General features: G+C 63.0%; 110 protein-coding genes and 1 pseudogene (2 of these 111 cut by a window edge). 69 read left to right on the forward strand and 42 right to left on the reverse strand.

Going from position 1 to position 111,787, the window contains the following annotated elements:
• Both aceK and BPHYT_RS02245 read right to left on the reverse strand, forming a co-directional pair.
• Positions 1 to 154, reverse strand: partial view of a bifunctional isocitrate dehydrogenase kinase/phosphatase gene (gene aceK / locus BPHYT_RS02240; RefSeq protein ID WP_012431531.1) — the beginning only. It extends 1,685 nt beyond the left edge of the window; 154 of the gene's 1,839 nt are visible here — the first part of the coding sequence; its start codon is at positions 152 to 154; its stop codon lies off the left edge, out of view.
• 85 nt (positions 155 to 239) lie between these two features.
• Positions 240 to 644: a MerR family transcriptional regulator gene (locus tag BPHYT_RS02245; RefSeq protein ID WP_012431532.1), complete on the reverse strand. Its 405-nt coding sequence runs from the start codon at positions 642 to 644 to the stop codon at positions 240 to 242.
• 187 nt (positions 645 to 831) lie between these two features.
• Here BPHYT_RS02245 and BPHYT_RS02250 point away from each other — a divergent pair, with 187 nt between their 5' ends.
• Positions 832 to 1,905 (forward strand): MBL fold metallo-hydrolase, encoded by a 1,074-nt coding sequence (locus BPHYT_RS02250; RefSeq protein WP_012431533.1) that lies wholly within the window; start codon positions 832 to 834, stop codon positions 1,903 to 1,905.
• A gap of 76 nt (positions 1,906 to 1,981) precedes the next feature.
• On the opposite strand, the gene BPHYT_RS02255 is transcribed toward BPHYT_RS02250, so the two are convergent.
• The 7 genes from BPHYT_RS02255 to argS form a co-directional block, all read right to left on the reverse strand.
• Positions 1,982 to 2,443: a DUF3828 domain-containing protein gene (locus BPHYT_RS02255; RefSeq protein WP_012431534.1), complete on the reverse strand. Its 462-nt coding sequence runs from the start codon at positions 2,441 to 2,443 to the stop codon at positions 1,982 to 1,984.
• A gap of 618 nt (positions 2,444 to 3,061) precedes the next feature.
• The gene (locus BPHYT_RS02265; protein ID WP_012431536.1) at positions 3,062 to 4,648 is read right to left on the reverse strand and encodes an ABC transporter substrate-binding protein; all 1,587 of its coding nucleotides are present in this window, start codon (positions 4,646 to 4,648) and stop codon (positions 3,062 to 3,064) included.
• A 266-nt stretch (positions 4,649 to 4,914) separates the two neighbouring features.
• Complete coding sequence (locus tag BPHYT_RS02270) at positions 4,915 to 5,733, reverse strand: cobalamin-binding protein (protein WP_012431537.1); 819 nt, start codon at positions 5,731 to 5,733, stop codon at positions 4,915 to 4,917.
• Positions 5,734 to 5,736: 3 nt separating this feature from the next.
• Positions 5,737 to 6,516, reverse strand: coding sequence for an SDR family oxidoreductase (locus BPHYT_RS02275; RefSeq protein ID WP_012431538.1), 780 nt, complete (start codon positions 6,514 to 6,516; stop codon positions 5,737 to 5,739).
• Between the two features lie 15 nt (positions 6,517 to 6,531).
• A complete protein-coding gene (locus tag BPHYT_RS02280) occupies positions 6,532 to 7,170 on the reverse strand; it encodes a thiol:disulfide interchange protein DsbA/DsbL (protein WP_012431539.1) in 639 nt (212 codons plus the stop codon).
• 172 nt (positions 7,171 to 7,342) lie between these two features.
• Entirely contained in the window at positions 7,343 to 8,167 is an 825-nt protein-coding gene (locus tag BPHYT_RS02285; RefSeq protein WP_012431540.1) for an SPOR domain-containing protein, read from the reverse strand.
• Between the two features lie 61 nt (positions 8,168 to 8,228).
• On the reverse strand, positions 8,229 to 10,019 hold the full coding sequence (gene argS / locus BPHYT_RS02290; protein WP_012431541.1) for an arginine--tRNA ligase: 1,791 nt from the start codon (positions 10,017 to 10,019) through the stop codon (positions 8,229 to 8,231).
• A 442-nt stretch (positions 10,020 to 10,461) separates the two neighbouring features.
• On the opposite strand from argS, the gene BPHYT_RS02295 reads away from it, so the two are divergent.
• Complete coding sequence (locus tag BPHYT_RS02295; RefSeq protein WP_012431542.1) at positions 10,462 to 10,788, forward strand: DUF1840 domain-containing protein; 327 nt, start codon at positions 10,462 to 10,464, stop codon at positions 10,786 to 10,788.
• 142 nt (positions 10,789 to 10,930) lie between these two features.
• Here the strand turns inward: BPHYT_RS02295 and BPHYT_RS02300 are convergent, their stop codons facing one another.
• From BPHYT_RS02300 to BPHYT_RS02330, 7 genes are all read right to left on the reverse strand, one after another.
• Positions 10,931 to 11,140: a hypothetical protein gene (locus tag BPHYT_RS02300; protein WP_012431543.1), complete on the reverse strand. Its 210-nt coding sequence runs from the start codon at positions 11,138 to 11,140 to the stop codon at positions 10,931 to 10,933.
• A gap of 159 nt (positions 11,141 to 11,299) precedes the next feature.
• Entirely contained in the window at positions 11,300 to 14,017 is a 2,718-nt protein-coding gene (metH, locus tag BPHYT_RS02305) for a methionine synthase (RefSeq protein ID WP_012431544.1), read from the reverse strand.
• Between the two features lie 86 nt (positions 14,018 to 14,103).
• Positions 14,104 to 15,174 carry a homocysteine S-methyltransferase family protein gene (locus tag BPHYT_RS02310; RefSeq protein ID WP_012431545.1) on the reverse strand — a complete coding sequence of 357 codons (1,071 nt, stop codon included), beginning with the start codon at positions 15,172 to 15,174 and terminating at the stop codon, positions 14,104 to 14,106.
• A gap of 286 nt (positions 15,175 to 15,460) precedes the next feature.
• Positions 15,461 to 15,718 carry a BTH_I0359 family protein gene (locus BPHYT_RS02315; protein WP_007179533.1) on the reverse strand — a complete coding sequence of 86 codons (258 nt, stop codon included), beginning with the start codon at positions 15,716 to 15,718 and terminating at the stop codon, positions 15,461 to 15,463.
• A 118-nt stretch (positions 15,719 to 15,836) separates the two neighbouring features.
• The gene (locus BPHYT_RS02320; protein ID WP_012431546.1) at positions 15,837 to 16,625 is read right to left on the reverse strand and encodes an alpha/beta fold hydrolase; all 789 of its coding nucleotides are present in this window, start codon (positions 16,623 to 16,625) and stop codon (positions 15,837 to 15,839) included.
• Between the two features lie 183 nt (positions 16,626 to 16,808).
• Positions 16,809 to 18,116 (reverse strand): DUF3108 domain-containing protein, encoded by a 1,308-nt coding sequence (locus tag BPHYT_RS02325; protein WP_012431547.1) that lies wholly within the window; start codon positions 18,114 to 18,116, stop codon positions 16,809 to 16,811.
• Between the two features lie 281 nt (positions 18,117 to 18,397).
• The gene (locus BPHYT_RS02330) at positions 18,398 to 19,300 is read right to left on the reverse strand and encodes an IclR family transcriptional regulator (protein WP_012431548.1); all 903 of its coding nucleotides are present in this window, start codon (positions 19,298 to 19,300) and stop codon (positions 18,398 to 18,400) included.
• Positions 19,301 to 19,428: 128 nt separating this feature from the next.
• Between BPHYT_RS02330 and BPHYT_RS02335 the strand changes: the two genes are divergently transcribed.
• The 6 genes from BPHYT_RS02335 to rfaE2 all read left to right on the forward strand — a co-directional run bounded on the left by BPHYT_RS02335 (position 19,429) and on the right by rfaE2 (position 25,829).
• On the forward strand, positions 19,429 to 20,412 hold the full coding sequence (locus BPHYT_RS02335) for a fumarylacetoacetate hydrolase family protein (protein ID WP_012431549.1): 984 nt from the start codon (positions 19,429 to 19,431) through the stop codon (positions 20,410 to 20,412).
• Positions 20,413 to 20,665: 253 nt separating this feature from the next.
• The gene (locus BPHYT_RS02340) at positions 20,666 to 21,901 is read left to right on the forward strand and encodes an ABC transporter substrate-binding protein (protein WP_012431550.1); all 1,236 of its coding nucleotides are present in this window, start codon (positions 20,666 to 20,668) and stop codon (positions 21,899 to 21,901) included.
• 49 nt (positions 21,902 to 21,950) lie between these two features.
• Positions 21,951 to 22,838 (forward strand): enoyl-CoA hydratase/isomerase family protein, encoded by an 888-nt coding sequence (locus tag BPHYT_RS02345; RefSeq protein ID WP_012431551.1) that lies wholly within the window; start codon positions 21,951 to 21,953, stop codon positions 22,836 to 22,838.
• Positions 22,839 to 22,935: 97 nt separating this feature from the next.
• On the forward strand, positions 22,936 to 23,757 hold the full coding sequence (locus BPHYT_RS02350) for a PhaM family polyhydroxyalkanoate granule multifunctional regulatory protein (protein ID WP_012431552.1): 822 nt from the start codon (positions 22,936 to 22,938) through the stop codon (positions 23,755 to 23,757).
• Positions 23,758 to 24,318: 561 nt separating this feature from the next.
• Entirely contained in the window at positions 24,319 to 25,191 is an 873-nt protein-coding gene (locus BPHYT_RS02355; protein WP_012431553.1) for a ferritin family protein, read from the forward strand.
• Positions 25,192 to 25,346: 155 nt separating this feature from the next.
• A complete protein-coding gene (rfaE2, locus tag BPHYT_RS02360) occupies positions 25,347 to 25,829 on the forward strand; it encodes a D-glycero-beta-D-manno-heptose 1-phosphate adenylyltransferase (RefSeq protein ID WP_012431554.1) in 483 nt (160 codons plus the stop codon).
• Between the two features lie 71 nt (positions 25,830 to 25,900).
• Here rfaE2 and BPHYT_RS02365 read toward each other — a convergent pair whose 3' ends face one another.
• The 3 genes from BPHYT_RS02365 to BPHYT_RS02375 are packed head-to-tail and all read right to left on the reverse strand — an operon-like array spanning position 25,901 to position 27,896.
• Positions 25,901 to 26,140, reverse strand: coding sequence for a hypothetical protein (locus tag BPHYT_RS02365; protein WP_012431555.1), 240 nt, complete (start codon positions 26,138 to 26,140; stop codon positions 25,901 to 25,903).
• Positions 26,141 to 26,193: 53 nt separating this feature from the next.
• On the reverse strand, positions 26,194 to 27,006 hold the full coding sequence (locus BPHYT_RS02370; protein WP_012431556.1) for a type III pantothenate kinase: 813 nt from the start codon (positions 27,004 to 27,006) through the stop codon (positions 26,194 to 26,196).
• Positions 27,003 to 27,896: a biotin--[acetyl-CoA-carboxylase] ligase gene (locus BPHYT_RS02375; RefSeq protein ID WP_012431557.1), complete on the reverse strand. Its 894-nt coding sequence runs from the start codon at positions 27,894 to 27,896 to the stop codon at positions 27,003 to 27,005. Before BPHYT_RS02375 ends, BPHYT_RS02370 begins: the two co-directional genes overlap by 4 nt.
• Positions 27,897 to 28,001: 105 nt before the next feature.
• Here BPHYT_RS02375 and BPHYT_RS02380 point away from each other — a divergent pair, with 105 nt between their 5' ends.
• The 10 genes from BPHYT_RS02380 to BPHYT_RS02425 all read left to right on the forward strand — a co-directional run bounded on the left by BPHYT_RS02380 (position 28,002) and on the right by BPHYT_RS02425 (position 36,745).
• Positions 28,002 to 29,135, forward strand: coding sequence for an MlaE family ABC transporter permease (locus BPHYT_RS02380; protein ID WP_012431558.1), 1,134 nt, complete (start codon positions 28,002 to 28,004; stop codon positions 29,133 to 29,135).
• Positions 29,132 to 30,010 carry an ABC transporter ATP-binding protein gene (locus BPHYT_RS02385; RefSeq protein ID WP_012431559.1) on the forward strand — a complete coding sequence of 293 codons (879 nt, stop codon included), beginning with the start codon at positions 29,132 to 29,134 and terminating at the stop codon, positions 30,008 to 30,010. The genes BPHYT_RS02380 and BPHYT_RS02385 overlap by 4 nt, the downstream gene beginning before the upstream one ends.
• A 16-nt stretch (positions 30,011 to 30,026) precedes the next feature.
• Positions 30,027 to 30,989, forward strand: coding sequence for an MlaD family protein (locus BPHYT_RS02390; RefSeq protein WP_012431560.1), 963 nt, complete (start codon positions 30,027 to 30,029; stop codon positions 30,987 to 30,989).
• Positions 30,990 to 31,046: 57 nt separating this feature from the next.
• Positions 31,047 to 31,673, forward strand: coding sequence for an ABC-type transport auxiliary lipoprotein family protein (locus BPHYT_RS02395; protein ID WP_012431561.1), 627 nt, complete (start codon positions 31,047 to 31,049; stop codon positions 31,671 to 31,673).
• Positions 31,674 to 31,704: 31 nt separating this feature from the next.
• Complete coding sequence (locus BPHYT_RS02400; RefSeq protein WP_012431562.1) at positions 31,705 to 32,862, forward strand: VanZ family protein; 1,158 nt, start codon at positions 31,705 to 31,707, stop codon at positions 32,860 to 32,862.
• 136 nt (positions 32,863 to 32,998) lie between these two features.
• Entirely contained in the window at positions 32,999 to 33,322 is a 324-nt protein-coding gene (locus BPHYT_RS02405; RefSeq protein ID WP_012431563.1) for a (2Fe-2S) ferredoxin domain-containing protein, read from the forward strand.
• Between the two features lie 8 nt (positions 33,323 to 33,330).
• The gene (locus BPHYT_RS02410) at positions 33,331 to 33,975 is read left to right on the forward strand and encodes an alpha/beta hydrolase (RefSeq protein WP_012431564.1); all 645 of its coding nucleotides are present in this window, start codon (positions 33,331 to 33,333) and stop codon (positions 33,973 to 33,975) included.
• Between the two features lie 320 nt (positions 33,976 to 34,295).
• On the forward strand, positions 34,296 to 35,525 hold the full coding sequence (locus BPHYT_RS02415) for a D-alanyl-D-alanine carboxypeptidase family protein (RefSeq protein ID WP_012431565.1): 1,230 nt from the start codon (positions 34,296 to 34,298) through the stop codon (positions 35,523 to 35,525).
• 13 nt (positions 35,526 to 35,538) lie between these two features.
• Positions 35,539 to 36,504, forward strand: coding sequence for a D-amino acid aminotransferase (locus tag BPHYT_RS02420; protein ID WP_012431566.1), 966 nt, complete (start codon positions 35,539 to 35,541; stop codon positions 36,502 to 36,504).
• Positions 36,476 to 36,745, forward strand: a complete 270-nt coding sequence (locus BPHYT_RS02425) for a DUF493 family protein (RefSeq protein ID WP_012431567.1) — start codon at positions 36,476 to 36,478, stop codon at positions 36,743 to 36,745. The genes BPHYT_RS02420 and BPHYT_RS02425 overlap by 29 nt, the downstream gene beginning before the upstream one ends.
• 16 nt (positions 36,746 to 36,761) lie before the next feature.
• Here the strand turns inward: BPHYT_RS02425 and BPHYT_RS02430 are convergent, their stop codons facing one another.
• A complete protein-coding gene (locus BPHYT_RS02430) occupies positions 36,762 to 37,730 on the reverse strand; it encodes a transcriptional regulator GcvA (protein WP_012431568.1) in 969 nt (322 codons plus the stop codon).
• 98 nt (positions 37,731 to 37,828) lie between these two features.
• On the opposite strand from BPHYT_RS02430, the gene BPHYT_RS02435 reads away from it, so the two are divergent.
• From BPHYT_RS02435 to lipA, 3 genes are all read left to right on the forward strand, one after another.
• Positions 37,829 to 38,155 (forward strand): DUF2917 domain-containing protein, encoded by a 327-nt coding sequence (locus tag BPHYT_RS02435; RefSeq protein WP_012431569.1) that lies wholly within the window; start codon positions 37,829 to 37,831, stop codon positions 38,153 to 38,155.
• A 198-nt stretch (positions 38,156 to 38,353) separates the two neighbouring features.
• Positions 38,354 to 39,079 carry a lipoyl(octanoyl) transferase LipB gene (lipB, locus tag BPHYT_RS02440; protein ID WP_012431570.1) on the forward strand — a complete coding sequence of 242 codons (726 nt, stop codon included), beginning with the start codon at positions 38,354 to 38,356 and terminating at the stop codon, positions 39,077 to 39,079.
• Positions 39,080 to 39,092: 13 nt separating this feature from the next.
• Entirely contained in the window at positions 39,093 to 40,100 is a 1,008-nt protein-coding gene (gene lipA / locus BPHYT_RS02445) for a lipoyl synthase (protein ID WP_012431571.1), read from the forward strand.
• 120 nt (positions 40,101 to 40,220) lie between these two features.
• Here lipA and BPHYT_RS39415 read toward each other — a convergent pair whose 3' ends face one another.
• Entirely contained in the window at positions 40,221 to 40,355 is a 135-nt protein-coding gene (locus BPHYT_RS39415) for a hypothetical protein (RefSeq protein ID WP_012431572.1), read from the reverse strand.
• 56 nt (positions 40,356 to 40,411) lie between these two features.
• Positions 40,412 to 40,858 carry a hypothetical protein gene (locus BPHYT_RS02450; protein ID WP_012431573.1) on the reverse strand — a complete coding sequence of 149 codons (447 nt, stop codon included), beginning with the start codon at positions 40,856 to 40,858 and terminating at the stop codon, positions 40,412 to 40,414.
• Between the two features lie 275 nt (positions 40,859 to 41,133).
• Here BPHYT_RS02450 and tauA point away from each other — a divergent pair, with 275 nt between their 5' ends.
• Genes tauA through BPHYT_RS02465 form a run of 3 tightly spaced genes read left to right on the forward strand, consistent with a single transcriptional unit; the run spans position 41,134 to position 43,861 of the window.
• A complete protein-coding gene (gene tauA / locus BPHYT_RS02455; RefSeq protein WP_012431574.1) occupies positions 41,134 to 42,156 on the forward strand; it encodes a taurine ABC transporter substrate-binding protein in 1,023 nt (340 codons plus the stop codon).
• A gap of 41 nt (positions 42,157 to 42,197) precedes the next feature.
• Complete coding sequence (locus BPHYT_RS02460) at positions 42,198 to 42,995, forward strand: taurine ABC transporter ATP-binding protein (RefSeq protein WP_012431575.1); 798 nt, start codon at positions 42,198 to 42,200, stop codon at positions 42,993 to 42,995.
• Positions 42,992 to 43,861, forward strand: a complete 870-nt coding sequence (locus tag BPHYT_RS02465) for an ABC transporter permease subunit (RefSeq protein WP_012431576.1) — start codon at positions 42,992 to 42,994, stop codon at positions 43,859 to 43,861. The genes BPHYT_RS02460 and BPHYT_RS02465 overlap by 4 nt, the downstream gene beginning before the upstream one ends.
• Before the next feature lie 27 nt (positions 43,862 to 43,888).
• Here the strand turns inward: BPHYT_RS02465 and BPHYT_RS02470 are convergent, their stop codons facing one another.
• Positions 43,889 to 44,572 (reverse strand): histidinol-phosphatase, encoded by a 684-nt coding sequence (locus BPHYT_RS02470; protein WP_012431577.1) that lies wholly within the window; start codon positions 44,570 to 44,572, stop codon positions 43,889 to 43,891.
• 218 nt (positions 44,573 to 44,790) lie between these two features.
• Here BPHYT_RS02470 and BPHYT_RS02475 point away from each other — a divergent pair, with 218 nt between their 5' ends.
• Complete coding sequence (locus BPHYT_RS02475) at positions 44,791 to 46,458, forward strand: Na/Pi cotransporter family protein (RefSeq protein ID WP_041758722.1); 1,668 nt, start codon at positions 44,791 to 44,793, stop codon at positions 46,456 to 46,458.
• Between the two features lie 31 nt (positions 46,459 to 46,489).
• On the opposite strand, the gene BPHYT_RS02480 is transcribed toward BPHYT_RS02475, so the two are convergent.
• Positions 46,490 to 47,260 (reverse strand): DeoR/GlpR family DNA-binding transcription regulator, encoded by a 771-nt coding sequence (locus BPHYT_RS02480; RefSeq protein ID WP_012431579.1) that lies wholly within the window; start codon positions 47,258 to 47,260, stop codon positions 46,490 to 46,492.
• A gap of 573 nt (positions 47,261 to 47,833) precedes the next feature.
• On the opposite strand from BPHYT_RS02480, the gene ugpQ reads away from it, so the two are divergent.
• The 8 genes from ugpQ to BPHYT_RS02520 all read left to right on the forward strand — a co-directional run bounded on the left by ugpQ (position 47,834) and on the right by BPHYT_RS02520 (position 57,981).
• Complete coding sequence (gene ugpQ / locus BPHYT_RS02485) at positions 47,834 to 48,622, forward strand: glycerophosphodiester phosphodiesterase (protein ID WP_012431580.1); 789 nt, start codon at positions 47,834 to 47,836, stop codon at positions 48,620 to 48,622.
• 105 nt (positions 48,623 to 48,727) lie between these two features.
• Positions 48,728 to 49,843: an ABC transporter substrate-binding protein gene (locus BPHYT_RS02490; RefSeq protein WP_012431581.1), complete on the forward strand. Its 1,116-nt coding sequence runs from the start codon at positions 48,728 to 48,730 to the stop codon at positions 49,841 to 49,843.
• A 144-nt stretch (positions 49,844 to 49,987) separates the two neighbouring features.
• Complete coding sequence (locus BPHYT_RS02495; RefSeq protein ID WP_012431582.1) at positions 49,988 to 50,926, forward strand: ABC transporter permease; 939 nt, start codon at positions 49,988 to 49,990, stop codon at positions 50,924 to 50,926.
• A complete protein-coding gene (locus BPHYT_RS02500; protein ID WP_012431583.1) occupies positions 50,923 to 51,714 on the forward strand; it encodes an ABC transporter permease in 792 nt (263 codons plus the stop codon). Before BPHYT_RS02495 ends, BPHYT_RS02500 begins: the two co-directional genes overlap by 4 nt.
• 85 nt (positions 51,715 to 51,799) lie before the next feature.
• Positions 51,800 to 52,870: an ABC transporter ATP-binding protein gene (locus tag BPHYT_RS02505; protein WP_012431584.1), complete on the forward strand. Its 1,071-nt coding sequence runs from the start codon at positions 51,800 to 51,802 to the stop codon at positions 52,868 to 52,870.
• A 404-nt stretch (positions 52,871 to 53,274) separates the two neighbouring features.
• Positions 53,275 to 54,555: a dicarboxylate/amino acid:cation symporter gene (locus BPHYT_RS02510; RefSeq protein WP_012431585.1), complete on the forward strand. Its 1,281-nt coding sequence runs from the start codon at positions 53,275 to 53,277 to the stop codon at positions 54,553 to 54,555.
• A gap of 55 nt (positions 54,556 to 54,610) precedes the next feature.
• On the forward strand, positions 54,611 to 56,611 hold the full coding sequence (locus BPHYT_RS02515; RefSeq protein ID WP_012431586.1) for a sensor histidine kinase: 2,001 nt from the start codon (positions 54,611 to 54,613) through the stop codon (positions 56,609 to 56,611).
• Positions 56,612 to 56,628: 17 nt separating this feature from the next.
• Positions 56,629 to 57,981, forward strand: coding sequence for a sigma-54-dependent transcriptional regulator (locus tag BPHYT_RS02520; RefSeq protein WP_012431587.1), 1,353 nt, complete (start codon positions 56,629 to 56,631; stop codon positions 57,979 to 57,981).
• A 78-nt stretch (positions 57,982 to 58,059) separates the two neighbouring features.
• On the opposite strand, the gene BPHYT_RS02525 is transcribed toward BPHYT_RS02520, so the two are convergent.
• Complete coding sequence (locus BPHYT_RS02525; RefSeq protein WP_012431588.1) at positions 58,060 to 58,590, reverse strand: TlpA disulfide reductase family protein; 531 nt, start codon at positions 58,588 to 58,590, stop codon at positions 58,060 to 58,062.
• Positions 58,591 to 58,928: 338 nt separating this feature from the next.
• Between BPHYT_RS02525 and BPHYT_RS02530 the strand changes: the two genes are divergently transcribed.
• Entirely contained in the window at positions 58,929 to 59,477 is a 549-nt protein-coding gene (locus tag BPHYT_RS02530) for a hypothetical protein (RefSeq protein WP_085966715.1), read from the forward strand.
• A gap of 343 nt (positions 59,478 to 59,820) precedes the next feature.
• Here BPHYT_RS02530 and BPHYT_RS02535 read toward each other — a convergent pair whose 3' ends face one another.
• Positions 59,821 to 61,419: a YifB family Mg chelatase-like AAA ATPase gene (locus BPHYT_RS02535; RefSeq protein ID WP_012431590.1), complete on the reverse strand. Its 1,599-nt coding sequence runs from the start codon at positions 61,417 to 61,419 to the stop codon at positions 59,821 to 59,823.
• A gap of 121 nt (positions 61,420 to 61,540) precedes the next feature.
• Entirely contained in the window at positions 61,541 to 61,795 is a 255-nt protein-coding gene (locus BPHYT_RS02540; RefSeq protein ID WP_012431591.1) for an accessory factor UbiK family protein, read from the reverse strand.
• A 415-nt stretch (positions 61,796 to 62,210) separates the two neighbouring features.
• Between BPHYT_RS02540 and BPHYT_RS02545 the strand changes: the two genes are divergently transcribed.
• The 7 genes from BPHYT_RS02545 (at position 62,211) to ptsP (BPHYT_RS02575) (ending at position 69,971) form a co-directional block, all read left to right on the forward strand.
• Positions 62,211 to 62,549 (forward strand): P-II family nitrogen regulator, encoded by a 339-nt coding sequence (locus tag BPHYT_RS02545; RefSeq protein ID WP_006048089.1) that lies wholly within the window; start codon positions 62,211 to 62,213, stop codon positions 62,547 to 62,549.
• Positions 62,550 to 62,593: 44 nt separating this feature from the next.
• Positions 62,594 to 64,102, forward strand: coding sequence for an ammonium transporter (locus BPHYT_RS02550; protein ID WP_012431592.1), 1,509 nt, complete (start codon positions 62,594 to 62,596; stop codon positions 64,100 to 64,102).
• A gap of 236 nt (positions 64,103 to 64,338) precedes the next feature.
• Complete coding sequence (gene gshA / locus BPHYT_RS02555) at positions 64,339 to 65,628, forward strand: glutamate--cysteine ligase (protein WP_012431593.1); 1,290 nt, start codon at positions 64,339 to 64,341, stop codon at positions 65,626 to 65,628.
• Between the two features lie 101 nt (positions 65,629 to 65,729).
• A complete protein-coding gene (gene gshB / locus BPHYT_RS02560; protein WP_012431594.1) occupies positions 65,730 to 66,686 on the forward strand; it encodes a glutathione synthase in 957 nt (318 codons plus the stop codon).
• Between the two features lie 337 nt (positions 66,687 to 67,023).
• The gene (locus BPHYT_RS02565; protein ID WP_012431595.1) at positions 67,024 to 67,551 is read left to right on the forward strand and encodes a PTS sugar transporter subunit IIA; all 528 of its coding nucleotides are present in this window, start codon (positions 67,024 to 67,026) and stop codon (positions 67,549 to 67,551) included.
• Positions 67,552 to 67,647: 96 nt separating this feature from the next.
• Positions 67,648 to 67,917 (forward strand): HPr family phosphocarrier protein, encoded by a 270-nt coding sequence (locus tag BPHYT_RS02570; protein WP_012431596.1) that lies wholly within the window; start codon positions 67,648 to 67,650, stop codon positions 67,915 to 67,917.
• A gap of 305 nt (positions 67,918 to 68,222) precedes the next feature.
• The gene (ptsP, locus tag BPHYT_RS02575; protein ID WP_012431597.1) at positions 68,223 to 69,971 is read left to right on the forward strand and encodes a phosphoenolpyruvate--protein phosphotransferase; all 1,749 of its coding nucleotides are present in this window, start codon (positions 68,223 to 68,225) and stop codon (positions 69,969 to 69,971) included.
• Positions 69,972 to 70,058: 87 nt separating this feature from the next.
• Here ptsP (BPHYT_RS02575) and BPHYT_RS02580 read toward each other — a convergent pair whose 3' ends face one another.
• The 3 genes from BPHYT_RS02580 to gpmA all read right to left on the reverse strand — a co-directional run bounded on the left by BPHYT_RS02580 (position 70,059) and on the right by gpmA (position 73,601).
• Positions 70,059 to 70,817 (reverse strand): HesA/MoeB/ThiF family protein, encoded by a 759-nt coding sequence (locus BPHYT_RS02580; protein WP_012431598.1) that lies wholly within the window; start codon positions 70,815 to 70,817, stop codon positions 70,059 to 70,061.
• Between the two features lie 164 nt (positions 70,818 to 70,981).
• On the reverse strand, positions 70,982 to 72,550 hold the full coding sequence (locus tag BPHYT_RS02585) for a S41 family peptidase (protein WP_012431599.1): 1,569 nt from the start codon (positions 72,548 to 72,550) through the stop codon (positions 70,982 to 70,984).
• A 304-nt stretch (positions 72,551 to 72,854) separates the two neighbouring features.
• A complete protein-coding gene (gene gpmA, locus BPHYT_RS02590) occupies positions 72,855 to 73,601 on the reverse strand; it encodes a 2,3-diphosphoglycerate-dependent phosphoglycerate mutase (RefSeq protein ID WP_012431600.1) in 747 nt (248 codons plus the stop codon).
• 138 nt (positions 73,602 to 73,739) lie between these two features.
• Between gpmA and BPHYT_RS02595 the strand changes: the two genes are divergently transcribed.
• From BPHYT_RS02595 to BPHYT_RS02615, 5 genes are all read left to right on the forward strand, one after another.
• Positions 73,740 to 74,165, forward strand: a complete 426-nt coding sequence (locus BPHYT_RS02595; protein ID WP_012431601.1) for a rhodanese-like domain-containing protein — start codon at positions 73,740 to 73,742, stop codon at positions 74,163 to 74,165.
• Positions 74,162 to 74,425 carry a glutaredoxin 3 gene (grxC, locus tag BPHYT_RS02600; protein ID WP_007179466.1) on the forward strand — a complete coding sequence of 88 codons (264 nt, stop codon included), beginning with the start codon at positions 74,162 to 74,164 and terminating at the stop codon, positions 74,423 to 74,425. The genes BPHYT_RS02595 and grxC overlap by 4 nt, the downstream gene beginning before the upstream one ends.
• A 145-nt stretch (positions 74,426 to 74,570) precedes the next feature.
• A complete protein-coding gene (secB, locus tag BPHYT_RS02605) occupies positions 74,571 to 75,041 on the forward strand; it encodes a protein-export chaperone SecB (RefSeq protein WP_007179465.1) in 471 nt (156 codons plus the stop codon).
• Between the two features lie 22 nt (positions 75,042 to 75,063).
• Positions 75,064 to 76,062: an NAD(P)H-dependent glycerol-3-phosphate dehydrogenase gene (locus tag BPHYT_RS02610; protein WP_012431602.1), complete on the forward strand. Its 999-nt coding sequence runs from the start codon at positions 75,064 to 75,066 to the stop codon at positions 76,060 to 76,062.
• Positions 76,063 to 76,156: 94 nt separating this feature from the next.
• Positions 76,157 to 76,705 (forward strand): O-acetyl-ADP-ribose deacetylase, encoded by a 549-nt coding sequence (locus BPHYT_RS02615; protein ID WP_012431603.1) that lies wholly within the window; start codon positions 76,157 to 76,159, stop codon positions 76,703 to 76,705.
• Here the strand turns inward: BPHYT_RS02615 and trmL are convergent.
• Positions 76,678 to 77,148, reverse strand: a complete 471-nt coding sequence (trmL, locus tag BPHYT_RS02620) for a tRNA (uridine(34)/cytosine(34)/5-carboxymethylaminomethyluridine(34)-2'-O)-methyltransferase TrmL (protein WP_012431604.1) — start codon at positions 77,146 to 77,148, stop codon at positions 76,678 to 76,680. The two genes, BPHYT_RS02615 and trmL, sit on opposite strands and share 28 nt — an antisense overlap.
• 18 nt (positions 77,149 to 77,166) lie before the next feature.
• A complete protein-coding gene (locus BPHYT_RS02625; protein WP_012431605.1) occupies positions 77,167 to 77,952 on the reverse strand; it encodes a ComF family protein in 786 nt (261 codons plus the stop codon).
• Positions 77,953 to 78,036: 84 nt separating this feature from the next.
• On the opposite strand from BPHYT_RS02625, the gene BPHYT_RS02630 reads away from it, so the two are divergent.
• The 8 genes from BPHYT_RS02630 to BPHYT_RS02665 all read left to right on the forward strand — a co-directional run bounded on the left by BPHYT_RS02630 (position 78,037) and on the right by BPHYT_RS02665 (position 85,314).
• Positions 78,037 to 79,002, forward strand: a complete 966-nt coding sequence (locus tag BPHYT_RS02630; RefSeq protein WP_012431606.1) for a methyltransferase domain-containing protein — start codon at positions 78,037 to 78,039, stop codon at positions 79,000 to 79,002.
• A 313-nt stretch (positions 79,003 to 79,315) separates the two neighbouring features.
• Positions 79,316 to 79,789: a DUF2244 domain-containing protein gene (locus tag BPHYT_RS02635; protein WP_012431607.1), complete on the forward strand. Its 474-nt coding sequence runs from the start codon at positions 79,316 to 79,318 to the stop codon at positions 79,787 to 79,789.
• A 66-nt stretch (positions 79,790 to 79,855) separates the two neighbouring features.
• Positions 79,856 to 81,490, forward strand: coding sequence for a cytochrome c oxidase subunit II (coxB, locus tag BPHYT_RS02640; protein WP_012431608.1), 1,635 nt, complete (start codon positions 79,856 to 79,858; stop codon positions 81,488 to 81,490).
• Between the two features lie 44 nt (positions 81,491 to 81,534).
• Complete coding sequence (gene ctaD, locus BPHYT_RS02645) at positions 81,535 to 83,148, forward strand: cytochrome c oxidase subunit I (RefSeq protein WP_012431609.1); 1,614 nt, start codon at positions 81,535 to 81,537, stop codon at positions 83,146 to 83,148.
• 114 nt (positions 83,149 to 83,262) lie between these two features.
• Positions 83,263 to 83,397 (forward strand): cytochrome oxidase small assembly protein, encoded by a 135-nt coding sequence (locus BPHYT_RS39020; RefSeq protein WP_012431610.1) that lies wholly within the window; start codon positions 83,263 to 83,265, stop codon positions 83,395 to 83,397.
• Positions 83,398 to 83,439: 42 nt separating this feature from the next.
• A complete protein-coding gene (locus BPHYT_RS02655) occupies positions 83,440 to 84,078 on the forward strand; it encodes a cytochrome c oxidase assembly protein (RefSeq protein WP_012431611.1) in 639 nt (212 codons plus the stop codon).
• Positions 84,079 to 84,114: 36 nt separating this feature from the next.
• Positions 84,115 to 84,324 (forward strand): DUF2970 domain-containing protein, encoded by a 210-nt coding sequence (locus BPHYT_RS02660; RefSeq protein ID WP_012431612.1) that lies wholly within the window; start codon positions 84,115 to 84,117, stop codon positions 84,322 to 84,324.
• A 132-nt stretch (positions 84,325 to 84,456) separates the two neighbouring features.
• On the forward strand, positions 84,457 to 85,314 hold the full coding sequence (locus BPHYT_RS02665; RefSeq protein WP_012431613.1) for a cytochrome c oxidase subunit 3: 858 nt from the start codon (positions 84,457 to 84,459) through the stop codon (positions 85,312 to 85,314).
• Positions 85,315 to 85,495: 181 nt separating this feature from the next.
• On the opposite strand, the gene BPHYT_RS02670 is transcribed toward BPHYT_RS02665, so the two are convergent.
• Positions 85,496 to 85,705: a twin transmembrane helix small protein gene (locus BPHYT_RS02670; protein WP_007179452.1), complete on the reverse strand. Its 210-nt coding sequence runs from the start codon at positions 85,703 to 85,705 to the stop codon at positions 85,496 to 85,498.
• Between the two features lie 111 nt (positions 85,706 to 85,816).
• Here BPHYT_RS02670 and BPHYT_RS02675 point away from each other — a divergent pair, with 111 nt between their 5' ends.
• The 5 genes from BPHYT_RS02675 to BPHYT_RS02695 all read left to right on the forward strand — a co-directional run bounded on the left by BPHYT_RS02675 (position 85,817) and on the right by BPHYT_RS02695 (position 89,929).
• Positions 85,817 to 86,533 (forward strand): SURF1 family protein, encoded by a 717-nt coding sequence (locus BPHYT_RS02675; protein ID WP_012431614.1) that lies wholly within the window; start codon positions 85,817 to 85,819, stop codon positions 86,531 to 86,533.
• A 67-nt stretch (positions 86,534 to 86,600) separates the two neighbouring features.
• Entirely contained in the window at positions 86,601 to 87,263 is a 663-nt protein-coding gene (locus tag BPHYT_RS02680; protein ID WP_012431615.1) for an SCO family protein, read from the forward strand.
• A gap of 22 nt (positions 87,264 to 87,285) precedes the next feature.
• Positions 87,286 to 88,395 carry a COX15/CtaA family protein gene (locus tag BPHYT_RS02685; protein ID WP_012431616.1) on the forward strand — a complete coding sequence of 370 codons (1,110 nt, stop codon included), beginning with the start codon at positions 87,286 to 87,288 and terminating at the stop codon, positions 88,393 to 88,395.
• A 6-nt stretch (positions 88,396 to 88,401) separates the two neighbouring features.
• The gene (gene cyoE, locus BPHYT_RS02690; protein ID WP_012431617.1) at positions 88,402 to 89,307 is read left to right on the forward strand and encodes a heme o synthase; all 906 of its coding nucleotides are present in this window, start codon (positions 88,402 to 88,404) and stop codon (positions 89,305 to 89,307) included.
• A 4-nt stretch (positions 89,308 to 89,311) separates the two neighbouring features.
• Complete coding sequence (locus tag BPHYT_RS02695; RefSeq protein WP_012431618.1) at positions 89,312 to 89,929, forward strand: SCO family protein; 618 nt, start codon at positions 89,312 to 89,314, stop codon at positions 89,927 to 89,929.
• 67 nt (positions 89,930 to 89,996) lie between these two features.
• Here BPHYT_RS02695 and BPHYT_RS02700 read toward each other — a convergent pair whose 3' ends face one another.
• Positions 89,997 to 90,287 carry a YciI family protein gene (locus BPHYT_RS02700; RefSeq protein ID WP_012431619.1) on the reverse strand — a complete coding sequence of 97 codons (291 nt, stop codon included), beginning with the start codon at positions 90,285 to 90,287 and terminating at the stop codon, positions 89,997 to 89,999.
• Positions 90,288 to 90,552: 265 nt separating this feature from the next.
• Between BPHYT_RS02700 and BPHYT_RS02705 the strand changes: the two genes are divergently transcribed.
• Together BPHYT_RS02705 and BPHYT_RS02715 are read left to right on the forward strand one after the other, a co-directional pair.
• A complete protein-coding gene (locus tag BPHYT_RS02705) occupies positions 90,553 to 92,427 on the forward strand; it encodes a methyl-accepting chemotaxis protein (RefSeq protein WP_041758230.1) in 1,875 nt (624 codons plus the stop codon).
• A 249-nt stretch (positions 92,428 to 92,676) separates the two neighbouring features.
• Positions 92,677 to 93,489 (forward strand): MetQ/NlpA family ABC transporter substrate-binding protein, encoded by an 813-nt coding sequence (locus BPHYT_RS02715; RefSeq protein WP_012431621.1) that lies wholly within the window; start codon positions 92,677 to 92,679, stop codon positions 93,487 to 93,489.
• Between the two features lie 13 nt (positions 93,490 to 93,502).
• Here the strand turns inward: BPHYT_RS02715 and BPHYT_RS02720 are convergent, their stop codons facing one another.
• Positions 93,503 to 94,429, reverse strand: coding sequence for a bifunctional helix-turn-helix transcriptional regulator/GNAT family N-acetyltransferase (locus tag BPHYT_RS02720; RefSeq protein ID WP_012431622.1), 927 nt, complete (start codon positions 94,427 to 94,429; stop codon positions 93,503 to 93,505).
• A gap of 371 nt (positions 94,430 to 94,800) precedes the next feature.
• On the opposite strand from BPHYT_RS02720, the gene BPHYT_RS02725 reads away from it, so the two are divergent.
• The 6 genes from BPHYT_RS02725 to BPHYT_RS02750 all read left to right on the forward strand — a co-directional run bounded on the left by BPHYT_RS02725 (position 94,801) and on the right by BPHYT_RS02750 (position 103,809).
• A complete protein-coding gene (locus BPHYT_RS02725; RefSeq protein ID WP_012431623.1) occupies positions 94,801 to 95,535 on the forward strand; it encodes a GntR family transcriptional regulator in 735 nt (244 codons plus the stop codon).
• Between the two features lie 101 nt (positions 95,536 to 95,636).
• Positions 95,637 to 96,740: an N-acetylglucosamine-6-phosphate deacetylase gene (nagA, locus tag BPHYT_RS02730; protein ID WP_012431624.1), complete on the forward strand. Its 1,104-nt coding sequence runs from the start codon at positions 95,637 to 95,639 to the stop codon at positions 96,738 to 96,740.
• Positions 96,733 to 97,740: an SIS domain-containing protein gene (locus BPHYT_RS02735; protein ID WP_041758234.1), complete on the forward strand. Its 1,008-nt coding sequence runs from the start codon at positions 96,733 to 96,735 to the stop codon at positions 97,738 to 97,740. The genes nagA and BPHYT_RS02735 overlap by 8 nt, the downstream gene beginning before the upstream one ends.
• Positions 97,741 to 97,778: 38 nt before the next feature.
• Positions 97,779 to 100,343: a phosphoenolpyruvate--protein phosphotransferase gene (ptsP, locus tag BPHYT_RS02740; RefSeq protein ID WP_012431626.1), complete on the forward strand. Its 2,565-nt coding sequence runs from the start codon at positions 97,779 to 97,781 to the stop codon at positions 100,341 to 100,343.
• A gap of 109 nt (positions 100,344 to 100,452) precedes the next feature.
• The gene (gene nagE, locus BPHYT_RS02745) at positions 100,453 to 102,228 is read left to right on the forward strand and encodes an N-acetylglucosamine-specific PTS transporter subunit IIBC (protein WP_012431627.1); all 1,776 of its coding nucleotides are present in this window, start codon (positions 100,453 to 100,455) and stop codon (positions 102,226 to 102,228) included.
• Between the two features lie 354 nt (positions 102,229 to 102,582).
• Entirely contained in the window at positions 102,583 to 103,809 is a 1,227-nt protein-coding gene (locus tag BPHYT_RS02750) for a DUF1996 domain-containing protein (RefSeq protein WP_238535616.1), read from the forward strand.
• 92 nt (positions 103,810 to 103,901) lie between these two features.
• Here BPHYT_RS02750 and cydX read toward each other — a convergent pair whose 3' ends face one another.
• The 5 genes from cydX to rpoH form a co-directional block, all read right to left on the reverse strand.
• Entirely contained in the window at positions 103,902 to 104,015 is a 114-nt protein-coding gene (gene cydX / locus BPHYT_RS02755) for a cytochrome bd-I oxidase subunit CydX (protein ID WP_012431629.1), read from the reverse strand.
• Positions 104,016 to 104,043: 28 nt separating this feature from the next.
• Positions 104,044 to 105,180 (reverse strand): cytochrome d ubiquinol oxidase subunit II, encoded by a 1,137-nt coding sequence (gene cydB, locus BPHYT_RS02760; protein ID WP_012431630.1) that lies wholly within the window; start codon positions 105,178 to 105,180, stop codon positions 104,044 to 104,046.
• Positions 105,181 to 105,215: 35 nt separating this feature from the next.
• Positions 105,216 to 106,808 (reverse strand): cytochrome ubiquinol oxidase subunit I, encoded by a 1,593-nt coding sequence (locus tag BPHYT_RS02765; protein WP_012431631.1) that lies wholly within the window; start codon positions 106,806 to 106,808, stop codon positions 105,216 to 105,218.
• Positions 106,798 to 107,058 carry a cytochrome oxidase putative small subunit CydP gene (gene cydP / locus BPHYT_RS02770; RefSeq protein ID WP_012431632.1) on the reverse strand — a complete coding sequence of 87 codons (261 nt, stop codon included), beginning with the start codon at positions 107,056 to 107,058 and terminating at the stop codon, positions 106,798 to 106,800. Before cydP ends, BPHYT_RS02765 begins: the two co-directional genes overlap by 11 nt.
• Positions 107,059 to 107,396: 338 nt before the next feature.
• Positions 107,397 to 108,332 (reverse strand): RNA polymerase sigma factor RpoH, encoded by a 936-nt coding sequence (gene rpoH, locus BPHYT_RS02775; RefSeq protein ID WP_012431633.1) that lies wholly within the window; start codon positions 108,330 to 108,332, stop codon positions 107,397 to 107,399.
• Between the two features lie 363 nt (positions 108,333 to 108,695).
• Here rpoH and BPHYT_RS02780 point away from each other — a divergent pair, with 363 nt between their 5' ends.
• On the forward strand, positions 108,696 to 109,259 hold the full coding sequence (locus BPHYT_RS02780; RefSeq protein ID WP_012431634.1) for an acyloxyacyl hydrolase: 564 nt from the start codon (positions 108,696 to 108,698) through the stop codon (positions 109,257 to 109,259).
• 42 nt (positions 109,260 to 109,301) lie between these two features.
• Positions 109,302 to 109,685, forward strand: a complete 384-nt coding sequence (locus tag BPHYT_RS02785; protein ID WP_012431635.1) for a nuclear transport factor 2 family protein — start codon at positions 109,302 to 109,304, stop codon at positions 109,683 to 109,685.
• 192 nt (positions 109,686 to 109,877) lie between these two features.
• Here the strand turns inward: BPHYT_RS02785 and BPHYT_RS02790 are convergent.
• A pseudogene (locus tag BPHYT_RS02790) lies at positions 109,878 to 110,921 on the reverse strand (2-isopropylmalate synthase); the annotation flags it as partial.
• 508 nt (positions 110,922 to 111,429) lie between these two features.
• Positions 111,430 to 111,787 carry the end of a DNA-binding protein YbiB gene (gene ybiB / locus BPHYT_RS02795; RefSeq protein WP_012431638.1) on the reverse strand. It continues 614 nt past the right edge of the window, so the window shows 358 of its 972 coding nt (coding positions 615-972); its start codon lies off the right edge, out of view; its stop codon occupies positions 111,430 to 111,432.

A 111,787-nucleotide genomic window follows, 5' to 3' on the forward strand; every position in this document is an offset into this window, starting at 1 on the left:
TCTGCAGTCCGTGCCAGTCGCCTTTTTCGAAGAGCGTCTTGGCGTGGATCGCGGCGTCGCGAAAGATCCGGTAATGCCGGTCGAACCCTTCGAGCATGGTCTGCGCGAGGTCAAAGCCGATCTGCGACGACAGCAGTTTGGGGAAGTGATTCATGTCGACCGCGCATTCGCCTCATGTCGTGAAGACACCCGTGATTGTATCGTTCGGGTGGACCTGCGACGCATCGCGCCGCGCTTGTTCAAGCCGGTTTGGCTTCGCGCGTGCCGCCTTCCAGCAGCGCGCGCGCCTGGGTTTCGTACTGCGCGAGGTCTTCGAGCGTCGCGTTCAGGTCTTCCAGTTGACGCTCGAGCACTTCGCGGTGACGCGCCACCGTGGCGAGGAACGCGTGCAACTGCGGCACCGTGTCGGTCGGCGACTCGTACACGTCCAGCAGATCGCGGATCTCCGATAGCGTGAAGCCGAGCCGTTTGCCGCGCAACGTGAGCTTAAGACGCGTTCGGTCGCGGCCCGAATAGACGCGCCGCAGGCCACTCGACCCTTCGCGGCTCGGCGAGAGTAAACCCTGGTCTTCGTAAAAGCGGATGGCGCGCGGCGTGACGTCGAATTCCCGCGCGAGCTCGGTGATCGTGTATTGCGTGTTCATCGGGGCATTCCGTGGCCGGGCAGAAAATCGGATTGGACGATAGAATCGACGTTTACGTTATCGTCAACTTGAGTTGAACGCAACCAGGCGCAGTACGGCAGCGATACGTCACTCGCGCGCCGCAACCACGCCGACCGGCATCGCACACCTCGCCATGCCGGCCGGCCGACGGAGGAAGACACCCACAATGAATGCACTCGAACATCAACTCGACTACCCGTTCGGCGACACCTTGCCGGAAGCGGGCCGTGCGATGGAAGTCGCGCCAGGCGTGTTCTGGCTGCGCATGCCGCTGCCTTTCGCGCTGGATCACATCAACCTCTGGCTGCTGCGCGACGAGATCGACGGACAGCAGGGTTGGACGGTGGTCGACTGCGGCATTACCTCGGACACGATCAAGGAGAACTGGGAGAAAGTGTTCGACTCGGTGCTCGACGGTCTGCCGGTGCTGCGCGTGATCGTCACGCATTGCCATCCCGATCACATCGGCCTCGCGCACTGGATTTGCGCCGGCGGCGACAAAAAGCGCTGGGACGTGCGGCTATGGATGACGCTCGGCGAATACATGCAGGCCCGCGTCATGGCTGCCGGCGACGGTTCGAATGCGGGCGGCGAGGGCGCGGCGCGGCACTTCGCGCGGCACGGCGTGACCGACGAAGAGTCGCTCGAGAAACTGCGCAATCGCAAGAGCTATTACGCGAGCCTCGTGCCGGCGATTCCGGGGCAGTATCGTCGCTTGCGAGAAGCCGACGAAGTGAAGATCGGCGGCAAGACGTGGCGCGTGGTGACCGGCTTCGGCCATTCGCCGGAACACTGTGCGTTGTTCTGCGAAGAGACCGGCGTGCTGATTTCCGGCGACATGGTGCTGCCGCGTATCTCGACCAACGTGTCGGTGTTCGATATGGAGCCTGAAGGCACACCGCTCGCGTTATATCTGGAGTCGCTCGGCCGTTACGAGACGATGCCGGAAGACACGCTCGTACTCCCTTCGCATGGCAAGCCGTTTCGCGGCGTGCGTACGCGGGTCCGGCAATTGCGCGAGCATCACGACGCGCGTCTAGCCGAAGTGCGCGAGGCGTGCGCGGAGAAACCGCAGAGCGCCGCGGATATCGTGCCGCTGATGTTCAAGCGGCAACTCGATATCCATCAGATGACGTTTGCGATGGGTGAAGCGCTGGCGCATTTGCATCTGCTGTGGCTTGCGGGTGAGTTGAAGCGCAAGCAGGATGCGGATGGGGTGATTCGGTTTTCGGCGGTGTGATTGAGGTGATGTGCCGATGGGAGAGGAAAGCCCGCAGGCGCGGGCTTTTCAGTGGTCAACGCGACACTGAAACGTACTATTTGTCATCTTGCGTGTCGTCGATCTTGGTGATCTTCCAGACACCATTCTGTTTGCGCAGAAACGCAATAATGGTTTTCTTCTCTGCGGATCCGAACGTAACGGGAACGAGCGCGACATCGTCAAGCATGACCGCGGGATGCGTTGCAATGTGCGCGAGCCAATCCTGCTCGTCGTAATCCTGTACCTTTGTAAAGTACTCGGCCCTTTCGGCAAACTTGTTTTGCTTATATTCGGCCCTGAGGAAGTCGACGGTTGACCTCGATACGTAGCGATAGACTTCCTTGTCCATGAGAGCATAACCGCGGTCTTCTGAATCCCGCTTGATGAACCATGTATAGAAAGCCTTGGTGCTGGCCTCGGGCGTCGTGACCTGGCGCGTCTGCGCGAGCGCCAGCGGCTGAAAGAAGCTGCCGGAAATGACGAAGAGCGCCGCAATAAGCATGAAGATTTTTCGCATGATTCGCTAGTCGTGACGGTAGATTTGATAAGGCGGACCTGCGCTCCGGTACGCGGGGCCAGGATAAAAGCCGTATTGTTGTCTGAAATCGGAAATCCAGATTCGTCCGTCGTACATGGCCATATGACCGTCCGGATGGTTCGCGATAGCCTGAATTACGACGACATCCCCTTTCTGCGGATTTGCGTCGCTTACCTCATAAAAGCCTGTGCAGATCAATGAAGAGCCGTAGTTCCTCGCCGAGTACATCACCATGAGTGAAATTCCGCCGCGCTGGATGGCCTCTCGCACGTATCTTGCGCAACGTTGGTGGCTTGATGGCTCCGCATGCCATTGAAGATAGTCGACGGCGGAATTTATATTCCAATAAGACATAAAATAGGTATCCAAATTAAATTCGAATCCTAACGTCGTTCGTTGACGTGATGCTAAAAAATTGACAAACTTTTAACGTTTCCTGCAATTAGTGCGTATTGCAGAAGTCTTTTTCATCGAGATACCCGCAGCGCATAGCGTATTGCGCGAATCAGTAGTCGAGCCTCGGATGCAGGTAAAGAAAAGCCCGGCGCTTTCGCAACCGGGCTTTCTTCCGCATGCTGCACGTTCAAAGCAACGCTATCACTGCACAGACACAGCCCCGAAGTTCTGCCGCCCAAATGGACTCACGTGATAACCGCTCACATTCGTGCGAGTGATGGCCGCCGCGGTCGGATACCCGAGCGGAATCCATAGCGCCTGATCGTGAATGATCTGCTGGGCCTGCTCATACGCCTTCGCGCGCTTGGCCTGATCCGGCGTTGCCTTGCCGTCTGCGATCAGCTTGTCCAGATCCTGATCGCAGAACCGCGCGAAGTTGATCCCCGACTTCACCGCATTGCAACTGAATAGCGGCGACAGATAGTTGTCCGGATCGCCGTTGTCGCCGGCCCAGCCCATGAAGAGCGAATCATGCTGGCCTTGCTTGGCCTGCTTGATCAACTCGCCCCATTCGATCACCTTCACATCGGCCTTCACGCCGATCTTCGCGAAGTCGGCCTGCAGCAGTTCGGCGCCGGCCTTCGGATTCGGATTCAGCACGCTGCCGTTCGGCCGCACCCAGATCGTCGTTTCGAAACCGTTCGGATAGCCCGCGTCGGCGAGCAGTTTCTTCGCCTTCGCCGGATCGTACGGCCATGCCTTCACGGCTTTGTCGTAGCTCCACGTGTTCGGCGGATACGGATTCACGGCCGGCGTCGCCGTGTTGTCGAACACGGTCTTCAGATAGGTGGTGCGGTCGAACGCCATGTTCAGCGCGGCCCGCACCTTCTGGTTGTCGAGCGGTTTCTTCTGCGTGTTCAACGCGACGAACGCTGTCATGAACGCGGGCGTCTGTACGATGGCGAGCGATTTGTCGCCCTTCGCTTCAGCGAGATCCTGCGGCTTCGGCGACAAAGCGATCTGGCATTCGCCGGCCTTCACTTTCTGCGCCCGCACCGTGGCGTCCGGCGTGATCGCGTAGATCAGGCGGTCGATCTTCGGTTTCGGGCCCCAGTAGGTCGGATTCACGTCGTACCGAATCACCGCGTCTTTTGTATAGCTCTTCAGCTCGAACGGACCGGTGCCGATCGGCTTCGAGTTCAGATCGACCTGCTTGCCGGCCTTGAGCAACTGGTCGGCGTATTCGGCCGAATAGATCGAGGCGAAACCCATGGTCAGGATCGACACGAAGGTCGCGTCGGGCGCGTTCAGTTCGAACTTGACGGTGTTGTCGTCGACCTTGCTGATCGACTTGATGAGCTTCGGCAAACCCATCGACTGCGCATGCGGGAAGCCGCTCGCGCCCGCTACCTTGTGCCACGGATTGCTGTCGTTGAGCATGCGGTCGAACGTGAAGACGACGTCGTCGGCATTCAGCGCGCGAGTGGGCTTGAAGTAGTCGGTGGTCTGGAACTGCACGTTCGGGCGCAGATGGAACGTGTAGGTGAGGCCGTCGGCGCTCACGTCCCACTTGTCGGCCAGCGCGGGCACCACTTTCTTCTCGGCCTCGTCGTACGAGACCAGCGAGTTGAAGATCACGTCGGCCGACGCGTTGGTCGTGACGAGCGAATTGAACTGCACGACATCGAAGCCGTCAGGGCTCGACTCGGTACAGACGGTCAGCGGTTTGGCGAGCACGAGCGCGGGCGCCGTGAACAGTACGGCGGCTGCGAGCAGTTTGAAGCGCATAGGATCTCCCATAACAAGCGCAGTCAGGCAGTGCGTCTGGTTGTGTGGTTATGTTCCGTTGACGAAGGACGGGCGGCCGTGCGGCGTAGCCGTCGTCTTTATTGTGATACGTTTCCGGCGCTGGCGCATGGGTCGACAATAACGCCGACGCGGGCGCGGGCCTTCGCGAAAGCTTATCGAAGGGTCGTTGCGACGACAACAACATAATCCGCATATCCATATGGCGGGCGCGGGCCAGGTTTCAGGTGCGCTGTCCCTGCACGCGCTCAGGCCGCCGCAGCGCGCTGCAGCAGGTAAGCGATGCCTTCGATCGCGCGCACGCCGTACCACGACACCATTTCCCCATCGATCAACTCGATGCGCTTGCCGGCCAGGCGCGGATCGCGTTTCAGCGCGTCGCAATGGACCTGCGTGAACCGATACGGCTCGCTGGAGAGCAGAATGCGGTCGACCTGGGCAAGCCACGGCGCGGTGTCGAAGTCGAGCGTCGGGTAACGCGCGGCACCTGCCGCGCCGCCTCGCACGTCCGGCAGCGTGTGCCAGTTCACTAGCCGCAGCATGGTCGAAATATAGGTGTCGCGCGCTACGGTCATCCACGGCTCGCGCCAGATCAGATACAGCACGTTTTGCGCAGCGAACGCGTGCGCCGCCGCTTCGCGAAGGCGGGCTTCGAGCGCTTCGCTGAGGCGCTGCGCTTCCTGCGCACGATCGAAGATCGCGCTCAGCAGCGTGTAGAGCGCCAGATTGTCCCGCGGCGTTTGAGGATGCGTCACGACGATATGCGGCACGAACGCGCGCAACTGCTCGACGGTATCGCGCTCGTTTTCGTCGATATTGACGATCAGATGAGTGGGGCGCAACGCACGAATGGCGTCGAAATTCACGGCCTTGGTGCCGCCGACCTTGCGGACCTGCTGCACCTTGTCGTGGGGATGCACGCAAAAACCGGTGCGGCCGACTATCTGCCTGTCGAGTCCGAGCGCGAACAGCAGTTCAGTGATGCTCGGCACCAGCGAAACGATACGCGGCGCGGCGCCTGCTGGTTCGTGCGCGACGCCGGCTGCATCGACCGCACGGGATTGCATGGCTTACTCGGCTTCGGCGGTGGCGCGCGGCTTGCGCGGCGCGCGCTCGAAAGCGCGGTCGTACAGCCAGCGAGGCAGCACGTGCAGCAGCATGGCCACCACGCGCATTTGCCAAGGAAACACCGCGAACGCCGTTTGACGCTCGATCGCCTGCGCCACCTTGACGGCGAAGCGGTCGGCGTCCATCAGGAACGGCATGGTGTACGGATTGTGCTCGGTCATCGGCGTGCGAATATAGCCGGGCGCAATCGTGACCACGCCGACATCATGCGGCCGCATTTCGACGCGCAACGCTTCCAGATATTTGAGCGCCGCCGATTTCGACGCGCTGTACGCGCCGGAGCCCGGCAAGCCGCGCACACTGGCGACGCTGGCGATACCCACCAGCGTGCCACGTTTCGCGGCGATCATCGCGGCGGCGAACGGCTCGAAGGTGGCGACCATGCCGAAGTAGTTGATGTCCATCACTTCGCGGAACGTGCGCAGATCGCCGTGACCGGTGACCGCGCCGCGGCTGATGCCTGCGTTGGCGATCACGACATCCGGCAAACCGTGCCGCGCGATGAACTGTGCGGCCGCGTCGGCGAGCGCTTCGGCGTCGCGCACGTCGACGGAATAGATGGAGACGGTGTTCTGCGGATGGGACTGCTGGAAGGCGGCGAGGGCGTCGCCGCGGCGGGCAACGAGGCCAAGAATCGCGCCGCGCCGCGCATATTCGGCGGCGAGCGCGAGGCCTATGCCACTCGAGGCGCCGGTAATGAAAACCTTCAGGGGTGAACTCATTCCGGCGCCTCGGCTTTACATCTTCTTGGCGCGGACCTGGGCGACCAGGTAGTCGAGCACCTGGATCGTGCCCGGCAGGCTGTTGGTCGCAGCCGGGCCGGTTTCATACTTGCCCTGCACGGCCAGCGTCGGCACGCCGTCGATCTTATAGTCGTCCAGCAGCTTCTTGTCTTTCTGCAGCGCGCTTTGCGTCGAGAATGAGTTGTACGCGTCCATGTACTTCTTCGGATCGACACCGTTCTTCGCGAGGAACTTGGCCTGATCTTCCGGCGTCAGCAGGTAGTCCTTGTTGACGTGGATTTCGTTGAAAACCTTCGGCGTGAGTTGGGTGGCGAGACCGAGCGCGTCGAGCGCGTGATACATCTTGGAATGCGGAATGAAGTCGTCGCGGAAGGCGACCGGCACGCGCTTGAACACCACGTCCGGACCCTGCTTCTTCACCCACGCTTCGAGGTACGGGTTGAATTCATTGCAGTGCGGGCAGCCGTACCAGAAAAATTCGGTGACTTCGATCTTGCCGGCGGGCACGTCGGTGGGCTGCGCGGTGGGCAGCACGGTGAAATCCTTGCCCGACACCGGCGCGGTGGGCGATGCCTGTGCCGAGGCGGCAACAAGGCCCAGCGAGAGGAACAGGATGCTCAGCAGTTTCTTCATGTTGTGTTGACCCAAGTAGGCGTAAAGCGGTGGCGCCACGCAAATGCCCGTCACCGTCTTCGAGATTCGGCGTTGAACGGTTTCAACCGTCCATCGTGCTTGTGACACGCGCCGCACGCCGATAGTTCGGCGGCGGCGCGTTCCGGCAAATCACCGTATATTTATTGTTGGCTTATTGCTTCGTGAAACGGATCACTGCGGTATCCACGCCCGCGTCCGACAAACGCTGACGGCTCGAATTCATGTCTTCGAACTTCGAGAACGGCCCGATACGCACGCGGTAATACGTGACGCCGCCGGCGTCGCGCTGCGTGACTTTCGATTCGAAGCCCTGGAAGGCGAGACGCGCTCGCTGCTGTTCGGCGTCCGCCGAGGTCTTGTACGCGCCCACTTGCAGGAAGTAGCCGGTGTTCGCATCGCCCGGCGCGGGCGCCGCGCCCGAACCGGGCTTGGCGTTGGCGGCCGTGGACAACGTGCTCTTCGGCGCGGAACCCGCCGCGGTAGCGGTCGGCGCGCTGGAGGCTTGCGGCTTCTTCGCCGGCGTGGTGGCCGTGCCGTTGCCGTTATCCTGCGCGGGTTTCGGCGCGACCGCCGTGCCGTTCGCGTTGCCGTTGTTTCCGCTGTTGCCGTTAGCCGGCGGCACTTCGACGATCTGCGGTTCTTCCAGCATGCCCGACTGCGTCTGCGAATTGGTCTGGCCCGGCGCGGTGTTCGGCGGCGCGGGTTGCGCGGCTTGCGGCACCGGCTGACCCGGCGTCTTGCCTTGCAGCGGACGGTTCGGATCGTACTGCGGCTGACTCGCGCCGGAATCCGACGCCGCGGGCGGCGCCACCTTCGAGACAAAGGGCGTAGGCGCACGGGTGATATACAGCGCAACCACTACCGCGATCGCAAGGCCGACGATCAGGCCCAGCACGATGCCGAGAAAAGTCCCCCCGGTTTGTTTCGATTGCTTTGTTGTGCGGCGTGGTTTTGCCATCGTATGAATCACCTGCAAAAAGAATCCTGGAACGACCGTCGATTATAACGACGGCCGCATGCATGTTGCGCCGGAGGACTTACATCTTGACGGGAGCGGAGACGCCGATCGTCGCGAGACCGTTGGCCAGCACTTGACGCGTGGCCGCGAGCAGCGCGACGCGTGCATTGCGCTCGGCCGCATCGTCGACCAGCACGCGTTCGGTACGGTCATTGTAGAACGAGTGGAATTCCCCGGCGAGGTCGCGCAGATAGAACGCGACCGCGTGCGGCGCGAGTTCGTCGGCGGCGTGCTGCAGCATGTCCGGGAATTCGGCGAGCTTGTTGAGCAGTGCCATGGCGCGTTCGCTGGTGAGCGGGGAGACGTCCACGTCCGCCAGCGTGCTTTCGTCCGTGCTGTAGCGCGCCTTGCATTCGGCGATGACCGAGCAGATCCGCGCGTGCGCGTACTGCACGTAATGCACCGGATTCTCGTCGTTCTGCTTCAGCGCGAGATCGATGTCGAACACGAATTCCGTATCCGCCTTGCGCGAGATCAGGAAAAAGCGCACGGCGTCGCGGCCACGGCGAATCGTTTCCTCGTCGATCAGATCGACGGCGGCTTCCGAGCCCGGCGTCGCGCCGCCCGACCATTCGATCAGGTCGCGCACTGTTACATAGCTGCCGGCGCGCTTGGAGATTTTCACCTCTTCGCCGTTGCGCATGACCGTGACCATCTTGTGCAGGATGTAGTCGGGATAGCCCTTCGGAATGCCGACGCCGAGACCTTGCAGGCCGGCGCGCACTCGCGCGATCGTGCCGTGGTGGTCCGAACCCTGAACGTTGATGACCTTGGTAAAGCCGCGCTCCCACTTCGCGACGTGATACGCGACGTCCGGTACGAAGTACGTGTAGGTGCCGTCGGTCTTGCGCATCACGCGGTCTTTGTCGTCGCCGTCGTCGGTGGTGCGCAGCCACAGCGCGCCTTCCTGCTCGTAGGTTTTGCCGGCGGCGATCAACGCCTCGACGGTCTTTTCGACCCGGCCTTCCTTGTACAGCGACGATTCAAGATAGTACTGGTCGAACTTCACGCCGAACGCCTGCAAGTCCATGTCCTGCTCGCGGCGCAGATACGCCACGGCGAAGCGGCGGATCGCCTCGAGGTCTTCGACGTCGCGCGCGCCGGTGACCGGCTCGCCGTCGCTCGCGGCCACGGTGACGCCATTCAGATAGTCTCGCGCGATCTCGGCGATGTACTCGCCGTTGTACGCCGAAGCTGGCCAGCCCGCGTCGCCGGGAGCGAGGCCGCGAGCGCGCGCCTGAGTCGACAGCGCCAGCGTCTGGATCTGCACGCCAGCGTCGTTGTAGTAGAACTCGCGATGCACGTCGTAGCCTTGGCTAGCCAGCACGTTCGAGAGCGCATCGCCGAGCGCGGCCTGGCGGCCGTGGCCGACGTGCAGCGGGCCGGTCGGGTTGGCCGAGACGAATTCGATCAGCACGTGCTTGCCGGCGTCGCGCTGCGAGCGGCCGAAAGCCTCTTTCTCGGCGAACACGGCGGCGATCACCGCCTGCTTGGCGGCGGCCGCGAGGCGCAAGTTGATGAAGCCGGGGCCGGCCACTTCAGCGGCTTCGACGAGGCCTTTGGCCTGCGGTTGCGCGAGCAGCGCGTCGACGATCTGTTGCGCCAGCTGGCGCGGATTGGCGCGTAGCGGTTTGGCGAGTTGCATCGCCACGTTGCACGCGACGTCGCCGTGCGCGGCGACCTTGGGGCGCTCCAGCGTGATGGCGGGCGACACGAACGCGGCTTCGCTCGCGCCTTGCGAGGCGGTCGCGACCTGCTTCACTGTTTCGGCGAGCAGGGTTTCGAGAGTAAGTTTATGTGCAGGCAGCATGCTTGTTGCGAGTCCAGTGAGGCAATCCGGTGATGCAGGAGAGGCGCCGGCCGCGCGAGGCGCGAGCGGTTCGTCAGAAGCGTGGAAAGCGGCATGCCGTTGCCGAAGCGCGGCGAGCAATGCGCGCGGTATCGGGCACGTTGCCTGCAACACATCGAATGCGGTGCGGGCGGCCTGCCGTGGCGTCGGCTGCTTGCGGCAGGCCGCGGCGGTACGCGGCTTGTGCTCGACCGGCCAGCCACGTTACCCGCCGTTCGCCGTGCGGTGCATTGCGACACGCTTTTCCGTCCAGAGGGATTTTAGCAGGTGCTAATATGTTCAATGAGATGCCCAACAAGGGCCGTGGCCGCTGCGCCTGATCGGCGAGCCAACGTAACGCGCGCTGGCAGCCGCCGTTCAGCCGCTCGCGCGCTAATCCAACATAACGAAAAAGGGAACAGTCATGTTGATTACTTTCAAATGCCGCGCCAGCCCGGACGTGATGATGCTGGAAAATCTTGCACAGTATCTTGTCGGCATCGTCGGCAAGCGGCTGGGTGAACGCGGCGTCATCACGCACGACGAACTGGGCCCGGCCATCGAGAAACTCGAAGTGGCGATTTCCGTCGACAAGCAGGAACGTGCCGAGCACGACGGCCATTTCCACGAAGGCGAAGACGGTCACGAGCATCACGAAATTCCGCCGGGACTCGCGCAGCGCGCGTATCCGTTCCTCGACATGCTGCGTGCGGCGCAGAAGGAGAGCGCGGATATCGTCTGGGGTCTCTGATCCCGCGTTGAACCGCTGTGCGTGCCGTTTGAAAGAACCGCGGCACCCGGCGGGGCGAAACCTTGCGCACCAATGAAAAGAGCCCGCTTATGCGGGCTCTTTGTCGTTCTGAGATTCAGACTAACCGGTGCTGCCGTTCCGCTTACTGGCTCGCGGCGTCCGCCGGCGCGGCTGCGGGAGCCGACGCACCCTTCTTCGCTTTCTGTTTCTTCGGTTTCTTGACGTGTTTCACCGTGGGCGGCGAATACGAACTGACCGAACTGGAACCGCCAGGCGCGGCGGGCTGGGCCAGCGCCGCGGTGGCGCCGAGGGCGAGCGAAACAGCGGTCAACAACAGCGTCAGCTTCTTCATACGATTTTCTCCGTTGACGATTGCAATTAGTAAGCCGACGCGTTTTGGCCGCGTCTGGCGGGGTCAAGCCGCCTCAGTCTACAAAGCCGAAAATTACGTTGCCGCAAATATTCAGTCTTTCCAGCCCGATATAGTGGGGTTCCCGCCACGCCCGACGGCTTACAGCAAGGGCGCCAAGGCGCGCTCTGCATCCGTTTTCGACAGCGACATGCGCTTTGCGTAGTCTTCCAGCTGGTCCTGGCCAATCTTGCCGACCGAGAAGTAAGTGCTGTCCGGGTGCGCCAGATAGAAACCGGAGACGCTCGCCGCCGGCAGCATGGCCAGCGATTCGGTCACGCTCATGCCGATTTCGGTGGCGTGCAGCACGTCGAACATGTCGCGCTTGACGAGGTGATCCGGGCAGGCCGGATAGCCGGGCGCAGGACGAATGCCGTGGTACTTTTCCGCGATCAGGTCGTCGTTGGAGAGCGTTTCGGCGTTCGCGTAACCCCACAAGTCGCGCCGCACACGCGCATGCAGCGCTTCGGCGAAGGCTTCGGCGAAACGGTCGGCGAGTGCCTTGAGCATGATCGCGCTGTAGTCGTCGTGGTCCTTTTCGAACTGCTTTTCCTTCACGTCGACACCCAGACCCGCCGTCACCGCGAACATGCCGATGTAGTCGGCCACGCCCGAGTCCTTCGGCGCGATGAAATCGGCAAGCGACCGGTTCGGCCGCATCACGCCGTCCACCACCGGACGCACGCTTTGCTGGCGCAGATTGCGCCATGTGAGCGCGACTTCCGAGCGCGATTCGTCCGTGTAGATTTCGATGTCGTCGTCGTTCACGGTGTTGGCGGGCAGCAGCGCGATCACGCCGTTCGCCTGCAGCCAGCGGCCCTGGATCAGGCGCGCCAGCATCGACTTGCCGTCCGAGAACACGCGCCGCGCCGATTCGCCGACGATCTCGTCGTTCAGAATGGCTGGATACGGGCCGGCCAGGTCCCACGTCTGGAAGAACGGACCCCAGTCGATGTAGTTCGCCAGTTCGCTCAGATCGAAGTTCTTGAACACGCGGCGGCCGATGAACTTCGGCTTCACCGGCTGATAACTCGCCCAATCGACCTTGGTCTTGTTGGCGCGGGCTTCGGCCAGCGTGACCATGGGCAGCGCCTTCTTGTTGGCGTGCTGAACGCGGATTCGCTCGTAGTCGGACTTGAGTTCGTCGAGATACTTCGCCGCGCCTTCGTCGGACAGCAGGCTCGACGCCACGGAGACCGAGCGCGACGCGTCCGGCACGTAGACCACGGGCCCTTCGTAATGCGGCGCGATCTTCACGGCGGTATGCACGCGCGAGGTGGTCGCGCCGCCGATCAAGAGCGGAATCTTCTTCACGCGGAAGTAGTCGTCGCGCTGCATTTCCGAGGCGACGTAGGCCATTTCCTCGAGGCTCGGCGTAATCAAACCGGACAGCCCGATGATGTCCGCGCCTTCGACCTTCGCCTTCGCGAGAATGTCGTTGCACGAGACCATCACGCCCATGTTGACCACTTCGAAGTTATTGCACTGAAGCACCACCGAAACGATGTTCTTGCCGATATCGTGCACGTCGCCCTTCACCGTGGCGATGACGATCTTGCCCTTCGCGCGCACGTCGGCGCCGGCCTCGGCGAGCAGCTTCTTCTCTTCTTCGATGTAGGGAATCAGATGCGCGACGGCCTGCTTCATCACGCGCGCCGACTTCACCACTTGCGGCAGGAACATCTTGCCCTGGCCGAACAGGTCGCCGACGATGTTCATGCCGTCCATCAGCGGGCCTTCGATCACGTTGATCGGGCGGCCGCCCTCAGCGGCGATCTTGGCGCGCACTTCTTCGGTGTCTTCGACAATGAAGTTGGTGATGCCGTGCACGAGCGCATGCGACAGACGCTTCTCGACCGGCTGGTTGCGCCACTCGAGGTTCTCTTCCTTCTTCGCGGCGCCGGTCTTGAACTTGTCGGCGATTTCGAGCAGCCGGTCGGTGCCGTCTTCACGGCGATTCAGCACGACGTCTTCCACGCGTTCGCGCAACTCCGGATCGAGGTCGGCGTACACGCCGAGCTGGCCCGCGTTGACGATGCCCATGTCCATCCCCGCCTGGATCGCGTGATAGAGGAACACGGTATGAATCGCCTCGCGCACCGGGTCGTTGCCGCGGAACGAGAACGACACGTTCGACACGCCGCCGCTCACTTTCGCGTACGGCAGGTTCTCTTTGATCCAGCGCGTCGCGTTGATGAAGTCGACCGCGTAGTTGTTGTGCTCTTCAATACCGGTTGCGATCGCGAAGATGTTCGGATCGAAGATGATGTCTTCAGGCGGGAAGCCGACTTCGTTCACGAGGAAATCGTACGAACGCTTGCAGATCTGCGTCTTGCGCTCGAACGTATCCGCCTGGCCCTGTTCGTCGAAAGCCATCACCACCGCGGCCGCGCCGTAGCGGCGAATCAGGTTCGCGTGGTGACGGAACGCTTCCTCGCCTTCCTTCAGCGAGATCGAGTTGACGATCGCCTTGCCCTGTACGCACTTCAGGCCGGCTTCGATCACTTCCCACTTCGACGAGTCGATCATGATCGGCACGCGCGCGATATCCGGTTCCGACGCGATCAGATTCATGAAGCGCACCATCGCCGCTTTCGAATCGAGCATGGCTTCGTCCATGTTCACGTCGATGACCTGCGCGCCGTTTTCGACCTGCTGGCGCGCGACCGCGACTGCCTCGTCGAACTGGTCGTTCAGGATCATTCGCGCGAACGCCTTCGAGCCGGTCACGTTGGTGCGTTCACCGACGTTGATGAAAAGCGTCCCGGACGTGACGTTGAACGGCTCGAGGCCGGAAAGGCGCATGGTGTGATCGGTCATGGCGTATGTGCTCGATTGCTGCGATTAAGTGCGTCGTGTTCGATAGCGGAGTGCGGCGGCGCCTGCTCAGCGAGGCGCCGCTCGACTCAGGCTGCGTCGCGGTATTGCGTCGGCCATTGGCGCGGCTTCACTTCGGCCAGCGCCTGGGCGATCGCCGCAATATGCTCCGGCGTCGTGCCGCAGCAGCCGCCGGCGATATTTACCAAGCCAGCCTGCGCGAATTCCTTCAGCAAGCCTGAAGTATCCGCGGGCAGTTCATCAAAGCCCGTATCGCTCATCGGATTAGGCAAGCCCGCGTTCGGATAGCACGACACATACGTGTCGCACAGCTTGGCCAGTTCGGCGATATACGGCCGCATCAGCGCCGCGCCCAACGCGCAGTTCAACCCGAACGTGAGCGGCTTTGCGTGACGCAGCGAGTTCCAGAATGCTTCAACCGTCTGACCCGACAGGATGCGGCCCGACGCGTCGGTGACGGTGCCGGAGATCATGATCGGCAAACGCTCGCCGGTGTCTTCGAACAGTTCGTCGAGCGCGAACAACGCGGCTTTCGCGTTGAGCGTGTCGAAAATGGTCTCGACGAGGAACAGATCGGCGCCACCGTCGAGCAAAGCCTTGGCTTGTTCGTAATAGGCCGCGCGTAACTCGTCGAACGTCACGTTGCGCGCGCCTGGGTCGTTCACATCGGGGGAAATACTCGCGGTCTTCGGCGTCGGTCCGATCGCGCCGGCGACGAAGCGCGGTTTGTCGGGCGTCGAATACTTGTCGCAGGCGGCGCGCGCCAGTTTCGCCGACTCGAGATTCATCTCGATGGCGAGGCCTTCCATGCCGTAGTCCGCCTGCGCGACGGTGGTTGCACCGAACGTGTTGGTTTCGATGATGTCCGCGCCCGCCGCCAGATACTGCTCGTGAATCTCGCGGATGATCTGCGGCTGCGTAATCGACAGCAACTCGTTGTTGCCCTTGATGTCGCGCCCGTAGTCCTTGAAGCGTTCGCCGCGATAGCGGGCTTCGTCGAGCTTGTAGCGCTGGATCATCGTGCCCATTGCGCCGTCCAGGATCAGGATGCGCGACTTGAGCAGCGCGGGCAGCGCCGTGCCGCGCGTGTAGGCGGCGTCGGGGCGGGCTGGCGTGGCGGTTTGAGCGGGCTGGTTCATGGCGGACGAGGGCTTGCGCCGGCTTTTTCGGGAAACCTGTCATTGTAGCCGCAGCCAGACAGATCCGCCCGGCGCGGGGTGAGCAGCCGCCTCTGGCTAGCGAGGCGAGCCGCATGATCACGAGCGGCAAAGCAGCGTGACAAAGAAAACGGCCCAGCGAGGCGAAAGCCTGCTGGGCCACTTCATATTTGCCGACCGACTTGTAAAAGCCGCCTGCTTGCCCAGTTACGGGAGCGGGCGGCGCGGCCGATGTATGTCGCCAAAAACGTTGAGCAGAACCTCGCGGTTAGTGAAGGATCACCGGTTGATGCATCAGGCTGTCGAACTGGCCGAGGAATTCGTCTACTTCATCCAGCGACGGTTCCTCTTCGATCAGCTTCTGCACGTGCTCGCGAAAACGCGCCGCCATTGCTCCGTCGATATAGATCTCGCGCTGCATGTTTTTGTCGACGATCTCGTAGCCGCCTGACTTCATGGCCAGCGGGCCTTCCTGCGGCGGAAACTCGACGACACAATAGTTGGGGCTGTTGTAGATCATTTGCATGGCGACACTCCTTATTTCCGTTGGCTCCTGGCCATTCCTGCGCCATAGGTGGAGCGTATGGTTTGGAATTCAAGGGGTGGGTCCGGATTGACGCACGTCAAACTTCCGAACCTACCGGTTAGACCGGCCTTTCAAGAAACGTTTCAAGCAGCGCAGCAAAACGGTGAGATTGCTCGATGGGCGCGAGATGAGCGGCATCCAGCAGTTCGAAACGTGCGCCTTCGATGGCGTCTGCTATTGCCTGTGTAGAAGCAGGCGGCGTGCCCGTGTCGTGGCGGCCCGCCACGGTCAATGTTGGGCATCGGATTGCTCCCAGCTTACTGCGTACGTCGAAATCGCGCAGGGCTTCGCATGCCATGGCGTAGCCTTCTGACAACGTGTTGGTCAATACGTCGCGGATCTGCTCGACTGCTTCGGGGTGCGCGGCCTGGAAATCGGGGGTTAGCCAGCGGCTCAATGTCGCGGGCACGAGCGACACCATCCCGTCGCGGCGGGCCGTCGCCGCACGTTGATCCCACGTGGCGCGGGCTTCTTGCGGCGTGCCGCCGCTGCTGTCGGCGATCGTCAAACTATCGACGCGCGTGGGATGATCGAGCGTGAATTGCTGCGCGATCATGCCGCCCATCGACATGCCGACCAGATGCGTAGTGGGTGCGCCAAGAGCATCGAGCAGCGTGGCGAGATCGTGTGACAGATCGGCGATGCCAAACGGCGCGCTGGACGCAGCAGTCTTGCCGTGACCACGCACGTCGTAGCGCAGCACGGTGTAGTCGTCGCGAAAATAGCCGGCGAGCTGGTCCCACACGGACAAATCGCCGCCGAGTTGATGGATGAACGTCAGCCAGGGGCCGCCGCCCTCGTTGCTCAGCACATAGCGCGTCTCGATACCGTTGATGTTCACTTGCATGCGGGCTCCTTGGAAGGGGAACGCAGTGGAAGGTCCATTCGCGCGCGGGTGCTGCTTGGGCACTTGCTTACCGGGCTGATCTATATACGCAGCCTAGGCGCGAACGGTTGCAGTGGATGGTGCGAGTCGGCCCCGGTGCAGAAGTTCGCCGAACCGATGGAATCTCTCTTCAAGTGTGCGGATTCAGGGCTTGATGATGCCGGGCGTATTGCTGGCCGTATCGCCGGGGTCGGCCGGATCGACCGGCACGGAGGGCGCGACCTCGGGCATAGCCGCCGATGCAGGCGGAGCCGATGGACCGGTTGCATTGTCGGGAGAAGCCGCTGCCCCGTCGCCATTGCCGTTGGGAGCGCTGCCACCCGTGTCCGCATTGAGCTTGCCGCGCCACACCAGCTCGAATTGCGTGCCGTTCGGTTCCGTCTGCACGATGCGCGCAGGCAGCCAGCCGAGCGACGGCGCGAGCCACACGTCGATGCGCCGCAAATCGCCGTCATGCCGGGGCAGGCGTTTGAAATGACGCGTGTCGAGGAAACCTTGCGCCGTGCGAATGGTTTCATCGCCGATCGTCTCGACCGGCCAGTTTTCGCCGCTATCGTTATCGACCACGAAGAACTGGCGCGTCACGCCGGGCTTATAGGCACCCGGATCGCCACGTACGAGGCTCGCAAGCTGCATCACCATGCTGAAACGGTCCTGCGCGCCGTCGGGCAACGGTAAGGTGGACGGGGTGCGTGTGAAAGCGATCTTCTTGTCGGTGCGGTTAAAAATTGCGATGTCTTCCGCCCGGCGGCCGCGTTTTTCGATGTACTGGTCCGGCGCGAGACCGAAGGCGTCGATACGGCCATGGCTCGAATACACGAAGGTGCCGACAAACGGCAGCGGCACGGAGACGACCATTTCGTAGCTTTGCGCGTTGCTGGTCCAGTGGATCGTGCCGGGCTGGTTGCGCACGCCGTTGTAGAACGTGTCGTACTGCAGTTCGCCCGATGGCGGCACGGAGAACTTCACGCCCGGCGACGCTTGCGGCGCGCTCGCGGCGGCGGGCGTGCTGGCCGTGCCGGTGGCGCTCGCAGCGGCATTGGGCGCTGCGTTGGCGCTCGACGCCGCGCCCGGAGCGCTGGCGACGACATCCGATGCCGTAACAGGTACCGCCGGCGCGGCTTGCTTTGCCGGCTGCAGGGCAGTCAGCACGTGTTTGCGCGGCTTGCTCGCTGCAGCGTGGCGAGCGGGAGCGGGTTCAGGCGCGGGCGAAGCGGTGGCGGCCGGTTTGCGTTCGATACGTTCGGGCGTCAGCAATGCGACTTGTACCGGCACATGCTCATTGTCGGAGGGATTGAGGTTCGCGCGGTTGCGTTCGACCCATTGCGCGGCGATCCAGTGCAAAACGGCCACGATGAACAGCACCACGATCCAACGCCACACGCGCAAACCGGTGCGCGGCCCGCTGGGCGGCGTGTGATCGGAACGGCGGGTAGCGGGGGCTGAGGACATCGGTCAGTGATTGTGCGCGGGCGCGACGGCTTTGGGATTGACGAGCGGAGCGTGCAAATTGCAGTGAATGCGACACAGGCGCCAGGCCTTAGTGCCTGATGCGTTTAGGGACGGCAGCGAACCGATTCGACCGCGCCGCCGCGAGCGATGTTCCGCGCGGTTGAAAACATGCGCACGTTCAAGACCCGGAACAAAACACGCAGCGCGGTGCCGCCATGCTTGCCGACGGAGTTCTTGTCAAACCCAGCAAAGCGCCACGCACTCAACGCGCCGCATCGCATCTATTCGTCGCGCGGCGACGCACTATACCCCAGCTCATACGAGAGCTTTTCTGCGCATTCGCGCAGTGCCGCATCGGTCTCACCGCCCCAGCGAATATCGAACGCGCCTTCATGACCGAGCGCGACGAGGCCGAGCGCGAGTTCGCCGGTCGAGTCGAACACCGGCATGCAGAACGCGTGAATGGTCGGCAGCAACATGCCTTCGACGCGCGCCGCCTGATGCTCGCGCACCTGCGCGAGGACCTGTTCAACTTCATCGCGCGTGCGCGGCGCGCCGATATGCGACGAACGGCGCGAATCGGCCAGTTCGCGTTCGAGCATCGCGGCGGTCTTGCTCGCCGGCAGATACGCGGCGAACAACAGGCCGGTGGCGGAACTGAGCAGCGGCATCACGTCGCCGAGTTTGAGCGATGCTTTTGCCGGATAGCTCGATTCCATCCAATGCACCATGGTCGGCCCCTGATTGCCCCATACCGCGATGCCGACCGTGAGATCGAGCCGGTCGCGCAATTCGGAGAGCGCGATGCGCGCGAGCTTGACGCCGTCGACCCGAGCAAGCCGCGCGAGTCCCAGTTGCAGCGCGAATCCGCCCAGCTCGTAACGGCCCGACAGCGGGTCTTGCGACACCACACCGAGGCGCAGAAAACTCACCAGATAGCGATGCGCTTTCGCGGGGCTCATGCCGGCACGCTGCGCGAGATCGCGCAGCATCATGGCGCGCGGTTCGTGGGTCAGCACATCGAGCAACTTGAAGCCGACTTCGATCGACTGGATGCCCGAGCGCAGCTTTTCCTCGCCGCCATCGACACTTTCGCCGCCTTCTTCGTCGGGTTCGATCGGGTCGAGCGGTTCAGCGGAGTCGGCGTCGGTGCGGATGGCGCCGGAACGGGCAGTTGGAGGCATGAGCGAGGCGCACGCGGCGCATTCAAAAAGTGACATACGGATGAGGCGGATCGCCGGCACTTGGGCCGGGCCGATTCACCATCGTAGAATAGATTCCTTCTATCGTCACTAACACGGTTCATTCCTCTATGAAACTTGCCACGCTGAAGGACGGCACGCGCGACGGCCAGCTGATCGTCGTGTCCCGCGACCTGCACACCGCAGCTGTCGCCGACGCGATCGCGCCCACGTTGCAGCGCGTGCTCGACGATTGGGCCTTCTACGCGCCGCAATTGCACGATCTGTACGACGCGCTCAATCAGGGCCGCGCGCGCAACACCTTCCCGTTCGACGCCAAGGAATGCATGGCGCCGCTGCCGCGCGCGTTTCAATGGGCCGACGGCTCGTCGTATGTGAACCACGTCGAACTGGTACGGCGCGCGCGCGGCGCGGAAATGCCGCCGGAATTCTGGACCGATCCTTTGATGTACCAAGGCGGCAGCGACGACTTCATCGGACCGAAAGACGACGTACTGTGCGCGTCTGAAGCATTCGGCATCGACTTTGAGGCGGAGGTCGCCGTGATCACTGGCGATGTGCCGATGGGCGTCACGCCCGACCAGGCGCTCAGAAGCGTGCGTCTGATCACGCTCGTCAACGACGTGTCGCTGCGCAATCTGATTCCCGCCGACCTCGCGAAGGGTTTCGGCTTTTTCCAGAGCAAGCCAGCCACGTCGTTCGCGCCGATGGCGGTGACGCCCGACGAACTCGGCGAACACTGGCGCGAAGGTCGCGTGCATCGGCCGATGATCGTCCACTGGAACAACAAGAAAGTTGGCCAGCCTGATGCCGGCACGGACATGGTGTTTCACTTCGGCCAGTTGATCGCGCACGCCGCGAAGACGCGCAATCTGCGCGCGGGCGCAATCGTCGGCTCGGGCACGGTGTCGAACAAGGACGCCAAGCGTGGCTATTGCTGTATCGCCGAGAAGCGCTGCCTCGAAACCATCGAGCACGGCGCGCCGCAGACCGAGTTCATGAAGTACGGCGATACAGTGAAGATCGAAATGTTCGACGAAGCGGGCAAGTCGATTTTCGGGTCGATCGATCAGGGCATCGCGCCGCTGGATTGACGCACCGCTGTTGTGTGGAACGCGGCATGTCGGCCGCACGGGTATCCGCGCGCTTCGTTCCGGTTCGAAAGGGTTTCGCCCGATGCCGTGGCGAGTGTGCGCGGCTACACTGACTGGCGCGACGGCATGGCCGGGGTGGCTGACTGCGGATTCATCGCAGGACTGTCGCGAAGCCGCGTGTGACGGCACGTGAGTAGGGCATGAGCCGGACATCGGCGGTACATCAAAACGAAAACCGACGTGAGGAGACAGCATGCCGCGAATCGAATTCCTTGAACCCGAAACCCAGCGCGCTCGCGCGTCCAACCACTCGCGCCCGACGCCATCGCGCGGTCGCCTCACGCGTCGTGCCGTTGCGCTATGCGCGGCGTTGGCGGGTGTATTGCCCGGTATCGCGTTGGCGCAGGTGAAAATCGGCCTGGTATTGTCGCTCACCGGACCGGCCGCGTCGCTCGGCATTCCGGCGCGCGATACGGTCGCGCTGCTGCCCAAACAGATCGGCGGTCAGAGCGTCGAATACATCGTGCTCGACGACGCATCCGATACTACGCAGGCCGTGCAGGACACCAAGAAACTGATCTCCGAGAATCACGTCGACGCGATCATCGGGTCGTCGATCACGCCGAATTCGCTGGCCATGATCGATGTAGTCGCCGAAGGTCAAACGCCGATGATCTCGCTGGCCTCGTCGGCGAAAATCATCGAGCCCGTGGATGCGAAACGCCACTGGGTCTTCAAGACGCCACAAACCGACGCGATGATGGCGTCGGCGATTGCCGAACACGCCAGTCTGCACGGCGTCAAAACCATCGCATTTATTGGCCAGGCCGACGCGCTCGGCGAGACCTTCTACACCGAGGTCGCGAAGTTCGCGCAGCTGCATCACATCGAGATGGTGGCGAGCGAGCGCTTTAATCGCACCGATCCGAGCGTGACCGGCCAGGTCCTTAAGATTCTCGCGACGCATCCGGACGCGGTGGTGGTCGGCGCGGCCGGCACGCCCGCCGCCTTGCCGCCGAAAACACTGAGGGAACGTGGCTACAAAGGCCTGATCTATCACAATCACGGCGTTGGGAATAACGACTTCCTGCGCGTCTGCGGCGCCGATTGCAATGGCACCTTCCTGCCCGCGAGTCCGGTGCTGGTCGCCGCGCAATTGCCGGCGGATCATCCGGCCAAGCGGCTTGCGCTCGATTACATCGCGCGCTTCGAAGCGGTGCGCGGCGCGGGCAGCGTCTCGGCATTCGGCTCGTACACGTGGGACGCGGGCATGCTGCTCGGTCATGCCGTACCGATCGCGTTGAAAAGCGGCGCGCCGGGCACGCCGGAATTTCGCCGCGCGCTGCGCGATGCGCTCGAAGCAACACGCGGTCTCGCGGACACCAACGGCGTCGTCAACATGAGCGCCACGGATCACCTCGGGCTCGATCAGCGGGCGCGGGTGATGGTCGAAATCAAGAACGCGAAGTGGGTTTATCAGCCGCGTTGAACAAACGCGGCACGGTTCAAACGAAACACCGATATACGGATCGCTCATCATGTCTCAGGCACCTCACCGTAACGACGCGTTTTACGCGCGTTACCAGTCGCTCCAGTTGCATCGCCATCCGCACGGCGTGCTCGAAGTCGTGATGAGCGGCGAGGGCGCGAACAAGAGCGCGCTCGCCACCGCCAACGCGCGCATGCACTTCGAACTTGCGGAGATCTGGCGTGACATCGACCGCGATCCCGACACGCGCGTGGCGATCATTCGCGGCGAAGGCAAGGGCTTTTCGGCCGGCGGCGACCTGCAACTCGTCGAAGACATGGCCACTGATTTCGACGTGCGCGCGCGAGTGTGGCGTGAGGCGCGCGATCTGGTCTACAACGTGATCAATTGCAGCAAGCCGGTTGTTTCGGCCATGCACGGGCCGGCAGTCGGTGCCGGGCTCGTGGCGGGGCTCCTCGCCGACATTTCGATCGCGACGAAGACGGCGCGGATCATCGACGGCCATACGCGTCTGGGCGTGGCCGCCGGCGATCACGCGGCGATCGTCTGGCCGCTGCTGTGCGGGATGGCGAAAGCCAAGTATTACCTCATGCTGTGCGAGCCGGTGAGCGGCGAGGAGGCTGAACGCATCGGCCTCGTCTCGCTCGCCGTCGACGAAAACGATCTGCTGCCCAAAGCATTCGAAGTCGCGCAGAAGCTGGCCGACGGCTCGCAAACGGCGATTCGCTGGACCAAGTACGCGTTGAACAACTGGCTGCGCTCGGCGGGACCGGCGTTCGATACGTCGCTCGCGCTGGAATTCATGGGCTTTGCCGGCCCTGATGTGCGCGAAGGCGTGAACTCGCTGCGCGAGCGGCGCGCGCCGGATTTCGGCGGCGCGGACCCGTGGCGCGGTCAGCCGTCGAGCGGCGGCGCGACAGGCGGCGAGGGCTCCTGAGGCGGCCTCCTGCACGGTATGATCGAAACAAGACGCGCGCGGGACGGCGCCCCTTCCTTAACGCTTCTTCTTCAATTTACGCAGCGAGCCGACAACCATGACCGATTCTTCCAACTCCACGCCGCCCTTTCCTGGCTTTCCCGGGTTCCCGCCCGCTGAAATGCTCGAACGCATGTGGGGCATGATGCGGCTGTCGCCGTTCGGCTCGGCTTTTTCGGGCGCGCAGCCGGCCGCTGGCGGCGGCCTCGGACCTTCGCTCTCGATGATGTCCGACATGATGGCGCCGCTCACCAACGTCGAAGAACTCGACAAGCGCATCACCGACATGCGGGCGGTCGAGCAATGGCTCAAGCTGAATCTGAGCATGCTGCAGTCCGCGATTCAGGCGCTCGAAGTGCAGCGCGCGACGCTCGCGACATTGCGCGCGTTCGGCGCGTTCGCGCAGACGTCGATGTCGCAGCCCGCAGCGGAGTCGGCCGCGCCGAGTCCGGCGCCCGCGAGAGGCTGGCCGCACCCGGCCGCGCCTGCCCCGGCGCCGGCTGCTGCGGCGAGCGCCGCTGCGTCGGCCGAGGAGCCGGCGGGTGGGGAAGAGGAGGCGCTGGCCACGCCGCCATTCGACGCGTCGGCGTGGTGGAATCTGCTGCAATCGCAGTTCAACCAGATCGCCCAGTTCGCGATGACGCAACCGCCGGCCGCCGGTGCGGGCGCCGAGCCGTCTGATTTTGCCCCGGACGATGCGGCCGCTTCTGCAGCCGGCGGCGAGCCGGCGGGCGACGCGCAGCAGACATCGGCGCGAAACGCGGACGCCGGGGAGGCAGAGGCCAAACGGCCGGCGGCGAAGCGGGCCCCGCCGGCCACGAAGCGCACGAGCGGCGCCAGTGCAAACGCCAGCCCGAAAGCCACGAAAAAGTCCGTTTAAAGGCAGAAATGAAACGCGTGGCGCGGCGCGGTCTTGAAGCGACACAGCAAGGCAAGTTGGCCGTCTGTCATGCTTTTGACCCCGATCGTTCGCCACACTGCGCAAATCGCACGATTTCTTGCGCACGGTCAGCCAGGCACCGGAATTGCGGCTGTTCCAGCGCGGGTTCAGTCAAGTCAGCATGCTATTATTATGTAAGCTTTATTTTGGCTTTTGGGCGCGCGCTGAAAATACCAATCCAGCCGCCCTTGCTCCATTCGCCGCCGGCAACACCGGCGCAGGGCTGGACGGTGCGGTTTTCATCGCAACTGGCTCGACCTCAGGCACAGGGTATCCCTCACCCACGGTTGGCCGCGCAGCGCGTAGCGTAGTTAGACGCGCGGGCGCAAACGCCTGGACTTCTTTGCCGTCAGGTGCATCTGGGCGGCCGATTACCGCGTAAAATTGAGTGCTTGGCCGGCAAACGGTGCACATTTAGGTGCGATCCGTTCGTCGTGGGCAAAAGTACTACACCGTAGTAGTGATAGACACACACAGTATGCGCAGAACAGGGGTGGGACTATGAACACCATGCTTTATCCGGAACTTTATAAATCGCTCGAATCCGTTCGATGGGACATGGAGAAAGACATTCCCTGGGACAAGTTCGATGCATCGCTATTGACCGACGAGCAGGCAGCGACGATCAAGATGAACGCGATCACCGAATGGTCGGCGTTGCCCGCCACGGAAATGTTTCTGCGTGACAACCATCACGACAGCGATTTCTCTGCGTTCATGAGCGTGTGGTTCTTCGAAGAGCAGAAACATTCGCTGGTGCTGATGGAATATCTGCGCCGCTTCAAACCGGAAATGTGCCCGACCGAAGAGGAACTGCACGCCGTGCGCTTCGAATTCGATCCGGCGCCGCCGCTCGAAACGCTGATGCTCCACTTCTGCGGCGAAATCCGCCTGAATCACTGGTATCGCCGTGCAGCCGAATGGCACACGGAGCCGGTCATCAAGCACATCTACGAAACCATCTCGCGCGACGAAGCGCGGCATGGCGGCGCGTATCTGCGCTACATGAAGAAGGCCATGGCGCAAACCGGCGACATCGCGCGGGCTGCGTTTGCGAAGATCGGTGTCCTGATGGCATCGGCTCGCCGCACGGAAAAACCGCTGCATCCCACCAACCTGCACGTGAACCAGGCGCTGTTCCCGCGCGACACGATTCAGTCGCGTCTACCGGATCCGGAATGGCTCGAACGCTGGCTCGACGAACAGATCCGCTTCGACGACGGCTGGGAAAAGAAGGTGGTCGAGCGCATTCTGCACAACCTGTCCATTCTGTTCGAGCGCACGTTCAATACGGCGCAGGAACTGAACCGCTACCGCAAGGAAGTGGTTCTGCGTCTGCAGGCCGATCAGAAGTCGGCTGAACAACCGGCCTGAGGGTCGCGAGCATGTGACTCGGTTTGCGCCGCCGCGCGCGCTGCGAACCGGTTTGAAAAAGAACGGCCTGACGCTCTTGTGTGCGCCAGGCCGTTTTGTTTCATGCGACCCATCGTGTATGGTGACGACACCTTCCTGTCCTTTCCAATTCCTTCATGGCTGCCATTTTCGAACGCAAGATTCTCACGCGCGATGCACTGGTGACGCTGCGTCCCTCGCTGAACGCGCCGGTTGTGTTTACCAACGGCGTGTTCGATATCCTGCATCGCGGACACGTGACGTATCTCGCCGATGCCAAGGCTTTGGGCGCTTGCCTGATCGTCGGCGTGAATAGCGATGCGTCGGTGCGCATGCTCGGCAAGGGCGACGACCGGCCCATCAACAACGAAGCCGATCGCATGGCCTTGCTGGCAGCGCTGGAGAGCGTCGACTACGTGGTGTGCTTCGGCGAGAAAACGCCCGTCGAGTTGATTTCGGCGGTGCGGCCGGACGTGCTCGTAAAAGGCGGCGACTACGACATGGACGTGTTGCCCGAGTCGGCCATCGTGCGAAGCTGGGGCGGTAAGGCTTTGGCCATTCCCTTCGAGCACGACCGCTCGACTACCGCACTACTGAAGAAGGTTCGTACGCAAGGCTAGTGGTGGCTGCGACGTGAGTCTCTCACCGGCCTCGCGACTTGCATCGCATACGCTGCAGGATTGCGAGCGACTTACTGCGAAAGCGCGGATGCCGCGATCGGTGCCATCGGCGCCGGGCCGCCCACCACGGCCTGATCGGCGGCTTCGGCCGCAGTGACGGGCTGCACCCTCAACCATTCCTGATGAACCTGGCGATTCAGATGGTTGGGCTCGCGTCCGCCGGCTGTGGGCGTCGGGCCGAACACGCCGCGCACCGCGACGAATGCCAGCATATTGGCAAGAAACAATATGGCGATCAGCCAGCGCAGCATTGTTGGTTTTCCCCGTCAAGAAGTTGAGCCGCCGTTATGCCGTTGGTCGCGATTCAGTTGCCGCGTTCCAAGGCGCGCTCGGCGGCAATCAGCGCAAGACCGGACAGCACGAGCGAATCGTGGCGAGTATGCGGCACTTTCAGTGCGCTCGCCACTTCGTCCACGGCGCCGCCGCTGACCACGAGCCGCACCGGCACCTGCCATTCATCCTGCAGATCGCGCCACATCCGCTCGACCAAGCCTGCTTGCGCCAGCGTGCAACCGGCGGACAACGAACGCGGCGTATCTGTCGCGAAGAACGGGCCGCTGCGTCCCGCAGCGGCGATGCTGCCGTCGAGCAGGCCGCGAGCTGCGTGGGCGTCGAGCGTCGGCAATTGCGCTGTGTGCTCGCCGAGCGAACGCATCATCAAGCTCCAGCCCGGCGCAATCAGACCGCCGACAAAGCAGCCGTCCGCGCGCAATGCCTCGAGCGTGGTCGCTGTGCCGAACGTCGCAATCAGCAGATGTTCGCCAAGGAATGCCGCGTGCGCGCCGATCATGCCGGCCCAGCGGTCGCTGCCGAGCGCCTGCGGCGTGGTGTAGCTGTTGGTCACACCGCATTGCTGCGCGCAAGCGCGGATCGTGGTGAGCGGCAACTGCGGCCAGCGCGCGTCGAGCGAAGCGGCAATCCGCGCCGCGACATTTTCGCCCGCGACATTGGACAACCATGCGCGGCAGGGCGTCGGCAAATCCGACCAGTCCGGCTGATCCGCGCCGCTGTGGGGCAGGGCGCCGGCCGCGATCTGCGAACCGTCCGCCGTGACCAGCGCCCACTTGATACGGCTATTGCCCGCGTCGATCAGTAAATCAGGCGCGCCGCTCGTCATGCGGCACCGTCGGCCAGACGCAGCGAGACGTCGCCGGTCGCGACGGTCTCGCGGCCGGTGGCGGTGTCGAGCAGCAACTGGCCGCGCTCGTCGACGCCCGCCGCCACGCCGCGCATCTGTTCCTGGCCTTGTTCCAGCAACACCACTTCGCGGCCTGCGTAGGCGTGCACCGCGTTCCAGCGCGCCTGGAACGGCGCGAAACCTTCAGCGCCGAAGCGCTGCAAGGCCGGTTCGAGCGCGTTCAGCTCGGCGGCGAGCGTGTCGGTAAGGTTGGCGTTGGGCAGCGCGCGCTGCAAGGCGGTCGGCGCGGTGCCGCGCGCCTGCGGCGGCACGCCGGCGTTCAGCGCGCCGACTTTGGCCGCGAGTTCGTCCGCGCCCTTCACGTTGGTGCCGATGCCGATCACCACCGCGCTGGCGTCGTCGGTGCTCCACGCCGTTTCGATCAGGATGCCGGCCAGTTTGTCGCCTTCGAGCAGGACGTCGTTCGGCCACTTCAGCGCGATCTGGCCGGGACCGGCGACCGGCAGCGCGCGTAGCCCGTCGACCAAGGCGACGCCCACCGCGAGACTCAGACCCGCGAGCCCTTCAAGCGGACGCGGCAGCACGCATGCCACCGAAAACAGCAGCGCATTGCCCGGCTCCGCATACCACGGACGGCCACGGCGGCCGCGCCCGGCGGTTTGCAGATACGCGACCCGCACGATCGGCCGCGGCAGCGCGCCGGGCTTGCGCGGCAGCGCTTTGACGCGCGTCATCAGGTCGGCGTTGGTCGAGCCGGTTTCCTCGACGATTTCGATCGGCCAGTCGTGCGCGTGCGGGCCGAACAGCGCGACGGCGCGCTCGCGGTCGATGCGCCAGTCGCCTTGAGGGGGAGTCTTGGACGTGTTCATGATTCATATTGTAGCGACAGCCAACCCGTTGAGCCCGCGCGCACGGTTCCCGCGCCGCGCCTTCGTTACAATGGCCGCTAATCCGATAACCAGATTCAACGATCCTTGAACTACGACACTCCGCCCGGCCTCGAAGTCGCGGCCGGCAGCCAAGGCAAGATCGTCCGGCTCTCGGGCCAGTGGACGGCGCTCGCGCTCGCGCGCGACAGGGCCACTGGGCACGTGATCCCTCTGTTGCGGTCGCTGGTCGGCGCCGAAGGCATCGGTCAATGGGACCTGTCGCGGATCGACCGGATGGACCACGTCGGCGGCCAGGCGCTGTGGCGCGTGTGGGGCCACAAGATGCCCCCGGACACCACGCTGACCGACACGCAGCGCGATATTTTCGAACGCATCGCCTTGCTCGACACCGTGCGCGAAAAGGCCGAGCCGGTGATCAGGTTCGATCCGCTCACGCGGCTCGGGCTCGCGATTTTCTCGTTCTTCGAGCATCTGTACGGCGGCGTGGCGATGCTCGGGCGCGTCGTTCTCGACCTGCTGGCGATCGCGCGCAAACCGAAAATCACGCCGTGGACCGAGATCTCCGCGAACATCTATAACGCGGGCACCAAAGCCCTGCCGATCACCGCGCTGGTCGCGTTCCTGATCGGCATCGTGCTCAGTTATCTGTCCGCGCAGCAGCTGCGGCTTTTTGGCGCAAACCAGTACATCGTCAATATCCTTGGGCTCTCGGTGATTCGCGAACTCGGGCCGGTGCTCGCTGCGATTCTGGTGGCTGGCCGCTCGGGTTCGGCGATCACCGCGCAGATCGGCGTGATGCGCGTGACCGAGGAACTCGACGCCATGCGCGTGATGGGCATCCCGCACGGCCTGCGGCTGATCTTGCCGCGCGTGGTCGCGCTCGGCGTGGCGATGCCGCTGCTCGTCATGTGGACCAACATCATCGCGCTGACGGGCGGCGCACTCGCGGCGAAGATCGCGCTCGGCATCGACATGAGCTATTTCGCGCGGGCTTTGCCGGGCGTGGTGCCGGTCGCAAATCTGTGGATCGGCCTGGGCAAGGGCGTCGCGTTCGGCATGCTGATCGCGATCGTCGGCTGTCATTTCGGTTTCCGTATCAAGGCCAATTCGCAGAGTCTCGGCGAAGGCACGACGACCTCGGTGGTGACCTCGATTACCATCGTGATTCTCGCGGACGCCGTGTTCGCGATCCTCTTCCAGAACGTGGGGCTCGGATGATCGCGCCACTCACTCAGGCCGTGCGCGGCCAACCCGTACCCTCGATCGCCGAGCCGGTGATCGAAGTGATCGACGTGACCAAGCGCTACGGGCGCAACATCGTGCACCGGCATCTGAATCTGGACGTGCGGCGCGGCGAGATCGTGTCGATCGTCGGCGGCTCGGGTTCCGGCAAGACCACGCTGGTGCGGCAGATTCTCGGGCTGGAGCGTCCTTCGTCGGGCACCATCAAGCTGTTCGGCGAGGATCTCGCGACCATTTCGCCTGAAACCGCGCTGCTGATGCGCAGCCGCTCCGGCATGCTGTTTCAGCGCGGCGCGCTGTTCTCGTCGCTGTCGGTGTTCGACAACATTGCGCAGCCAGTGCGTGAACTCGGCCAGGTGCCCGAAGATCTGTTGCGCGACATCGTGATGCTCAAGCTGGAGATGGTCGGCCTGCCGTGCAAGCACGCATCGAAAATGCCGTCGGCGCTGTCGGGCGGCATGATCAAACGCGTGGGCATTGCGCGCGCGATCGCGCTCGAACCCGAACTGCTGTTTCTCGACGAACCGACCGCCGGGCTCGATCCGCAGGCGTCGGATGAATTCGTCGAGCTGATCTCGGCGCTGCATCGCGCGCTCGGCTTGACGGTGGTGATGGTCACGCACGATCTCGACACGATGATCGCGTTGTCCACCCGCGTCGCCGTGCTGGCGGATCGCAAGGTGCTGGTCGCCGCGCCGGTCGAGGAGGCCGCGGGCGTCGATCATCCTTTCATCCGCGAATATTTCCTCGGCCTGCGCGGGCGCCGCGCGTTGCAGGCGCTGCCGCCGGAGCGCCGCGCGAAGCTGCCGCGGGCGGCGCTCGAGCCGGCATCGTCCGAATTGCCGCTGTGAACCAGGGAACCTGACAATGGAAAACAAATCACATGCCTTCTGGGCCGGGCTCTTCACGATCGTTTTGCTGGTGGCTATCGCGCTGGCGGGTTTTTTGTTCAATGTCGACCGTTCCGTGCGGGTGCCGTACGATCTGATCGCGCGCACCAACGTGACGGGCCTGTTCACCGACGCCGCCGTGCGTTATCGCGGGCTCGACGTCGGCAAGGTGCAGTCCATCAAGTTCGATCCGGCTCATCCGGGGCAAATTCTGATTCGCATCCTCGTCGATACGCACGCGCCGATTACCCATTCGACGTTCGGCAGCCTGGGTTTTCAGGGCGTCACGGGTATCGCCTTTATCCAGCTGGATGACAATGGGCGCGATCCGACGCCGCTGGCGTCGTCGCCCAAACAGGTGGCGCAGCTGCCGATGCGCCCCGGCTTGCTCGATCAATTGCAGCAACGCGGCGACGTGCTGCTGCGCAAACTCGAAAAAGTCACGGACGATGTCGACCGTTTGCTGTCGCCGGAAATGGCCGCGCAGTTGCAAGGAACGGCCGCAAGCCTGCAGCAAGCCGCCGACGGCGTGGCCACGCTGACGCAGAAAATAGCGCCGGCCGCCGGGATGCTGCCCGGCACGATCAACCAGCTGGATCGCACGCTGGCGTCGACCAATCAGTTGATCACCAGCCTGAACCGGCCGAACGGCCCGTTCGAGACCAATCTGAACAAGGTCGGCACGGCCGCGCAGCAGGCCGGCGACGCGCTGGTGTCGATCAACGGCGCCGTGCAGGAACTGTCGTCGCGGGTCGGCTACGACACCTTGCCGCGCGTCAATTCGCTCGCTGAAGACGTGCGCTCCGCGGCCCGCTCGGTGGACCGCGCCGCCGATACGTTCAGCACCAGCCCGCGCAGCGTGCTGTTCGGCGCGCCGGGTGCGGCGCCCGGCCCCGGCGAAGCGGGCTTCAAATGGCCCGCCGCGCGCGCTGCGCAATGAGTTGTAGCAATGAAGTTGAAGCAATGATTTTGAAGGTTTGAAGAAAGGAAGATTGTCATGTCACGCTCGATTCACCGATTTTTGCCCACGAGCGCCGCGCTGGCGGTGCTGCTCGCATTCGGCGTGCTCGCCGCGGGCTGCGCCGGCACACCGGCAGCGCTCTCTGACATCCGCTACGACTTCGGGCCGCCGAGTCCGGCAGCGTCCGCCGGCACGTCGCCGGCCGTGAAGGTGCTCGATGTGAGCGCGCCCGATGTGCTCGAGTCGGACAAGCTGATGTACCGCCTGAGTTACGCCGACGCGCAGCAGACCGCCGCGTACGCGAACAGCCACTGGACCATGACGCCTTCGCAATTGCTGACCCAGCGTCTGCGTGGCGCGCTCAGTTCGCGCGGCACGGTGCTGACGGGCGCCGACGGCGTCGCCGCGCCGGTGCTGAAGGTCGATCTGAGCGAGTTCGAACAGGTCTTCGACAGCCAGTCCGAAAGTCACGCCGCGGTCACCGCGCGCGCCACGCTCACGCAAAGCGGCAAGGTGCTCAGCCAGCGCACGTTCATCGCGCGGGCGCCGTCCAGGTCGGCGGACGCCGCCGGCGGCGCGCAGGCGCTCGCCACCGCCAGCGACGATCTCGTCTCGCAGATTGGCGCATGGCTCGGCGTGCAGGCGCTGGTCGCCGCGCAATGACCGGCTCGCAGCGCACATCGCGGAGCGCTGCATGAGCGTGAAACCCTGGGCGCGCCGTCCGTCGGTGCTCGCCCGCCAGGCGCTGGTGCTGTATACCGCGTTGATCGTCTACGGTTCCTGGTATCCGTTTTCGGGCTGGCGTTCGCTCGGCCTCGCTCCGTTTGCCTATCTGTCCGATCCCATGCCGCAGTACCTGACGGCCTTTGACGTCGTCACGAACGTGCTCGGCTATATGCCGTTCGGCGCGCTGGTGGTGCTCGCGGCCTATCCGCGCTGGCGCGGCACGCTCGCCGTTGCGTTCGCCTTCGTGCTCGGCGGACTGCTCTCCGGCGTGATGGAAGCCGTGCAAACCTATCTGCCGACACGCGTCGCCTCCAACCTGGATCTCGCCGCCAATGCGCTCGGTGCGCTGCTCGGCGCGGCGATCATGTCGCCGGCGACGGGCGCGCTGCTCGATCGCGGCTTGCTGCGGCGCGCGCGGCTTCTGTGGTTCGAGCGAGATCGAGCCGCGCTCGCGTGTCTGATCGTGGCGTGGCCGTTCGCGACGATGTATCCGGCGCCGCGCCTGTTCGGTCTCGGCAACTGGCCGCGCGCGCTCTGGCTGCGTTTCGATTCGACCACGCAAGACGCCTTGCTCGCGTGGACGCCACCTGGCTGGCACGTCGGCGCCTGGCCGGCGCTCGTCGCCGCCTGGATGCCCGACGATGTGTGGGAAGCCGTCATCACCACGCTCAACCTGTTCGCCGCGCTCGCGCTGGCCTCGTTGCCGGCGCGCCGACATGCGCCGCGCGTGCGCCTGCTGCTGCTGTTTATCGTGGTGACCTTGTGCGTGAAAGCGGGCGCGACGTTTCTGCAGTCGCAGTCCGGCCTCGCGTTCGACTGGGCGACGCCCGGCGCGTTCGCGGGTCTTGTGTGCGGGACCGCCGCGGCACTCCTCACGTTGCGTCTGCAGCGCCGATCGCGCGCGGCGCTGGCGGGCGTCGCGCTGACTATCGCGCTGGTGTTCGTCAACCTGCTGCCGGTCAACCCGTATTTCGATGCCGTGCTCGCCGACTGGCGGCAAGGGCGTTATCTGCACTTCAACGGACTGGCCCACTGGCTCGCGTGGATCTGGCCGTACGCGGCGCTCGTGTGGCTGGCGTATGTGGTGGAACAGGCGTGGCTCAAGCGGCGCATGAAACACGCGTGAAGGTGTGCGGCACGCAGGGCGGGCGTGGACAGCATCGGCGACCGCCAGCCTCGCTCGTTATAATCGTTCGCACAACAGGCGCGCCGCCGTGCATCCAGCGCCATTCCCCACACTGACAGTCTCGCCCCCGGACATCATGGACTCCTTCTACAAGTACCACGTCTTCTTCTGTCTCAATCAGCGCGACCCCGGCGCCGAGCGCCCGAGCTGCGCGAACTGCAATGCGCAGGAGATGCAGGAGTACGCCAAAAAACGCGTAAAGAAGCTCGGTCTCGCAGGCCCGGGTCAGGTGCGCATCAACAAGGCCGGGTGCCTCGACCGCTGCGAACTCGGCCCGACGCTCGTCGTGTATCCGGAAGGCATCTGGTACACGTACGTCGATGAGAGCGACATCGACGAAATCGTCGACTCGCACCTCGCCAACGGCAAGATCGTCGAGCGTCTGAAAATCGATCAATAAGTCTCGCCATGAACGTACACACCAAAAAATATCTGATTGACGGCCCGGTCGGCAAGATCGAGGTTGCGCTGGATCTGCCCGACGACACGCGCGAAAACGGCGCCGCGCCGCGCGGCATCGCGCTGGTCGCGCATCCGCATCCGCTGTTCGGCGGCACGATGGACAACAAGGTCGCGCAGACGCTCGCACGCACACTCGTGCAGTTGAACTACGTGACGTATCGCTCGAATTTTCGCGGCGTCGGCGAAACGCAAGGCGAACATGACGCAGGCATCGGCGAGCGCGACGACTTGCGCGCCGTGCTCGATCACATGCGCGCCGAACCGGGCCAAGGCGATCTGCCCCTCGTGCTGGCGGGTTTTTCGTTCGGGACCTTCGTGTTGTCGCACGTGGCCGCGCAGTTGCGCGAAGAAGGTCAGGAGATCGAGCGAATGGTGCTGGTCGGCACGGCGGCGAGCCGCTGGGAAGTCGCCCCGGTGCCGGAAAACACGCTGGTGATTCACGGCGAAACCGATGAGACGGTTCCCATTCAATCCGTTTACGACTGGGCGCGGCCGCAGGAATTGCCGGTTGTCGTGATTCCGGGCGCGGAGCATTTTCTGCATCGCAAGCTGCACGTGCTGAAGCGGATCATCGTCGACGCATGGCGGTAAGCGGCGCGCGATGTGTGTTTTCCGGGGTACAGGTACGCACAAACGCAAATTAATCGCCAGCCTTTGCGCAAAGTAACGGGGAGAGCGCGCGTATAATGGCGACTCTTTTTTGGGCGCAGCGCCGCCCATCCGGCAGTTCGCGCGACGCGTAGCGTCTTTTTCGCGCGCAGCGGTGGCGGATGCGGGCGTGCTGCGCGAACCGATCGCGTGGCCGGAAGTCCAATGGGCGCCGCGCCGTTTTTATGGCCAGACGCTCGCCGACCGGCTCTTCCAAACTCTGCGCCCTGCGCGCGATGTATTTTTCTGCACGAATCGACCCTATGCGTTTCTCCACCTCCGGCCGCACGTCATTCCCTTCCCTTGCTTCCTTCGTTCCTTCTACGCTTAGCCGTGCCGTGACCCTCGGCGTGGTGCTGCCGGCCACGCTCGTCGCCAGCACCGCGTTCGCGCAAGTGCCGCCGCCGGCCGTGAATGCGCGCTCGTGGGTGCTCGTCGACGCGACCAGCAACCAGGTGCTCGCCTCGGGCAATCCGGACGAGCGCGTCGAACCGGCGTCGCTGACCAAGCTGATGACGGCATACCTCGTCTTCGAAGCACTGCAGACGAAGAAGATCAACATGGACCAGACGGTCATGCCGAGCGAAGCGGTGCGCCGCGTGCGCACGGACGAATCGCGCATGTTCATCGAAGCCAACAAGCCGGTGACCGTGCACGATCTCGTGTACGGCATGATCATCCAGTCGGGTAACGACGCGGCGATCGCGCTGGCCGAACTTGTAGGCGGCAGCGAGTCGCAGTTCGTCAACATGATGAACAACGAAGCGCAGAAGCTCGGCATGAAGAACACGCATTTCGCCGACGTGAACGGTATGCCCGATCCGCAGCACTACACCACGGCGGGCGACCTCGCGGTGCTGTCGGCGCGTCTGATTCGCGACTTCCCTGACTACTACAACATCTTCTCGGTCAAGGAATTCACGTACAACAAGATCAAGCAGCCGAACCGCAACCGCCTGCTGTGGATCGACCCGACCGTCGACGGTCTGAAGACCGGTCACACGCAAGCCGCCGGTTACTGCCTGATCGCGAGCGCGAAGCGTTCGCTGCCGGGCGCGACCGACGCGTCACGCCGTCTCGTCTCGGTCATGATGGGCGAGACCAAGGAACACGACCGCGTGCAGGACAGCCTGAAGATGCTGAACTACGGCTACAGCGCCTACGACACAGTGCGTCTGTACAAGGCGAATCAGGTGGTGGGCACGCCGCGCGTCTACAAGGGTGCGCAGGACACCGTGCAGATCGGCGTGAAGAGCGATCAGTACATCACCGTGCCGAAGGGCATGGGCGACAAGGTGAAACCGCAGATCGAGCAGATCGATCCGCTGATCGCACCGATCGCGAATGGTCAGCAGGTCGGTACGGCGAAGCTGGTGGCCGACGGCAAGGTCCTTGCGCAGTTCCCGATCGTGGCGTTGCAGGCTGTGCCGCAAGCCGGTGTGGTCGGCCGCGTGTGGGATTCGCTGATGCTCATGTTCAACAAGAAGAAGTAAGAGCCTGATTGCAATGACCGCTGTTTCCGATGTTTCGCCCGATCCGATTGTCTATCTGAACGGCGAGCTGGTGCCGTTGTCCGAAGCGCGCGTGCCGGTTCTCGACCGCGGCTTTATTTTCGGCGACGGCATTTACGAAGTTGCGCCGCTCTACGCCCATCCCGCGCATGCGGGCGGCCGTACGCCGTTCCGTTTCCAGCAGCACCTGGCGCGCCTCGCGCGCTCGGTGGACAAGATCGGCATCGTCAATCCTTTCGACGACGCCGGCTGGCGCGCGCTGATCGAGCGCGTGGTCGCGGCGAACGAGGCGGACGGCGGTTTGCGTGCGGATCAGGACGCGATTGCCTATATTCAGGTCACGCGCGGTGTCGCCAAACGCGGTCATGCGTTTCCGGCCGGCATCCAGCCGACTGTATTCGTGATGGTCACGCCGCTGAACCTGCCGGACGCGGCGCAGCGCGCAGAAGGCGTGCGTTGCGTGACGGCTGAAGATCGCCGCTGGCTCAATTGCGACATCAAGTCCGTGTCGCTGCTCGGCAACGTGCTGATGGCGCAATATGCCGCGCAGAACGATGCGTTCGAGACGATCCAGTTTCGCGACGGCATGCTGACCGAAGGGTCGTCGTCGAATGTGTGGATGGTGAAGGACGGCGTGTTGGCCGCGCCGCCGCGCAGCCACAAGATTCTCGAAGGGATTCGCTACGGCCTGATCGAGGAACTGACGAGCGAGTGCGGCATCCGTTTCGAAGCGCGCGAGATCACCGAGGCCGAACTGCGCGCGGCTGACGAGATCATCGTCAGTTCGGCAACCAAGGAAGTGCTGCCGGTCACGCAACTCGATGGCCGGCCGGTCGGCGAGGGCAAGCCGGGTGCCGTCTTTGCGGCGCTGTACGCGGCGTATCAGCGAGCCAAGGCCCAGCAAGCGCGCGAGGCGCAGCAAGGAGTAGAGAATGAGTTCCGTGAACGAGTCACTGTTTGAGTTTCCTTGCGATTTCCCGATCAAGATCATGGGCAAATCGCACCCCGAGTTCGCCGAGACGATCGTCACGGTGGTGCGGCAGTTCGACAACGAAGTCGACGCCTCGCGTGTCGAAACGCGTCCGTCCAGCGGTGGCAATTACACGGGCCTGACGGTCACGGTGCGCGCCACGAGCCGTGAGCAGCTCGATGATATCTATCGCGCGCTCACCGGCCATCCGATGGTCAAAGTGGTGCTTTAAGCCCTTCGTTTACGTGTTACGGCGTGACGCGCAATGCGTTCGCCGATCGATCGGCGCTTGCTGCGGGTCGTAGTTCGCACGCCCGGTCGAAAAGCTGCTTGAAGCGTCCCACCTCCTCGAATACCCAGTCGCGAAACGCTTTCACACGGGCGGTTTCGAGCATCTGCGGCGTGCAGATGAAGTAGTACTGCCATGGGCTCGGCCCATCCACATCGAAAAGCCGCACGAGGCGGCCTGCCGCGATTTCGGGCATGGCCAGCGAGCGGCGCGTGAGCGCGACACCCTGACCGTCGATGGCGGCCTGCAGAAGATTCGACGAATCCTGGTACAGCACGCCGCGCTTCGGCTCAGGCCACTCGGTGAGGCCGGCGGCGTCGAACCAGGGGCGCCAGAGTTCGTCGTCGGAACGCAGCAGGGTGACTTTGGCCAGATCGGCCGGGGTTTGGGGCAGCTTGCCGCCGTTGAAATTCGGCGCGCAGGCGGGAAAGAAAATCTCCTCCAGCAACAACTCCGAATGCAGACCCGGATATTTGCCGAAGCCGAAACGGATCGCCACGTCGACGTCGTCCCGCGCGAAGTCCGTGAGCGCGTTGGTAGACAGCAGCTCGAGGTCCCACTGCGGATGCGCCTCGATAAAACTGCCGACGCGCGGCGTCACCCAGCGCGCCGCAAATGACGACAGCATCGACACCACGAGGCGCCGCTCGCGATCGCCGGCGCGGATTTCGCGGGTGGCGTCGGCGAGCGCCATGAGGGCAGAGCGCACGTGCGTGGCGTAGCGCCGGCCGGTCTCGGTGAGCCGCACGCGTTTGCCGTCGCGCGCGAACAGCGAGACGCCGAGGTCGGCTTCGAGCGCGCGGATCTGGTGGCTGACGGCGCCGTGGGTGACGAAGAGCTCGTCGGCTGCGCGCGAAAAGCTTTCGTGGCGGGCGGCGGCCTCGAATGCCTTGATCGCGTTCAGGGCGGGCAATTGCCGAAGGTCCATGGCAATATTTCTCACATAGAGGTGAAAATAGATCGTTTTGCGTCAACCCTTGCTACGCCTAGGATTGTAGTCATGAAACGAACTTTGGCGAGGGCATCATGCGAGAAATTTCCTCTAGCATCGCGTTTGAAATCCGCACTGGCGAAACAGTTCCCCTGAAGGTGGCGCGCAGCACAAAGCTGGTCGTTCGCGGCGGTGCGGTGTGGGTCACGCGCAGCGACGATACCGAAGATTACTGGCTGCAACCTGGCCATACGCTGCGGTTGCGGCGCGGTGAACGGCTGTGGCTGAGCGCTGAGGGCACCGGGCAAGCGAGAGTGGCGTTTTCAGTGCCCACACGTTGCGACGAGCGCGCGCTCAACTGGTTTGCGCGCATCGGCGAACGGTTGACGGCGCGTATGCGGGGCGGCTGGCGCACGGTTTGATGGTGCTGCCGCGGGCGCGCTGGTTTGGCCGGATGGCGCGCCGCGGCGGAACTCGGCGGCGCAGCCGGGCGACTGCATCTGACATTACCGGCGTGGCCGCGCCACGTTGAGGCCACGCAGCAAGGCGGCCGCGACTTGACGCTGCCAACCCTGCCACCTTCGGCGGGGATTCCCAGATTTCGGTAAACTGCGGGGATCATGTGCGCCACCCCGGTTTCCCCGACTCCCTTGCCCTCCACGACGCCGCTCACGTTGCGCTGGCGTGGCAGCGAACCCTACGAAGCCAGCTTCGAAGCCATGCGCACGTTCACCGACGAACGCACGGCCGACACCCCCGACGAAATCTGGCTGGTCGAACACCCACCCGTCTTCACGCTAGGCCAGGCGGGCAATCCCGCCCATCTGCTGGCCGCCGACAGCGGTATTCCTCTGGTCAAAGTCGACCGGGGCGGGCAGATCACGTATCACGGGCCCGGCCAGGTGGTGGCGTACCTGCTGCTCGATTTGCGCCGCCGCAAGTTGATGGTGCGCGAACTGGTCACGCGGATCGAGCAAGCCGTGATCGACACCCTTGCGGCGTATAATCTCGCCGGAGAACGAAAGGCTGGCGCCCCCGGTATCTACGTGGCGCCGGGGCCGGACGTCGGGCTGCACGCCGGCGCCAAGATTGCGGCGCTGGGTCTGAAGATCCGCAACGGCTGCAGTTATCACGGCGTGAGCCTGAACGTGAACATGGATTTGCGGCCGTTTCTGGCCATCAATCCATGTGGCTACGCGGGGCTCGAAACAGTCGATATGGCAACGCTTGGCGTGGCCGCCGGCTGGGACGACGTGGCCCGCACCTTTGCAGAACGCCTCACCGCAAACCTCGACGGCAGTCCCGCGGCCGTCGCCCAACCACAGGCCGGTGTGCTCACCGCCTGACTGGATCGAACGAATGACTGACGTTACCGCGAACCTCGCAGCTTCCCCCGCTCCTGACGCCGTGCCGGCTTCCGCCGCCGCTTACGACGCCACCGCAAAGCAGAAGGCGCAAGCCAAGACCGCCCGTATTCCGATCAAGATCGTCCCGATCGAAAAGCTCAAGAAACCCGACTGGATCCGCGTCAAAGCGGCGACCGGCAATTCGCGTTTCTACGAAATCAAGCAGATTCTGCGCGAGCACAACTTGCATACGGTGTGTGAAGAAGCGAGTTGCCCGAACATCGGCGAATGCTTCGGCAAGGGCACGGCGACCTTCATGATCATGGGCGACAAGTGCACACGCCGCTGCCCGTTCTGCGACGTCGGCCACGGCCGCCCGGATCCGCTCGATGTGGACGAACCGGGTAACCTCGCGCGCACCATCGCCGCGTTGAAGCTCAAGTACGTGGTGATCACCAGCGTTGATCGTGACGATTTGCGTGACGGCGGCGCGGCTCACTTCGTGGAATGTATCCGTCAGACGCGCGAGCTTTCGCCCGAAACCCGCATCGAAATTCTGACGCCGGACTTTCGCGGCCGTCTGGATCGCGCGATCGGCATTCTGAATGCCGCACCGCCCGATGTGATGAATCACAACCTCGAAACGGTGCCGCGTCTGTACAAGGAAGCGCGCCCGGGTTCGGACTACGCGCATTCGCTGAAGCTGCTGAAAGACTTCAAGGCGCTGCACCCTGATGTGGCCACCAAGTCCGGTCTGATGGTCGGCCTCGGCGAAACCGAAGAAGAGATTCTGCAGGTGATGCGCGACCTGCGTGAACACAACGTGGATATGCTGACGATCGGTCAGTATCTGCAACCGTCGGAACACCATCTGCCGGTGCGGTCTTACGTGCACCCGGACACGTTCAAGATGTACGAGGAAGAAGCGTACAAGATGGGTTTCACGCACGCAGCCGTGGGCGCGATGGTTCGCTCGAGTTACCACGCCGATTTGCAGGCGCATGGAGCTGGCGTGGTCTGAGCGTCTTAGCTGATAGCTGTCAGTTTGAGAAAAAGCCTGCACGCGTTGCAGGCTTTTTTGTTTTGGGGCGCCAGATTTTGATTGCCGATGCAGCGCGTTTTCAGGCTTCTCTGCAAAGAATTACCGGTAGTAACGTGCGAGCAGCATGCAGATCGAGGCGATGATGCTACCGATGACTGAAAATGGAGCGGCCAGTTCGATCAGGCGATCGCGCACATCGCGATTTTCCATGACGTAGTCGATCAGATTGGGCATTTGAGTTCTCCCTGTTGGACGTGCTTAAAAGTATAGCTCAGAGGGTGGCTAATTAGTTAGTTTAACGAATAATGAGATAGGGCAAATGAGGCGGCCACTGCAGCAGTCATGATCGTGGATGTCCACATCAACTTCCGCTCACGTGCCTCGTCGCCGTGACGATAGTCAGGATGTGGCGTCGAGTCAGCTGCGCCGAACGACACGAGGATGGATGCCACGACGAGAAAGAGAACATGCCAGAGCAACCCTGCCAACATGAAAGCCAGCCTGCTATTCGTCGATGCATCGCCCAACGCGCTTCCGATCTCATAGCACGCGCTGGCACACATTGAGATGACGACCCAGAGAAGTTGTCCGTTCTGAACAGAACGTATCGCAATACCGTTGGACGACTGCCGATAGAACCGCGAAAAGCTCAACAGAGGCAGCAGCGCGAAGGGCGCACACACCGGCACGCCGACGTTGAAAAGCAACCAGCTAAGGCGGCCAACGAAATCGATCATAGGAATGCGAAGTTCTAGCAACGCATAGATGATCCCGCTGCCGTCGATAAAAGGTCAATCTGCCGAACGGCCAGCTTGCGCGCACATGCCACAATCCGCCATCATTCGCTGGAACTGCCCGACTGCCCATCCCAACAGTCGCCGCTAACCAACCGAACGTGAAAAGCAATGCTCAACCAGCGTGATTAGCAATCGCGGATTAATTAGAACCGGCCGCGAACAAACTGCCTATAGTCGAAAGCCTCCCGAACAACACCTGCTCAAGGGGCTTCCCGATGAACCGCATCCTCCGTCCGCTTGCCGCGTTTGCTACGCTGCTCGCATTGTCCGCGCCGTTTGCTTCCGTGGCGCACGCCGACACCAAAGAAGTGGTGATCGCGTATCAGGACATGGTGGTGCCCTGGCGTTACGCGCAGGCGACAGGTGAAGTGGAGAAAGCCACCGGCTACAAGGTCACCTACCGCAAGCTGGGCAGCGGCGCCGACGTGATCCGCGCGCTGGCCTCGGGTTCGGTGCAACTCGGTGAAGCCGGCTCGAGCCCGATCGCCGCGGGTCTGTCGCAGGGCGTGGATATTTCGTTGTTCTGGATTCTCGACAATATCAACGACGCCGAAGCGCTGGTCGCACGTGATGGCTCCAATGTAACGAGCGTTGCCGGCCTCAAAGGCAAGAAGATCGGTGTGCCGTTCGTATCGACGTCGCACTTTCATACGCTGGTTGCGTTGCAGAGCGCCGGCGTGAATCCGTCCGACGTCAAGATCGTCAATCTGCGCCCGCCTGAAGTCGCGGCGGCTTGGGAGCGCGGCGACATCGACGCGACGTATATCTGGGATCCCGTGCTCGCCAAGGTCAAGAAGAACGGCAAGGTGCTCATTACGTCGGGGCAGGTCGCGCAGCAGACCGGCAAGGCGACCTTCGACGGCTTCGTCGTCGATCGCAAGTTCGCCAGTCAGAACGCCGAGTTCGTCGCGCGCTTCGTGAAGGTGCTCGCCGCGACCGACGCAAGTTACCGCGAGCACACATCCGCATGGACGGCAGCGTCGCCGCAGGTCGAGGCGGTCGCCAAGGAGTCCGGCGCGAACGCGCAGCAAGTGCCGGCGAGCCTGGCGTTGTACGCGTTCCCGACGCCGGCGCAGCAGGCTTCGAATGCATGGCTCGGCGGCGGCGCGCAATCGGGCGCGGCGAAGTCGCTGGCCGCCACTGCGGCGTTTCTGAAGACGCAAGGCACGATCCAGAGCGTGCTGGCCGACTATTCGACCGGCGTCGATCCGCAGTTCGTGCAGCGTGCGGCGCATTGATCGTCGCGCACTGTCTCCCATTGGCGTCATGAGGTCCGGCGATGAGCGGTCTTGAGATCCGGCGACTGCACGTCGCCTACGAAGGCGCGCGCGGCGCGGCGCCGCATGTCGCGCTCGCCGATGTCGATCTACGTATCGAACCCGGCGAGTTCGTGGTCGCGCTGGGCGCGTCGGGCTGCGGCAAGACGACCTTGCTCAACTGCATTGCCGGCTTCATCCCGCCAACTGAAGGTGAAGTGAGATTAAACGGCGAGCCCGTGCTCGGACCAGGCGCGGACCGCGGCGTCGTGTTTCAGAAGTACGCGTTGATGCCCTGGCTCGATGTGCTCGACAACGTCGCGCTCGGTTTGCGCTTTCAGCGTGTGCCGAAGGCGGAGCGCGAGCGTATCGCGCTCGACATGCTGAAGCTTGTCGGACTCGAGAAGCATGCGCGCTCGCGGGTCTATGCGCTGTCGGGCGGCATGCAGCAGCGCGTGGGCATTGCACGCGCGCTCGCAAGCGATCCGCAAGTGCTGCTAATGGACGAACCGATGGGCGCGCTCGACGCCATGACGCGCGAGTCGATGCAGGAACTCGTGCTCGATGTCTGGGGCCGCACACGCAAGACAGTGTTTTTCATCACGCATAGCGTCGAGGAAGCGCTCTTTCTCGCGACCCGTCTCGTTGTCATGACGCCGGGACCGGGCCGCATCGCCGATAGCTACGACCTGCCGTTCGCACGGCGTTTTCTACAGACACGCGATGCGCGCGCGGTGAAGTCGTCGGTGGATTTCATCGAATGGCGCGAGCGGCTGGTGCGTCGGCTGCATGAGCGCAAGCAGGACGAGGTGCTGTCATGACGGCTTCGCGCGAATCATTGGGTGACCTGCCGCTCGCGCAGACCGGCAAGCGTCCGCGGCAAACCGGGCGGCCTGTGCACGGCTGGCGTCTGCCGGGCGAAGGTCCGACCGCGGTGCTGAGTGCGCTCTCGGTCACGACGCTCGCGGCATTGTGGTGGCTTGCCACGCATCTGCACTGGTTGCCGCCGCTATTTCTGCCGACGCCGGAAGCGGTATGGACCGCGTTTCTCGACGCGTGGCATGGCCGCATTCAAGGCGGCTTGCCGCTCTCGCAGCATCTCGCTTGGAGCGCTTTGCGCGTGTTCGGCGCGTTTGCGCTCGCCGCGCTCACGGCAGTGCCGGTCGGTATCCTGATGGGCGTGAGCCGGGTTGCGCGTGGCCTTCTCGATCCGCCGCTCGAGTTCTATCGACCGTTGCCGCCGCTCGCCTATCTGCCGCTGGTGGTGATCTGGTTCGGCATCGACGAAACGGCGAAGATCGTCGTGATCTATCTTGCCTGTTTCGCGCCGATTGCCATGGCCGCGCGCGCCGGCGTGCGCAGCGCCACCATCGAGCAGATTCATGCGGCGTATTCGCTGGGCGGCCGCTTCTCGCAGATCGTGCGGCATGTGGTTTTGCCCGCTGCGTTGCCGGAGATTCTCACCGGCCTGCGTATTGCAATCGGCTTTGGCTGGACCACGCTGGTCGCCGCGGAAATGGTCGCGGCCACGGCGGGCTTGGGTCAGATGGTGCTCAACGCGTCGAGCTTTCTGCGTACCGACGTGGTGGTCATGGGCATCGTGCTGATCGGGTTGATCGCGTGGCTGTTCGATCTGGGCATGCGCGTGCTGGAGCGGCGGCTCGTGCCGTGGAAAGGGCGCGTGTAATGCGGCAGTGGCCGCACAAGTTCACGCTCAAGCAAACAGCTCGATCACCGGCCAGCCGCGTTCCGTGGCGATGACACGCAAACGCGCATCAGGATTGGTCGCGACCGGGTTCGTGACGCGCTCCAGCAACGGCACGTCGTTGATCGAATCGCTATAAAACCAGCTCTGCGGGAAATCCTGCAGACGATGGCCGAGCGAGGTCAGCCAGCTCTCGGTGCGCGTGATCTTGCCCTCACGGAAGGTGGGCGTGCCGACCGCCTTCCCCGTAAAACGCGCCAACGGGTCGCCGCCTTCGGTGCCAAGCTCGATTCCCAGCAGATGCTCGAAACCGAGCGCCTTGCCGATCGGCTCCGTGATGAACACATTCGTTGCGGTGACGATGCAGCACAGGTCGCCCGCATCGAGATGGCGTTGCACGAGAGCGCGCGTTGCCGGCAGAATGGCCGGCGCAATCACCTGCTGCATGAACTGCGCATGCCACGTGTCGAGTTGCTCGCGCGAGTGGCGGGCAAGCGGCGCCAGCGTGTAGTTCAGGTAAGCGGCCATGTCGAGCGTACCGGCCACGTACTGCTGATAGTAATCGTCGATTTCCTGCGCATGCCGCGCGGCGCCTTCTATCCCCAGTCCGGCGATGAAGTGGGCCCACGCCTGATCGCTATCCAGCGGCAGCAACGTGTGATCCAGGTCGAATAGCGCAAGGTTGCGGCTCATCCAGAGTTCTCGTGGTTAGGTGGTCGAATGGCCGGACTCGCCGCATGACTGACCATGAGCCGGCACACAGCAATCCACAGCTTTACCCGAGCCTATATTTAAAAGCACAAAATTACAATAAGGCAAAAATGTGCAACACTACTGTCATACGCCCCGGGTGCCGGTTCGCGCGGCATGCGGTTCGGGTCATGGCAGCAGGAATGGATGCGCAGTGCCTTATGTTGATTCTCCTAAACCTTCTGGCCGGTGTGGCGCTCCTCGTGTGGGGGTCGCACATTGTGCGCACCGGCATCCTGCGAGTCCTCGGCGCCGATCTGCGCAGCGTGCTGGGGCGCAGCACCAGTAGCCGCTGGCGGGCTTTTCTCTCGGGTGTCGGCGTGACGAGTCTCGTGCAGAGCAGTAATGCCACGGCGGTGATCGTCACGTCGTTCGCGGCGCAGGGACTCCTGCCGCTCACCAGCGGCCTCGCGATCATGCTCGGCGCAGACGTCGGCACCGCGTTGATGGCGCGGATCCTCACGCTCGATCTGTCCTGGTTGTCGCCCATCCTGATTCTGCTCGGCGTGCCGCTCTTTCTGTCGCGCAAGCAAACCCGTCTCGGCCAGGCCGGCCGCACGTTGATCGGCCTCGGTTTGATCCTGCTGGCGCTGCGTCTGATCGTGGAAGCCGCGCAGCCGATGATGCAAGGCGCCGGCGTGCGCGTCATGTTCGGTGCGTTGACCGGCGACACCATGCTCGACGCGCTGGTCGGCGCCGCGTTCGCCATGGTGTCCTATTCGAGCCTTGCCGCCGTGTTGCTCACCGCAACGCTCGCCTCGTCCGGCGTGATTTCGCTGAAGGTCGCGCTGTGCCTCGTGATCGGCGCGAATCTCGGCAGCGGCCTGCTCGCGCTGCTGGGCACCGTCGCGCAAAACGCGGCGGCGCGGCGTCTTGCTTTGGGCAGCTTTGCGTTCAAGCTGGCCGGCGCGCTGCTGATCCTGCCGTTCACTTCGCTGCTCGCACGCGGTCTGCCGGTGCTGATCGCGAATCCGCGCGAAGCGACGGTCGGCTTCCACCTGATTTACAACACGCTGCGTTGCTGCGCGTGCCTGTCGCTGATCGACCCGGTGGCGCGTATCTGCGTGCGCGTGTTGCCGAACCGGCCGGTGCCGGGCGGTGAGCTGCGGCCGCTCCATCTCGACGCCACCGCGCTGTCCACACCGACGCTCGCGCTCGCGCACGCCTCGCGCGAGGTGCTGCGGATCGGCGATATCGTGCGATCCATGCTCGACAATGTCGCGGATCTGATCCATCAAAACAATCTCGACAAGGCGCGTGAAACGGTCCGCATGGACGACGACGTGGACGAACTCTACGCCGCCGTCAAAAGCTATCTGACGCTGATCTCGCGCGAGCAGCTCGACGAAGCCGACAGCCGCCGCTGGACCGACATCATTTCATTGACGATCAACCTGGAGCATGCGGGCGACATCATCGAGCGGATCGTGGGGGACATCGAGGAAAAGAAGATCGCTCATCGCCTGTCGTTTTCCGAAGAAGGGCTGGGCGAACTGGACGATTTGCAGGCGCGGCTCGTCAGCAATCTGCAGCTTGGGCTGTCGGTGTTCCTGAACAACGATCTGCGTTGCGCCGAGCGCCTGCTCGCGGAGAAGGAACGTTTTCGCGATCTGGAGCGCGCGTATTCGTACCGGCATCTGGACCGGCTCGCCGGACAGACCCTGCGAAGCATCGAGACGAGTGCGCTGCATCTCGATCTGATCAGCGACATGAAGCGGCTCAATTCACTGTTCTGTTCGACCGCCTATCCGGTACTCGACGCAGCCGGCGCGTTACACGACACGCGCTTGCGTAAGCGTTCGCTCGATACGATGCACGTGAAGGAATAACGCTCGAGCGTCCTGACCCAGGCACTAAGCTCTAAGCAAGCACGATCTCTTCGAGCTTCTTCTTCAGCGATGCAAAATCGGCGGCTTCGGCCGCTTTTTTGTTGGTGACGAGCACGTCGATCCGATCGACCGGACAGTACGAGATGCGGCTGCGCTGGCCGATCTTGCTGTAGTCGGCGAGGATCACCACGCGGTCCGCGTTGGCGACCATGGCGCGCGCCACTTCGGTTTCAGCGTGATCGTAATTGGTCGCGCCATGCCGGTGATCGACGCCGACCGGCGACAGCAGCGCGAGGTCCGCGCGATAGCGCTGGATGTCGAGTACGGTGGTCGCGCCGGTGGTCGCCATGGCGCGGTCGCTGATCGAGCCGCCGAGCAGGATGACTTCGTTGGCGGCCTCGGTCTGATCGACCGCGCCGCGCATCTTGAGTGCAACATCGATCGAATTGGTGACGATGGTGAGGTTTGCGAGCTTTGCCAGTTCTTCGGCCAGCGCGGCGGTGGTGGTGCCGGCGTCGATGAACAGCGTCTGCCCGCTCGCGATCAGCCCTGTGGCCGCCTTCGCAATCGCCGTTTTGGATTTGACGCGCATGTGCGCGCGTTCGGCGATCGGTGCTTCGTCGGCGGGCTTGATCGCGCCGCCGTGCACACGCCGCAATTCACCGAGCGCTTCGAGATCGAGCAGGTCGCGCCGCACGGTTTCGCGCGATACCCCGAGGTCCGCCATGATCCGTTCCGTGGACACGCGTTGCAGCGTGGACAGTAACGCGCGAATTCTTTGATGACGGTCTTCCTGCCACATTCATTTTTTCCCTGGATGCGTACGCGCGTTGGTTCAGCTTGTATTTAACTGCGACATCGTGGTCACGAATGTGTGTCCGGACGATGTCAAGCCTACTACTTTAGTCGAATTGTGTTGTATTTTTTTGGCAGCTTGCAAGTTTGTGTATTTCAACTTAGCCTTCGCAGATCGAAGCGCGTAGCCTATTTCGAACATCAAATGTTCGAAAAGGAATTGAAATGTCCGGTTTCGAGCATTTCACGGCGTTTTTTGGCAATTTGACCGACCCGTGTCATCGCCATAATGGATCTTGCGGTTTGCCGTCCAGGCGATAGGCCGGTGACGTTTTCGCGCTGCGGGATGACTGCACGCTTCGTCATCCTGACAATGACATGGCAACGCGCGGTGCGGTGGATGCATCGAGTGTATGCCCGGCTTTCGCGGCGCTTGCCTTGGCGCGATACTACGCACGGGCTCGCGCCTGGAAGCAACGTGAGGCCGCGCGGGCCTCACGTTGGCCGAGGCGGCGGTGACGGCCGGGAACGTGTCGAGAGCATAGTCAACCCGCTCTATCTGAATGAAAGGTAACGAGACGTGGGAAATGGGATTAATCGCACCTTATCCGCAGACTGGCCTTATCCGCGCCTGGCCGCCCATCGCTGCGGCGGCACGCTGGCGCCGGAAAACACACTCGCGGGTTTCGACGCCTGCGTGCGCTACGGCTACCGCATGGTCGAATTCGACGCCAAGCTATCCGCCGACAACCAGCTCTTCCTGCTGCACGACGACACCCTCGAGCGCACCACCAACGGCCACGGCGCCGCCGCCGAGCACACCTGGCAGCAGCTGGCAACGCTCGACGCCGGCTCATGGTACGGACCGCAATTCGCCGGCACGCGGCTGCCGACGCTCGCCGAAGCGGCCGAGCGCTGCGCACGCGACGGCATTGCCGCGAATATCGAAATCAAGCCGTGTCCGGGCCGCGACGAGATCACCGGCACGTTGGTGGCAAGCGGCGCGCTGACCTTGTGGCAAGGACAGAAGACGCCGCCGCTGCTGTCGTCGTTTTCGTTCGAGGCGCTCGCCGCAGCGCGCGACGCCGCGCCATCGCTGCAACGCGGCATGCTGTTCGACGAAATTCCTGACGACTGGCTGCGCATCGTGCGTGAACTGGACTGTGTGTCGTTTCACGCGAACCAGCGCTATCTCACCGAGCGGCTGGTCGCGGAGGTTCACTGCGCCGGCCTGCGCGTGCTCGCCTACACCGTCAACGATCCGGCGCGCGCGCAATTGCTCGCGCAGTGGGGCGTCGACATGATTTGTACAGATCGCATCGATACACTGCAACACGACATGTTCCCGGCGCCGGCCAACCCGGCCTGAACATGGTGCGGGCGCGCAAGTGCAACCCTGCACGCGCGCGCTCTCTGAAGCTCGAACTAGAAATTTTCCAAACGTAGCAATTTCGGCAGAGGATGGGGAAAGACTATGAACCGCACCGCGTTAGCTCGCTTACTTTCGATGTCGGCCGTTGCGGGTGTCGCCGCCGCCGGCGTCAGCAGCAGCGTTTCGGCCGCGCCGCTCGACGCATTGATCGCCGCCGCCAAGCAGGAAGGCCAACTCACCGTGATCGCGCTGCCGCACGACTGGTGTAACTACGGCGAACTGGTGGCCGGCTTCCAGAAGAAATACGGCATCAAGATCAACGAACTGAATCCGGACGCGGGTTCGGGCGACGAAGTCGAAGCCATCAAGGCGAACAAGGGCAACAAGGGCCCGCAGGCGCCCGACGTGATCGACGTGGGTCTGTCGTTCGGTCCCACGGCGAAGGCCGAAGGATTGCTGCAGCCGTACAAGGTCGCCACGTGGAACTCGATTCCGAAAGAGTCGAAGGATGCCGACGGCTATTGGTATGGCGATTATTACGGCGTGCTGGCGTTCGAAGTCAACGCCGACATGATCGACAAGGCGCCGTCCGACTGGAGCGATCTGCTCAAGCCCGATTACAAGAACGCCGTCTCGCTGGCGGGCGACCCGCGCTCGGCCAACCAGGCGATCCAAGCCGTGTACGCCGCCGGTCTGTCGCAAAGCAAGGGCGACGTGAACAAGGCGGGACAGGCCGGCCTCACGTATTTCGCCAACCTGAACAAGAGCGGCAACTTCGTGCCGGTGATCGGCAAGGCGGCGTCGCTCGCGCAAGGCACCACGCCGATCATCGTGCGTTGGGACTACAACGCTCTGGCCGACCGCGACACGCTGAAGGGCAACCCGAAGGTGAATGTGGTGATTCCGAAAACGGGTGTGGTCGCCGGCGTGTACGTTCAGGCGATCAGCGCTTACGCGCCGCATCCGAACGCAGCCAAACTGTGGATGGAATACCTGTACTCCGACGAAGGCCAGATCGGCTGGCTGAAGGGCTATTGCCACCCGATGCGCTACAACGAGCTGGTGACCGGCAAGAAAGTGCCGCAAGCGCTGCTCGACAAGCTGCCGCCGCCGTCGGCTTACAAGAACGTGGTGTTCCCGACGCTCTCGCAACAGGACGCGTACAAAGAAACCATCACGAAGCACTGGGACGAAGCGGTCGGCGCGAACGTCAAGTAAGGCGTAGCGCGTAGGTCGCGGCGGCAGCAGAGCAGGCGCGCCGCGACAAAGAACCGTAGCGTGGTTTTGCCGCCCCGGCGCGCCGCTGCTCGTAATGAGCGCAGCGCGCCGGATGCGTTTGCCAGATTGCCCCAAGGGTGAGCTATGAGCGCTTCATCGGATGCCGGGTCGGTGCAGCCGGAATTGCTGGTTCCGCCTGTGCCTACCCCAACGCCTCGCGTCGACGGTCCGGGTCGCGCGTCGCAGTTACTCGCCTGGATCGGCGTGGTGCCGTTCTTTACGTTCGCGCTGCTGTTCCTGATTCTGCCGACTGGCTTCCTGATGGTCGGCGCCTTCCAGGACCCGCAAGGCCACTTCACGCTCGCCAATTTCCGCGACCTGCTCCAGCCAACCGTCATGGACGCGTACTGGATCAGCTTCAAGGTGAGCGCGGCGTCTTCGCTCGGCGGCGCGGTGATCGGTTCGCTGCTCGCATGGGCGGCGGTGCAGGGCAAACTGCCCGGCTGGATTCGTCCGACCTTGATGACGTTTTCGGGCGTCGCGTCGAACTTTGCCGGCGTGCCGCTCGCGTTCGCTTTCATCTGCACGTTGGGGCGAGTCGGACTTGTCACCGTGCTGCTAAAAAAATACCTGGGCTTCAATCTTTACTCGACCGGCTTTAGCGTCCTGAGCTTTTCCGGCTTGACGCTGACCTATCTGTATTTCCAGATTCCGTTGATGGTGCTGATCGTCACGCCCGCGCTCGACGGCCTGAAGCGCGAATGGCGCGAGGCCTGCGACTGCCTCGGCGGCACCGCGTATCAATACTGGCGCTACGTCGCGCTGCCGGTGCTGTGGCCGAGCGTGCTCGGCGCGGCGCTGCTGCTGTTTGCCAATTCGTTCGGCGCGGTAGCCACGGCCTACGCGCTGACCGGCAGTTCGCTGAATATCGTCACGATCCTGTTGTACGCGCAGATTCGCGGCGACGTGATGCACAACCAGAACCTCGGCTATGCGCTCGCGCTCGGCATGGTGCTCGTTACCGGGCTTTCGAATGGCGGCTACATCTGGCTGCGTTCGCGCGCTGAAAGGGGGCGTCGATGAAAAGCCAATCGCGCGTGGGTGCGTGGACTGCGATGATCGTCGGTTCGCTGTACTTCCTCATTCCGTTGATCGCGACGTTCGAGTTCAGCCTGCGTATGAAGCGCGGGATCTACAGTTTCGAAGCGTACAGCGTCGTGCTCGGCGATCCGCGCTTTCAGGCCTCGTTCGGCTACTCGATTCTGATGGCGCTGCTGACGATCGTGGTCGGCGTGCTGCTGGTGGTGCCGACCGCTTACTGGGTGCAACTGCGTTTGCCGAAGCTGCGGCCGGTGGTCGAATTCATCACGCTGCTGCCGCTGGTGGTGCCCGCTATCGTGATCGTGTTCGGTTATCTGCGCATCTATAACAGCAGTTCGATTCTGCCGCTCACCGGCAACGAGCGCGCCACCGATCTGCTGCTGGTATTCGGCTACGTGACGCTCTCGCTGCCGTACATGTACCGCGCCGTCGATGCCGGTCTGCGTGCAGTCGATGTGCGTTCGCTCACCGAAGCCGCCGAGTGTCTCGGTGCGAACTGGCCGACGATTCTGTTCAAGGTGATCTTCCCGAATATCCGCTCGGGCATTCTGTCCGGCGCGTTCCTCACCTTCGCGGTGGTGATCGGCGAGTTCACGCTGGCGAGTCTGCTCGACCGTCCGGCGTTCGGTCCGTATCTGCAGTTGATCGGTGCGAACCGCGCGTACGAGCCGTCGGCGCTCGCGATCATCGCGTTCGTGATCACGTGGGCGTCGATGGGGCTGATTCAGGTATTCGGCTCGGCCCGCGCGATGAGCGGCCAGAAAGTGTGAGCAATGAGTGTGAGCAACGAGTGTGAGCAATGAGCGTGACCAACGAGATTGATCCAACGAGTTTGACGGACTGAGGCAGCGAATCATGGCATTCCTTGAGATCGAAAATCTGCATAAGTCCTTCGGGGCGAACATTGCGCTGCATCACTTCGACATGAAGATCGAGCGCGGCGAGTTCATTACTTTTCTCGGGCCGTCCGGTTGCGGCAAGACGACGGTGCTGCGCATGATCGCCGGCTTTGAAACGCCGACGCGCGGCATCATCCGGCTCGACAATAAGGACGTGACCCACCTTCGCACGCGGCAGCGCAAGGTCGGCATGGTGTTCCAGTCGTATGCGCTTTTTCCGAACATGACGGTGGCCGAGAACATCGGTTTCGGGCTGAAGATCACGCATCGGCCGCAGGCGGAGATCAACAGCCGCGTCGACGAGATGCTGCAACTGATCAAGCTGCCGCATCTGGGCGGGCGCTATCCGTGGCAATTGTCGGGCGGCCAGCAGCAGCGCGTGGCGCTCGCGCGCGCGCTCGCCGGCAAGCCGCAGGTGTTGCTGCTCGACGAACCGCTCTCCGCACTCGACGCCAAGATCCGTATCTCGTTGCGCCAGGACATTCGCGCATTGCAGCGCGAACTCGGCATCACGTCGATTTTCGTCACGCACGATCAGGAAGAGGCGCTGTCGATTTCCGACCGCATCGTCGTGATGAACGAGGGCCGCGTCGAACAGATCGGCTCGCCCTCGGAGATCTACAACTTTCCGCGCACACGCTTCGTCGCGTCGTTCGTCGGCACGCTGAATATTCTGGCCGGGCATGTGGTGGATCCGGCGACCGGCAGGATGGTGGTGGACGGCCAGGAACTGACCACGACACAAGAACTGCCGTCGGACGATGCGGGCAAGAAGCGCCTGCTCGCGCTGCGGCCCGAAGCGATCGTGCTGGAGCCGGCCGCGCCCGGCCGCAACACGCTGAACGCCACCGTCGAAGAAGTGAATTTCCTCGGCGCGGTGGTGCGCATCAGAACCCGCGTGAAAGACGCCGTGATTTCTCTCGACGTATTCAACGATCCGAATCGCGGTTTGCCCGAACGCGGGCAGCCGGTGTCGCTCGGTTTCTCGCACGAGAATCTGCTGGTGCTGGAAGAGGGCAGCGTTTAGAGACCAGCAAGCTGGAAGGCGCGCTTGCCGCCTGGCCAGGCACGCCGTAGAAAGCCCTACGGGTTATCCCGAGGCCGCCGTCCCAATGGATTCCGGATTCCCCGACAGGCTTTGTCCGGATTTCCAGAATCCCGGACGGCGTGTAGGCTGGATCGCCAGAAAACCTATAAGAATCAAGGCCTCAATCCAGACATCAAGCTGGCATCGACCTTGCAAAATAGAGTACGCGGCCGCAACGGTCCGACAACTACAGCAAGGAGACAACGATGTCCGATTTCCCTTCCCGGTATTTCTGAATTCGTCCCTTGTCGCGGCCTAATGCCGTGCACAGGCGTGACGACTATTCGTTCGCATGATGCGCAGCGTGGCAGGCCATTGAGCTCATCCACATCGCAGGAACCATCGTGAAGAAACCTATCCATAAAGTGCTGTACGTCCAGGTGATCGTGGCGATCATCATCGGCATCGCGCTCGGGCATTTCTACCCGAATCTCGCCGTCGACATGAAGCCGCTCGGCGACGGCTTCATCAAGCTGATCAAAATGGTGATCGGGCCGATCATCTTCTGCACGGTGGTGACGGGCATCGCCGGCATGGAGGACATGAAGAAGGTCGGGCGCGTAGGCGGCAAGGCGCTGCTGTACTTTGAAATCGTTTCGACCTTTGCGCTGGTGCTCGGTCTGATCGCCACGCACGTGCTGAAACCGGGTGTCGGCTTCAATATCGATCCGGCCACGCTCGACGGCAAGGCCGTCGCCTCGTACGCCGCGAAAGCGCACGGGCAGACCACGGTCGACTTCCTGATGCACCTGATCCCGGACACGCTCGTGTCGGCATTCGCGCAGGGTGAAATCCTGCAGATTCTGCTGATCGCGCTGCTGTTCGGCGCGGTGCTCGCCACGGCTGGTGAAAAAGGCAAGGTTGTGACGAGCTTTATCGACGGGCTCTCGCATGTCCTGTTCGGCATTGTGCGGATCATCACGAAGCTCGCGCCGATCGGCGCGTTCGGCGCGATGGCCTTCACGATCGGCAAGTACGGTATCGGCTCGCTGCTGCCGATGCTCAAACTGATCGGCACGTTCTATCTGACGTCGATCGTGTTCGTGGTGGTCGTGCTCGGCATCATCGCGCGCGCGGTGGGTTTCAACATCCTGCGCTTCGTGGCGTACATTAAGGAAGAGATGCTGATCGTGCTCGGCACGAGCTCGTCCGAAGCCGCGCTGCCACAACTCATGCTGAAGCTCGAAAAGCTCGGCTGCTCGCGTTCGGTAGTGGGCCTCGTGGTGCCGACCGGTTATTCGTTCAACCTCGACGGCACCAACATCTACATGACGATGGCCGTGCTGTTCATCGCGCAAGCCACCAACACGGACTTGACGTGGACGCAACAGCTCACGCTGCTGGCGGTGACGATGCTGACCTCGAAGGGTGCGAGCGGTGTGACCGGCGCGGGCTTCATCACGCTGGCCGCAACCCTGGCCGTGGTGCCGACCATTCCGCTGTCGGGCATGGTGCTGATTCTCGGTATCGACCGCTTCATGAGCGAATGCCGCGCGCTGACGAACATCGTCGGCAACGGCGTGGCGACGGTGGTGGTGTCGGCATGGGAAAAGGAACTGGACCGCAACAAGCTGAACGCGGCGTTGCGTGGCGATGTGCCGATCAAAGAGCCGGCCGGCGTTTGAGCCGCGCAATCGGCAACGCCTTCTAACGTAACGCTCGCGGCCGCGGACACCAGCCATGAAACCGGTGTCCGCGCGCCCAACCCTCACGTCGTCGGCCGACGAAGCTGACGCCGACGACGCATCGCCTTATGCCACAATAAACGATCCTCACCGATCGGATATTGCCAACGTGACGCGACGCCTGCTGATCCTCTTCGCGCTCGTCGCCGGGCTCGTGGTGGCGTGCGGGCTCACTTACAGCCTCGCGTGGCAAAGCGGCATCGACCATTTGCGGCGCAACGCCGCGGTGCGCGTCGATCGTACGACCAGCGCGCTGAAGAGCACGCTCGAACGCTACGAATCGCTGCCTTATCTGCTGGCGGAACATCCGATCGTGCAGGACGCGCTGGTCGATCCCACGCCGGCCAATGTCCAGCGCGCCAACCTGTATCTCGATGACCTGAACCGCCACGCGCGCGCCACGGTCACCTACATCATTCCGCTCGACGGCTTTTGCGTCGCCGCGAGCAATTGGCGCGGACCGGGCAGCTTCATCGGCGCGGGCTATCTGTTCCGGCCGTATTTCGTCGATGCGGTCAAAGGCGGCGTGGGCCGTTTCTTCGGTATCGGAACGATCTCGCAGGCGCCGGGCTACTACATCTCGCAGCCGGTGCGGCGCGAGGGCAAGATCGTCGGCGTGGCGGTGGTCAAGCTCGATCTCGAATGGTTCCAGGGCGTGGATGCGTCCGAGCCGCTCGTCGTCACCGACGACCACGGCGTGATCTTTCTGTCGTCGGTACCCGCCTGGAAGTACCACACGATCCGGCCGCTGTCGGGGCCGGTCGCCGATTCGATCTATCAGGCGCGCCAATACGCACAGCAGCCGATCGCGCCGCTGCCGGTGTCGATCGAACGCACGCTCGAAGGCAACGCGCAGATCGTGCGCATCGGCGGCGGCCGTTATGCGCCGCGTTATCTGGCGTCGCGGCGCGGCATGGGCGAGCCGGACTGGCATCTGATCACCATGTCGCCCGTCGATCCGGTCGACGCCGATGCGCGCAAGGCGACCATCGTCACCGCCTTCGGCTATGTGTCGCTCGTGTTGCTCGCGTTCTACTGGAGAATGCGCCGGGCTCGCGTGCGCGAAGTGATGCGCAGCCGCGCGCTGCTGCAAAAAGCCTACGCTGAACTGAACCGGCGGGTCGCCGAGCGCACCGCGGATCTCTCGCAGGCGAACGAACAGTTGCAGAAGGAAGTGGCCGAACGTACACGCGCCGAGCAGGAGTTGCGCGCCGCGCACGACGAACTGATCCAGGCGAGTAAGCTCGCAGCGCTCGGTCAGATGGCCGCCGGTATCACGCATGAATTGAATCAGCCGCTCGCCGCGTTGCGCGGTTTTTCGGACAACACGCGCGTGCTGCTCGAACGCGGCGATCAGGCGTCGGCGCGCGAGAATCTCGAAGCGATCGCCGCGCTCACCGAGCGCATGGGCAAGATCACCAATCAGTTGAAACTGTTCGTCGGACGCGCGCGGCCACGCAACGCGCGGGCGCCGATCGTGCGGGCGTTGCGCAACGTGGTCGCGCTATTGCAAAAGCGCTTGCAGGGCGTCGAGGTCGACATCACTTTGCTCGATGCGGACAGCGGCACGCGCACGCCGCTCAGTCTCGCCGACGACCATCCCGAACTTGTCGCGCACTGCGACGATCTGCGGCTCGAACAGGTGTTGATCAACCTGCTCGGCAACGCGCTCGATGCGACCGCCGACTTGCATCCGCCGCGCATTTCGATCGAGATCGAAGTCGCCGATGCGAACCTGTCGTTCGTCGTGAGCGACAACGGTCCCGGCATTGCCGACGACGTCCTGCCGCGTTTGTTCGAGCCGTTCTTTACCACCAAGGAAATGGGCCAGGGGTTGGGGCTGGGGCTCGCGATATCGTCGTCGATCGCGCGCGATTGCGGCGGCTCGCTGGTGGCGCGCAACGCGCCGGACGGCGGAGCATTATTCGTGTTGACGCTGCGCCGCGCGCGCGTGCAGACGAGCCACACAACGGACCCGCTGACCACGGGCTCCTGAATCATTCGGAAATCGCCATGCTGAACCACGGCCTGCAGGTGCTGTATATCGAAGACGACGAACTGGTGCGGCGCGCCAGCGTGCAGAGCCTGCAACTGGCGGGCTTCGACGTGATCGGCCATGCCTCGGTGGAATCCGCGGCAAAGACCATCAGCGCGGACTTCTCCGGCGTGATCGTCAGCGACATTCGCTTGCCGGGCGCGAGCGGCCTCGACCTGCTCGCTCAATGCCACGAGCGTGCGCCCGACGTGCCGGTGATTCTGGTCACGGGACACGGCGATATTTCAATGGCCGTCCAGGCGATGCGCGATGGCGCGTACGACTTCATCGAAAAGCCTTTCGCGTCCGAACGTTTGATCGAAACCGTGCGGCGCGCGTTGGAGCGCCGCAAGCTGGTGCTGGAGAACCTCGCGCTGCGCCGTGAGTTGGCGGAACAGAACTCGGTGGCGCCGCGGATCATCGGCAGGAGTCCGGCCATCGAACAGGTGCGTCGGCTGATCGCCAATGTCGCGCCCACCGACGCCTCCGTGCTGATCAACGGCGACACTGGCGCGGGCAAGGAGTTGATCGCGCGCAGTTTGCATGAGTTGTCGCCGCGGCGTGACAAGCCGTTTATCGCGGTGAACTGCGGCGCGCTGCCGGAGCCGATGTTCGAGTCGGAAATGTTCGGCTACGAGCCGGGTGCTTTTACGGGGGCCGCGAAACGCCGCGTCGGCAAGCTCGAACATGCGTCGGGCGGCACGCTGTTTCTGGATGAAATCGAGAGCATGCCGCTCGCCTTGCAGGTCAAGCTACTGCGTGTGCTGCAGGACGGCGTGCTGGAACGGCTCGGCTCGAATCAGCCGATTCGCGTGAATTGCCGCGTGGTCGCCGCTGCCAAGGGCGATATGGCCGAACACGTCGCGGACGGTTCGTTCCGGCGCGATCTGTTGTACCGGCTGAACGTGGTGACGATCGCACTGCCGCCGTTGGGTGAACGTCGCGAGGACATCGTGCCGCTCTTCGAACACTTCCTGCTGGACGCGGCGGTGCGCTATCAACGCCCCGCGCCGATCCTCACCGACCGTCAACGCGCCGGCCTGATGCAGCGCGACTGGCCGGGCAACGTGCGCGAGCTGCGCAACGCCGCCGACCGCTTCGTGCTCGGCATTGCGGACGATCCGGTGATGTCTTTCGGCGACGACGGCGCGGCCACGCAGCCGTTGAAGGAGCGAGTCGAACAATTCGAGCGGGCGGTGATCGCGGAAGCGTTGGAGCAGACCGGAGGCGTTGTGGCGGTCGCGGCGGACAAGCTGCAACTCGGTAAGGCGACGCTTTACGAGAAGATCAAGCGCTACGGGCTTGCCGCGAAGGGAGAAGGGGAGCGGTGAGGAAATGAAAACGCCGGCGTCGCGATGCGAGGCCGGCGTTTTTGATTCAGTTGAATCGGATCGGGCTGCGCTGCTCGCTCAGGCCGGTTTCAGCGCCTTTTCCAGCAACTGGTCGAGTTCCGCGAATTGCGGTTCGCCTACATAGCGCTTGAGAATCTTGCCGTCCTTGTCGACCAGGAACGTGGTCGGCGTGAGCTGGACGTTGCCGAACTGCTTGGCGGCCGAGCCGTCGTCCATTGCGACCTTGAACGGCAACTGGCGGGTTTGCGTGTAGTTGGCCACGTACATGGGCGCGTCGTAATTCATGGCCACGGCGACGAATTCGAGGCCTTGGCCTTTGAAGCGGTTATAGGTCTGGACCATCTGCGGCATTTCCTTCATGCAGGTGTCGCAGCTCGTCGCCCAGAAGTTGACCAGATAGACCTTGCCTTTCAGGTCGGCGGTCGAAACTTTCTGGCCGGACAGCAACGTGAAGGTCGCATCCGGCACGCGCTGCTGGCCGGCAAATGCGAAATATCCGGCGATGGCGATCGCGACGGCCACGGCGGCAATGATGATGTAGCGAAGCGGATTCGCGCGCCGGGTGGCGGTGGACGGCGTGGAGCTCATGAACGGAACCTCAGGAGTCGCGCGGAACGCGCGGGACAGTGCGTCGGTTTGGGTTTTCAGCCCGGTGCTGAACAGCCCCGCTATTGTAGCCCCATTCCGGCGGCGCGGCAGGACGCGGGCCGGCAGCGGATAATAGGGGGTCTACGTTCTCGTCAGTCTGGTCTTCTGCCCCCATGTCTCGAACTGTTTTCCGCGTTGGCCGCGTTAGCCGCGTTAGTCGCTTTCTCGTTCGAATTCCGTCCCGTCTTGCTTCTGCCAGCCGCTTCGCGGGCCATTTTTTTAACCACGGGCCGCGCCCGGTCGTGGCCGGCGACCGGTCAACCGGCGCCGCCCAGCCATTGTCGAGGGCGCGTGCAGCCTTGAGCGCGCTGGCTTGCGCGCTGACGCTAGGCGTCGCGCTGAGCGCCTGTTCGCCCACTTTCGACTGGCGGACCATCATGAACAACGACAACGGCTACACCGTCGACCTGCCGGCCAAGCCGGGCAACGATCAGCGAGCCGTGCAGATCAACGGCACGCCGATGCAGATGGCGATGCAGACGGCCGAAGCCGGCGACGCCGTCTTCGCGGTCGGCACGATCATGCTGCCCAACGACGACGAGGCCACGCAGCGCGCCGCGCTCGATTTCCTGCGCACCGGCCTCGCCCGTAACGTGGGCGCCGCGCCTAACGCGCGTGCCGTGCAGATCCCGCTCGCTGCTGGCGGCCAGGTGCTCGGCCTGGAAATGAAGCTGAGCGGCGAGGCCGGTTCGCAGCACGAGAGCCGGACTGTCTACGCCCGGCTCGTGGCGCGCGGCCGGCATGTCTATCAGGCGGCGATCATTGCATCGAAGCCGATGCAGCAGGAGCAGGTCGATCAATTTTTTTCGTCGTTCCAATTGTATTGAGAGCGGTATTTTTGGCCGATTTTGGGCGTGATAGGGCGCGACGGAGATAATGCGCACAGTGAAAGTTCCTTCGCAGCATCGCGCGCTAATTCCCGGTTTACGTTGAGGTTTTCCTGTTGTTCAACCTTCCTGTGGATAACTCTGTTGAGAACTCGCGCAAACTGGCTGGAGATGCCCATTCTATGGGCACTTTGTCAGATTTCACGCATTCGAGGCGGTTAAAAAAACTCAATCAAATCAATGCCTTTTGGATGCGGCTCACTGCGTACCTTTCAGATGTTTCAAAATCTGTCTGGAACGCGTGCGTGTGCATAAGTCAAGTCTTGACAGCATGTTTTTCGCCTCATAGGGAGCCAAAAGCCCGGCGATACTGGATCGCCTCGCCGATCTGCGCGGCGCTCGGCATGGGCGCGCCGGCGAGATCGGCGATGCTGCGTGCCACCTTCAAAACCCGGTAGTACGCGCGCGCCGACCAGCCGAACCGTTCCCCGGCTTCACGCAGCAAGGCTTCGCCCGCGGAGTCGGGGCGGCAGACCTCGTCCACTTCCCGTCCTCCCAGTTCACGATTGGTTTTGCCCTGACGGTTTAACTGCCGCTCGCGTGCGCGGCTGACGCGCGCCGCGATGGCGGCGCTTGTCTCGCCGGCCGCCATGGAGCGGGCGGACAGTTCCGCCGGCGTGAGCGCGGGTACCTCGAGTTGGATGTCGATCCGGTCGAGCAGTGGGCCGGAAAGCTTGCGCAAATAGCGCGCTGCGATTTCCGGCGTGCAACGGCAGCGGCCGTTGGGATCGCCGCGCCAGCCGCAGGGGCACGGATTCATGGCGGCGATCAATTGACACGCAGCCGGGAAATCCGCCTGCAAAGCGGCGCGTGAAATCGTGATGCGGCCGGCTTCCAGCGGTTCCCGCAGGGTTTCCAGGACATGGCGGTCGAACTCGGGAAGCTCGTCAAGAAAAAGCACACCCAGATGCGCCAGCGTAATTTCCCCGGGCTGCGGTGGATTGCGCCCGCCGACCAGCGCCGCGGCACTCGACGAATGATGCGGGGCGCGAAACGGCCGTCGGCGCCATTGCGAGGGCGTGAAGCCGGCCCGGCTGGCGGACAGCAAGGCGGCGGAGGCGAGCGCTTCGTCGTCGGTCATGGGCGGCAGCAGGCCCGGGAGGCGGGCGGCGAGCATCGATTTGCCCGCACCGGGCGGCCCCACCAGCAAGACGTGATGGCCGCCGGCCGCTGCAACTTCGAGTGCCCGGCGCGCACCGCGTTGACCGATGACGTCGCCCATATCTGGGACAATGGCCGCCGGGTTTTCCGCGAGGTCCGGCGCGGCGACTGGATAGAGTCGCCCGTCCGGCGCTTGCGCGAGGTGAGCGCATAACGAAGGCAGGTCTGCGGCGCCGTAGACGTCGACGCCGGGGACGAGCGCCGCTTCCGCGGCGCTCGCAGCGGGCAAGTAGAGCTGAGGCGTGGCGTGCGCGCGTGCGTCCCCTGCGACGAGCTCGCCTGCACTTGCGGCGGATTGCAGCGCGCCGCCGCCTTGAGCGACGGCACTGCGCGCCGTTCCGCACGCCATGGCGAAAGCGCCGCGCATCGGTCTGAGGGCACCGGTCAGCGACAGTTCGCCCGCGAATTCACGATGCAGTAACGACTCGGCGGGAATCTGGCCGCTCGCCGCGAGAATGCCTAAAGCGATGGGCAGATCGAAGCGGCCGGATTCCTTCGGCAGATCGGCCGGCGCGAGATTGACGGTGATGCGTCGGACCGGGAAGTCGAAATTGCAGTTCTGCAGCGCCGCGCGCACGCGCTCGCGGCTTTCGCGCACTTCCAGATCAGGCAGGCCGACGATCGAAAAAGAGGGTAATCCGTTCGCGAGGTGGACCTCGACGGTTACTTCGGGCGCGCGGCCAGAGGCCGGCGCGCGACTGCGCACCACGGCAAGCGACATGTTTTCTCCCGTCGGACGGCGCGCCGAGGGCGCGCACAAGTCCCCTAAAACGCTGATGACGTCACGGCTCGCTTGCCTGTGATGTGCAGCACTGCGCGGCGCTTACGCCGCGAGCAACGCGTTACGGCGTTTGCGTGACCGGCAGCTTCTGTTCGAGTTCGGCAACGCGGCGCTCCAGCTCTTCCAGGCGAGCGCGCGTACGGACCAGCACCTGGGTCTGCGTATCGAATTCCTCGCGCGTCACCAGGTCGAGCTTCGAGAAGCCCTGCGACAGCATGGCCTTGACGTTCCGTTCGACGTCCTTGGCCGGCGAATTCTTGAACAGCTCGCTCATGCGGGCCTGAAAGTCATTAAAAACATCGTTCGGTTGTTTCATGGTGTTCCCCTTGGTGCACAAAAAATGTGCATGTTTCGTTACGCCTGTGCCTGGTAACGGCAAATGGGCGGTGTTGGTGCATGCCCTACTGCGTGCCGTTGCCGCATGAGCCCCTTTGGTGCGCGCTCATGCGTTCCAGACCTGCGAACACTCTAGCAACGATCCATACGCCGCGCCAGCGTGCCCCCGCTAACGTTGGCCGTCCGGCCAAGGCGGCTTGCGCCCCTTTTTGCGACGCCCACGGGGCGGAGTCTGACACAACATGGCATGCGAGTTGCTGTTACTGCCCCGCGCGCACCGCCGGCGCCTTTTTTACCGGCAGCGGAACGAGACCATGCGAACGGTTCAGGGGATTCGCAACGAGAGTTAGCAAACGGGTTACGCAAACGGGTTACGCAACTAAGCGAGGGATGTCATGAAACTCATTACCGCAATCATCAAGCCGTTCAAGCTCGATGAGGCGCGCGAAGCCTTGTCGGCCATCGGCGTCTCGGGCATCACGGTGACGGAAGTCAAAGGTTTCGGTCGCCAGAAAGGCCATACGGAGCTGTATCGCGGCGCTGAATACGTCGTCGATTTTCTGCCGAAGGTGAAGATCGAGGCCGCGGTCTCGGACGACATCGTCGACCAGGCGATCGAGGCGCTCGAGCGCGCGGCTCGCACGGGCAAGATCGGCGACGGCAAGATTTTCGTCACGCCGATCGAACAGGTGATCCGGATCCGCACCGGGGAGACCGGCGCGGACGCTCTGTAATACCAAAAGATAGCGACACAGATAGCGACAAGAGGAAACGAAAGATGCGCAAATTAATGATGTCCTTGCTGATGGCCGGTTCGCTGCTCGCGGGCGGTATCGGCGCCGCCCTCGCGGACGACGCTTCCGCCCCCGCAGCCGCTTCGGCCGCTGCTCCCGATACGACGGCGAGCGCGCCGGCACCGGACGCTTCGGCCGCACCCGCTGCCGCCGCGGCTTCGGCACCGGCCGCTGACGCGTCCGCCGCACCGGCTGCCAGCGCGTCCGCCGCCGCACCCGCAGCATCGGACGCTGCGCCGGCTGCCCCGACCGCGCCGTTCTCGGTCGATTCGTCGAAGATCAATTCGGGCGACACCGCCTGGATGCTGACCTCCACCGCGCTCGTGCTGTTCATGACGATTCCGGGTCTGGCGCTGTTCTACGGCGGCATGGTCCGCAAGAAGAGCGTGCTCGCGATCCTGATGCAAAGCTTCGCGATCACCTGCCTCGTGTCGATCATCTGGGTCGTGGTGGGCTACACGCTCGCCTTCACGCCGGGCAATTCGTTCATCGGCGGTTTCTCGCGCTTCTTCATGGCGGGCATGAACTACATCAAGGGCGACAAGGCCACGACGCTGACCGTCAGCCACCTCGCCCCGACGATCCCGGAAACGGTTTACGTCGTTTATCAGATGACGTTCGCGATCATCACCCCGGCGCTCATCACGGGTGCGTTTGCAGACCGTATGAAGTTCTCGGCGATGCTGGTATTCATGACGCTGTGGTCGATCATCGTCTACTCGCCGATCGCGCACATGGTCTGGGAACCGACCGGCTGGCTGGCTAGCGCGGGCATCCTCGACTTCGCGGGCGGCACGGTGGTGCACATCAACGCCGGTATCGCAGCGCTGGTCTGCGCGCTGGTGCTCGGCAAGCGTGTCGGCTACGGCAAGGAAGCGATGGCGCCGCATAACCTGACGCTTACGCTGATCGGTGGCGCCATGCTGTGGGTGGGCTGGTTCGGCTTCAACGCGGGTTCGGCGGTGGCGGCAGACGGCCGTGCCGGTTTCGCGATGTTCGCAACGCAAGTGGCAACCGCAGCAGCAGCACTCGCATGGATGTTCGCCGAATGGGCAACCAAGGGTAAGCCGTCGGTGCTCGGTATCGTGTCGGGCGCCGTGGCGGGTCTGGTGGCGATTACGCCGGCTTCGGGCTTCGTCGGCATGGCGGGTTCGCTGGTGATCGGCATTGCGGCAGGCGTGATCTGCTTCTGGTCGGCAACGTGGCTCAAGCACAAGCTCGGTTACGACGACTCGCTCGACGCGTTCGGCGTGCACTGCGTGGGCGGTATCGTGGGTGCGCTGCTGACCGGCGTGTTCGCGGTGAAGGACATCGGCGGCGCGGATGGCAGCGTGATCCTGCAAGCCAAGGGCGTGCTGACGACGCTGATCTACAGCGGTGTGGTGAGCTACATCCTGCTGAAGATCATCGACATGGTGATGGGCCTGCGCGTGACCGAAGAACAGGAACGCGAAGGTCTGGACGTGACGCTGCACGGCGAGCACGTCGAATAAGCAACTCACCGCGAGCCCGCGCTCCCGGGCTCGTGGGACTACGAATAAGCGCAGCGATTTTGGCCCGCCTTCATGGCGGGCTTTTTTCTTGCGGGCTATCTTGTAAACGGTAGTTTTCCCCGCCTATCATGGCAATAGCGAGAATGCATTCGCGTCCGCTTGCGAATGGAGAAACCGTCCCCAAATGGACAAAGCATTTGCTCTACAATCTTTTTTCTCCAGTCTGCGAGTGATCAATGGTTCCGCACCTAGTTACGGCGTTAAACGGCCCGCTGCTCGATCTTGAGCGGAAGATCCTCGACGCCACGCCCGCCATCGAACGCTGGTTCCGGCTCGAATGGCAGGAGCACACGCCGCCGTTCTACTGTTCCGTCGACCTGCGCAACGCGGGCTTCAAGCTCGCGCCGGTCGACACCAATCTGTTTCCCGGCGCATTCAACAATCTGCCGCAGGAAGTGTTGCCGCTGGCCGTGCAGGCCGCGATGGCATCGATCGAGAAAATCTGCCCGGACGCAAAGAATCTGCTGGTGATTCCCGAGCGCCACACGCGCAACGCGTTTTACCTCGAGAATGTTGCCCGTCTGGCCGCGATCATGCGCCAGGCAGGCTTGAACGTGCGTTTCGGCACGCTCGACGAAACCATCAACGGGCCGGTCACGATCGCGCTCTCCGACGGCCAGAAACTCGTGCTCGAACCGCTCGAGCGTTCGCAGCGGCGCCTCGGCCTGAAGAATTTCGACCCGTGCTCGATTCTGCTGAATAACGATCTGTCGGGCGGCATTCCGCCCGTGCTCGAAAATCTGCACGAGCAGTATTTGCTGCCGCCGCTGCATGCCGGCTGGGCCGTACGCCGCAAATCCACGCACTTTTCCTGCTACGACGACGTCGCGAAGAAGTTCGCGAAGATGGTCGAGATCGATCCGTGGATGATCAACCCGTACTTCGCGCATGTGGAAGGCGTCGACTTCCAGGAGCGCACCGGCGAGGAAGCGCTGACGGACGCGATCGACGGCGTGCTGAAGAAGATCGCCAAGAAGTATCGCGAGTACGGTATCTCCGAGAAACCGTATGTCGTGATCAAGTCGGACGCGGGTACGTATGGCATGGGTGTGATGACCGTGCACGACGCGTCGGAAGTCGCCGCGCTCACCAAGCGCGAACGCGCCAAGATGGCCGCGACCAAAGACGGCCTGGAAGTGCATGACGTGATCGTGCAGGAAGGCGTGTACACCTTCGAGCGCATCGGCGAGGAAGTGGCCGAGCCGGTCGTGTACATGATCGACCGCTACGTGGTGGGCGGCTTCTACCGCGTGCACGGCAGCCGCGAGCGCGATCAGAATCTGAACGCGCCGGGCATGCACTTCGTGCCGCTCGGCTTCGAGCACACGGCGCTGCCCGACGCGCACGCCAAGCCGGGCGCGGCGCCGCCGAACCGCTTCTATATGTACGGCGTGGTGGCGCGGCTCGGGCTGCTGGCCGCATCGGTGGAACTGGAAAAGACCGATCCGGAAGCGATTCAGGTCTAAACCACCTTGGTGGTCGATGGCGGCATGCGTGCCGCCATCGCCATTTTCAACGACTATATTTACGATCAATGCCAAGCCCGTCAGGGCGCATCAGGACCTTCATGGACATTCTTTTCATCGCCGATCCGCTCACGCAATTCAAGATCTACAAAGACTCGACCTACGCGATGATGGCCGAAGCGGCGCGCCGCGGTCACGTGGTGTACACGTGCGAGCCGAAGCATCTGGCGTGGACTGGCGGCGACGTCGAGGCGAACGTGCAGCGCTTTACGATTGTCGGCGACGTCACGGATCTGCATCGCGAAGTCTGGTACGACGCCGAAGCGGCCGCGCCGCGCTCGCTCAAGAGCTTCAGCGCCGTGGTGATGCGCAAAGACCCGCCGTTCGACATGGAATACGTCACGTCGACGTGGCTGCTCGAAATGGCCGAACGCGGCGGCGCACGCATCTTCAACAAACCGCAGGCGATTCGCGACCACTCGGAAAAGCTCGCGATCGGCGAGTTCGCGCAGTTCGTGACGCCCACGCTGGTCACGCGCGACGCGAGCCGTTTGCGCGCGTTCCATGAAGAGCACGGCGACGTGATCCTGAAGCCGCTCGACGGCATGGGCGGCATGGGCGTGTTCCGCGTGAAGGCCGACGGCATGAACCTCGGTTCGATCATCGAAATGCTCAGCCACGACGGCGCGCGCTCGGTGATGGCGCAAAAATTCATCCCCGAGATCAAAGAGGGCGACAAGCGAATCTTGCTGATCGGCGGCGAAGCCGTTCCGTATTCGCTCGCACGTATTCCTCAGGGTAATGAAGTGCGCGGCAATCTCGCGGCCGGCGGCCTCGGCGTGGCGCGTCCGCTCACCGAGCACGACCGCAAGATCGCCGATACGCTGGCGCCGGTGCTTGCAGCGCGCGGTTTGCTGCTGGTCGGGCTGGATGCGATCGGCGACTGGCTGACCGAAGTGAACGTGACGAGCCCGACGTGCTTCCGCGAGATCATGGATCAAACCGGCTTCGACGTCGCCGCCATGTTCATCGACGCATTGGAGCGCGCGGCGGGGTGACGGCGCGGCCTGCTGCCGGCACTTGAATGCCCGCCATGCCCCCCAAACTGTGTAGTAAATCCGCATCACGCGGCACGCCGGAATTGGCGCGAAAATGAGCCTGATACAATGCCCGCTCTTCCGCGCCAAGGTGAATCGACGGCACCCGACGGGTGTCGTGGGCAGCGGACTGTAAGCGAGCAGTGTTTGCCCGGCGCAGGCACGACGCCATGCGCGGCAAGCCGCTCGTCAATCGATGCGTTCCGGCCCTCATGGCCCACGGCCGGCAGAGGGCGCTGACGAACCTGGCTTTGTCCTGGTTCACGGTTCGGGGCCGTTCTTTTGCAGTAAGGCTGACATGGCAGGCATTCTGATCATTGCGCACGCTCCGTTCGCCACCGCGTTGCGCGATTGTATTTCGCACATCTATGGTGGCTTGCCGGCTCGCATCGGCGTGATCGACGTATCGCCGGATTGCGATCCCGCACAGCAGGTTGCGTTTGCGCACTCGGAAATCGAGCGTCTGAAGGAAGAAAACGGCGCGCTCGTCCTCACGGATATGTTCGGCGCCACGCCGGCGAATATCGCCGGACGGCTCGCTTCGTTGCCGGACGTGCGCGTGCTGTGCGGCGTCAACTTGCCGATGCTGGTGCGTGCGGTCTGCTATCACGCCACGCCGCTCGACACGCTGGTCGACAAGGCACTCGCTGGCGCCACCAAAGGCGTGCATGCAATCGGACCGGCGACGCCGGCGCCCATCGCGCCCACGGCGGAATCCGGCGACTGTTTGCCGGCTTTGCCGCCGGAGGCAGCATCGGCTGACTGTATTCCGGCGTTACCGCCCGAGGCCGACCTGACGCAAAAAGCTGACTCGGCCGGCTTATAAGTCGCCCGGGCGGCTCGCCCCGGGTGTCAAACGGATTGCAACCGCTTCGCAGTTTTACCTTTCACAACAACACTTACCCGCGCTTCGGACCATCACATGCTGCAACAGGAAACGACTATTGTGAACAAGCTGGGGCTGCACGCGCGCGCGTCGGCCAAGTTGACCCAACTCGCGGGCAACTATCAGGCGGAAATCTGGATGAGCCGCAATGGCCGCCGAATCAATGCCAAGAGCATCATGGGCGTGATGATGCTGGCCGCAGGCATTGGCAGCACGGTGCTGATCGAAACGGAAGGCTCCGACGAAAAAGAAGCGATGGACGCATTGTTGAAACTCATTGCCGATAAATTTGGCGAAGGGCAGTGAGTTGGCGCGTCCACGTTGCGATGAGCAAGAAACGCCGCGGTTGTCCGCGGCGTTTTTTTTAGCGCGTGAGAATGGGCAGACGAAACGCGCATGAGGGCCCGCGCGTCGACACGCGCATGCGAAAATCGCGCCGCGCGAAACGCGAGAAGGACGAAGGCGCGGCGAAACGATTGCTTACGGGTTTTCGTGCTGCACTGCACACAGCCTTGGCGCACCTGCATAGGGCGCGGAATTTATAATGACGGACAGTGTCTGAGAGCATTGCAGCGGTTTGCCGCGGCATCACACAACTAGAGGAGGTGCGCGTGTCCTTCACGCTGCATGGAATTCCCGTGTCACGCGGTATCGCCATCGGGCGGGCTTATCTGATCGCCCCGGCTGCACTTGACGTAGACCACTATCTGATCGAACCCGCCCAGATCGAGAGCGAGATCGAGCGCTTTCGCACGGCCCAGCAACACGTGCATTACGAGCTTGAAACGCTGCGTGCCGATCTCGCCGCGGACGCACCCAGTGAAATGGGCGCGTTCATCAACGTTCATTCAATGATCCTGAACGATGCAATGCTCGTGCAGGAAACCTTCGACCTGATCCGCACTCGCCGCTACAACGTGGAGTGGGCGCTGACCGAACAGCTCGAGCGCCTGTCGCGCCATTTCGACGATATCGAAGACGAGTACCTGCGCGAGCGCAAAGCCGACATCGAACAGGTGGTGGAGCGCGTGCTGAAGGCGCTCGCCGGGGCGTCGGTGGCGCTGGCCGACGGTGTGCACGGCGCATGCGACGAAATGATTGTGGTCGCGCACGACATCGCACCGGCCGACATGATGCAATTCAAGACCCAGACGTTTCAGGGTTTCGTCACGGACCTTGGCGGCCGCACTTCGCACACGGCGATCGTCGCGCGCAGCCTGGGCATTCCGGCGGCGGTCGGCGTGCAGCACGCGAGCGCGCTGATTCGCCAGGACGACCTGATTATTGTCGACGGCGATCATGGCATTGTGATCGTCGACCCCGCGCCGATCGTGCTGGAAGAGTATTCGTATCGGCAGAGTGAGAAAGCGCTCGAGCAGCGTAAGCTGCAGCGGCTGAAGTTTTCGCCCACGCAGACGCTGTGCGGCACCCGCATCGAACTGTGCGCGAACATCGAGTTGCCGGACGACGCGCGCGCCGCGATCGACGCGGGTGCGACGGGCGTCGGCCTGTTCCGCACCGAGTTCCTGTTCATGAATCATAAGGACCGCCTGCCGGAAGAGGAGGAGCAGTTCGGCGCGTACCGTCGCGCGGTCGAACTGATGAACGGACTGCCGGTCACCATCCGCACGATCGACGTGGGCGCCGACAAGCCGCTCGATTCGATGAGCGGGGGCGACGGTTACGAAACCGCCGCGAACCCGGCCTTGGGGCTGAGAGCGATTCGCTGGAGCCTTTCCGAGCCGCAGATGTTCCTCACGCAATTGCGCGCAATTCTGCGCGCGTCGGCGTTCGGCTCGGTGAAGATTCTGATTCCGATGCTCGCGCACGCGCAGGAAATCGACCAGACGCTCGATCTGATCCGCGAAGCCAAGCGTCAGCTCGACGACGCGGGTATGGCCTACGATCCGAACGTGCAGGTCGGCGCGATGATCGAGATTCCGGCCGCCGCTATCGCTTTGCCGCTGTTTCTGAAGCGGCTCGATTTTCTGTCGATCGGTACCAACGATCTGATCCAGTACACGCTTGCGATCGATCGCGCGGACAACTCGGTCGCGCATCTGTATGACCCGCTGCATCCGGCGGTGCTGCATCTGATTGCGTTCACGCTGCGCGAAGCGAAGCGGGCGGGCGTGCCGGTCTCGGTGTGCGGTGAGATGGCGGGCGATCCGACGATGACGCGTCTGTTGCTCGGCATGGGCCTCACCGAGTTTTCGATGCATCCGAGCCAGTTGCTGGTGGTGAAGCAGGAAGTGCTGCGCTCGCATCTGAAGACGCTGGAGAAGCCGGTGGCCGATGTGCTGGCTTCGTTCGAACCGGAAGAAGTGCAGGCTGCGCTGAAGCGCGTGATGCTGGCCTGAGTCGCCGCGTTCGCTTCATCATCAGGTGAAGAAACGCCGCCCATGGGGCGGCGTTTCTATTTCGGGGCGCAGTTGACGAGACTGGCGTCAGGTGAGGTGCGTCTGCCCGCACACCGGGCAATCCGGTTGGCGCGCGATGCGCATGGTGGTCCACTCCATCCGCAGCGAATCGAGCATCATCAGGCGGCCGAGCAAGGGCGTGCCGATTGCGCCGATCACCTTGAGCGCTTCGGCGGCCTGCATCGAACCCACGATGCCGACCGTCGGCGCGAACACGCCCATGGTCGAACAGGCGACTTCCTCGAACGGCTGGTCTTCGGGAAACACGCAGGCGTAGCAAGGCGACGCTTCATCGCGGAAATCAAAGGTGCTGATCTGGCCGTCGAAGCGCAGCGCCGCACCCGACACCAGCGGCACGCCGTGCTTTACGCAGGCGCGGTTGATCGCATGGCGCGTGGCAAAGTTATCGGTGCAATCGAGCACGACGCTCGCGCTTGGCACGTGCGTGTCGAGCCACGCGTCGTCGACGCGCTCGGCCACCGCGTTCACCACGACCTCGGGATTGATCCGCGCGATCGCGTCGCGCCCGGACTCGACCTTCTTGTGTCCAACCGATGCTGTCACGTGCAGGATTTGCCGCTGCAGATTGGTCAGGTCGACCGTATCGGCATCGACTAGCGTCAAACGGCCGACGCCGGCCGCCGCCAGATACATCGCCGCGGGCGAACCTAGGCCGCCCGCACCGACGACGATCGCATGCGCGTCGAGAAAGCGCTGCTGCGCCTCGATACCGATTTCATCGACGAGGATGTGACGGGAATAGCGAAGGAGTTGATCGTCGTTCATGGCGGGGCGCGTGTAGGTATCGCGCGATGTGAAGCAGGACCGATGGCCTGCCGTGCGCGTGTGGATATTTTAATCGCGCCGTGAGCGGGTGTTCTTGCTGATGCTGGGTATGACAGCGTGTCTTCGCAGCATGTTTCGCTGCGAAGACACGTCAGGCTTGCTGCTTAGTTGCTTTGCGAAGCAGGCGCCGATGCACCCGGCACCGGTTGAGTCGGCTTCACCGCGACCGGCGCGGACGCCGACGCGGCTGGCTTGTTTTGAGCGAGACGGCGCTCGGTCAGCGACTTCGATTCCTGCACCGGCTTGCCTTCCAGCTTGTTCAGAGCCTGTTGCAGCATGAAGTCGTCCGCCGAACCGAATTCCACCGGCTTGCGCTCACGATCCTTCTGACGCTGTTCCGGCGTCTTCTTATCGTTCTGCTCTTCAAGCTGCCGCAACTGGTCCATGCGTTCCTGTTCGCGCTGTTCCGCTTCCTTCTTCTCGTTCGGGTCTTGCGTGTTCGCAAGGTGATTCGTGTAGTCGACTTCGCGGGTGACGAGTGCGTCGTCCGGATCGCCTTCCGCGTATTGATCGACCGCGATGTCAGGACGGATGCCCTTGTTCTGGATCGACCGGCCGCTCGGCGTGTAGTAGTACGCCGTGGTCAGACGCAGTGCCGTGTCCGCCGTCATGGGACGCACGGTCTGCACCGAACCCTTGCCGAAGGTGGTCTTGCCGACGATCAGCGCACGATGCTGATCCTGCAGCGCGCCCGCGACGATTTCCGACGCCGACGCGGAGTACGCGTTGGTCAGCACGATCATCGGCACGGTCTTGAAGATCGGCGCTTCGTCCTTCAGCGGATCGCTGTCGAAGGATTGCAGGCGGTAGTTGTCGTAAGTGTCGCGATAGACCTGCTTCGAATCCGGAATCTGGCCGTTGGTGGAGACCACAACCGAGTTCGGCGGCAGGAACGCGCCGGCCACGCCGACCGCGCTTTGCAGCAGGCCGCCGCCGTTATTGCGCAGGTCGAGCACGAGGCCCTTCAGATTCGGCTGCTGACGCGCGATGTCTTGCAGCTTGGCGGCGAGATCAGGCGTGGTGCGTTCCTGGAAGCTGGTGATCCGCACATAGGCGTAGCCCGGCGCGAGGATCTTCATCTTGACCGATTGGACCTTGATGATCGCGCGCGTAACCGTGAGCGGGAACGTGCGGTCGTCGGTCTTGCGGAAGATGGTGAGCGTGACCTTGGTGCCCGGGTCGCCGCGCATCTGCTTGACCGCCTGGTCGAGCGTCATGCCGCGCACGGGTTTGTCGTTGATACGCGTGATCAGGTCGCCCGGACGAATGCCGGCGCGGAACGCGGGAGTGTCCTCGATCGGCGAAATCACCTTGATCAGACCGTCTTCAGATGAAATTTCGATGCCGAGGCCGGCGAAGCGACCCTTGGTCTGCTCCTGCAGTTCCTCGTAATCGGTCTTGTCGAGATACGACGAGTGCGGATCGAGGCTCGACACCATGCCCTTGATGGCGGCGGTGAGAAGCTTTTTATCGTCGACCGGTTCGACGTATTCGTGCTTGATTTGCCCGAAGACTTCGGCAAAGAGCCTGAGCTGGTCCAGCGGCAGCGGAGCCACAGCGTTCGACGCTGCGCTGGCGGGTTGCTGGGCTGAAGCCGAGAGTTGCAGGGTGGCAAATACGCCGGTAGCAAGGCCCGCGGCAATCAGGCCGATATTTTTCAGGTTCTTTCGCATAGAGTCTGTTGCGGTCGGAAGCGCGTGGCAGCGTCGATAGAGATGGGGACGGACAAGTATAACTGCACACCCGCCAAGTCAGGGCGCGGCGCAGGCAATCGTGATTCGACAGCACGCGGCGAGCCTGGTTCGTTGGATTGCGCGCACAGCGACGAAGTAATGTGCCGTAACGGACGGATGGCGGCCAGAACGGCGCGCGCGAATGAAGCGAGCCGCGCTGACCGGTACGTCCTGCCGGTCAGCGCGGCCCGTGGGCCGACATGGCGCCGCATTTCTGACGGCAGCATGGCGGCAACATGGCAGATCAGCCAGCCTTGCCTTGCTTGGCAACGGCGGCCTGTGCCTTGGCGATCGCTTCCTGGTCGCCCAGATAGTAGTGCTTGATGGGCTTCAGGTCTTCGTCGAGTTCATAGACGAGCGGCACGCCGTTCGGAATGTTCAGGCCGACGATGTCGTCGTCCGAGATATTGTCCAGGTACTTCACCAGCGCGCGGATCGAGTTGCCGTGGGCGGCGATCACGACCTTGCGGCCCGATTTGATGGCCGGCGCGATCGATTCGTTCCACAGGGGCAGAACGCGCGCGACCGTGTCTTTCAGGCACTCGGTGAGCGGCAGTTGCTCGCGCGGCACCTTGGCGTAACGCGGATCGTTATAGGGCGCGCGGTCGTCCGTCGGCTCCAGCGCCGGCGGCGGCGTGTCGTAGCTGCGGCGCCAGACCAGCACTTGTTCGTCGCCGAATTTGGCGGCGGTTTCCGCCTTGTTCAGACCTGACAACGCGCCGTAGTGGCGTTCGTTCAGACGCCACGAATGGACCACCGGCAGGTACATCAGATCCATTTTGTCCTGCACGTGCCACAAGGTGCGGATTGCCCGCTTGAGTACCGACGTGTAGGCGATGTCGAACGTGTAGCCCGATTCCTTCAGCAGCACGCCGGCTTGCTGGGCTTCGTTGTTGCCCTGCTCGGTGAGGTCGACGTCGACCCAGCCCGTGAAGCGGTTTTCCTTGTTCCACGTCGATTCGCCGTGGCGGATGAGAACGAGTTTGTACATGAGATTGCCGGTCGGTAGTGAGGAAGCGGTAAAGCGCTGCGCGGGGTCCTCTGATGGAGCGCCGCCATCGCGTCAGACGGTTATTTTATAATGGCTGGATTGCCCTTTTCGATTTCTCTCTTTTTCGGCGGATTTTCCGTGAAGTTTTTCACTGATTACACAAACCTTGTACTGATCGCGATCGTCCTCATCTCCGGTGGGTTGCTGCTGTGGCCGACGATCAGCCGGCGCGGCCGCGGTGGCCTGTCGGCCGCTGAAGCCACGCAACTGATCAACCGGCGCAATGCGGCGGTCATCGATCTGCGTCCGTCCGCCGACTACGCCAAAGGGCATTTGCCCGCGGCACGGCACCTTGAATTTGCAGAGTTGCAGGCGAAGGTCGCGCAACTCGTGAAGAACAAGAGCAACCCGGTGCTGCTGGTATGCCAGACCGGCCAGCAGTCGAACAAGGCAGCGCGTATCGTGCAGGATGCAGGTTACGCGGAAGTCCATGTTCTCGAAGGCGGTGTCGACGCCTGGCAGAAAGCCGGTATGCCGGTTGTGAAACAAGGAGCAGCCAAGTGAACAAAGTGATCATGTACAGCACCCAGGTGTGCCCGTATTGCCAGATGGCCGAACGTCTTTTAAAGTCGCGCGGCGTCGAGCACGTTGAAAAGGTACTGATCGACAAAGACCCGGCCCGCCGTGAGGAAATGATGACCCGGACCGGTCGCCGCACGGTGCCGCAAGTGTTCATCGGCGAGACGCATGTGGGCGGGTACGATGACCTCTCCGCGCTCGATCGCGCGGGCGGTTTGATGCCGCTGCTCGAAGCAACCGCCTGAATTCGCGCGCCCACGGGCGCATGAACGCGGGTGAACCACAAGCCGGCGCTTCGCCCCCTCAGAGCGGGCGAAGCGCCGCAACGATCTGGCGGCCCATGCAGGCATGGGCCGCCGCCATGCATACCTATCAGGGAATCACTTCATCATGTCCGACGAGAATAACCAGCCGTTCTTCAATATCCAGCGCATCTATCTGAAGGACATGTCGCTCGAGCAGCCGAATTCGCCGGGCATCTTCCTCGAGCAGGAAATGCCCTCGGTCGAAGTCGAAGTCGACGTGAAGGCCGAGCGCCTCGCCGACACCGTGTTCGAAATCCTCGTCACGGGCACGGTCACGGCCAAGGTGTCGGACAAGGTGGCGTTCCTGATCGAAGCCAAGCAAGCCGGCATTTTCGACATCCGCAACATCCCGGCTGAGCAGATCGACCCGCTGGTCGGCATTGCCTGCCCGACCATCCTGTTCCCGTACCTGCGCTCGAACATCGCCGACGCGATCACCCGCGCCGGTTTCCCGCCGATCCACCTCGCCGAGATCAACTTCCAGGCGCTGTACGAGCAACGTCTCGCGCAGATGGGTGGCCAGGACGGCGCGGCGCAGAACGGCGTCACGCACTAAAGTGCCGCAGGCAGTGCCGGCTATGAAGGTTGCTGTCCTCGGCGCCGGCGCATGGGGCACAGCCCTCGCCGGCCATCTGGCCGTCAGGCACGACACGCTGTTGTGGGCGCGCGAGCCCGCGCTGGTTGCCGATCTCTCCGCTTCGCACGAAAACGCCCGCTATCTGGCGGGCGTTGCTTTGCCAGCTTCGCTTCGCTATGAAGCCGACCTCGCCGCAGCGCTCGACCACGCGCTTGCCGACAACGCGTTATGCGTCGTGGCCACGCCCGTGGCCGGACTGCGCGGTCTGTTTCGGGCGATGCGCGACGCGGGCAAAGTGCCGGCGCATGTGGTGTGGTTGTGCAAAGGTTTCGAAGCCGATTCGCAGTTGATGCCGCATCAGGTGGTCGCGGCCGAGTTGCCGGAACACAAGAGCAACGGTGTGCTCTCGGGTCCGAGCTTCGCGCGCGAAGTCGGGCAGGGCTTGCCGGTTGCGCTGACGATCGCGAGCGCGTCGGCGGCGTGCCGCGAGCGCACGGTCGCCGCGTTTCATCATGGCGCCATGCGCATCTATACCGGCGACGACGTCGTCGGCGTGGAAGTGGGCGGTGCGGTGAAAAACGTGCTCGCCATCGCAACGGGCATCGCCGACGGCCTCGGCCTCGGTCTGAATGCACGCGCGGCGCTGATCACGCGCGGTCTCGCCGAAATGTCGCGCCTCGGCGTGACGCTTGGCGGACGAGCGGAAACGTTCACCGGTTTGACCGGCCTGGGCGATCTGATCCTGACCGCAACCGGCGATCTGTCGCGCAATCGCACGGTCGGTGTGCAGCTCGCCGCGGGCCGCACGCTCGACGATATTCTCGGCGCCCTCGGTCATGTGGCCGAAGGCGTGCGTTGCGCGCAAGCGGTGCTCGCGATCGCTCGCGCGCACGCCATCGAGATGCCGATCACACAAGCGGTCTGCGCCGTGCTATTCGACGGCGTGGCGCCGCGCGACGCCGTCAGCGCCCTGCTGCGGCGCGACTCCAAAGCTGAATAAGCCTTTCTTTCAGCCGTTTGGCGCGTCAAGCGCTGAACGGCTGCCCCCTCTCGCTGTCCACGTTTTATCGACGCTTCGGATCAGCGAGGTCCTCATGCTCAGATTCAATCGTTGCACGCTGGAAGCCCGCGTAGTCGACATCACCACGCTCGCCGTGGATGCGATCGTCAACGCCGCGAACACGTCGTTGTTGGGCGGAGGCGGCGTGGACGGCGCGATTCATCGCGCGGCCGGCAAGGAGTTGGTGCGCGAGTGCGAGACGCTCGGCGGCTGCGCGACCGGCGACGCAAAGCTGACCGCCGGCTATCGTTTGCCGGCCAAACACGTGATTCACGCAGTCGGCCCGGTCTGGCGCGGCGGAGCGCACGGCGAGGCCGACTTGCTGGCCTCCTGCTATCAGCGCTCGCTCGAGGTGGCGCGCGAGGCGCAGTGCAAAAGCATTGCGTTTCCTGCGATCAGTTGCGGCATTTACCACTTTCCCGCTGATGAGGCTGTGCGTATCGCGGTCGGCACGGTGCTGGACACGTTGCCGCGCACGCCGCAAATCGAACAGCTGGTGTTCGCCTGTTTCGACGGCGCCATGTTCGCGCGCTACGAAGCCGAATTGAAACGCCGTCAGGCGCCGCCTTCGAAACCGGTCTGACGCCACGCTTCGAACACCACGATTGCAACGGTATTCGACAGATTCAGGCTGCGGTTGCCCGGACGCATCGGCAGGCGCACGCGTTGCTGGTTGGCGAACTGGTCGAGCACCGAGTCGGGCAGGCCGCGCGTTTCGGCGCCGAACACGAACCAGTCGCCGGATTGAAACGCGTGCTCGTGAAAGCGGCCCGAGCCGCGGGTGGTGAAGGCGAACATGCGTGCCGGATCCGGCGACTCCTTGGCGACGAACGCCGCCCAATCGGCATGCACGTTCATTTGCGCGTACTCGTGATAGTCGAGGCCTGCGCGGCGCAACTTGGCGTCGTCGAGCGGAAAGCCGAGCGGCTCGATCAGATGCAGCCGTGCGCCAGTGTTGGCGCACAGGCGGATCACGTTGCCGGTGTTCGGCGGAATTTCCGGTTCGACGAGGACGACATTGAACATGGTGAGCTCAGGTGGAGACTAGTTTTTCGGTGTGCGCAGCGCAACGAAGTTGGTGACCCGCCGCGCACCCGCCGCCTTCAGCGCGCGCGCTAAGGCTTCGAGCGTGGCGCCGGTCGTCATCACATCGTCGACGATGCCGACGTGCAAGCCTCGAACGGACCCGGCGACCTTGAAGGCGCGACCTACATTCAGACGGCGCGCATCGAGATCGAGTCGCGACTGCGGCGCGGTGTGAATCACGCGATCCAGCAGGGTTGCGTCGCTGCGTAATTTCAGCGCGCGGGCCAGCGGCCTGGCGATCTGCCAGGCCTGGTTATAGCCGCGCTCGGTGAGTCGTTTTCCGGCAAGCGGCACAGGCGCGATCACGTCCGGCCACTCGACGCAGTCCTGCCAGGAATCCTGTGCAAGACGCGCGAGCCGCTGCGCGAACTCGCGCGCGAGCATCAGGCGAGCGCGAAATTTCAGGCCGACTGCGAGCATGTCGAGCGGCGCCCGATAGTCGGCAAGGGCAAAGGTCGCGTCGAACGGCGGCGGCTCGCCGATGCAATCCGCGCAGCGATATTGGCTATGCGCCGCCCAGCGCGAACTGGACAGCGGCACCGCGCAGACGGTGCAGCGCATGCGGCTTTCGTTCCAGTAGGCCGCGTCGCAACCGGCGCATAGCGTCGTATGCGACAAATTGCCGCATAACGCACAAAGATTAGGCAACGCGGCGTGCACCACACGCGGCCAGGCCGAATGCAAGCCGCTCGCGAAACGCGCGAATCTGCCGCCGGAAAATAATGAAATGGGTCGGAATGGCACGGTGGGACCGCCCGCGAAGGCCTTTCACGCTGAATGGAAAGAAGCGAGCGAGTATACTTCCTGCTCCACGCCAGCACGACACCCATGTCTCCAACTTCCGCTCAAACAGGCCGTCCGGCCTATGATTCCCGGCGCCTCCGGCGGATCTTCGACCGTCGCGCCGCGACTTTCGACGACGTCGCGTTCCTGCCGCGCGAGATTGCGCAACGTATGCGCGAGCGTCTCGACTTCATCAAGGTCACGCCAGCGAGCGTGCTCGACGCCGGCTGCGGCGCGGGCGAAGACATTCCCGCTCTGCGCGAGCGCTTTCCCGAAGCGCCGGTGTTCGGCTCCGATCTGTCTTACGGCATGCTCACGCGCGCGCTGCAACACGATTCCGGCGACGCGAGCTGGCGGCGCTTTCTGCCGGCATCGCTCGGCAAGGCGCTCGGCGCCCGCGGTCCGCGCTTCGCGCAAGCCGACTTTTCGGCGCTGCCGTTCGCGGCCGACGCTTTCGAATTCGTGTGGTCCAATCTGGCGCTCCACTGGCACTCGCGGCCCGATCTCGTGTTTCCCGAGTGGCAGCGTGTGCTGAAAGTCAACGGCCTGCTGATGTTCAGCACGCTTGGCCCCGACTCGCTCAAGGAATTGCGCGGCGCCTACGCCGAAGTCGAGGCCGCGCACGGCGTCGCTTCGCGCAAGCATGTGATCGACTTCGTCGACATGCACGATCTCGGCGACATGTTGGTCGAAAGCGGCTTCGAGATTCCCGTGATGGATCAGGAAGTCCTCACGATTACCTATAAGTCGCCGCAGTCCCTCCTCGCCGATGTGCGCCGCTGGGGTGCCTATCCGTTCGAGCGCGAAGCGTCGTCGGGCGCCGCCGCGCGCCGGCTGCACAAGGCTTTGCTCGCGGCCCTCGAAGCCCGCCGGCGCGCCGACGGCACGATCGCGCTGACCTTCGAAGTCATCTACGGACATGCATGGAAAGCCGTGCCGCGCACCACGGCAGAAGGTCACGGCATCGTGCGAATCGAGGACATCGGAAGAGGTTCGTCGAGGAATCGGTGAGGATTCGCCGAGGCGGTAAAGCCGACATCTGTTATGTCTGAAATTACCGCTTCAAAAGACGCGCAAAAGGTGCGTCAAAACGGCGCGGAGGCTTGTCGCGCCTGGCTTGTGGGCCAATTGAGGCTTGCTTGTGGATGCTATGGATCACGCCTATAATGCGTCAGTTTGTCGCCCGGAGTTCCCACATTTGGGGCGAAAGGCCCGAGGCACAGGGCAGCAAGATAAGATAGCGCGGCGGTGATCGAACGGCCGGAATGATGGTCGCGAAGATTGACCGCTGGCGGCGATTGGAGACAATCGGCGGGAGGCAGCGATGGAAGCATCAGATCTGCTGGCGGATTCAGAACCGGTTCTGAAAGACTGGACGATGAAACGCAACTGTTCGATATCGCCGCGGCAGTTCGTGTATTTCTACGTGTCGCTTGCGTTGTTCTCGTTGGCAATTGCTTTCATGCTGGTTCTGGTCGGCGCCTGGCTGGTGTTGCCGTTCACCGGTATCGAATTGCTGGCGGTGGGCATCGCGTTTGCCATATATGCGCGTCATGCTGTGGATTACGAGCGCATCCGGTTGTTTCAGAACCGGCTCGTCATCGAGCAGGTCAGCGCCGAGCAGCTCACGCAGTTCGAGTTCAATCCGCGCTGGGTGCGGATCGAGGCGGGCGCAACACCGCGTGACCGGATCAAACTGGTCTCGCGCGGGCAGACGATCATGATCGGGCAACATCTCGCGCAGTATCGGCGCGCGCAGTTCGCAGGCGAACTGCGCATGTGGCTCACGCGTTGTTAGGCGTGTAAAGCCGCACGGCGTTCACGGGGAGCGCGAGGCAACCTGCCAGCGGGGTCGAGGGTTTGAATGGAAAATTTGGGTAAGGAAGCTATGAAAACAATCAAGCGAGCCCTCATGGGCGTGCTGGCGATGAGCGGACTGCTTTTCGCCGGTGCGGCCCTGGCAGTGGGCGATGTTCCGGGCGGCCCTGCCGTCAACGAGATCAATCTCCAGCCGCCGGCGACCAAGATCGCTGAGGAGCTCTTCAGCCTCCACATGTTCATGCTGGTTCTTTGCCTGGTCATCTTCGTCGGCGTGTTCGGCGTGATGTTCTATTCGATCTTTGCTCACCGCAAATCGAAAGGCCACAAAGCTTCCAACTTCCACGAAAGCACTACCGTCGAAATCATCTGGACGATCGTGCCGTTCATCATCGTCGTGCTGATGGCGTTGCCCGCCACCAAGACGGTGGTCGCGATGAAAGACACCACGAACGCCGACGTCACCATCAAGGTCACCGGCTACCAGTGGAAATGGGGCTACGACTACGTGAAGGGCCCGGGCGAGGGCATCAACTTCCTGTCCACGCTGGCCACGCCGCGTGCGGAAACGGATGGCCGCGAGCCGATTTCCACCACGTATTTGCAGGAAGTCGACAATCCGCTGGTCGTCCCGGTCGACAAGAAAATCCGCATCATCACCACGGCGAACGACGTGGTCCACTCCTGGTACGTGCCGGCTTTCGGCGTGAAGCAGGACGCGATTCCGGGCTTCGTGCGCGACACGTGGTTCAAGGCTGACAAGGTCGGCACGTTCCGCGGCTTCTGTACCGAGCTGTGCGGCAAGGAACACGCGTTCATGCCGGTGGTGGTCGAAGTACTGTCCGCCGACGACTACGCGAAGTGGGTCGACACGCAGAAGAAGAAAATGGCCGCCGGCCAGGACGATCCGAATAAAACCTACACGATGGCCGAGCTGATGGAGCGCGGCGGCAAGGTCTACGCAGCGAACTGCGCGGTCTGCCACCAGCCGACCGGCAAGGGCGCGGGTGCATTCCCGGCGCTCGACGGCAGCAAGATCGCCAACGGCGCAATCGCCGAACACGTCAGCCTGGTGCTGAAGGGCAAGAATGCGATGCCGTCGTGGGCGCCTACGCTGAACGACGTCGAGATCGCTTCGGTGGTCACGTACGAACGTAACTCGTGGGGCAACCACACCGGCGATATTCTCCAGCCGAAGCAAGTGGCCGACGCCCGCAACGGCAAGCTGCCGGAAGGCGGCAATCACCTGGCCGACGCAGGCGCGGCCGCGAGCGGTGCGGCGGCGGCATCCGGCGCCTCGGGCGCGGAAGCGGCAACAGCGTCGGCGCCGGCAGCAGCCGGTTCGGACAGCGCGGCGCCGCAAGCGGCACTGCCGGCCAGCATCTACTTCGACACCGGCAAGAGCACGCTGCCGGCCGACGCGAAAGCGGCAGTCGACGCAGCCGCAGCCTACGCAAAAGCACATCCGGACGCCAAATTCGCGCTGTCGGGCTTCACCGACGCCACCGGTTCCGGCGACCTCAACGCGAAGCTCGCGAAGAGCCGCGCCGAAGCCGTGCGCGACGCGTTGAAAGCAGCCGGCATCGCCGAAGACCATATCATTTTGAAAAAGCCGGAAACGATCACGGGCGGCAGCGACGCGAAAGAAGCCCGGCGCGTTCAGATTAGTCCGGCTGCCTGACGTGTTCATGGTCAGCACCGCAGTATTCGCTTTAGGAGATTGTCATGTCTAGCATCGGACACGATGTAGTCGCAGGCCACGAACACGTGCACGGCGACCATGCCCACGAAACGCCGCATGGCTGGCGCCGTTGGCTGTTCGCAACCAATCACAAGGACATCGGTACGCTGTACCTGATCTTCTCGTTCACCATGTTCCTCTCCGGGGGCGTGATGGCGCTGATGATCCGTGCCGAACTGTTCGAACCGGGCCTGCAGATCATGCGTCCCGAGTTCTTCAACCAGTTGACCACCATGCACGGCCTGATCATGGTGTTCGGCGCGATCATGCCGGCTTTCGTCGGCTTCGCGAACTGGATGGTGCCGCTGCAGATCGGCGCATCGGACATGGCTTTTGCCCGCATGAACAACTTCAGCTTCTGGCTTCTGCCGGTGGCGGCTGTTCTGCTGGTCGGTTCGTTCTTCTCGCCGGGCGGCGCGACCGCTGCGGGCTGGACGCTCTACGCGCCGCTGTCCACGCAGATGGGCCCGGGCATGGACTTCGCAATTTTCGCGATCCACTTGATGGGCGCTTCGTCGATCATGGGCGGGATCAACATCGTCGTGACGATCCTGAACATGCGCGCACCCGGCCTCACACTCATGAAGATGCCGATGTTCGTCTGGACGTGGCTGATCACCGCGTACCTGCTGATCGCCGTGATGCCGGTTCTGGCAGGCGCGATCACCATGGTGCTGTTCGACCGCCACTTCGGCACGTCGTTCTTCAACGCGGCAGGCGGCGGCGACCCGGTCATGTACCAGCACATCTTCTGGTTCTTCGGGCACCCCGAGGTGTACATCATGATCTTGCCGGCGTTCGGGATCGTGTCGCAGGTGATTCCGGCGTTCTCGCGCAAGCCGCTGTTCGGCTATAGCTCGATGGTCTACGCCACCTCGTCGATCGCGATTCTGTCGTTCATGGTCTGGGCGCACCACATGTTCGCAACCGGCATGCCGGTCACGGGCCAGCTGTTCTTCATGTATGCGACCATGCTGATCGCCGTGCCGACGGGCGTGAAAGTGTTCAACTGGGTCGCGACAATGTGGCGCGGTTCGCTGAGCTTCGAAACGCCGATGCTGTTTGCTGTCGGCTTCCTGCTGGTGTTCACGTTCGGCGGCCTGTCGGGTCTGATGCTGGCCATGGCGCCGCTCGACATCCAGTACCACGGTACTTACTTCGTGGTGGCTCACTTCCACTACGTGCTGGTGGCGGGTTCGCTGTTCGCGCTGTTCTCCGGCTGGTACTACTGGGCGCCAAAGTGGACCGGCTGGATGTACAACGAAACGCGCGGCAAGATCCACTTCTGGGCGTCGATGTTCTTCTTCAACCTCGCGTTCCTGCCGATGCACTTCGTCGGTCTCGCAGGCATGCCGCGTCGTTATGCCGACTACCCGGCACAGTTCACGGACTGGAATCAGGTCATCTCGATCGGCGCGTTCGGCTTCGGTCTGGCGCAGGTGTACTTCCTGTTCGCGGTTGCATTGCCGGCCTACCGTGGCGGCGGCGAACTCGAAAAGGCTGGCGACAAGCCTTGGGACGGCGCAACGGGCCTCGAATGGACCGTGCCGAGCCCGGCTCCGTTCCACACGTTCGAAAACCCGCCGACCGTCGAGTAATCGGCGCACGGTGAGATTGCCGGCTCGGGCAGCACAGCAGTTCGCTACTTGAGCCGGCGGTCACGAAAGTCGTGGCGGCATCCGTAGTCACGAAAAGTATCCAGAAAGTCGAGCATGACGCGCAATCCTCAAGAAAGACGTACTCCCGAGCAGATTCGCGCGGGCAACCGGCGGATCGGTTTGGTGATGTTCGTGATCGCCGCGGTCTTTTTCGCGAGCGTCATCATTCATCAGAAGTGGTTTACCTGACCAGGTGATTCGAGTCTGTGTGCAGGCTTGTTGAGGATTGAGATGTCGACGCAACCGCCGGCTCAGGCCGACCGCTCTTTCAACCGTTCGATGCTGATCAAGCTGTTCATCGTCGCGTTGATGATGTTCGGTTTCGGTTTCGCGCTGATACCGATGTACCGCGCGATCTGCGAGATCACCGGCATCAACAACCTCGTGCAGCGTGACGCTACGGCGCGCGAGGCGAAGAATACGCAGGTCGACATGAGCCGCACGATTTCGATCGAATTCGATGCGAACGCACGCGGCCCGCTGGGTTTCAAGCCGGAGCAACGCAGTCTCGACGTGCATCCGGGCGAAGTGACGACGGTGATGTACGAGGTGAGCAACGAACAGGCGCGCACGATTCAGGCGCAAGCCATTCCGAGCTACGCGCCGAAGCAGGCCACCGAGTACTTCAAGAAGATCGAGTGTTTTTGCTTTACGCAGCAAACTTTGACGGCGAATCAGACGAAGCGGATGCCGGTGGTGTTCGTAGTCGATCCGAAGTTGCCGAAGGACGTGAAAACGATCACGTTGTCGTACACGTTCTTTGAGTTGAATACGCCGGCAGCGGCGACGACCGGAAGCGCAGCGCCCACGGCGAATACGGTAATGGGCGCGGCTAAAAGTATGGCGGCTGCGGCTGTCAATCCCGCCTGAGGGCTCGCGCCGCAGGGCGAAGGAAGAAGAAACGAGATGAGCGATAACGGCGGCAGCCCGCGCAAGAGCAGTTTCGGTCAGTCGATGCGTGCGGTGCTCTGGTCGTTTTTCGGAGTGCGCAAGCGTCGCGATCTGGAGGCGGACGCCACGCAGTTGAACCCGCTGCACGTGATCGCGGCAGCATTGATCTGCGCGGCCATTTTTATCGTGGCGCTGATTCTGATCGTGCGCGCCGTAGTAGGTTGAAGCGCCCGGCGCACGCGTAGAATCGGGCGAAGCAGCGCCCAGAAATTAGAGCGAAGCGGTGCGGTATCGACGCGCCGCCGAAGATACAGCCGGAGATTTCCGGAACAACTGGACTGAAGTGGAGAATCAAGAATGAGCGGTCAAAACGAGAGCCCGTACTATTTCGTACCGCATCCGTCGCGGCATCCGATCAGCGCCGCTGCTGGGTTGCTGGTCATGCTCGGATCGCTTGCGGCCTGGATCAACGAACATGACTGGGCGCCGATCGGCGTCGTCGCCGGTTTGTTGTGGCTGCTCTTTACGCTGTGGCATTGGTTCGGCGACGCGATCGCTGAGTCGGAAGGCGGCATGTACGGCAAGAACGTCGACAAGTCGTACCGCTGGAGCATGAGCTGGTTCATCTTCTCCGAAGTGATGTTCTTCGGCGCGTTCTTCGGCGCGCTGTTCTATGCGCGTGAAATCGCGCTGCATCAACTGGGCAGCCTCGATTACAAGCTGATCTGGCCGGATTTCTCGGCGGTGTGGCCCAACAACGGTCCGGCAGCGCTGGTTTCGACCTTCAAGTCGATGCAGCCGTGGCCGGTGCCGACCATCAACACGGCGCTGCTGCTTTCCTCGGGCGCAACGCTGACGGTCTCGCACCATGCGCTGCGTGAAGATCATCGGAAGAAGGCGATCATCTGGCTGGCCGCAACGCTTGTGCTCGGCGTCTGCTTCCTGTTCCTGCAAGGTTTCGAATATTTCCACGCGTACAACGAGCTGAATCTGACGCTGTCGTCGGGCGTGTATGGTTCGACGTTCTTCTTGCTGACTGGCTTCCACGGCTTCCACGTGTTCCTCGGCGGTACGATGCTGGCGGTCGTGCTGGTGCGTATGATCCGCGGCCACTTTACGGCTGAGCACCATTTCGCCTTCGAAGGCGCGGCCTGGTATTGGCACTTTGTGGACGTCGTGTGGCTCGGGCTGTACGTCGTCGTGTACTGGCTGTAATGCAGTCGGGCCTGCGTCGACCGACAACTCGGAATACGTGCAGGCCGTTTGCGCCAGATCCTACCGGGCGCGGCGCACGAGCAACAACGCATGAGCAGTACGTAACACTTTACGCAGCGCCGCCCTCGACCCTGTCAGGGCGGCGTTTTTGTTTGGCGGCGTGGAGATTTTTCCGCGGGGCTTAGCGCCCGTAAGGAATACCGGTCGACTGAATCCAGCCCATCCAGTGAGCGAACAGGATGAACAGGAACAGCGAGATCGACAGGCCCACCCGCGTGGCGAGCGACCAGACCATCCGCTTGGTTTTGCCCTTGTCATGCATCATGAAGTACAGCGCCGACACCATGCTGGCGATGATGAGGACGAAGGCGATGGGAACGAGAATGTGCATGGAACGAGCTGAAATCAGGAAGCGCAGAGGCAAGGTGTTTATTATCGCACCGCGCGCCTGCGTTTGCCGTGCGTTCCCCGTGACGCCGCAGGCGCAGTCGGAGCGTGCGCGATGAAGTTTCGCCTCGTTCCCGTGCTGCTGATTCTGCTGGTGATCGTGGTGACGGTGCGGCTGGGTTTCTGGCAGCGCGACCGAGCGCATCAGAAGGAAGCGCTCGAAGCGCAAATCACGCAGTTCGAGAATGCGCCCGCGCAGCCGGTGAGCGGCGCGCCGGTTCAGTTGAAGGACATCGAGTTTCATCGCGTGAAAGCGCGTGGCAGTTTCGTCGCGGACAAGGTCGTCTACCTCGATAATCGTCCGTATAACGACCAGCCGGGCTTTTACGTCGTGATGCCTTTTAAACTGGCCGATGGCGGCTACGTGCTGGTGAATCGCGGCTGGTTGCCGCGCAATATGAACAATCGCGAAACCATCGCGCCATACACGACGCCGCAAGGCGAAGTCGAAATCGAAGGCATTGCCCGTGCGGACGCTTCGCGCGCATACGAGTTGGGGCAGGGCGGCTCGGCCGAGCATCAACTGATCCGCCAGAATCTGGACGTCGCCGCGTACGCCGCGGAAACTGGCCTGCCGCTGCAATCATTCGTGATTCAGCAGTTGAGCGACGACGGCGACAAGCTGGTGCGCGATTGGCCCGCGCCGACTGAAGGCGTCGAGCGCAACTACGGCTACATGTTCCAGTGGTGGGGCATGGCGGCCGCCGCGCTGGTCTTCGGTCTGTACGCCGCGCGGCGTGCCGCGAAGAAAGAGCACGCGCCGGGCGTGTAATGCAGCACATGCCGCTTGTGGCCCAGTTTCGAGCCACAGGCAGCGCAATCATTGAAAGAGGTCCGTAGTGTCGACGCAATCTCCCCGTTCGCCGCAAGCCGGCAAACCCGCAGCGCCTAAAGCCATGCCAGGCCAACCCAACGGTAAAGGTTCGTGGGAGCGCGGCCGCTGGATTCTGCTGCTGTTGGCGATCATCTGTGCCGCCCCGATCGTGGTGTCGTATTTCACGTACTACGTGATCAAACCGTCCGGCGGCAGCACGAGCTACGGCACGTTGGTCGAACCGCAACGACCGATTCCCGACTCGCTCGTCGTCACGGGCGAAGATGGCAAGCCCGTCAAATTCGCCACACTGCGCGGCCGCTGGCTGATGATTTCCGTCGACAACAGCGCCTGCGACAAAGCGTGCGTCACCAAGCTCTACTTCATGCGGCAAATCCGCGCAGCTCAGGGCCCGGAACGCGAGCGCGTCGTCGAAGTCTGGCTGCGCACGGATGCGGGCAACGTCGCGGACGTGGTACAAAAAGCCTACCCCGACACCAACATGATGATCGCCGATCCGGCGCAGGTGTCCGCGTGGCTGCCCACGGCCAACGGCACCAAGGTCACCGACCACATCTACATGGTCGATCCGAACGGCAATCTGATGATGCGTTTCCCGAAAGATCCGAACCCCAGCAAGATCAAGGGTGACGTGACCAAGCTGCTCAAATGGTCGAGCATCGGTTGATGCCGCAATATAGGTAAGAGAGATGTTCGTACTGCAACTGGCCCTGATCGGCTTGTGTATCGCGTTGTTGCCGCTGTCCTACGTATGGGTCAAGTCCGACGACAACAAATTCCGCAAGCTGGTCTGGCTCACCACCTTCCTCACGCTCGATCTGGTGATGTTCGGCGGCTTCACGCGGCTCACCGATTCCGGGCTCGGCTGTCCGGACTGGCCGGGCTGTTACGGCACCTCGTCGCCGTTCATCGCGCATGCGGCGATCACAGCCGCGCATCAGGCGATGCCCACCGGGCCGGTCAGCATGACGAAGGCCTGGATCGAAATGATCCACCGTTACTTCGCGATGGCGATCGGCGTGCTGATCGTCGCGCAGACGGTGATCGCGTGGACGGCGCGTATCAAGCGGCGTCCACTGCATGTATCGCCGTGGTGGCCGACTTCGTTGTTGTTGCTGATCCTGGTGCAAGGGGCGTTCGGCGCCTGGACTGTGACGATGAAGCTGCAACCGATTATCGTGACCACGCACTTGTTGCTCGGCCTCGCGCTACTGGGCACGCTCGGCTGGCTGGCCGCGCGGCAAACGCCGTTGCCTGCCTACGAGCCCGAGGCCGCGCGCTGGCGCGCGGCGGCGATCGCGGGCCTGGTGCTGCTAATCGCGCAGATCGCGTTGGGCGGCTGGGTCAGCACCAATTACGCGGTGCTCGCGTGCACGGATTTCCCGACCTGCAACGGCCAATGGGTCCCGCCGATGGACTTCGCGCACGGCTTCCATCTGTGGCGCGCGCTCGGCATGACCGGCGACGGCGACATGATCACGCAGGATGCGCTGGTGGCGATTCATTGGACACACCGCACGTTCGCCGTCGTCGTGGTCGCGTATCTGGTGTGGTTCGCGCTGAAATTGCGCCGCTTCGAGTCGTTGCGGCGCCCCGCAAACGGCGTGCTGCTGGTGGTGCTGATCCAGTTCATCACCGGGCTGTCGAACATCGTTCTGCAATGGCCGTTGGCCATTGCGGTCGCGCATAACGGCGGCGCCGCGATCCTGCTGCTTCTGCTCGTTATGTTAAACTTTCGGATCGCTTATAGCCGTCCCGGCCGCGCCGTGCTCCCTGCGCGCGAAGCCGCGCCAGCGTGACTCCACATGGACAGCACAACACTCTCCCAAACGCCCGGTAGCCGGGTCTCCCAGTACATCGCCCTGACGAAGCCGCGCGTCACGCAACTCGCCGTGTTCTGCGCTGTCATCGGCATGTTTCTGTCGACGCCTGGCATGGTGCCCTGGACTCCGCTGATCGGCGGTACCGTGGGCATCTGGTTGCTGGCCGGCGCGGCGTTCGCCATCAATTGCCTTGTCGAGCAGAAAATCGACGCCAAGATGCGCCGCACCTCGTGGCGTCCGTCCGCGCGCGGTGAGATCACCACCGCGCAGATTCTGCTGTTCTCGGCCGTGCTTGGCGGCCTCGGCATGTGGACGCTCTACACGTTCGCCAATCCGCTTACCATGTGGCTCACGCTGGCTACGTTCGTGGGCTATGCCGTCATCTATACGCTGTTGCTCAAGCCTGCCACGCCGCAGAACATCGTGATCGGCGGCGCCTCGGGCGCCATGCCGCCGGCGCTCGGCTGGGCCGCGGTCACCGGCCACGTGCCGGGCGACGCCTGGATCCTGGTGCTGATCATCTTCGTGTGGACGCCGCCGCATTTCTGGGCGCTCGCGCTGTATCGCCGCAAAGACTACGAAAACGCCGGCCTGCCGATGCTGCCGAACACGCACGGCGAGAAGTACACGCGCCTGCATATCCTGCTGTACACGGTGATCCTGTTCGCGGTCACCATGATGCCCTTCATCTCCGGCATGAGCGGCGTGGTGTATCTCGCGGCGGCCGTGCTGCTGGGTGCCGTGTTTCTTGCCTATGCGTGGAAGATCTATCGCGAGTACTCGGACGATCTGGCGCGCAAGACCTTCCGTTATTCGATCGTCTATCTCTCGCTGCTGTTCGCCGCGCTGCTGATCGATCACTATGCGCGCGTCGTGATCGGCGCGTAATACCATGCTCAATAACCGCTTCGCGCGCACGGCGCGTGCTGCTGTGATCGCTTGCGCGCTCGGTGGCGCGTTGCTGATTGCAGGCTGCGGCAAGCAGCCGCCTGCGTTCCAGAATCTCGACATCACCGGCAATACCCAGTTCGGCAGCGACTTCTCGCTGCCCGATACGGCAGGCCATGTCCGCACTCTGGCGGACTACAAAGGCAAGGTAGTGGTGCTGTTCTTCGGCTACACGCATTGCCCTGACGTTTGCCCGACCACGATGGCCGAGCTCTCGCAAGCGTTGCAGCAACTCGGCCCGGAAGATGCGAAGCGCGTGCAGGTGCTGTTCGTTACCGTCGATCCGGACCGCGACACCCCGGCTCTGCTTGCGCAATACGTGCCGGCGTTCAACCCGACGTTCGTCGGTCTGCGTCCGGCCGATCAGGCGCAACTCACCAAGATCACGAAGGACTTCCGCGTCTACTACGCGAAGGTGCCGGGCAAGACGCCTGACAGCTACACGATGGACCACACGGCAGCGAGCTATGTGTTCGATACGGACGGCAAGCTGCGTCTGTTCGCGCGTGACGGCCAAGGCGCAACGCCGTGGGTGCACGACATCAAGCTGCTGCTCGACTGATACGCGCAGCCGTAAGGGCGCGCGCCGTATCACGCGTCCGTTTTCCGATCTCCTCTCTTTCCAACGCTCAAGCCGGAATCGGCAAATTCAATCCCGGCGCGAGCCGCGTCGCCTTGAATTCCGTCACCTCGTAACGCGCGAGCTTCTGCTGCGCGAACGGGTCGCTGGCAAGAATCTCATCCAGCTTATCGCGCTCGATGTGCACCGCCAGAATGATGCCGCCGTCGCGCGGCACTTTCGGTCCGGCCGCGACAAACACGCCCGCCTCGAACTGTTGCGTCAGAAACGCGCGGTGCGCTTCCAGCGCGTCGTCGACGCGGTCGAGCGGTGCGGTGTAGATAAGGTCGATGACGTACATGGGTTGTTCTCTCGAGCAAGGGAATGAGCCACATCGAGCATGCGGCCGCAGTCTCGAATTATCGTGCAGAGACCGATTCGATGCGCGCATTCGATCCGCATGCATGCCGCGCGACGCGTCCGCCGGCCTCCCGCTGCGTCTCTCAAGTTGCCCGTTTGTCATGCCGATATATCGATAGCAATCGTTTGCGCGCGAAATACGATCGCGTTCTCGCGACTGCGAATGGAACACGAATCACACGAGAGAGACCACAACAATGAGCAGGATGAGTTTGAATCGCAAACTATGGCTGTCGCTCGCGCTCGTCTGGCTGGGGCTGCTGGGCGTCGGGCTGTGGAGCGCGGTCGAAACGCGCAGCACAATGCTGGCCGAGCGCAAGGCGGGCATGGTGAATCTGGTCGATGCCGCGCAAGGTGTCGTGAACGGCTATTACGCGCTCGCACAGAGCGGCAAGCTGAGCGAGGCCGACGCACAGCGCGAAGCGCTCGCCCGTCTCGCGACCATGCGCTACGGCGAGTCCGGCTACCTGTTCGTGATGGATTCGAAGCCCGTCGTGCTGATGCATCCCACGCTGCCGCAAATGACCGGCAAGCCGGTCGGCGACTTCAAGGACCCGGACGGCAAGCTTCTCTACGTGGCAATCGTCGACGCCGCCAAGGCAACCGGCCGCGGTTTCGCGGAGTATCGCGGACGCCTGCCGCACAGCGAAACGGCCGTGCCGAAAATCAGCTATGTGGTGCGTTTCGCACCGTGGGACTGGAACATCACGAGCGGCGTGTTCATCAAGGACATCGACACGGTGTACTACGAGACGCTGCTCGGTCACCTGGCGGTGGTGCTGGTGATCGGCGCGATCATCTCGCTGGCGATGCTGCTGATCATTCGCAACGTGCGCGCGAGTCTCGGCGGCGAGCCCGACCAGGCGGCGCGACTCGCGGCGAGTATCGCGCAGGGCGACCTGACGCAAGCGGTCGACGTTCGTCCGCAGGACAAGACAAGCATGATGGCGGCCATGCATGACATGCAGAACCGCTTGCAGCAGACCATCGGCGAGATTCGTCGCTCGGCGGAATCCATCGCGTCGGCGACGCAGCAGATCGCTGCCGGCAATGGCGATCTTTCGCAGCGCACCGAGCAGCAGGCGGCTTCGCTGCAGGAAACCGCCGCGAGCATGGAAGAGCTCACCGCGACGGTCAAGCAGAACGCCGACAACGCGCGGCAAGCGAGCGGCCTCGCGCATAACGCGTCCGAAATCGCGACGCGCGGCAACGACGTGGTGAGCCGCGTGATCGGCACGATGGGCGAGATCAACGATAGCTCGCGGCAGATCGCGGACATCATCGGCGTGATCGAAGGGATTGCGTTTCAGACCAACATTCTTGCGTTGAATGCAGCCGTGGAAGCGGCGCGCGCCGGTGAGCAGGGCCGCGGTTTCGCAGTCGTCGCGGGCGAGGTGCGCAGCCTCGCGCAGCGCTCGGGAACGGCGGCCAAGGAGATCAAACAGTTGATCAGCGCGTCGGTCGAACGCGTGCACAACGGCTCGACACTGGTGCAGCAGGCCGGCACGACGATGGGCGAGATTCTGCAAGCCGTGCAGCGTGTCACCGACATCATGGGCGAGATCGCGGCGGCATCCGAAGAGCAGAGCACCGGCATTGCCCAGGTCGGCCGCGCCGTCACGCAAATGGATGAAGTGACGCAGCAGAACGCGGCGCTGGTCGAGCAGGCGGCGGCCGCGGCGGCTTCGTTGCAGGATCAGGCGGGGCGTTTGCGCGAGACGGTTAGCGCGTTTCGCGTGAATGGCGCTGAAAGTGGCGCGTCTGGTTCGGCGGTGGTCGCGGCGCGGAGAGTGGCTGCGACGGTAGCGGCGGCCGAGGCGCCGCAAGCAGTTGCAACGGCTACGGCAGCGGCAGTGCGCGAAATCGGCGTGGCATCGCACTCTGCATCGGCACCGCCGCGCGCGGAGCCGAAGCTGCCTGCACCCGCCAGAACGTCCGCCACGTCGGCCCCGGCCTCGCCCCGAGTTTCGGCTTCGTCCGCGCATGTTGCGAGCGCCAAGCCTGCCGCCACAAAAGCGCCGCGCGCATCAGCCGAGGCAGTGAGAGCCACCCCGCCGGACGACGACTGGACCACCTTCTGATTCTCCGCGACACCGGCCGCGTGTGTGTCACGTGCACGCGGTCCGCCGCCGTTCAAAGCGCATAACCATATGCGATCGTGATATTTCCCATCTCGCCGGGACTATGAGACCATTTCTGGCCCAGCTGACGGCGCATGGCCACAAGCCATGTTGCCGCCGGCTTCCACCCGAATCTGACACCGATCAGAAATCGATGCGCCATTATCAAGTCATCGATCAAGTCGTCGATTAGAAACAAGCGAGAATCACATGCAGCGCAGAAATATCCTCAAAGCCCTCTCGGCAGTCATCGCCACGACGGCAATCTTCACCAGCTTCGGCGCGCACGCCGACGACAAAGTCATCAAGGTCGGCACGATCGGCGGCCCGGACGCGCAAATCTGGGAAGTCGTCACCAAAGTGGCGAAGCGCGAAGGCCTGAACGTGAAGGTCGTCGAATTCAACGACTACGTGCAGCCGAACGCTGCGCTCGACGCAGGCGACCTCGACGCGAACAGCTTCCAGCACCAGCCGTACCTCGATAGCCAGATCAAGCAACGCGGTTACAAGATCGTCAACGCCGGCCTCACGTACATCTCGCCGCTCGGCATCTATTCGAAGAAGCTGAAGTCGCTGAAGGATCTGCCGCAAGGCGCGAAGGTCGCGGTGCCGAACGATCCGTCGAACGAAAACCGCGCATTGCTGTTGCTGCAAACGCAAGGCGTGCTCAAGCTGAAGACCGGCGCGGGCACCAACGGCAATAACGCGACGGCTCTCGACGTCGCCGACAACCCGAAGAAGATCAAGCTGGTCGAACTCGACGCCGCGCAACTGCCGCGCTCGCTGTCGGACGTCGATGCCGCCGCGATCAACACGAACTTCGCGTTGGCCGCCGGCTTGCAGCCGACCAAAGATGCGATCGCGCTCGAAGACGTGCATAGCCCGTACGCGAACCTGATCGCCGTGCGCACGCAAGATAAGGACAAGCCGTGGGTCAAGAAGCTGGTTGCTGCTTACCAGTCGGAAGACGTGCGTCAGTTCATCAAGACGCAGTTCAAGGGTTCGGTGGTGCCGTCGTTCTAAGAAGCGACGTTTGCTACAAGCCTAATTCCCACCGCTCGATCGTCAGGTCCTTGCCGAAACGGCGCTCAGCCGCCGTGCCGGCAAGTCTGAACCCGGCGCGCTGGCACAGGCGCCGCGGTTGTTCGAGCGACGCGGCCGTTGTTAGCGTGAGCTTCGTATAGCCCGCGCGCTTCGCGAAACGCATGCATTCGCTCAGCAACTGCGTGCCGATGCCCAGCCGCTGCACATCCGGCTCGACCCACAGGAGCCGCACACCCGCCACCGTCGTCGACACGCCGACGATGCACACCGAGCCGACCACCATCCCTTGCTGATCTGCGACCCAGCACATCTCCCGCACCGGATCGTTGCGTTGCGTGTAATCGGCGACGACCCGCGCGAGCAATCCTTCGAACGACGGATCCCAGTCGTATTGCGCGGCGAACCATTGCGCCTGCCGATGCACGAGCCAGCCACATTCGCCCGGGCGCGGCTGACGGAGCACCACGAGTTCGTGTTTGGGTTTGTCGCCCAGCAGCCGCTCGATGAGTTTCATCGCGGCGATCAGCTGATCCTGGGAGAGGGCGGTGAGGCCGGAAAGCAGGATCGACACTTCTTCGATCGCCGCGTTATCGAGCGGAGCGTACGCGGCGTGGCCGCTGTCAGTGAGCGCAATCAGCGACTGGCGCGCGTCCGTCTCGGACGGGCGGCGCGTGATCAGGTCGCGTCGTTCGAAGCTCGTCAGCAGACGGCTGAGATAACCGCTGTCGAGACCGAGGGAACGCCCGAGCACCGAGGCCGTTTGCGCGCGTTCGCGAGAGAGCTCGTGCAGTACGCGCACCTCTGTCAGTGAGAACGCGCTCTTTGCCAGATGCTCATGCAGTGCGCCGATGTGTCGGGTATAGAAGCGGTTGAAATGGCGGACGGCCTGAGCACGCCGCAGCGCCTCGGAATCTGTCAAATGCTGCTCCCAGGGGATTTTTATAGCTTGCTACCCAGCACTATATTGGAACGCACCCCTTTACAAAAGCCACGCCGGTAAAGGCCTGATCGGCACTGGTATTAGAAAGGTATCGATCGAGTCTTGGTTGCCAGCCCACTGAGACCCGGTTTGAGCCGACCGGAAGGCATTTTGAAGCCCAATACGGGTAAATCCTGGGCTCCAAAAAGTCCTCTCCAGCGCCTCTGCGTGCCCTTCAAAACCTTATTCAGTAAGGCTTTGCGCTTGGCCATGCCAGCATGGAACCAGTTGGTTGACTGGTATTATGTTGGTTATATAATGGGCTCTCATTTTTCGTAGGCCTACCTTTTCGCGAAGGCCGCCGGAGCCCCATGGAAACTCGCTGGTCCGCACTGATGCCTGACGCCCGGAACGTCACGCCGCTCTATTTGCAGCTCGCGCGCAATCTTGCGACAGCGATCCACTGCGGCGTGTGGTCGGCGGGTGAGGCGCTGCCCTCGGAACGCACGCTCTCGGATGCGATCGGCGTGTCGCGCATCACGGCGCGCAAGGCGATCGAGTTGCTGGTCGAGCAAGGTTTGATCCGGCGCGCGCGCGGCGCGGGCAGCTTCATCACACCGCGCGTCGAAGACCCGTTGTCGCGGCTCACCGGCTTCACGAAGAAGATGCAGCAGCGCGGTTTCCGGCCGGATTCGGTGTGGCTCGAGCGCGATATCCGCGCCGCCAACCGTGACGAACTGGTGCACCTCGGTCTGTCGCCCGGCGCGGCGGTGACGAGTCTGCGGCGCCTGCGGCGCGCCGACGGCATCGTCATGGCGGTCGAGCATTCGGCGCTGCCGGCGGCGATCGTGCCCGACCCGCATGCCGTCGGTGATTCGCTTTACAGCTATCTCGAACAACGCGGCGCCGCAGTGGTGCGCGCGTTGCAGCACTTCCGCGCGGTCAACGCTTCGAGCGAGATTGCTTCGTTGATGGATATCGAACCGCGCTCGGCGCTGCTGGTCATTACCCGTATCGGCTATAGCGCCGATCAGCGCGCAATCGAACTGACCGATACGTATTGCCGCGACGACTACTACGACTTTGTCGCTGAATTGCGCACCTGAGCTGACCGGCTGAGCCCGTGCGCGCAGCCGGCACGTTCAGGTGCGGCGCAGAAAGAGCGCCGTTCAGCCACGCCCCGTATCACGCCTCACCAGAGAGACTCATGCTGACCGGAAACATACTCACCACCGATGGGTGGATTCACGGCACGCTCGAATACGAAAACGGCCGCATCACGGCGCTCACCGGCGAACGCGCCGATCCGTCGACCAACGACGCGCCGTACATCCTGCCCGGCTTCATCGATCTGCACGTGCATGGCGGCGGCGGTTCCGATGTGATGGAAGGCGGCAGCGCGATCGAAACCATCACGCGCACGCATGCGCGTTACGGCACGACCAGCCTGCTTGCCACCACCATGACCGCGCCGCGCGACGAGCTGATGGCCGTCGTCGCGGAGCTGGGCAACAACGCGCGCATCCGCACGCCCGGCGGCGCGCGCGTGCTCGGCGTGCATCTGGAAGGGCCGTACATCAACCCCGGCAAGCTCGGCGCGCAACCCGACGCGGCCGTTTCGGCGGTGATGGACGAAGTGCTGAAATATCTGTCCATCGCGCCGATTCGCGTGGTCACGTTGGCGCCGGAAATTGCCGGCCATATGGAGATCATCTCCGAGATGGCGGCGCGCGGCGTGCGCGTGCAGCTGGGCCATTCGCTCGGCACTTACGACGACGCCGTCGCCGCGCTCAAGCATGGCGCCTGCGGCTTCACGCATCTGTTCAACGCCATGTCGCCGCTGCACCATCGCAACCCCGGCCTCGTCGGCGCGGCGCTCGCGCACGCCGAGTTCGCCGAAATCATTCCCGATCTGTTGCACGTCCATCCGGGGGCGATCCGCGCTGCGTTGCGCGCGATTCCGCGTCTCTATGTAGTCACGGACAGCACCTCGGCCACCGGCATGCCCGACGGCGAATATCGCCTCGGCAGCCAGCATGTGACGAAGTGCCTCGGCGGCGTGCGTCTCGCCGACGGCACACTCGCCGGCAGCACCCTGACCATGGATCAGGCGCTGCGCAATCTTGTGTCGATCGGCTTGCCGATCGCCGATGTATCGAACCGTTTGTCGCGCTACGCCGCCGACTACCTGGGCATTGAAGACCGCGGCCGCATCGCGCGCGGTGCATGGGCCGACGTGGTCGTGTTCGATCGTGAACTGGCGTTGAGCGCGACTTACGTCGAAGGAGAAGCAATTGTCGAATATGCTTAAAGAGGCGCTGGCGTCCGCTGAAACGGTCGCCGCGCAACTCACGGACACCTCGCGCGTCGAGGCATTGGCGGCGAAGCTCGCACAGCAGCCGCGCCATGTCGCGCTGACCGTCGCGCGCGGCAGCTCCGATCACGCGGCGAGCTACTTCGCGAGCCTGACGATGAGCCGCCTCGGCGTGCCGGTCGCCTCGCTGCCGATGTCGGTCGCCACGCTGCAACAGGCGCCGCTCCAGGTGCGCGATCAGCTCGCGCTGGCGTTCTCGCAATCGGGCAAGAGCCCGGACCTCGTCGGCACGATGGAAGCGCTGCGCAAAGCCGGTGCGTTGACCGTCGCCGCCGTGAACGTGTCGGGCTCACCCCTGGCCGACGCGTGCGAATTCGAGTTGCCGCTCGTCGCCGGCCCGGAACTCAGCGTCGCGGCCACCAAGAGCTATATCGCGATGCTGTCGATCTCCGCGCAACTCGTCGCGCATTGGCAAAAAGACGCTGAACTGCTTGCCGCGTTGAAAACGCTGCCTGAAGCGCTGTGTACCGCGGGCAAGCTCGACTGGTCGGTGGCCGTGGAGGAATTGCGCGGTATCGAGCGCATGATCGTGATCGGCCGCGGCCTGGGTCTCGCCATCGCGCAGGAAGCCGCGCTGAAGCTGAAGGAAACCTCCGGCATTCAGGCCGAAGCGTTTTCGAGCGCGGAAGTGCGTCACGGTCCGATGGAACTGATCGATCGCGACTATCCGCTGCTGGTCTTCGCACCGCGCGGACCTGAGCAGGCCGGCTTGTTGCAACTCGCGCGCGACATGAAGGCGCGCGGCGCCCGCGTTCTGCTCGCGGCGTCGGTCGACGTGCCGGAAGCTACGCTGCCGCTCGCCACCACCGCTCATGCGGCGCTCGATCCGATTGCCGCAATCCTGTCCTTTTACGTGATGGCCGCCGGCCTTGCCGCCGCGCGCGGGCGCAATCCCGATGCGCCGCGCCATCTCAACAAAGTCACCGAAACTCACTGACGAGAAATCAGATGCGACGTGTCGAGGAGTCCCGCTTGATGAGCCATTCTGAAGGCCATATTGTTTTGCTCGCGCCCATGACCGGTCCGGTCGTGCCGCTCGCGAACGTGCCCGACCCTGTGTTTTCGGGCGGCATGTTCGGCGACGGCATCGGCGTCGATCCGCTCGAGGGCCGACTCGTCGCGCCGTGCGACGCTACGGTCACCCATCTCGCGCGCACCGGCCACGCCGTGACGCTGGCCACCGCTGAAGGCGCCGAGATTCTGCTGCATATCGGTATCGACACGGTCGAACTGAACGGCAAGGGTTTTGCGCCGATGGTCGCCCAAGGCGCTCACGTGCGCGCCGGCGACGTGCTGATCGAGTTCGATCAGGATCAGGTCGCGTTGAATGCGCCGAGCCTCGTGTCGGTGATCGCGATTGCCAATTCGGATGCGTTCGAGATCGTCGAACGTGTGCAGGGCGGCTTGCTGAAGGCGGGTGAGACGCCGCTGCTGGTGCTGCGCGCGCGCGACGGCGCGGCGGCCGAAGCGTCGCGTCAACTGAGTTCCACGAACGTGACGGAAGAGGCGCGTCAGCAAGTCACGCTGGTTCACGCGGGCGGTCTGCATGCGCGCCCGGCGGCACGTGCTCGTGAAGCGGCGCGTGGCTTCGATGCACGCGTCGAGGTGCGCTACGAAGGACGCAAAGCAGCGATCGAAAGCGTGGTCGGTTTGCTTGGCCTCGGCGCTGGAGAAGGCGCGACCGTCGAGTTGCTCGGCATGGGTCCGCAAGCCGCGGCCGCTGTGGCTGCAATTGCTAACGAACTGACCCGCGAAGCGCACGGCGAAGTCGAGGAGAAACCGGCGCGTCAAAGTTCGCCGGCGCCGCAAGCCGTCGCCCGTCCGGCGGGCGAGACGCTTGCGCCGAATACGCTCGCCGGCGTCTGCGCGGCGCCGGGCGTCGCGGTCGGCAAGCTGGTGCGCTGGGACGACGCGGACATCGATCCGCCCGAAAAGGCGAACGGCACGTCGGCTGCGGAAAGCCGTTTGCTCGACAAGGCGATTGCCACCGTCGACGCGGACCTCGACACGACGGTGCGTGACGCGTCGCAACGCGGCGCAGTTGGCGAAGCGGGTATTTTTTCGGTGCATCGCGTGCTGCTCGAAGATCCCACGCTGCTCGACGCCGCGCGCGATCTGATCAGTCTCGGCAAGAGCGCCGGCTTTGCGTGGCGCGAAGCGATCCGCGCGCAGATCGCCATCCTGACGAATATCGAAGACGCGTTGCTTGCCGAACGTGCCGCCGATTTGCGCGACATCGAGAAGCGCGTGCTGCGCGCGCTCGGTTATACGAGTGCAACGGCACGCACGCTGCCGGAAGAAGCCGTGCTCGCGGCTGAAGAGTTCACGCCGTCGGATCTTTCCACACTGGATCGCTCGCGTGTCACGGCATTGGTGATGGCACGCGGCGGTGCAACCTCGCACGCGGCGATTCTCGCGCGTCAGGCGGGCATTCCCGCGCTGGTGGCAGTCGGCGACGCGTTGCACGCGATCCCCGAAGGCACGCAAGTGGTGGTGAACGCCACGACCGGCCGCCTCGAATTCGCACCGACCGAACTCGACGTTGAACGCGCGCGTCTGGAGCGCACGCGTTTGGCCGATGTGCGCGAAGCGAACCGCCGCACGTCGCAGCAAGCGGCGGTCACGTCCGATGGCCGCGCGATCGAAGTGGCCGCGAACATCGCCACGCTCGACGACGCGAAAACCGCCGTGGAAAACGGCGCCGATTCAGTCGGTCTGCTGCGCACAGAATTGCTGTTCATTCACCGCGCCGCCGCGCCGACCACGGACGAACATCGTCAGAGCTACCAGGCAATCGTCGATGCGTTGAGCGGCCGCACCGCGATCATCCGCACGCTGGATGTCGGCGCGGACAAGGAAGTCGATTATCTGACGCTGCCGCCCGAACCGAATCCCGCGCTCGGCTTGCGCGGCATCCGCCTCGCGCAAGTGCGCCCGGACCTGCTCGACGATCAGTTGCGCGGCCTGCTGGCGGTGCAACCACTCGGCGCCGTGCGCATCCTGCTGCCGATGGTGACCGACGTCGGCGAATTGATCCGCATCCGTAAGCGCATCGACGAATTCGCGCGCGAGTTGGGTCGCACGGAACCGATCGAAGTCGGCGTGATGATCGAAGTGCCGTCGGCGGCGTTGCTGGCCGATCAACTGGCGCAACACGCGGATTTCCTCTCGATCGGCACCAACGATCTCACGCAATACACGCTCGCCATGGACCGTTGCCAGGCCGACCTCGCCGCCCAGGCGGACGGCTTGCATCCGGCTGTGCTGCGGTTGATCGCAGCCACCGTGCAAGGCGCGGACAAGCACGGCAAATGGGTTGGCGTGTGCGGCGCGTTGGCGGGCGACCCGCTCGCCATGCCGTTGCTCGTCGGCCTCGGCGTGACCGAACTTTCGGTGGATCCGGTCTCGGTGCCGGGCATCAAGGCGCGGGTGCGCAACCTCGATTATCAGCTGTGCCGTCAACGCGCCCAGGATGCCCTGGCGCTCGAATCGGCGCAGGCGGTAAGAGCAGCAAGCCGCGAAACCTGGCCTTTGGACTGAACCCCACACGGTCCGTAGTCAGCTTCGCTCAATCATCACTCATAGCTACAAAACTCAAGACACCGTTCAAGAACGGCGTTCAACAAAGAGACAAGGATTGGAGGTATCAATGGATGGGAATCCGTTTCTGAAGATTCAGCGCCTGGGACGCGCGCTGATGCTGCCGATTGCAGTGCTGCCGGTTGCCGGCCTGCTGCTGCGCCTCGGCCAGCCCGATGTGTTCAACATCAAGATGATCGCCGACGCCGGCGGCGCGATCTTCGACAACCTGCCGCTGCTGTTCGCGATCGGCGTGGCGGTCGGCTTCGCGAAAGACAATAACGGCGTGGCGGGTCTGGCGGGTGCGATCGGCTATCTGATCGAAGTCGCGGTGATGAAGGACATCAACGACAAGCTCAACATGGGCGTGTTGTCCGGGATCGTGGCGGGTATCGTCGCGGGCTTGCTGTACAACCGGTACAAAGACATCAAGCTGCCCGATTACCTCGCTTTCTTCGGAGGGAAACGCTTCGTGCCGATTGTCACGGGGGTGGTCTGTCTCGTGCTCGGCATAGCGTTCGGCTACGTATGGCAACCGGTGCAAGCCGTTATCGATACGGCCGGCCACTGGCTGACCACCGCGGGCGCGCTCGGCGCATTCGTGTTCGGCGTGCTGAACCGCTTGCTGCTCGTCACGGGCTTGCATCACATCCTCAATTCGCTGACGTGGTTCGTGTTCGGCACGTTCACGCCGCCGGGCGGCGCTGCCGTGACGGGCGACCTGCATCGCTTCTTCGCGGGCGACCCGACTGCGGGCACCTTCATGACGGGCTTCTTCCCGGTCATGATGTTCGGTCTGCCGGCTGCCTGTCTCGCGATGTTCCATGAAGCACCGAAGGAGCGCCGCGCGGTTGTGGGCGGTTTGCTCTTCTCGATGGCGCTGACCTCGTTCCTGACGGGCGTGACCGAGCCGATCGAATTCAGCTTCATGTTCCTCGCACCGGTGCTGTACGTGATCCACGCGCTGTTGACGGGTATCTCGCTCGCCATCTGCTCGGCGCTCGGCATTCACCTCGGCTTCACCTTCTCCGCGGGCGCAATCGACTACGTGTTGAACTACGGTCTGTCGACTCGCGGCTGGTGGGCGATTCCGATCGGTCTCGTCTATATGGTGGTGTACTACGGTCTGTTCCGCTTCTTCATCCGCAAGTTCAATATGGCGACGCCGGGCCGCGAACCCGCCGCAGCCGATGAGCAAGTCGACTCGTTTGCCGCGGGTGGTTTTGTTTCGCCGGTCGCCGGTACGGCTGTGCCGCGTGCGCAGCGTTATATCGCTGCGCTGGGCGGCGCATCGAATCTGTCGGTGGTGGATGCTTGCACGACGCGTTTGCGTTTGTCGGTGGTCGATTCGAACAAGGTTTCGGAAAACGAACTGAAGACGATCGGCGCGCGCGGCGTGCTCAAGCGCGGCTCGACCAACGTGCAGGTGATCATCGGACCGGAAGCGGACATCATCGCGGACGAAATCCGTACGGTGATCGCGCAAGGTGGTGGTGATGCGGTGAAGCCGGCGGCTGCTGCTCCGGCTCAGGTTGTGGCGGCTGCGCCGGTTGCGGCTTCGGTCGCTCAAGGTAGCGGTCCGCTCGATCCGGATCCGCTGCGCTGGCTTGCCGTGTTCGGCGGTGCGGGCAACGTGCTGTCGCTGGATGCGATCGCGGCGACGCGTCTGCGTATCGTCGTGCGCGATCCGTCGGCGGTTGATCGTCAACGCCTGGCGACGCTCGATACGGCATGGATTTCTGCTGACACGTTCCATATCGTCGTCGGCGATGCGGCGCAACGCTATGCTGAAAAGCTGGCGACGCGCACGACGCAAAGCGGCGGTGCAACGCCGCTGCCCGCATAATTCATCGGCCCAGCGAGCCTCGCCGATTTTGATTCGGCGTCCGGCTCGCGAGCCACGATGTTCGACAAGCCTCCGGATATTCCGGAGGCTTTTTTGTATCAGTGGCATGCATGCCGGCAGTGCGACGTAAAAGCGCGGCGCCTCGCTTTATGCGTAACGTCGGGTTGGAGGCAAAACAATTGGGTAAGCTAACTAATGTGATCCGAGAGCCTTGTCATGTCGGCAAGGTATTCGGCTCGTGCTCGGGAGTTGCCCATGTCAATGCGTTCAGTCATCTGTCTCATGTTGCTTCTGCCGGCCGGCGCCGCCAACGCCAACGGCAACTTCAGCGTCACCTGCCAGTATTCGCATACGTTGCCGGACGACGCGATCCTTTATCCGGGGCAACCCGGCAAGGCGATGGTGCATGATTTTTTCGGCAACACGAGCGCGGATGCGTACAGTACCTATGATTCGCTGAGTCAAAACAAGCTCACGACTTGCGATGCCGCGGCGGACCGTTCTTCGTACTGGGCTCCGCAGTTAAAGCGCGCGTCTGGTGTCGTCGTGCCGGGCTACCAGAAGACGTACTACAAGAACGATCAACCGGTGGTGCCGGTGCAGACCATTCCCGCAGGGCTTGAAATGCTGGCGGGCGATCACCATTCATCGGCGCCCAAGCCGCAAATCAATTATTTGTGCCGCGGTGGTGCCTATACGCAAATCGCGCCGACGAGTTGCCCGGTTGTCACGGACAACACCGGCACATACGCCCAGTTCAATATTTCGGTGCACTTCCCGGATTGCTGGGACGGACGGACGCTGGTGCCGAACATACCCAGCAAAATCATGAATATGGCCTATCGGCAGGCCGATGGGACGTGTCCGGCGGGATTCCCCGTCAAGATTCCGGAACTGCAACTCAACGTGGCATATGACCTCGGGCAAGACCCCGATCTCTCCAACGCGCAGTTGTCGATGGATCCGATTCTCGTGGATGGCGTCTGGGTCCCGCAGTGGGGAAGCCTGTACACTGCGCACGCCGATTTTATCAACGCGTGGAAAGCCGATTCGCTGCAATACGCGATCGACCACTGCTCGAATGCCAACACCTCGTGCATCAGCAGTAGTATCCCGACGTACTATTCAAAAGCCAGCGCTGATGTGTGGGTGGACAGTAGCGGCGCTACGCACCCATCCGGCCCCACGATGGTCTCTGATGCGGGCAGTACCGTGTTGATCAAATTACCGACGCCCGAGAATTTGACGGACTATCTGTACAGCACCTCGTCTCTGCAGACGCTGGCGCAGAACATGACAGACGCGAACGCGGTGATGCTGGATCTCTACGCGGCTTCGACGAACTGGGACGATCTCTCCAATCTCCCGACGGCATCGGCCTGCAATACGAAGCAGCGGATCGGCGGCATCTACCTGGACAATGCGCTGCAGTCGCGCACGAACGACATCACGCAGTACGTTGCCTCGCAGGTCGCTGCCGGGGCGCCGCAAATCGGCGTGTGCATTCGCAATGCAACAGGCAAGACAATCCAGTTTTCTTCGCGCGACGGAGCGGGTACGCCAGCGCTGTTTATTAAGTAAGGTGGCGGGCGCCCCCGTTGCTGAGCAGAAAAAAAGCACCTCGAATTCGAGGTGCTTTTTTTGCCTGGCCGGGGCACTCGGCGCGCGCTACGTCAACGAGTCTTCCGGCTACCGTCCTCCGGCCGGCGCGACTCCAGCCACATCACGTTGATAATGCCGAACGCCAACGCCACGCCGATCCCGAGGATCCAACTGAAATACCACATCGCAAACTCCTGTTAAGCCTGTAGCCGGTCAATACATCGTATGGTGGTTTTCTTCGAGTGCGGCGGCAGTCACCTTGCCGCGCATCACGCGATACACCCAGCTCGTGTAGATCAGGATGATCGGCAGGAAAATGATCACGGCGATCAACATGATCTGCAACGTCATGCGGCTCGAGGTCGAATCCCACACGGTGAGGCTGCTGCGGCCATCGAGCGAGGAGGGCATGATGAACGGAAACATCGAGAAGCCCGCCGTCAGGATCACGCCGATGATCATCAGCGAGGTCGACAGAAAGGCGCTTTTCTCGAAGCGCGAGCGTGCAAGCAACGTGGCCAGCACGCCGCCCACGAGACCCACTACCGGCGCGCTCACCATCCACGGATAGTTCGCGTAGTTGGTCAGCCACAGCCCCGGTGCGCCGATCACGTTCTTCATCAACGGATTGGCGACCATGTCGAGCGGCGGTGCGTCGATCACCTGGTAGCCGCCGATCATCGTGGCGATCAGCGCGCCGGCGATCAGGAACAGCACCACGGTCGCGAATGACGCAATTCGAAGCGCCAGCGAAGCGCGTTCGGCGACAATGTCGTCCGCTTTCATCTTGACGAAGGCGGCGCCGTGCGCGGCCAGCATCGAGACGCTGACGAGGCCGCACAACACCGCGAACGGGTTGAGCAACTCGAAGAAGCCGCCGTGATACGTGACGCGCAGGTCGGTATCGAACGAGAACGGCACGCCTTGCAACAGGTTGCCGAACGCGACGCCGAACACCAGTGCCGGCACGAAACCGCCGACGAACAGCGCCCAGTCCCATGCCGTACGCCAGCGCGGGTCTTCGCGTTTGCTGCGATAGTCGAAGCCGACCGGCCGGAAGAACAGTGCGAACAGCACCAGCAGCATGGCGAAATAGAAGCCGGAGAACGACGCCGCGTACACCAGCGGCCACGCCGCGAACATTGCGCCGCCCGCCGTGATGAGCCAGACCTGATTGCCTTCCCACGTCGCGCCTACCGTGTTCACGACAATGCGCCGCTCGGCGTCGGTCTTGCCGATGAACGGCAGCAGAATCGCCGCGCCCATGTCGAAGCCGTCGGTGAGCGCGAAGCCGATCAGCAGCACGCCGATCAGCACCCACCAGATCAGTTTGAGGGTTGCGTAATCCATGATGATCTTTTCCCTTGAAACTTAGTGGCGGCGAATCAGGCGGCCGTGTTGGTCGGCAGCGGCTGACTCAGCGGCTGTTGTTCGTGGTGGTAGCGGCCCGTGTGCAGCGACGAAGGTCCGAGCCGCGCGTACTTGAACATCAGCGTGATTTCGATGACGAACAGCACCGTGTAGAACACCACGAAGCCCGCGATACTCAGATACAGGTCGTTCGGCGTCAGGCTCGAAGCCGACAGGTGGGTCGGCAAAATGCCCGCGATGGTCCATGGCTGACGGCCCACTTCAGCGACGATCCAGCCGAACTCCGCGGCGAGCCAGGGCAGCGGAATGGCCCACACGGCCCAGCGCAGGAACCAGCGGCGCTTCTCCAGCAACAGCGAGCGTTGCGCGCAGAACCAGAACGCCAGCACGAAGGTGGCGAGAAACAGAATGCCGAGGCCCACCATCAGCCGGAACGAGAAGAACACGGGTGCCACCGGCGGGATCGTTTTCTTCGCGGCCTGGGCGATCTGATCCGGCGTGGCGTCGGTGACGTTCGCGGTGAACTGCTTGAGCATCAGGCCGTAGCCGAGATCCTGCTTGTGCGCGTCGAAGGCGGCTTTGGCTTCGTCGGTGATGTCGCCTTGCTTCAGTTTCTGCAGGGCGGCGTAGGCCAGCATGCCGTTCTTGATGCGCACCTCGTTGTGCGCCATCAAATCCTTCAGACCGACCACGGGTTCATCGAGCGAACGGGTGGCGATAAGGCCGAGCGCGTACGGAATCCTGATAGCGTAATCGGTGCGCTCTTCCTTCTGATTCGGAATCCCGATGATCGTGAACGGAGCCGGCGCGGGCGCGGTTTCCCATTCGGATTCGATCGCCGCGAGTTTGACCTGCTGGACTTCGCCGGTGCGGTAGCCGGATTCGTCGCCGAGTACGATCACGCACAATGTGGATGCCAAACCAAAACCTGCGGCAATCGCGAACGAGCGCAACGCAAATTCAGTGTCGCGGCGCTTCAGCAAATACCACGACGACACGCCGAGCACGAACATCGACGCCGTCACATACCCGGCCGACACGGTATGCACGAACTTGACCTGCGCAACCGGATTGAACAGCACGGAGAAGATGCTGTCGAGCTCCATGCGCATGGTCTGGTAGTTGAAGGTCGCGCCGACCGGATTGTTCATCCAGCCATTGGCCACCAGAATCCATAGCGCCGACAGGTTCGAGCCGAGCGCGACGAGAAACGTGACGAACACGTGCTGGACCTTCGAGAGCCGCTTCCAGCCGAAGAAGAACAAGCCGACGAAGGTCGACTCGAGAAAGAACGCCATCAGGCCTTCCACGGCGAGCGGCACGCCGAAAATATCGCCGACATAGTGCGAGTAGTACGACCAGTTGGTGCCGAACTGGAATTCCAGCGTGAGGCCGGTGGTTACGCCCATCGCAAAGTTGATGCCGAACAGCTTGCCCCAGAACTGGGTCATGTCCTTGTAGATCTGCTTGCCGGTCATCACATAGACCGACTCCATGATGACGAGCAACCAGGACAGGCCGAGCGTGAGCGGGACGAACAGAAAGTGGTAAAGCGCGGTGATGGCGAACTGGAGGCGCGACAGTTCTACGACTTCGCTAACGGGCATGTTGATCACCTTGGGACGGATGCGAGGCAGGCACGGACAACAGCGCCTGCGCGACTTGCTCAGGCGGGAGCGACATATGCTCCGCCTGCGGATGATTGAAGAATGTGTATTTGAGCGCCATCAGCAGTACGAATTTGATGGCGAGGACGATGGCGATATCCCGCGCCAGCGTCGGACCGCGCACCCAGCCATGGAACCGTTGACGCAGGCTCCGGCGGCGAGTGGTCTTGCGATTGAGGACTAGGGTCATGATCGGTAGAAGGCAACTTCACACCGGTGAATCCGGTTGGCGCCAGGCCGCCTGAGCGGTCTGACGAGTGCACCCCGATTCTAGGACTGGATCCTCGCGCGCAACCGCTCGGCGCTGCGGCATTGGGTCGCGAGACTTGCCCCGTTCAAGCAGTATTGCTATCTGGTTTGTGATACGTCAAGAAACGCGTTTGCCGCGCTCATGTTCGTGCGTCGAGGCGCTTGTGCGTGAAAACGCCGCGGCGTGGGCGAAAAAAAACCCGCCGTCTTGCGAGGGCGGGTTTTGGCGGCTTTGCTGCCGCGCGCCGGGCGAACCGGCATGCCGACAATCTTCAAGTTTTACGCGTATTCGGTCAGCGCACCGCGCATCTTCTTCATTGCGCTCGCCTCGATCTGCCGAATACGTTCGGCGGACACGCCGAACTCGTCGGCCAGTTCGTGCAGCGTGGAGCCGCCCGAACCGTCGTCTTCCACCTTCAGCCAGCGTGCCTCGATGATGCGGCGGCTGCGGGCGTCAAGTGCGTCCAGCGCGCTCGCGATACCGTCGCTGTGCAGCTTGTCGCGCTGACGCGAAGCCAGCACGGCAGTCGGTTCGCTATGCGAGTCGGCCAGATAGGCGATCGGCGCGTACGCTTCTTCACCGTCTTCGACCTGACCTTCCAGCGCGATGTCGCCGCCGGAGAGGCGCGTTTCCATTTCGGAGACTTCTTCGCGCTTCACGTTCAATTCTTTGGCCAGATCGTCGATCTGGTCCGGCGTGAACGCGCCCAGCCCTTGCTTATGGCTGCGCAGATTGAAGAACAGCTTGCGCTGCGCCTTGGTGGTGGCGACCTTCACCATCCGCCAGTTGCGCAGAATGTATTCGTGGATCTCAGCCTTGATCCAGTGCATGGCGTACGACACGAGGCGCACGTTCTGCTCCGGATCGAAGCGCTTCACGGCCTTCATCAGGCCGATGTTGCCTTCCTGGATCAGGTCGGCGTGCGGCAGTCCATAACCCAGATAGTTGCGCGCGATCGACACGACCAGCCGCAAGTGCGACAGCACGAGACGGCGCGCGGACTCGAGGTTGTCCTGCTCGCGAAATTCGGTGGCGAACTGGCGTTCTTCCGCCGGCGTCAGCATCGGAATCCGATTAACGGCCTGGATGTAGGCGTCGATATTGCCCAGTTGACCGGGCAGCAGCGAGGAATGCGAGAGCGCCAGTGCACCTGCCGAAGCGGCCTTAGCCGACGACGGGCTCAAAGTACTCGGAAGGGTCATTGCATGGCTCACGTAGGAAACTCCTTTGGAATCAGACAAAAGCGTATTCAGGTAACGACTCCAGCGTTGGATGTTAGCACTCTGATTTGCCGAGTGCTAATACTTAGAGGGTGTAGGGGCATCCTAGTTCCGCAAATTCCTATTGAAATTCACGTTTCAATAGCCATTAGACACATCCCTCGGTATTTTCAAGGGGCGCGTATCATTTACCTAACAAATCACCTTCATTGTCATAAATGCCCGACTTTTGCTAATTTTGAAGTGACTAATTGCGGAAAGTCAGCTTTCTTCATACGATCCACCAAATTGAGATTGACCTTAGAATACGCAAAACAGTTAGAGATTGTTCAACGTTCGACTGAACTCGGGTGTTAGATGAACAACAAAAAGAATACTCTGCGTGGTCTGGCGCTAAAAATCACGGCTGGCGCCTTGCTGGTGGGCACTTCGGGATGGGCTTCGGCGGACCAGTTCGGCGTGCAGGTGGCCGGCGGTCTCGGCGATCGCCACGTCAAGAAGCTGGATCTTGCTTTCGTCTGGGATCCGGATCTGACCTGGTGGCAAATCGGCGACTGGCACTTCTCGCTGATCGGCGAAGCGCACGTGGCCTGGTGGCACACCAATGAAGGCAATGTGCACGACAACATCGGCGAAGTCGGCGTGACGCCGATCATCCGCTTCATCAAGGGATCGGGCTCGATCCGCCCGTATGCCGAGCTTGGCGCGGGCATCCGGTTGCTGTCGAGTCCCCGGATTTCTTCGACCTTCACACTGGGCAGTGCGTTCCAGTTCGCCGACATGGCCGGCGTTGGCATGCAGTTCGGGAGCCACCAGCAGTACCAGGCGGGCTACCGCTTCCAGCATGTTTCCAATGGCGGTATCAAAGAGCCGAATCCTGGTATAAATTTCCACCAGCTATATCTGCAATACAACTTCTGACAACCGTGGCCACGTCGGCTCACCGGTGCGAGGGGCTGAGCGATGGCGGCAAAGATAATCGAAGCGGTTCGCGAGCTCGAGCGAGAGCGCTTTCGTGCGATGGTCGACGGCGACGGGCCATCGCTCGATGCCCTGATCGCGGACAACGTGAGCTACGTTCATACGAACGGCAAACGGGAGACGAAACGGCAGTTCATCGATGGGATCACCGCGGGCCGCCGCCGCTATCGGCAGATCGAGATCCAGTCGCAGGAGGTGCTGCCAGTCGGGCGCGAGACCTGCGTGGTGAGCGGGCGCGCGCTGATCGAAATGGAGGCGAACAACGGGGCGCTGCTGTTTCCGATCGCCTACACGGCGATTCATACGCTGGAAGACGGCCGTTGGCGCCTGATTGCCTGGCAGGCCACGCGTTGCGCAATCGAGTGAGCCTTTTGAGCTCACGCTGTCCGGACCGGCTGCGCCTTGTGAGCGGGCCGTTCGGGTTGACGCAAGCGCACGGGTAGCGTGCTCGTGCGTCGTGTTTGCGTTGGTTTTGTCAGCTCGGCATGATTCTCAGGCAGCCACGCTCTCCTGATCCACACCGCTCCATTCGTGACGATCCGCCGCGCCAGTTTCGGCCGCTATGGGCTCTTGCGCCGCGACGCCTTGTCGCTCCGCGTTCTTCGCCCGCATCATCGCCTCGCCCGCATACGGATGCCGCGGATGCACCGGCAGCTGATTGCAGCGCTCTACCACGCGCCGGACCGCCTCCATATTCGAGAAATCGAGCCCAGTATCGACGCCTTGCGCAGCCAGATTCATTGCCAGCGCGACGAGATCGACGTTGCCGGTGCGCTCGCCGTTGCCGAACAGGCAGCCTTCGACGCGGTCCGCGCCAGCCAGCAGCGCCAGTTCCGCGGCGGCCACAGCGGTGCCGCGATCGTTGTGCGGATGCACCGACAGCACAATGCTGTCGCGATAGCCGAGATTGCGGTGCATCCATTCGATCTGATCGGCGAACACATTCGGTGTCGCCGCTTCCACGCTCGCGGGCAGGTTGACGATCATTTTGTGATCGCGCGTCGGCCGCCACGTCTGCGCGACCGCGTCGCACACCTCGCGTGCAAACGGCAATTCGGTGGCATTGAACGTTTCCGGCGAGTACTGGAAAGTCCAGTGCGTGCCGGGGCGCGCCTGCGCATGCTCCTTGATGATTTGCGTGCCGTGCACGGCCAGCGCCTTGATCTCGGCCTTCGTCTGGTTGAACACGATCCGCCGGAACGACGGGCAGATCGCGTTGTACAAGTGCACGATGGCGCGCGGCGCGCCTTCCAGCGCCTCGAACGTGCGCGCAATCAGTTCCGCGCGCGACGGCATGAACACCTCGATGGTCACGTCGTCTGGAATGCGTTTCTCCTCGATCAGCTTGCGGACGAAATCGAAATCCATTTGCGATGCCGACGGATAGCCGACCTCGATCTCCTTGAAACCGATCGCCACCAGCATCTCGAAGAACTCGAGCTTTTGCGCGGCGTTCATTGGCTCGATCAGCGCCTGATTGCCGTCGCGCAGATCGGTGCTCATCCAGACCGGCGTCTGGTCGATCGTGCGGCTCGGCCATTTGCGGCCGGTCAGACGGACGGCGGGGAAGGGGCGGTATTTCTCAGCGGGGTTTTGCAACATGGTGAGCCTCGTTCGTTGTGTCGTTTGCGAAAGGGTGTGGCCGGGAGCGGTTGGCGGACTGCCACGGATGCACGGTCCGCCAGCCGGTGGCTAGCGGCAACAACGAACGGGCGCGAACGAACGGCGTCATGGTGACGGCGAAAACGGACGTGGTTAAAGCCCATGCGACGTGCATTTGATCCTCGCGCTTCGTCCGCGCGGTAAACGGACGAATGCAAACGACTACAGGTTGTGAAGAACTACGCTTTGGGGGTGCGACAGGAACGGAAACAGCGGAACTGCCGGAGAGACCGCGCTTTTGAGCAACCTGAGCTGCCAAACGCGCGGCGCTACGCCTGACTTACGCTAGACGTAGCGATAGGGGCCGCGCTAGGCGGCCGGAGGTAATTCGGAGGGTGTTCGGAAGGGAACGCATGGGTCTAATGTATGACGCCGCGTTGCGGCGTGTCAACCCGCGCGGGTCGCGGCGGGCGACGGCAAACGCGCCGCAGCGCCTGCGCCGTGGCCGTTACACGGGCATTCTTGCGACGTCCACGATCAGTTCGACCTGCCGTTCGATCGCGCTCGGCACGGGCGCTTCGCCGCGCAATACGGCGCTGATCCAGCCGGCCGTCGTCGGCGCATCTTTGGCTTCGGGCAAGTCCACTTCCGGCGCATCGGGCGACGAGCGCTCATGCGGTACGCGCGTCTCGCAGACACCGTCGTGCAACCAGTCGACCTGCACCTGGCGGCGTGTATCGGCCACCGCTTCACCTTCGGTGCCGCGTGCAAGCAATGCGCCGCCGGCGGCCGCGTCCGGATGCGTGTTGAACAATTGCGTCAGGCTGTCGCGATACGGCGGGTGCGTATAGTTGACGAGGCGCAAA

The sequence above is a fragment of the Paraburkholderia phytofirmans PsJN genome (assembly GCF_000020125.1).
Taxonomy (GTDB): Bacteria; Pseudomonadota; Gammaproteobacteria; order Burkholderiales; family Burkholderiaceae; genus Paraburkholderia; species Paraburkholderia phytofirmans.

Bases quoted from the DNA above. Each gene is read 5' to 3' on its own strand.
- BPHYT_RS02245 (WP_012431532.1), bottom strand. From the start codon at position 644: ATGAACACGCAATACACGATCACCGAGCTCGCGCGGGAATTCGACGTC.
- BPHYT_RS02250 (WP_012431533.1), top strand. From the start codon at position 832: ATGAATGCACTCGAACATCAACTCGACTACCCGTTCGGCGACACCTTG.
- BPHYT_RS02255 (WP_012431534.1), bottom strand. From the start codon at position 2,443: ATGCGAAAAATCTTCATGCTTATTGCGGCGCTCTTCGTCATTTCCGGC.
- BPHYT_RS02265 (WP_012431536.1), bottom strand. From the start codon at position 4,648: ATGCGCTTCAAACTGCTCGCAGCCGCCGTACTGTTCACGGCGCCCGCG.
- BPHYT_RS02270 (WP_012431537.1), bottom strand. From the start codon at position 5,733: ATGCAATCCCGTGCGGTCGATGCAGCCGGCGTCGCGCACGAACCAGCA.
- BPHYT_RS02275 (WP_012431538.1), bottom strand. From the start codon at position 6,516: ATGAGTTCACCCCTGAAGGTTTTCATTACCGGCGCCTCGAGTGGCATA.
- BPHYT_RS02280 (WP_012431539.1), bottom strand. From the start codon at position 7,170: ATGAAGAAACTGCTGAGCATCCTGTTCCTCTCGCTGGGCCTTGTTGCC.
- argS (WP_012431541.1), bottom strand. From the start codon at position 10,019: ATGCTGCCTGCACATAAACTTACTCTCGAAACCCTGCTCGCCGAAACA.
- BPHYT_RS02295 (WP_012431542.1), top strand. From the start codon at position 10,462: ATGTTGATTACTTTCAAATGCCGCGCCAGCCCGGACGTGATGATGCTG.
- BPHYT_RS02300 (WP_012431543.1), bottom strand. From the start codon at position 11,140: ATGAAGAAGCTGACGCTGTTGTTGACCGCTGTTTCGCTCGCCCTCGGC.
- metH (WP_012431544.1), bottom strand. From the start codon at position 14,017: ATGACCGATCACACCATGCGCCTTTCCGGCCTCGAGCCGTTCAACGTC.
- BPHYT_RS02310 (WP_012431545.1), bottom strand. From the start codon at position 15,174: ATGAACCAGCCCGCTCAAACCGCCACGCCAGCCCGCCCCGACGCCGCC.
- BPHYT_RS02315 (WP_007179533.1), bottom strand. From the start codon at position 15,718: ATGCAAATGATCTACAACAGCCCCAACTATTGTGTCGTCGAGTTTCCG.
- BPHYT_RS02320 (WP_012431546.1), bottom strand. From the start codon at position 16,625: ATGCAAGTGAACATCAACGGTATCGAGACGCGCTATGTGCTGAGCAAC.
- BPHYT_RS02325 (WP_012431547.1), bottom strand. From the start codon at position 18,116: ATGTCCTCAGCCCCCGCTACCCGCCGTTCCGATCACACGCCGCCCAGC.
- BPHYT_RS02330 (WP_012431548.1), bottom strand. From the start codon at position 19,300: ATGCCTCCAACTGCCCGTTCCGGCGCCATCCGCACCGACGCCGACTCC.
- BPHYT_RS02335 (WP_012431549.1), top strand. From the start codon at position 19,429: ATGAAACTTGCCACGCTGAAGGACGGCACGCGCGACGGCCAGCTGATC.
- BPHYT_RS02340 (WP_012431550.1), top strand. From the start codon at position 20,666: ATGCCGCGAATCGAATTCCTTGAACCCGAAACCCAGCGCGCTCGCGCG.
- BPHYT_RS02345 (WP_012431551.1), top strand. From the start codon at position 21,951: ATGTCTCAGGCACCTCACCGTAACGACGCGTTTTACGCGCGTTACCAG.
- BPHYT_RS02350 (WP_012431552.1), top strand. From the start codon at position 22,936: ATGACCGATTCTTCCAACTCCACGCCGCCCTTTCCTGGCTTTCCCGGG.
- BPHYT_RS02355 (WP_012431553.1), top strand. From the start codon at position 24,319: ATGAACACCATGCTTTATCCGGAACTTTATAAATCGCTCGAATCCGTT.
- rfaE2 (WP_012431554.1), top strand. From the start codon at position 25,347: ATGGCTGCCATTTTCGAACGCAAGATTCTCACGCGCGATGCACTGGTG.
- BPHYT_RS02365 (WP_012431555.1), bottom strand. From the start codon at position 26,140: ATGCTGCGCTGGCTGATCGCCATATTGTTTCTTGCCAATATGCTGGCA.
- BPHYT_RS02370 (WP_012431556.1), bottom strand. From the start codon at position 27,006: ATGACGAGCGGCGCGCCTGATTTACTGATCGACGCGGGCAATAGCCGT.
- BPHYT_RS02375 (WP_012431557.1), bottom strand. From the start codon at position 27,896: ATGAACACGTCCAAGACTCCCCCTCAAGGCGACTGGCGCATCGACCGC.
- BPHYT_RS02385 (WP_012431559.1), top strand. From the start codon at position 29,132: ATGATCGCGCCACTCACTCAGGCCGTGCGCGGCCAACCCGTACCCTCG.
- BPHYT_RS02390 (WP_012431560.1), top strand. From the start codon at position 30,027: ATGGAAAACAAATCACATGCCTTCTGGGCCGGGCTCTTCACGATCGTT.
- BPHYT_RS02395 (WP_012431561.1), top strand. From the start codon at position 31,047: ATGTCACGCTCGATTCACCGATTTTTGCCCACGAGCGCCGCGCTGGCG.
- BPHYT_RS02400 (WP_012431562.1), top strand. From the start codon at position 31,705: ATGAGCGTGAAACCCTGGGCGCGCCGTCCGTCGGTGCTCGCCCGCCAG.
- BPHYT_RS02405 (WP_012431563.1), top strand. From the start codon at position 32,999: ATGGACTCCTTCTACAAGTACCACGTCTTCTTCTGTCTCAATCAGCGC.
- BPHYT_RS02410 (WP_012431564.1), top strand. From the start codon at position 33,331: ATGAACGTACACACCAAAAAATATCTGATTGACGGCCCGGTCGGCAAG.
- BPHYT_RS02415 (WP_012431565.1), top strand. From the start codon at position 34,296: ATGCGTTTCTCCACCTCCGGCCGCACGTCATTCCCTTCCCTTGCTTCC.
- BPHYT_RS02420 (WP_012431566.1), top strand. From the start codon at position 35,539: ATGACCGCTGTTTCCGATGTTTCGCCCGATCCGATTGTCTATCTGAAC.
- BPHYT_RS02425 (WP_012431567.1), top strand. From the start codon at position 36,476: ATGAGTTCCGTGAACGAGTCACTGTTTGAGTTTCCTTGCGATTTCCCG.
- BPHYT_RS02430 (WP_012431568.1), bottom strand. From the start codon at position 37,730: ATGGACCTTCGGCAATTGCCCGCCCTGAACGCGATCAAGGCATTCGAG.
- BPHYT_RS02435 (WP_012431569.1), top strand. From the start codon at position 37,829: ATGCGAGAAATTTCCTCTAGCATCGCGTTTGAAATCCGCACTGGCGAA.
- lipB (WP_012431570.1), top strand. From the start codon at position 38,354: ATGTGCGCCACCCCGGTTTCCCCGACTCCCTTGCCCTCCACGACGCCG.
- lipA (WP_012431571.1), top strand. From the start codon at position 39,093: ATGACTGACGTTACCGCGAACCTCGCAGCTTCCCCCGCTCCTGACGCC.
- BPHYT_RS39415 (WP_012431572.1), bottom strand. From the start codon at position 40,355: ATGCCCAATCTGATCGACTACGTCATGGAAAATCGCGATGTGCGCGAT.
- BPHYT_RS02450 (WP_012431573.1), bottom strand. From the start codon at position 40,858: ATGATCGATTTCGTTGGCCGCCTTAGCTGGTTGCTTTTCAACGTCGGC.
- tauA (WP_012431574.1), top strand. From the start codon at position 41,134: ATGAACCGCATCCTCCGTCCGCTTGCCGCGTTTGCTACGCTGCTCGCA.
- BPHYT_RS02460 (WP_012431575.1), top strand. From the start codon at position 42,198: ATGAGCGGTCTTGAGATCCGGCGACTGCACGTCGCCTACGAAGGCGCG.
- BPHYT_RS02465 (WP_012431576.1), top strand. From the start codon at position 42,992: ATGACGGCTTCGCGCGAATCATTGGGTGACCTGCCGCTCGCGCAGACC.
- BPHYT_RS02470 (WP_012431577.1), bottom strand. From the start codon at position 44,572: ATGAGCCGCAACCTTGCGCTATTCGACCTGGATCACACGTTGCTGCCG.
- BPHYT_RS02475 (WP_041758722.1), top strand. From the start codon at position 44,791: ATGTTGATTCTCCTAAACCTTCTGGCCGGTGTGGCGCTCCTCGTGTGG.
- BPHYT_RS02480 (WP_012431579.1), bottom strand. From the start codon at position 47,260: ATGTGGCAGGAAGACCGTCATCAAAGAATTCGCGCGTTACTGTCCACG.
- BPHYT_RS02490 (WP_012431581.1), top strand. From the start codon at position 48,728: ATGAACCGCACCGCGTTAGCTCGCTTACTTTCGATGTCGGCCGTTGCG.
- BPHYT_RS02495 (WP_012431582.1), top strand. From the start codon at position 49,988: ATGAGCGCTTCATCGGATGCCGGGTCGGTGCAGCCGGAATTGCTGGTT.
- BPHYT_RS02500 (WP_012431583.1), top strand. From the start codon at position 50,923: ATGAAAAGCCAATCGCGCGTGGGTGCGTGGACTGCGATGATCGTCGGT.
- BPHYT_RS02505 (WP_012431584.1), top strand. From the start codon at position 51,800: ATGGCATTCCTTGAGATCGAAAATCTGCATAAGTCCTTCGGGGCGAAC.
- BPHYT_RS02515 (WP_012431586.1), top strand. From the start codon at position 54,611: ATGAAACCGGTGTCCGCGCGCCCAACCCTCACGTCGTCGGCCGACGAA.
- BPHYT_RS02520 (WP_012431587.1), top strand. From the start codon at position 56,629: ATGCTGAACCACGGCCTGCAGGTGCTGTATATCGAAGACGACGAACTG.
- BPHYT_RS02525 (WP_012431588.1), bottom strand. From the start codon at position 58,590: ATGAGCTCCACGCCGTCCACCGCCACCCGGCGCGCGAATCCGCTTCGC.
- BPHYT_RS02535 (WP_012431590.1), bottom strand. From the start codon at position 61,419: ATGTCGCTTGCCGTGGTGCGCAGTCGCGCGCCGGCCTCTGGCCGCGCG.
- BPHYT_RS02540 (WP_012431591.1), bottom strand. From the start codon at position 61,795: ATGAAACAACCGAACGATGTTTTTAATGACTTTCAGGCCCGCATGAGC.
- BPHYT_RS02545 (WP_006048089.1), top strand. From the start codon at position 62,211: ATGAAACTCATTACCGCAATCATCAAGCCGTTCAAGCTCGATGAGGCG.
- BPHYT_RS02550 (WP_012431592.1), top strand. From the start codon at position 62,594: ATGCGCAAATTAATGATGTCCTTGCTGATGGCCGGTTCGCTGCTCGCG.
- gshA (WP_012431593.1), top strand. From the start codon at position 64,339: ATGGTTCCGCACCTAGTTACGGCGTTAAACGGCCCGCTGCTCGATCTT.
- gshB (WP_012431594.1), top strand. From the start codon at position 65,730: ATGGACATTCTTTTCATCGCCGATCCGCTCACGCAATTCAAGATCTAC.
- BPHYT_RS02565 (WP_012431595.1), top strand. From the start codon at position 67,024: ATGGCAGGCATTCTGATCATTGCGCACGCTCCGTTCGCCACCGCGTTG.
- BPHYT_RS02570 (WP_012431596.1), top strand. From the start codon at position 67,648: ATGCTGCAACAGGAAACGACTATTGTGAACAAGCTGGGGCTGCACGCG.
- BPHYT_RS02580 (WP_012431598.1), bottom strand. From the start codon at position 70,817: ATGAACGACGATCAACTCCTTCGCTATTCCCGTCACATCCTCGTCGAT.
- BPHYT_RS02585 (WP_012431599.1), bottom strand. From the start codon at position 72,550: ATGCGAAAGAACCTGAAAAATATCGGCCTGATTGCCGCGGGCCTTGCT.
- gpmA (WP_012431600.1), bottom strand. From the start codon at position 73,601: ATGTACAAACTCGTTCTCATCCGCCACGGCGAATCGACGTGGAACAAG.
- secB (WP_007179465.1), top strand. From the start codon at position 74,571: ATGTCCGACGAGAATAACCAGCCGTTCTTCAATATCCAGCGCATCTAT.
- BPHYT_RS02610 (WP_012431602.1), top strand. From the start codon at position 75,064: ATGAAGGTTGCTGTCCTCGGCGCCGGCGCATGGGGCACAGCCCTCGCC.
- BPHYT_RS02615 (WP_012431603.1), top strand. From the start codon at position 76,157: ATGCTCAGATTCAATCGTTGCACGCTGGAAGCCCGCGTAGTCGACATC.
- trmL (WP_012431604.1), bottom strand. From the start codon at position 77,148: ATGTTCAATGTCGTCCTCGTCGAACCGGAAATTCCGCCGAACACCGGC.
- BPHYT_RS02630 (WP_012431606.1), top strand. From the start codon at position 78,037: ATGTCTCCAACTTCCGCTCAAACAGGCCGTCCGGCCTATGATTCCCGG.
- BPHYT_RS02635 (WP_012431607.1), top strand. From the start codon at position 79,316: ATGGAAGCATCAGATCTGCTGGCGGATTCAGAACCGGTTCTGAAAGAC.
- coxB (WP_012431608.1), top strand. From the start codon at position 79,856: ATGGAAAATTTGGGTAAGGAAGCTATGAAAACAATCAAGCGAGCCCTC.
- ctaD (WP_012431609.1), top strand. From the start codon at position 81,535: ATGTCTAGCATCGGACACGATGTAGTCGCAGGCCACGAACACGTGCAC.
- BPHYT_RS39020 (WP_012431610.1), top strand. From the start codon at position 83,263: ATGACGCGCAATCCTCAAGAAAGACGTACTCCCGAGCAGATTCGCGCG.
- BPHYT_RS02655 (WP_012431611.1), top strand. From the start codon at position 83,440: ATGTCGACGCAACCGCCGGCTCAGGCCGACCGCTCTTTCAACCGTTCG.
- BPHYT_RS02660 (WP_012431612.1), top strand. From the start codon at position 84,115: ATGAGCGATAACGGCGGCAGCCCGCGCAAGAGCAGTTTCGGTCAGTCG.
- BPHYT_RS02665 (WP_012431613.1), top strand. From the start codon at position 84,457: ATGAGCGGTCAAAACGAGAGCCCGTACTATTTCGTACCGCATCCGTCG.
- BPHYT_RS02670 (WP_007179452.1), bottom strand. From the start codon at position 85,705: ATGCACATTCTCGTTCCCATCGCCTTCGTCCTCATCATCGCCAGCATG.
- BPHYT_RS02675 (WP_012431614.1), top strand. From the start codon at position 85,817: ATGAAGTTTCGCCTCGTTCCCGTGCTGCTGATTCTGCTGGTGATCGTG.
- BPHYT_RS02685 (WP_012431616.1), top strand. From the start codon at position 87,286: ATGTTCGTACTGCAACTGGCCCTGATCGGCTTGTGTATCGCGTTGTTG.
- cyoE (WP_012431617.1), top strand. From the start codon at position 88,402: ATGGACAGCACAACACTCTCCCAAACGCCCGGTAGCCGGGTCTCCCAG.
- BPHYT_RS02695 (WP_012431618.1), top strand. From the start codon at position 89,312: ATGCTCAATAACCGCTTCGCGCGCACGGCGCGTGCTGCTGTGATCGCT.
- BPHYT_RS02700 (WP_012431619.1), bottom strand. From the start codon at position 90,287: ATGTACGTCATCGACCTTATCTACACCGCACCGCTCGACCGCGTCGAC.
- BPHYT_RS02705 (WP_041758230.1), top strand. From the start codon at position 90,553: ATGAGTTTGAATCGCAAACTATGGCTGTCGCTCGCGCTCGTCTGGCTG.
- BPHYT_RS02715 (WP_012431621.1), top strand. From the start codon at position 92,677: ATGCAGCGCAGAAATATCCTCAAAGCCCTCTCGGCAGTCATCGCCACG.
- BPHYT_RS02725 (WP_012431623.1), top strand. From the start codon at position 94,801: ATGGAAACTCGCTGGTCCGCACTGATGCCTGACGCCCGGAACGTCACG.
- nagA (WP_012431624.1), top strand. From the start codon at position 95,637: ATGCTGACCGGAAACATACTCACCACCGATGGGTGGATTCACGGCACG.
- BPHYT_RS02735 (WP_041758234.1), top strand. From the start codon at position 96,733: ATGCTTAAAGAGGCGCTGGCGTCCGCTGAAACGGTCGCCGCGCAACTC.
- ptsP (WP_012431626.1), top strand. From the start codon at position 97,779: ATGAGCCATTCTGAAGGCCATATTGTTTTGCTCGCGCCCATGACCGGT.
- nagE (WP_012431627.1), top strand. From the start codon at position 100,453: ATGGATGGGAATCCGTTTCTGAAGATTCAGCGCCTGGGACGCGCGCTG.
- cydX (WP_012431629.1), bottom strand. From the start codon at position 104,015: ATGTGGTATTTCAGTTGGATCCTCGGGATCGGCGTGGCGTTGGCGTTC.
- cydB (WP_012431630.1), bottom strand. From the start codon at position 105,180: ATGGATTACGCAACCCTCAAACTGATCTGGTGGGTGCTGATCGGCGTG.
- BPHYT_RS02765 (WP_012431631.1), bottom strand. From the start codon at position 106,808: ATGCCCGTTAGCGAAGTCGTAGAACTGTCGCGCCTCCAGTTCGCCATC.
- cydP (WP_012431632.1), bottom strand. From the start codon at position 107,058: ATGACCCTAGTCCTCAATCGCAAGACCACTCGCCGCCGGAGCCTGCGT.
- BPHYT_RS02780 (WP_012431634.1), top strand. From the start codon at position 108,696: ATGAACAACAAAAAGAATACTCTGCGTGGTCTGGCGCTAAAAATCACG.
- BPHYT_RS02785 (WP_012431635.1), top strand. From the start codon at position 109,302: ATGGCGGCAAAGATAATCGAAGCGGTTCGCGAGCTCGAGCGAGAGCGC.